Origin of the sequence: Vogesella oryzagri (assembly GCF_040148885.1) — a bacterium.
Taxonomy (GTDB): domain Bacteria; phylum Pseudomonadota; class Gammaproteobacteria; order Burkholderiales; family Chromobacteriaceae; genus Vogesella; species Vogesella oryzagri.
On record NZ_JBEFLD010000002.1, the window covers coordinates 111,821 to 223,599 of the forward strand.

Annotated in this window: 111 protein-coding genes, 2 tRNA genes, 2 pseudogenes and 1 riboswitch (1 of these 116 cut by a window edge); of the genes and pseudogenes, 53 read left to right on the forward strand and 62 right to left on the reverse strand. The window is 62.3% G+C overall.

What is annotated here, in order from left to right; all coding sequences use genetic code 11:
* From ABNW52_RS03175 to rplU, 6 genes are all read right to left on the reverse strand, one after another.
* Positions 1-2,427: the 5' portion of an AAA family ATPase gene (locus tag ABNW52_RS03175; RefSeq protein ID WP_349583915.1), read on the reverse strand. The gene continues 381 nt to the left of window position 1, outside the view; 2,427 of the gene's 2,808 nt are visible here — the first part of the coding sequence; the start codon lies at positions 2,425-2,427; its stop codon lies off the left edge, out of view.
* The gene (locus ABNW52_RS03180; protein ID WP_349583918.1) at positions 2,427-3,152 is read right to left on the reverse strand and encodes a hypothetical protein; all 726 of its coding nucleotides are present in this window, start codon (positions 3,150-3,152) and stop codon (positions 2,427-2,429) included. Before ABNW52_RS03180 ends, ABNW52_RS03175 begins: the two co-directional genes overlap by 1 nt.
* Positions 3,152-4,426: a hypothetical protein gene (locus ABNW52_RS03185; RefSeq protein ID WP_349583921.1), complete on the reverse strand. Its 1,275-nt coding sequence runs from the start codon at positions 4,424-4,426 to the stop codon at positions 3,152-3,154. The genes ABNW52_RS03180 and ABNW52_RS03185 overlap by 1 nt, the downstream gene beginning before the upstream one ends.
* Positions 4,427-4,519: 93 nt before the next feature.
* A complete protein-coding gene (obgE, locus tag ABNW52_RS03190) occupies positions 4,520-5,698 on the reverse strand; it encodes a GTPase ObgE (protein ID WP_349583923.1) in 1,179 nt (392 codons plus the stop codon).
* Between the two features lie 180 nt (positions 5,699-5,878).
* On the reverse strand, positions 5,879-6,154 hold the full coding sequence (rpmA, locus tag ABNW52_RS03195; protein WP_088966257.1) for a 50S ribosomal protein L27: 276 nt from the start codon (positions 6,152-6,154) through the stop codon (positions 5,879-5,881).
* Between the two features lie 12 nt (positions 6,155-6,166).
* Positions 6,167-6,478, reverse strand: a complete 312-nt coding sequence (gene rplU / locus ABNW52_RS03200) for a 50S ribosomal protein L21 (RefSeq protein WP_088966256.1) — start codon at positions 6,476-6,478, stop codon at positions 6,167-6,169.
* Between the two features lie 193 nt (positions 6,479-6,671).
* Here rplU and ispB point away from each other — a divergent pair, with 193 nt between their 5' ends.
* The 3 genes from ispB (at position 6,672) to ABNW52_RS03215 (ending at position 8,787) form a co-directional block, all read left to right on the forward strand.
* Complete coding sequence (gene ispB / locus ABNW52_RS03205) at positions 6,672-7,643, forward strand: octaprenyl diphosphate synthase (protein WP_349583927.1); 972 nt, start codon at positions 6,672-6,674, stop codon at positions 7,641-7,643.
* Positions 7,644-7,748: 105 nt separating this feature from the next.
* Positions 7,749-7,823: transfer RNA gene (locus ABNW52_RS03210), tRNA-Arg, on the forward strand.
* A gap of 250 nt (positions 7,824-8,073) precedes the next feature.
* Positions 8,074-8,787 carry a hypothetical protein gene (locus ABNW52_RS03215; RefSeq protein ID WP_349583929.1) on the forward strand — a complete coding sequence of 238 codons (714 nt, stop codon included), beginning with the start codon at positions 8,074-8,076 and terminating at the stop codon, positions 8,785-8,787.
* Positions 8,788-8,836: 49 nt separating this feature from the next.
* Here ABNW52_RS03215 and ABNW52_RS03220 read toward each other — a convergent pair whose 3' ends face one another.
* From ABNW52_RS03220 to ABNW52_RS03230, 3 genes are all read right to left on the reverse strand, one after another.
* Entirely contained in the window at positions 8,837-9,037 is a 201-nt protein-coding gene (locus ABNW52_RS03220) for a hypothetical protein (protein WP_349583932.1), read from the reverse strand.
* A 122-nt stretch (positions 9,038-9,159) separates the two neighbouring features.
* Positions 9,160-9,705 carry a lysis system i-spanin subunit Rz gene (locus tag ABNW52_RS03225; protein WP_349583934.1) on the reverse strand — a complete coding sequence of 182 codons (546 nt, stop codon included), beginning with the start codon at positions 9,703-9,705 and terminating at the stop codon, positions 9,160-9,162.
* A gap of 2 nt (positions 9,706-9,707) precedes the next feature.
* Positions 9,708-10,265, reverse strand: a complete 558-nt coding sequence (locus ABNW52_RS03230; protein WP_349583937.1) for a glycoside hydrolase family 19 protein — start codon at positions 10,263-10,265, stop codon at positions 9,708-9,710.
* Between the two features lie 80 nt (positions 10,266-10,345).
* Here ABNW52_RS03230 and ABNW52_RS03235 point away from each other — a divergent pair, with 80 nt between their 5' ends.
* Entirely contained in the window at positions 10,346-10,585 is a 240-nt protein-coding gene (locus ABNW52_RS03235; RefSeq protein ID WP_349583940.1) for a hypothetical protein, read from the forward strand.
* 95 nt (positions 10,586-10,680) lie between these two features.
* On the opposite strand, the gene ABNW52_RS03240 is transcribed toward ABNW52_RS03235, so the two are convergent.
* The 10 genes and pseudogenes from ABNW52_RS03240 to ABNW52_RS03285 all read right to left on the reverse strand — a co-directional run.
* The gene (locus ABNW52_RS03240; RefSeq protein ID WP_349583941.1) at positions 10,681-11,595 is read right to left on the reverse strand and encodes a hypothetical protein; all 915 of its coding nucleotides are present in this window, start codon (positions 11,593-11,595) and stop codon (positions 10,681-10,683) included.
* Positions 11,583-12,134: a hypothetical protein gene (locus tag ABNW52_RS03245; RefSeq protein WP_349583944.1), complete on the reverse strand. Its 552-nt coding sequence runs from the start codon at positions 12,132-12,134 to the stop codon at positions 11,583-11,585. The genes ABNW52_RS03240 and ABNW52_RS03245 overlap by 13 nt, the downstream gene beginning before the upstream one ends.
* Before the next feature lie 15 nt (positions 12,135-12,149).
* Complete coding sequence (locus tag ABNW52_RS03250) at positions 12,150-13,370, reverse strand: gp53-like domain-containing protein (protein WP_349583947.1); 1,221 nt, start codon at positions 13,368-13,370, stop codon at positions 12,150-12,152.
* Positions 13,371-13,374: 4 nt separating this feature from the next.
* The gene (locus ABNW52_RS03255) at positions 13,375-13,956 is read right to left on the reverse strand and encodes a YmfQ family protein (protein WP_349583949.1); all 582 of its coding nucleotides are present in this window, start codon (positions 13,954-13,956) and stop codon (positions 13,375-13,377) included.
* Complete coding sequence (locus tag ABNW52_RS03260) at positions 13,947-15,044, reverse strand: baseplate J/gp47 family protein (protein WP_349583952.1); 1,098 nt, start codon at positions 15,042-15,044, stop codon at positions 13,947-13,949. Before ABNW52_RS03260 ends, ABNW52_RS03255 begins: the two co-directional genes overlap by 10 nt.
* Entirely contained in the window at positions 15,034-15,450 is a 417-nt protein-coding gene (locus tag ABNW52_RS03265; protein WP_349583955.1) for a phage GP46 family protein, read from the reverse strand. Before ABNW52_RS03265 ends, ABNW52_RS03260 begins: the two co-directional genes overlap by 11 nt.
* A gap of 2 nt (positions 15,451-15,452) precedes the next feature.
* Positions 15,453-15,992: a phage baseplate assembly protein V gene (locus tag ABNW52_RS03270; protein WP_349583957.1), complete on the reverse strand. Its 540-nt coding sequence runs from the start codon at positions 15,990-15,992 to the stop codon at positions 15,453-15,455.
* An 8-nt stretch (positions 15,993-16,000) separates the two neighbouring features.
* Entirely contained in the window at positions 16,001-17,134 is a 1,134-nt protein-coding gene (locus ABNW52_RS03275; RefSeq protein WP_349583960.1) for a phage baseplate assembly protein, read from the reverse strand.
* Entirely contained in the window at positions 17,127-18,320 is a 1,194-nt protein-coding gene (locus tag ABNW52_RS03280) for a DNA circularization protein (protein ID WP_349583963.1), read from the reverse strand. The genes ABNW52_RS03275 and ABNW52_RS03280 overlap by 8 nt, the downstream gene beginning before the upstream one ends.
* 45 nt (positions 18,321-18,365) lie before the next feature.
* A pseudogene (locus ABNW52_RS03285) lies at positions 18,366-19,817 on the reverse strand (phage tail tape measure protein); the annotation flags it as partial.
* Positions 19,818-20,270: 453 nt separating this feature from the next.
* On the opposite strand from ABNW52_RS03285, the gene ABNW52_RS03290 reads away from it, so the two are divergent.
* Complete coding sequence (locus ABNW52_RS03290) at positions 20,271-20,444, forward strand: hypothetical protein (protein WP_349583966.1); 174 nt, start codon at positions 20,271-20,273, stop codon at positions 20,442-20,444.
* 14 nt (positions 20,445-20,458) lie between these two features.
* Positions 20,459-20,965, forward strand: a complete 507-nt coding sequence (locus ABNW52_RS03295) for a hypothetical protein (RefSeq protein WP_349583969.1) — start codon at positions 20,459-20,461, stop codon at positions 20,963-20,965.
* 207 nt (positions 20,966-21,172) lie between these two features.
* Here ABNW52_RS03295 and ABNW52_RS03300 read toward each other — a convergent pair whose 3' ends face one another.
* Positions 21,173-21,922 (reverse strand): NYN domain-containing protein, encoded by a 750-nt coding sequence (locus ABNW52_RS03300; RefSeq protein ID WP_349583972.1) that lies wholly within the window; start codon positions 21,920-21,922, stop codon positions 21,173-21,175.
* Positions 21,923-22,164: 242 nt separating this feature from the next.
* A complete protein-coding gene (locus ABNW52_RS03305; protein ID WP_349583975.1) occupies positions 22,165-23,484 on the reverse strand; it encodes a tyrosine-type recombinase/integrase in 1,320 nt (439 codons plus the stop codon).
* A 176-nt stretch (positions 23,485-23,660) separates the two neighbouring features.
* On the opposite strand from ABNW52_RS03305, the gene ABNW52_RS03310 reads away from it, so the two are divergent.
* Positions 23,661-23,735: transfer RNA gene (locus ABNW52_RS03310), tRNA-Arg, on the forward strand.
* Positions 23,736-23,901: 166 nt separating this feature from the next.
* On the opposite strand, the gene ABNW52_RS18595 is transcribed toward ABNW52_RS03310, so the two are convergent.
* Both ABNW52_RS18595 and ABNW52_RS03325 read right to left on the reverse strand, forming a co-directional pair.
* Positions 23,902-24,348, reverse strand: a complete 447-nt coding sequence (locus tag ABNW52_RS18595; protein ID WP_465270721.1) for a YqaJ viral recombinase family protein — start codon at positions 24,346-24,348, stop codon at positions 23,902-23,904.
* A 98-nt stretch (positions 24,349-24,446) separates the two neighbouring features.
* The gene (locus ABNW52_RS03325) at positions 24,447-25,403 is read right to left on the reverse strand and encodes a DUF932 domain-containing protein (RefSeq protein ID WP_349583978.1); all 957 of its coding nucleotides are present in this window, start codon (positions 25,401-25,403) and stop codon (positions 24,447-24,449) included.
* A 458-nt stretch (positions 25,404-25,861) separates the two neighbouring features.
* On the opposite strand from ABNW52_RS03325, the gene ABNW52_RS03330 reads away from it, so the two are divergent.
* The 3 genes from ABNW52_RS03330 to ABNW52_RS03340 all read left to right on the forward strand — a co-directional run bounded on the left by ABNW52_RS03330 (position 25,862) and on the right by ABNW52_RS03340 (position 28,793).
* Positions 25,862-26,311, forward strand: coding sequence for a hypothetical protein (locus ABNW52_RS03330; protein ID WP_349583980.1), 450 nt, complete (start codon positions 25,862-25,864; stop codon positions 26,309-26,311).
* 969 nt (positions 26,312-27,280) lie between these two features.
* A complete protein-coding gene (locus ABNW52_RS03335; RefSeq protein ID WP_349583983.1) occupies positions 27,281-27,490 on the forward strand; it encodes a helix-turn-helix transcriptional regulator in 210 nt (69 codons plus the stop codon).
* A 223-nt stretch (positions 27,491-27,713) separates the two neighbouring features.
* Positions 27,714-28,793: a YagK/YfjJ domain-containing protein gene (locus ABNW52_RS03340; RefSeq protein ID WP_349583986.1), complete on the forward strand. Its 1,080-nt coding sequence runs from the start codon at positions 27,714-27,716 to the stop codon at positions 28,791-28,793.
* 23 nt (positions 28,794-28,816) lie between these two features.
* Here ABNW52_RS03340 and ABNW52_RS03345 read toward each other — a convergent pair whose 3' ends face one another.
* The gene (locus ABNW52_RS03345) at positions 28,817-29,557 is read right to left on the reverse strand and encodes a hypothetical protein (protein ID WP_349583988.1); all 741 of its coding nucleotides are present in this window, start codon (positions 29,555-29,557) and stop codon (positions 28,817-28,819) included.
* Positions 29,558-30,145: 588 nt separating this feature from the next.
* On the opposite strand from ABNW52_RS03345, the gene fumC reads away from it, so the two are divergent.
* The 4 genes and pseudogenes from fumC to ABNW52_RS03360 all read left to right on the forward strand — a co-directional run bounded on the left by fumC (position 30,146) and on the right by ABNW52_RS03360 (position 32,615).
* Positions 30,146-31,531, forward strand: a complete 1,386-nt coding sequence (fumC, locus tag ABNW52_RS03350) for a class II fumarate hydratase (RefSeq protein ID WP_349583991.1) — start codon at positions 30,146-30,148, stop codon at positions 31,529-31,531.
* Between the two features lie 59 nt (positions 31,532-31,590).
* Positions 31,591-31,644: pseudogene (locus ABNW52_RS18530) on the forward strand (LEPR-XLL domain-containing protein); the annotation flags it as partial.
* Between the two features lie 12 nt (positions 31,645-31,656).
* The gene (locus tag ABNW52_RS03355) at positions 31,657-31,788 is read left to right on the forward strand and encodes a hypothetical protein (protein WP_349583994.1); all 132 of its coding nucleotides are present in this window, start codon (positions 31,657-31,659) and stop codon (positions 31,786-31,788) included.
* A gap of 5 nt (positions 31,789-31,793) precedes the next feature.
* Positions 31,794-32,615: a DUF3025 domain-containing protein gene (locus ABNW52_RS03360; RefSeq protein WP_349583997.1), complete on the forward strand. Its 822-nt coding sequence runs from the start codon at positions 31,794-31,796 to the stop codon at positions 32,613-32,615.
* Here the strand turns inward: ABNW52_RS03360 and ABNW52_RS03365 are convergent.
* A complete protein-coding gene (locus tag ABNW52_RS03365; RefSeq protein ID WP_349584000.1) occupies positions 32,570-33,778 on the reverse strand; it encodes a YihY family inner membrane protein in 1,209 nt (402 codons plus the stop codon). The two genes, ABNW52_RS03360 and ABNW52_RS03365, sit on opposite strands and share 46 nt — an antisense overlap.
* A 55-nt stretch (positions 33,779-33,833) precedes the next feature.
* On the opposite strand from ABNW52_RS03365, the gene wrbA reads away from it, so the two are divergent.
* Complete coding sequence (wrbA, locus tag ABNW52_RS03370) at positions 33,834-34,430, forward strand: NAD(P)H:quinone oxidoreductase (protein WP_349584003.1); 597 nt, start codon at positions 33,834-33,836, stop codon at positions 34,428-34,430.
* 63 nt (positions 34,431-34,493) lie between these two features.
* Here wrbA and ABNW52_RS03375 read toward each other — a convergent pair whose 3' ends face one another.
* From ABNW52_RS03375 to metX, 3 genes are all read right to left on the reverse strand, one after another.
* The gene (locus tag ABNW52_RS03375; RefSeq protein WP_349584006.1) at positions 34,494-36,176 is read right to left on the reverse strand and encodes an AmpG family muropeptide MFS transporter; all 1,683 of its coding nucleotides are present in this window, start codon (positions 36,174-36,176) and stop codon (positions 34,494-34,496) included.
* Between the two features lie 109 nt (positions 36,177-36,285).
* Positions 36,286-36,882, reverse strand: a complete 597-nt coding sequence (gene metW, locus ABNW52_RS03380; RefSeq protein ID WP_349584009.1) for a methionine biosynthesis protein MetW — start codon at positions 36,880-36,882, stop codon at positions 36,286-36,288.
* Entirely contained in the window at positions 36,879-38,021 is a 1,143-nt protein-coding gene (metX, locus tag ABNW52_RS03385) for a homoserine O-succinyltransferase MetX (RefSeq protein ID WP_349584011.1), read from the reverse strand. The genes metW and metX overlap by 4 nt, the downstream gene beginning before the upstream one ends.
* A gap of 170 nt (positions 38,022-38,191) precedes the next feature.
* Between metX and ABNW52_RS03390 the strand changes: the two genes are divergently transcribed.
* The 4 genes from ABNW52_RS03390 (at position 38,192) to ybaK (ending at position 40,640) form a co-directional block, all read left to right on the forward strand.
* Positions 38,192-38,371: a protein MIGRI gene (locus ABNW52_RS03390; protein ID WP_349584013.1), complete on the forward strand. Its 180-nt coding sequence runs from the start codon at positions 38,192-38,194 to the stop codon at positions 38,369-38,371.
* A gap of 79 nt (positions 38,372-38,450) precedes the next feature.
* A complete protein-coding gene (msrP, locus tag ABNW52_RS03395) occupies positions 38,451-39,359 on the forward strand; it encodes a protein-methionine-sulfoxide reductase catalytic subunit MsrP (protein WP_349584016.1) in 909 nt (302 codons plus the stop codon).
* Positions 39,360-39,370: 11 nt separating this feature from the next.
* Entirely contained in the window at positions 39,371-39,991 is a 621-nt protein-coding gene (locus tag ABNW52_RS03400) for a protein-methionine-sulfoxide reductase heme-binding subunit MsrQ (RefSeq protein WP_349584019.1), read from the forward strand.
* A 166-nt stretch (positions 39,992-40,157) separates the two neighbouring features.
* Positions 40,158-40,640 (forward strand): Cys-tRNA(Pro) deacylase, encoded by a 483-nt coding sequence (gene ybaK, locus ABNW52_RS03405; RefSeq protein WP_349584022.1) that lies wholly within the window; start codon positions 40,158-40,160, stop codon positions 40,638-40,640.
* Between the two features lie 6 nt (positions 40,641-40,646).
* Here ybaK and ABNW52_RS03410 read toward each other — a convergent pair whose 3' ends face one another.
* Positions 40,647-41,870, reverse strand: coding sequence for a multidrug effflux MFS transporter (locus ABNW52_RS03410; RefSeq protein WP_349584025.1), 1,224 nt, complete (start codon positions 41,868-41,870; stop codon positions 40,647-40,649).
* A gap of 142 nt (positions 41,871-42,012) precedes the next feature.
* Here ABNW52_RS03410 and arsC point away from each other — a divergent pair, with 142 nt between their 5' ends.
* On the forward strand, positions 42,013-42,357 hold the full coding sequence (gene arsC, locus ABNW52_RS03415) for an arsenate reductase (glutaredoxin) (protein WP_349584028.1): 345 nt from the start codon (positions 42,013-42,015) through the stop codon (positions 42,355-42,357).
* Positions 42,358-42,415: 58 nt separating this feature from the next.
* Here arsC and ABNW52_RS03420 read toward each other — a convergent pair whose 3' ends face one another.
* Complete coding sequence (locus tag ABNW52_RS03420) at positions 42,416-44,788, reverse strand: penicillin-binding protein 1A (RefSeq protein ID WP_349584030.1); 2,373 nt, start codon at positions 44,786-44,788, stop codon at positions 42,416-42,418.
* A 132-nt stretch (positions 44,789-44,920) separates the two neighbouring features.
* Between ABNW52_RS03420 and ABNW52_RS03425 the strand changes: the two genes are divergently transcribed.
* The 8 genes from ABNW52_RS03425 (at position 44,921) to ABNW52_RS03460 (ending at position 51,993) form a co-directional block, all read left to right on the forward strand.
* Positions 44,921-46,042 carry a pilus assembly protein PilM gene (locus ABNW52_RS03425; RefSeq protein ID WP_349584033.1) on the forward strand — a complete coding sequence of 374 codons (1,122 nt, stop codon included), beginning with the start codon at positions 44,921-44,923 and terminating at the stop codon, positions 46,040-46,042.
* A 1-nt stretch (position 46,043) separates the two neighbouring features.
* The gene (locus ABNW52_RS03430) at positions 46,044-46,619 is read left to right on the forward strand and encodes a PilN domain-containing protein (protein ID WP_349584036.1); all 576 of its coding nucleotides are present in this window, start codon (positions 46,044-46,046) and stop codon (positions 46,617-46,619) included.
* On the forward strand, positions 46,616-47,233 hold the full coding sequence (locus tag ABNW52_RS03435) for a type IV pilus inner membrane component PilO (protein ID WP_349584038.1): 618 nt from the start codon (positions 46,616-46,618) through the stop codon (positions 47,231-47,233). Before ABNW52_RS03430 ends, ABNW52_RS03435 begins: the two co-directional genes overlap by 4 nt.
* Before the next feature lie 15 nt (positions 47,234-47,248).
* Positions 47,249-47,770 carry a pilus assembly protein PilP gene (locus tag ABNW52_RS03440; RefSeq protein ID WP_349584041.1) on the forward strand — a complete coding sequence of 174 codons (522 nt, stop codon included), beginning with the start codon at positions 47,249-47,251 and terminating at the stop codon, positions 47,768-47,770.
* Entirely contained in the window at positions 47,767-49,875 is a 2,109-nt protein-coding gene (pilQ, locus tag ABNW52_RS03445; protein ID WP_349584044.1) for a type IV pilus secretin PilQ, read from the forward strand. The genes ABNW52_RS03440 and pilQ overlap by 4 nt, the downstream gene beginning before the upstream one ends.
* 34 nt (positions 49,876-49,909) lie before the next feature.
* A complete protein-coding gene (gene aroK / locus ABNW52_RS03450) occupies positions 49,910-50,443 on the forward strand; it encodes a shikimate kinase AroK (RefSeq protein WP_349585028.1) in 534 nt (177 codons plus the stop codon).
* A 1-nt stretch (position 50,444) separates the two neighbouring features.
* Positions 50,445-51,533, forward strand: a complete 1,089-nt coding sequence (gene aroB / locus ABNW52_RS03455) for a 3-dehydroquinate synthase (RefSeq protein ID WP_349584047.1) — start codon at positions 50,445-50,447, stop codon at positions 51,531-51,533.
* Positions 51,534-51,615: 82 nt separating this feature from the next.
* A complete protein-coding gene (locus tag ABNW52_RS03460; RefSeq protein ID WP_349584050.1) occupies positions 51,616-51,993 on the forward strand; it encodes a type IV pilus assembly protein FimV in 378 nt (125 codons plus the stop codon).
* Here ABNW52_RS03460 and ABNW52_RS03465 read toward each other — a convergent pair whose 3' ends face one another.
* The 14 genes from ABNW52_RS03465 to cysG all read right to left on the reverse strand — a co-directional run bounded on the left by ABNW52_RS03465 (position 51,994) and on the right by cysG (position 66,562).
* Complete coding sequence (locus tag ABNW52_RS03465) at positions 51,994-52,413, reverse strand: hypothetical protein (RefSeq protein ID WP_349584054.1); 420 nt, start codon at positions 52,411-52,413, stop codon at positions 51,994-51,996.
* Complete coding sequence (locus ABNW52_RS03470) at positions 52,410-52,946, reverse strand: GspH/FimT family pseudopilin (RefSeq protein ID WP_349584057.1); 537 nt, start codon at positions 52,944-52,946, stop codon at positions 52,410-52,412. The genes ABNW52_RS03465 and ABNW52_RS03470 overlap by 4 nt, the downstream gene beginning before the upstream one ends.
* 289 nt (positions 52,947-53,235) lie before the next feature.
* Positions 53,236-54,057 carry a polysaccharide deacetylase family protein gene (locus ABNW52_RS03475; protein WP_349584060.1) on the reverse strand — a complete coding sequence of 274 codons (822 nt, stop codon included), beginning with the start codon at positions 54,055-54,057 and terminating at the stop codon, positions 53,236-53,238.
* The gene (locus tag ABNW52_RS03480; protein WP_349584063.1) at positions 54,044-55,153 is read right to left on the reverse strand and encodes a glycosyltransferase family 4 protein; all 1,110 of its coding nucleotides are present in this window, start codon (positions 55,151-55,153) and stop codon (positions 54,044-54,046) included. Before ABNW52_RS03480 ends, ABNW52_RS03475 begins: the two co-directional genes overlap by 14 nt.
* Before the next feature lies 1 nt (position 55,154).
* On the reverse strand, positions 55,155-56,903 hold the full coding sequence (gene msbA / locus ABNW52_RS03485) for a lipid A export permease/ATP-binding protein MsbA (protein WP_349584066.1): 1,749 nt from the start codon (positions 56,901-56,903) through the stop codon (positions 55,155-55,157).
* Between the two features lie 12 nt (positions 56,904-56,915).
* Positions 56,916-58,028 (reverse strand): glycosyltransferase family 4 protein, encoded by a 1,113-nt coding sequence (locus tag ABNW52_RS03490; RefSeq protein ID WP_349584069.1) that lies wholly within the window; start codon positions 58,026-58,028, stop codon positions 56,916-56,918.
* Positions 58,015-59,295 carry an O-antigen ligase family protein gene (locus ABNW52_RS03495; RefSeq protein WP_349584072.1) on the reverse strand — a complete coding sequence of 427 codons (1,281 nt, stop codon included), beginning with the start codon at positions 59,293-59,295 and terminating at the stop codon, positions 58,015-58,017. The genes ABNW52_RS03490 and ABNW52_RS03495 overlap by 14 nt, the downstream gene beginning before the upstream one ends.
* Positions 59,288-60,424 carry a glycosyltransferase family 9 protein gene (locus tag ABNW52_RS03500; RefSeq protein ID WP_349584075.1) on the reverse strand — a complete coding sequence of 379 codons (1,137 nt, stop codon included), beginning with the start codon at positions 60,422-60,424 and terminating at the stop codon, positions 59,288-59,290. Before ABNW52_RS03500 ends, ABNW52_RS03495 begins: the two co-directional genes overlap by 8 nt.
* A complete protein-coding gene (locus tag ABNW52_RS03505; protein WP_349584078.1) occupies positions 60,421-61,560 on the reverse strand; it encodes a glycosyltransferase family 4 protein in 1,140 nt (379 codons plus the stop codon). Before ABNW52_RS03505 ends, ABNW52_RS03500 begins: the two co-directional genes overlap by 4 nt.
* Positions 61,557-62,636: a putative lipopolysaccharide heptosyltransferase III gene (gene rfaQ, locus ABNW52_RS03510; protein WP_349584081.1), complete on the reverse strand. Its 1,080-nt coding sequence runs from the start codon at positions 62,634-62,636 to the stop codon at positions 61,557-61,559. Before rfaQ ends, ABNW52_RS03505 begins: the two co-directional genes overlap by 4 nt.
* 17 nt (positions 62,637-62,653) lie before the next feature.
* A complete protein-coding gene (gene ptsP, locus ABNW52_RS03515; protein ID WP_349584084.1) occupies positions 62,654-64,393 on the reverse strand; it encodes a phosphoenolpyruvate--protein phosphotransferase in 1,740 nt (579 codons plus the stop codon).
* Between the two features lie 41 nt (positions 64,394-64,434).
* A complete protein-coding gene (locus ABNW52_RS03520; RefSeq protein WP_349584087.1) occupies positions 64,435-64,704 on the reverse strand; it encodes an HPr family phosphocarrier protein in 270 nt (89 codons plus the stop codon).
* Entirely contained in the window at positions 64,685-65,098 is a 414-nt protein-coding gene (locus tag ABNW52_RS03525) for a PTS sugar transporter subunit IIA (RefSeq protein WP_349584090.1), read from the reverse strand. The genes ABNW52_RS03520 and ABNW52_RS03525 overlap by 20 nt, the downstream gene beginning before the upstream one ends.
* A gap of 57 nt (positions 65,099-65,155) precedes the next feature.
* On the reverse strand, positions 65,156-66,562 hold the full coding sequence (gene cysG / locus ABNW52_RS03530; protein WP_349584093.1) for a siroheme synthase CysG: 1,407 nt from the start codon (positions 66,560-66,562) through the stop codon (positions 65,156-65,158).
* A 182-nt stretch (positions 66,563-66,744) separates the two neighbouring features.
* Between cysG and ABNW52_RS03535 the strand changes: the two genes are divergently transcribed.
* The gene (locus ABNW52_RS03535; RefSeq protein ID WP_349584096.1) at positions 66,745-68,412 is read left to right on the forward strand and encodes a diguanylate cyclase; all 1,668 of its coding nucleotides are present in this window, start codon (positions 66,745-66,747) and stop codon (positions 68,410-68,412) included.
* Positions 68,413-68,562: 150 nt separating this feature from the next.
* On the opposite strand, the gene polA is transcribed toward ABNW52_RS03535, so the two are convergent.
* Positions 68,563-71,301 carry a DNA polymerase I gene (polA, locus tag ABNW52_RS03540; RefSeq protein ID WP_386106908.1) on the reverse strand — a complete coding sequence of 913 codons (2,739 nt, stop codon included), beginning with the start codon at positions 71,299-71,301 and terminating at the stop codon, positions 68,563-68,565.
* A 71-nt stretch (positions 71,302-71,372) separates the two neighbouring features.
* Here polA and ABNW52_RS03545 point away from each other — a divergent pair, with 71 nt between their 5' ends.
* The 6 genes from ABNW52_RS03545 to ABNW52_RS03570 all read left to right on the forward strand — a co-directional run bounded on the left by ABNW52_RS03545 (position 71,373) and on the right by ABNW52_RS03570 (position 76,467).
* Entirely contained in the window at positions 71,373-72,101 is a 729-nt protein-coding gene (locus ABNW52_RS03545; RefSeq protein WP_349584102.1) for an LOG family protein, read from the forward strand.
* 117 nt (positions 72,102-72,218) lie between these two features.
* Complete coding sequence (locus ABNW52_RS03550; RefSeq protein WP_349584105.1) at positions 72,219-72,503, forward strand: DUF2782 domain-containing protein; 285 nt, start codon at positions 72,219-72,221, stop codon at positions 72,501-72,503.
* 8 nt (positions 72,504-72,511) lie between these two features.
* Positions 72,512-73,450, forward strand: coding sequence for a homoserine kinase (locus ABNW52_RS03555; protein ID WP_349584108.1), 939 nt, complete (start codon positions 72,512-72,514; stop codon positions 73,448-73,450).
* 250 nt (positions 73,451-73,700) lie between these two features.
* Positions 73,701-74,399, forward strand: coding sequence for a winged helix-turn-helix domain-containing protein (locus tag ABNW52_RS03560; protein ID WP_349584111.1), 699 nt, complete (start codon positions 73,701-73,703; stop codon positions 74,397-74,399).
* Entirely contained in the window at positions 74,396-75,724 is a 1,329-nt protein-coding gene (locus tag ABNW52_RS03565; protein WP_349584114.1) for an ATP-binding protein, read from the forward strand. The genes ABNW52_RS03560 and ABNW52_RS03565 overlap by 4 nt, the downstream gene beginning before the upstream one ends.
* A gap of 152 nt (positions 75,725-75,876) precedes the next feature.
* Positions 75,877-76,467 carry a porin family protein gene (locus ABNW52_RS03570; protein ID WP_349584117.1) on the forward strand — a complete coding sequence of 197 codons (591 nt, stop codon included), beginning with the start codon at positions 75,877-75,879 and terminating at the stop codon, positions 76,465-76,467.
* Positions 76,468-76,683: 216 nt separating this feature from the next.
* On the opposite strand, the gene ABNW52_RS03575 is transcribed toward ABNW52_RS03570, so the two are convergent.
* Positions 76,684-77,304 carry a glutathione S-transferase N-terminal domain-containing protein gene (locus tag ABNW52_RS03575; protein ID WP_349584120.1) on the reverse strand — a complete coding sequence of 207 codons (621 nt, stop codon included), beginning with the start codon at positions 77,302-77,304 and terminating at the stop codon, positions 76,684-76,686.
* A gap of 94 nt (positions 77,305-77,398) precedes the next feature.
* On the opposite strand from ABNW52_RS03575, the gene hemF reads away from it, so the two are divergent.
* The 4 genes from hemF (at position 77,399) to ABNW52_RS03595 (ending at position 80,419) form a co-directional block, all read left to right on the forward strand.
* Positions 77,399-78,307, forward strand: a complete 909-nt coding sequence (gene hemF / locus ABNW52_RS03580; RefSeq protein ID WP_349584122.1) for an oxygen-dependent coproporphyrinogen oxidase — start codon at positions 77,399-77,401, stop codon at positions 78,305-78,307.
* Between the two features lie 2 nt (positions 78,308-78,309).
* The gene (locus tag ABNW52_RS03585) at positions 78,310-78,852 is read left to right on the forward strand and encodes a hypothetical protein (RefSeq protein WP_349584125.1); all 543 of its coding nucleotides are present in this window, start codon (positions 78,310-78,312) and stop codon (positions 78,850-78,852) included.
* 52 nt (positions 78,853-78,904) lie between these two features.
* The gene (locus ABNW52_RS03590; protein WP_349584128.1) at positions 78,905-79,303 is read left to right on the forward strand and encodes an HIT family protein; all 399 of its coding nucleotides are present in this window, start codon (positions 78,905-78,907) and stop codon (positions 79,301-79,303) included.
* 276 nt (positions 79,304-79,579) lie between these two features.
* The gene (locus tag ABNW52_RS03595) at positions 79,580-80,419 is read left to right on the forward strand and encodes a sulfurtransferase (protein WP_349584131.1); all 840 of its coding nucleotides are present in this window, start codon (positions 79,580-79,582) and stop codon (positions 80,417-80,419) included.
* 120 nt (positions 80,420-80,539) lie between these two features.
* Here the strand turns inward: ABNW52_RS03595 and ABNW52_RS03600 are convergent, their stop codons facing one another.
* Together ABNW52_RS03600 and ABNW52_RS03605 are read right to left on the reverse strand one after the other, a co-directional pair.
* The gene (locus ABNW52_RS03600) at positions 80,540-81,136 is read right to left on the reverse strand and encodes an alpha/beta hydrolase (protein ID WP_349584134.1); all 597 of its coding nucleotides are present in this window, start codon (positions 81,134-81,136) and stop codon (positions 80,540-80,542) included.
* Complete coding sequence (locus ABNW52_RS03605) at positions 81,136-81,909, reverse strand: exodeoxyribonuclease III (RefSeq protein ID WP_349584137.1); 774 nt, start codon at positions 81,907-81,909, stop codon at positions 81,136-81,138. Before ABNW52_RS03605 ends, ABNW52_RS03600 begins: the two co-directional genes overlap by 1 nt.
* 70 nt (positions 81,910-81,979) lie before the next feature.
* Between ABNW52_RS03605 and pyrE the strand changes: the two genes are divergently transcribed.
* Positions 81,980-82,624, forward strand: a complete 645-nt coding sequence (gene pyrE, locus ABNW52_RS03610) for an orotate phosphoribosyltransferase (protein ID WP_349584140.1) — start codon at positions 81,980-81,982, stop codon at positions 82,622-82,624.
* Between the two features lie 44 nt (positions 82,625-82,668).
* Here pyrE and ABNW52_RS03615 read toward each other — a convergent pair whose 3' ends face one another.
* From ABNW52_RS03615 to ABNW52_RS03630, 4 genes are all read right to left on the reverse strand, one after another.
* Complete coding sequence (locus ABNW52_RS03615) at positions 82,669-82,989, reverse strand: hypothetical protein (protein ID WP_349584143.1); 321 nt, start codon at positions 82,987-82,989, stop codon at positions 82,669-82,671.
* A gap of 75 nt (positions 82,990-83,064) precedes the next feature.
* Positions 83,065-84,867 carry a PglL family O-oligosaccharyltransferase gene (locus tag ABNW52_RS03620; protein WP_349584146.1) on the reverse strand — a complete coding sequence of 601 codons (1,803 nt, stop codon included), beginning with the start codon at positions 84,865-84,867 and terminating at the stop codon, positions 83,065-83,067.
* A 93-nt stretch (positions 84,868-84,960) separates the two neighbouring features.
* Positions 84,961-85,380: a pilin gene (locus ABNW52_RS03625; protein WP_349584149.1), complete on the reverse strand. Its 420-nt coding sequence runs from the start codon at positions 85,378-85,380 to the stop codon at positions 84,961-84,963.
* 40 nt (positions 85,381-85,420) lie between these two features.
* Positions 85,421-85,855: a pilin gene (locus tag ABNW52_RS03630; RefSeq protein ID WP_349584151.1), complete on the reverse strand. Its 435-nt coding sequence runs from the start codon at positions 85,853-85,855 to the stop codon at positions 85,421-85,423.
* A gap of 263 nt (positions 85,856-86,118) precedes the next feature.
* Between ABNW52_RS03630 and bioA the strand changes: the two genes are divergently transcribed.
* The 3 genes from bioA (at position 86,119) to proB (ending at position 90,309) form a co-directional block, all read left to right on the forward strand.
* The gene (bioA, locus tag ABNW52_RS03635; protein WP_349584154.1) at positions 86,119-87,477 is read left to right on the forward strand and encodes an adenosylmethionine--8-amino-7-oxononanoate transaminase; all 1,359 of its coding nucleotides are present in this window, start codon (positions 86,119-86,121) and stop codon (positions 87,475-87,477) included.
* A 72-nt stretch (positions 87,478-87,549) separates the two neighbouring features.
* The gene (locus ABNW52_RS03640) at positions 87,550-89,142 is read left to right on the forward strand and encodes a hypothetical protein (RefSeq protein ID WP_349584157.1); all 1,593 of its coding nucleotides are present in this window, start codon (positions 87,550-87,552) and stop codon (positions 89,140-89,142) included.
* Between the two features lie 48 nt (positions 89,143-89,190).
* Complete coding sequence (gene proB / locus ABNW52_RS03645; protein WP_349584160.1) at positions 89,191-90,309, forward strand: glutamate 5-kinase; 1,119 nt, start codon at positions 89,191-89,193, stop codon at positions 90,307-90,309.
* 123 nt (positions 90,310-90,432) lie between these two features.
* On the opposite strand, the gene ABNW52_RS03650 is transcribed toward proB, so the two are convergent.
* The 3 genes from ABNW52_RS03650 to ruvB are packed head-to-tail and all read right to left on the reverse strand — an operon-like array spanning position 90,433 to position 92,661.
* Positions 90,433-90,864, reverse strand: a complete 432-nt coding sequence (locus ABNW52_RS03650) for a hypothetical protein (RefSeq protein ID WP_349584163.1) — start codon at positions 90,862-90,864, stop codon at positions 90,433-90,435.
* Between the two features lie 43 nt (positions 90,865-90,907).
* The gene (locus ABNW52_RS03655; protein ID WP_349584166.1) at positions 90,908-91,630 is read right to left on the reverse strand and encodes a glutamine amidotransferase; all 723 of its coding nucleotides are present in this window, start codon (positions 91,628-91,630) and stop codon (positions 90,908-90,910) included.
* Complete coding sequence (gene ruvB / locus ABNW52_RS03660; RefSeq protein WP_349584169.1) at positions 91,627-92,661, reverse strand: Holliday junction branch migration DNA helicase RuvB; 1,035 nt, start codon at positions 92,659-92,661, stop codon at positions 91,627-91,629. Before ruvB ends, ABNW52_RS03655 begins: the two co-directional genes overlap by 4 nt.
* A 77-nt stretch (positions 92,662-92,738) precedes the next feature.
* Positions 92,739-92,884: riboswitch (FMN riboswitch) on the forward strand.
* Positions 92,885-93,009: 125 nt separating this feature from the next.
* Here ruvB and ribB point away from each other — a divergent pair.
* The gene (gene ribB / locus ABNW52_RS03665) at positions 93,010-93,642 is read left to right on the forward strand and encodes a 3,4-dihydroxy-2-butanone-4-phosphate synthase (RefSeq protein ID WP_349584172.1); all 633 of its coding nucleotides are present in this window, start codon (positions 93,010-93,012) and stop codon (positions 93,640-93,642) included.
* Positions 93,643-94,088: 446 nt separating this feature from the next.
* Here ribB and ABNW52_RS03670 read toward each other — a convergent pair whose 3' ends face one another.
* From ABNW52_RS03670 to amgK, 7 genes are all read right to left on the reverse strand, one after another.
* Positions 94,089-94,865, reverse strand: a complete 777-nt coding sequence (locus ABNW52_RS03670) for an NYN domain-containing protein (protein ID WP_349584175.1) — start codon at positions 94,863-94,865, stop codon at positions 94,089-94,091.
* Positions 94,866-94,986: 121 nt separating this feature from the next.
* Positions 94,987-95,733, reverse strand: a complete 747-nt coding sequence (locus ABNW52_RS03675) for an SDR family oxidoreductase (RefSeq protein ID WP_349584178.1) — start codon at positions 95,731-95,733, stop codon at positions 94,987-94,989.
* Positions 95,734-95,735: 2 nt separating this feature from the next.
* Positions 95,736-96,329 carry a Holliday junction branch migration protein RuvA gene (ruvA, locus tag ABNW52_RS03680; protein ID WP_349584180.1) on the reverse strand — a complete coding sequence of 198 codons (594 nt, stop codon included), beginning with the start codon at positions 96,327-96,329 and terminating at the stop codon, positions 95,736-95,738.
* Positions 96,330-96,476: 147 nt separating this feature from the next.
* Positions 96,477-96,950 (reverse strand): hypothetical protein, encoded by a 474-nt coding sequence (locus tag ABNW52_RS03685; RefSeq protein WP_349584182.1) that lies wholly within the window; start codon positions 96,948-96,950, stop codon positions 96,477-96,479.
* Positions 96,951-97,033: 83 nt separating this feature from the next.
* Positions 97,034-97,564 carry a crossover junction endodeoxyribonuclease RuvC gene (gene ruvC, locus ABNW52_RS03690; RefSeq protein WP_349584185.1) on the reverse strand — a complete coding sequence of 177 codons (531 nt, stop codon included), beginning with the start codon at positions 97,562-97,564 and terminating at the stop codon, positions 97,034-97,036.
* Positions 97,561-98,262 carry an N-acetylmuramate alpha-1-phosphate uridylyltransferase MurU gene (murU, locus tag ABNW52_RS03695; protein WP_349584187.1) on the reverse strand — a complete coding sequence of 234 codons (702 nt, stop codon included), beginning with the start codon at positions 98,260-98,262 and terminating at the stop codon, positions 97,561-97,563. Before murU ends, ruvC begins: the two co-directional genes overlap by 4 nt.
* Positions 98,263-98,269: 7 nt before the next feature.
* Entirely contained in the window at positions 98,270-99,316 is a 1,047-nt protein-coding gene (gene amgK / locus ABNW52_RS03700; protein WP_349584190.1) for an N-acetylmuramate/N-acetylglucosamine kinase AmgK, read from the reverse strand.
* An 80-nt stretch (positions 99,317-99,396) separates the two neighbouring features.
* On the opposite strand from amgK, the gene ABNW52_RS03705 reads away from it, so the two are divergent.
* From ABNW52_RS03705 to ABNW52_RS03745, 9 genes are all read left to right on the forward strand, one after another.
* On the forward strand, positions 99,397-101,586 hold the full coding sequence (locus tag ABNW52_RS03705) for an LPS-assembly protein LptD (RefSeq protein ID WP_349584192.1): 2,190 nt from the start codon (positions 99,397-99,399) through the stop codon (positions 101,584-101,586).
* Positions 101,583-102,860, forward strand: a complete 1,278-nt coding sequence (locus tag ABNW52_RS03710) for a peptidylprolyl isomerase (protein ID WP_349584195.1) — start codon at positions 101,583-101,585, stop codon at positions 102,858-102,860. The genes ABNW52_RS03705 and ABNW52_RS03710 overlap by 4 nt, the downstream gene beginning before the upstream one ends.
* A gap of 154 nt (positions 102,861-103,014) precedes the next feature.
* Positions 103,015-104,001: a 4-hydroxythreonine-4-phosphate dehydrogenase PdxA gene (gene pdxA, locus ABNW52_RS03715; protein ID WP_349584197.1), complete on the forward strand. Its 987-nt coding sequence runs from the start codon at positions 103,015-103,017 to the stop codon at positions 103,999-104,001.
* A gap of 299 nt (positions 104,002-104,300) precedes the next feature.
* A complete protein-coding gene (locus ABNW52_RS03720) occupies positions 104,301-108,143 on the forward strand; it encodes a DUF3683 domain-containing protein (protein ID WP_349584200.1) in 3,843 nt (1,280 codons plus the stop codon).
* 133 nt (positions 108,144-108,276) lie between these two features.
* Complete coding sequence (locus tag ABNW52_RS03725) at positions 108,277-109,107, forward strand: MerR family transcriptional regulator (RefSeq protein WP_349584203.1); 831 nt, start codon at positions 108,277-108,279, stop codon at positions 109,105-109,107.
* Between the two features lie 556 nt (positions 109,108-109,663).
* Complete coding sequence (locus tag ABNW52_RS03730; RefSeq protein WP_349584205.1) at positions 109,664-109,930, forward strand: hypothetical protein; 267 nt, start codon at positions 109,664-109,666, stop codon at positions 109,928-109,930.
* A gap of 76 nt (positions 109,931-110,006) precedes the next feature.
* The gene (locus ABNW52_RS03735) at positions 110,007-110,468 is read left to right on the forward strand and encodes an SRPBCC family protein (protein WP_349584207.1); all 462 of its coding nucleotides are present in this window, start codon (positions 110,007-110,009) and stop codon (positions 110,466-110,468) included.
* Between the two features lie 135 nt (positions 110,469-110,603).
* Complete coding sequence (locus tag ABNW52_RS03740) at positions 110,604-111,149, forward strand: cysteine hydrolase family protein (RefSeq protein ID WP_349584210.1); 546 nt, start codon at positions 110,604-110,606, stop codon at positions 111,147-111,149.
* On the forward strand, positions 111,139-111,768 hold the full coding sequence (locus tag ABNW52_RS03745) for a VC0807 family protein (RefSeq protein WP_349584213.1): 630 nt from the start codon (positions 111,139-111,141) through the stop codon (positions 111,766-111,768). The genes ABNW52_RS03740 and ABNW52_RS03745 overlap by 11 nt, the downstream gene beginning before the upstream one ends.
* The last annotated feature ends 11 nt before the right edge of the window (positions 111,769-111,779 follow it).

Below are 111,779 nucleotides of genomic sequence, written 5' to 3' on the forward strand. Positions count from 1 at the left end.
CACGGTATCGTCGTTGGACAGCTGCGGCAGCTCCACCTCCACGCCGATGCCGGCCAGTTCGCCCAGCCGTTTCACGTTGGCCGCATAGGCGCGCACCGTGGCGCGCAGCTTGCCGATGTAGGCGTCGCGCGCGTCGTGGGTCAGCGCCGCGGCGCGTTCCACCTCGGCCTGGCGGCGCTGGCAGTCGCGCGTCAGGCTGCTCAGGTCTTCCTGCAACTTGTCCTTCAACTGCAGCACCGCGTCGTCCATTTCCCAGTCGCCGCTGGCGAGTTTTTCTTCCAGGTAGTGGATCTCGTGGCGCACGTCGGCGGCGGATTCGAACTCGTCGGCCAGCTGTGCCACGTAGGCTTCATCCTGCGCGGCCGCCGGCAGGTGGGCGCGGCAGTCGCGCAGCTCGGCCAGACACCGGCGCAGGCTGCGGCGCGCCTGCTCGGCATCACTACGGGCGATGGCCAGCTTGTTCAGGCTGTCCTGCTCGCGCTGGCAGACTCGGTCGTGCGCCAGGCGGGCATCGCTGTAGCGCTGCTCGGCGGCGTCACGTTCGGCCTGGGCTGCGGCCAACCTTTCGCCGGCCTCGGCCACCGCCTGCTTCAGCGATTCGGCCTGCGCCGCCAGGGCAGAAAACTCCTCGGCGCGGCTGTCCAGCAGGCGGATGGCGTCCATGCCCGACAGGTAGTCGGCCAGCTGCGCCGCCTCGCGGCTGGCGGTCACCAGTTGTTCCTCGTCGCGCAGCACGCGCACGTTCAGCGCCTTCAGCTCGTCGCGCAGGCCCAGCAGCCGCGCCTGGCGCGCCGCTTCGCCAAAGGCGTAGTCGTAGGCCGGCACGCCGATGTGGCGCGCGCCACGGCGCTCGCGGAAGTAGCCTTCCGGCGTGATCCAGTCGCCGTCCTGCTGCGCACCCTCTTTCACGTCCGCTACACGGCTGACGCGGTTGAGCTGCGAGTGCAGCCACTCCGGGGCGTTGGCCGCAAAGCGCACCACTTCCAGCAGGCTGCCGCTGCGCGCACGCGGCGCGGCGGTGGTGTCCGGCACCACGAAGTGGCGGTAGCGCAGCTTCTCGCCCAGCTGCCAGGCGGCACGGCGGTCGGTCGGATCGTTCAGCAGCACCACCTGGCGGTAGGGCTTGAGCAGTGCTTCCACCGCGCCCTGCCAGCGGCTGTCGGTGACTTCCACGATGTCGGCCAGCATGGTGTGGCCGATGCCGGCGTCGTCCAGCTCGGCGCGGAAGGCGCGCACGTCTTCCGGTGCGCGCTGCTTGCCGCCTTCCAGCGCGGCCAGCTCACCCATCAGCCCGTCGCGCTGCAGCTTGTGCGCCTTCAGCTCGTTTTTCAGCTGCTCGTTGCCGTCACGCAATGCGGCCAACTTGTGCGCCAACTGCAGTGCGTCCTCGCCGTACTCGCGGCTGGACAGCGCCTGCAGGCGGTCGCGCTCCTTCAGTTGGCTGGCCACGTCGCGCTCGGCGTCGCGCGCCTGCATGAAGGCGGTCTGCGCCTCGACGCGCACTGTCTCGGCGGCATCGCGTGCCGCCTGCGCGGCAGCCTCGGCATCGCGCAGCGTAGTCACCAGCGCCAGCGTGTCGCGGCGCTGTGCCAGCTGGCCGTGGAAGCCGTGCTGCGCGCGGCGGTAGTCCAGCCAGCTCTTGCCCAGCTGGCTGCGGCCATCGATCAGCCCCAGTACCGGCAACGCCTCGTCGCGCAGACGGGTCACCCGTTTCTGGATGCCGACCCATTCCAGGTAGCGGCCGGCGCGGCTGCGCATCGCCTCGACCCGGGTTTCCAGCCCTTCCTGCTGCCGCACCAGCGCTGCCAGCTCGGCCTCGGCGGCTTTCTGCTCGTCGCGGGCGCGCTGGTAGTTGGCCAGCACGTCCTTGTCGCCAAACACCTGAAACACCAGGTCCAGCAGCTGGCGCGGGCTGTACTCGGTGAGCTTGTCGGTATCGCCCTGCTCCAGCGCCAGCACCTCGCCCACTGCCGGCGTCAGCCCGGCGGCTTCCAGCCGGCGCTTGTACTCCTGCACCCCCAGCCATTGCAGGCTGTCGTCGGCCAGCACCGCATCCAGCGCCATGTCGCCTTCGGCGATGGCGTAGTGGCGCACCCAGTCGCCGCCCTGCTTCTTGATGCGGCACAACAGGGTGACCTGCTCGCTGGTGAGCGGAAAGAACGGCGTGGGGTACAGCCCGGACAGCCGGCGCGGGTTGTCCACCACGCCGCGCAGGTAGGCGAACGACTCGCGGTTGTTGCGCACGTAGCGCTTGTAGTCGCGTTTGCCGGAGCACTTGATGGCCAGCAGGGTGCGCAGCGCATCCAGCAGCGTGGTCTTGCCGGAGCCGTTGGGGCCGATGATGGTGACGATCTGCGCATCCAGCGGCACGGACAGGCGCTGCCAGAAATCCCAGTGCACCATTTCGATCGATTGCATCTGGAACATCAGGCGTCCTCTGCGGTGGGTTGCTCGGTGTGTGCTTCTACTTGCTCGCCAGTTTCGGCTGCGGCCAGCGTGGCCTCGTCCAGCACCTGCGCCAGCTGGCTGCGGCGGCCCAGCACCTCGGCCAGTGCGCCTTCGATGATGCGCGGTGCCAGTTGGCTGTAGTCGATCATCAGGTCCAGCATCGGGCCTTCCACCAGCCAGCGGTTGCGCCGCTGCAGAAAACCCAGGTTAACCAGCCGGCCCAGGTTGGCGTTGAAACGGGTACGGCCGCCCAGCTGCTTGCCGAAGTCGGCATACAGTGCGTCTTCGGAGATGCCCACCGATACGCTGTCGCCGGTCGGCAGCGGCTTCTGCTCGCCGAACATGTCGCTCTGGTTCTCGCGCCCGGCTTCCACCCGCGCCAGCTGCCGCTCGCGCTTGGGTAGGATGATCAGCGCCCACACGATCACCAGCAGCGCCACGCCGTCGCGCGGCAGGCCGAGGTTGTTGTTGAGCCAGGCTTCGCCGCTGCCGAATACCGGCTCGGTCATCGCCGGCAATAGGGCCACGGCGATGTGTTCGGCGTAGGGGTTCTCCAGCAGCTGCAGGCCGACGGCGGCCAGCTGCTGGTCCAGATCGTGGCGGAAGTTTTCATCCAGCAGCGCGCGGCGCGCCAGGGCGTCGCTGCGCGGCAGCACGCGGTGCGCCAGGAGGCGCGCGGTAAGTGTGGCTACGGCTTGGTCCATTATCCGGCCTTGTTGGCCAGAAGCCGCGCATCCGACAGGGTGGCGACTTCCGGGTGATCGAGATGAAGAATGTCGTCGCCGCCCGCCAGCTGATAGGGCAGCCGTGCCAGTGCGGCAACCACGCTGGCATCGTTGCTGGTTTCCGGGTCGCCCAGCAGCGACAGCAGCGACAGGCGGTAGGCAGTTTCGTTGTAGCTGTCGGCCAGCACCGCATCGGCGATGGGGAAGCCGTCGCTATCCGCACCCAGCTGCAGCCCCATTTCCAGCAGGCTGTCGTACAGCGTTTCCGCTTCCAAGAGGCGCTCCAGTTCCGGCGCGTCGGCATCCTCGGCCGTGGCTGCCTGCGGCAGCGTGCTGTCCTCGGCGCGGGCGCGCTCGCGGCCCAGCAGTTCGAACTCGGCCACGTCGCCCAGCTCCGGCGTGGACAGGAAGGCCGGCTCCACCCCCAGCGCCAGCGGGCCGTTGGCCAGATTGGCCAGCCAGGCACTGCCCTGACGGCGCAGGAAGTCGGCGATGTCGGTGGAGGTAAGCCCGGAGTTGCCCAGGTGCACGCGCTGGGCGGCCAACTGCGCCAGCCGGCGCTCGAAGGTGCCGGCCAGCGCCAGCATGCGGCTCTGCGCCAGCGCGATGGCCTGCGCCTGGGTCAGCGTCAGCAGCGTCAGGCGCTCGTCCTGGGTCAGGCCGCGCACCACGTCGGTGGATTTCTGCACCCAGCGCCACACCGACTCCAGCCGGTGCTGCGCGGCGCGGATGCGGAACTCCGATTGCGATTCCAGCGCGTCGGCGAATTCGTCGTGCAGCTCGGTAAGGCGCGCCAGCAGGTGCTGCATCGCCTCTTCCGATACCTGCCCCACTGCCTGGCCGGCGGCCACCTGGCTGGTGAGGTAGCCCAGCTCCACGTCGTCGCCGGCAAAATCCAGCAGCGTGGCCAGCGCCGACAGTGCCACGCGCGCGCCTTCGCTCAAGGCGTAGCGGCCGCTGTCGCTGTCGTAGACCAGCAGATCGCCCTCGCGCAGGCGGCCGAGGATGGTGTTCAGCTTGGTATCGTTAAGGTAGGCAAAGCGCTGTGCGATTTCCTGCGGCGTCCAGTACGGTACATCGGCGCGGCTGCCCAGCTCGCGCAGCACCAAGAGGCGCATCAGCACCTCCTCCTCGCCACCGCGGAACAGGGTGACGAACACCGCCAGGTACGGCCAGGCCGCCGTCAGCTTGTTCAGCTGCGGCAGCGTGTCCGGCGCGATGTCGGGGCGGAAGAATTCGGCTAGGGAGTTCAAAAGCAAACAATCCGGTCTGCAAAGACCGGATTGTCTGGTTTGCAGCGCTGGCTAGTCAATGACAGGCCACACGCTGCGGGCTTGGCCGCAAGCTTACTCGGCACCCGGGGCGGACTCGTCGCCGGCAGCCACCGGCTGGATCACCGCGGCGGCAGCCTTGGCCAGCTTGAGTGCGCGTTCGGCTTCTTCCGCTTCCTGGCGTGCCTTGCGTGCGGCTTCGCGCAGTACCTTGATGTATTCGTTCATGGCGAATACCAGGTCGCGGGTGCCTTCACCGGTCAGACCGGAGATCACGAAGTAGCGCGGCGCGTTCATGTCGAAGCCGAAGCGGTCGTCCGGCTTGGCCTGCGGCCATTCGTAGGCATCCAGGAAGGCTTGCACCTTCTCTTCGCGCTCGGACTCGTCCAGCATGTCCACCTTGTTCAGCACCAGCCAGCGCGGCTTGTCGTACAGCTCGGCATCGTACTTCTTCAGCTCTTCGACGATGGCGCGGGCTTCCTGCACCGGGTCGGTATCCGGGTCGAACGGTGCCAGATCCACCAGATGCAGCAGGATGCCGGTACGTTGCAGGTGCTTGAGGAAGCGGTGGCCGAGGCCGGCGCCTTCGGCCGCACCCTCGATCAGGCCGGGGATGTCGGCGATCACGAAGCTGGAGGTGTCGTCCATGCGCACCACCCCCAGGTTGGGGTGCAGGGTGGTGAACGGGTAATCGGCCACTTTCGGCTTGGCGGCAGATACCGCGCGGATGAAGGTGGACTTGCCGGCGTTGGGCATGCCCAGCAGGCCGACGTCGGCCAGCACTTTCAGCTCCAGGCGCAGGTTGCGGATATCGCCTTCTTCGCCACGGGTGAACTGGCGCGGGGCGCGGTTCACCGAGCTCTTGAAGTGGATGTTGCCCATGCCGCCACGGCCGCCCTTGGCCAGAATCACTTCCTGGCCGTTGAAGGTCAGGTCGGCCAGCACTTCGTCGCTGTCGATGTCGATGATCTGGGTGCCTACCGGCATGCGCAGGTAGATGTCTTCCGAGCCCTTGCCGTAGCAGTCGGCGCCACGGCCGTTTTCGCCGTTGCCGCCCAGGTATTTCTTAACGAAACGGTATTCCACCAGGGTGTTGATGTTTTCGTCGGCAATGGCGATCACGCTGCCGCCACGGCCACCATCGCCACCATCCGGGCCGCCGCGCGGCACGAATTTTTCACGGCGGAAGCTGGCGCAACCGTTACCGCCCTTGCCGCCGCGCACTTCGATGCGGGCTTCGTCGATGAATTTCATTGGGTACTACCTCCAAACTTGCCGAGGAGTCAGGCGCAAACGGCCGCCATCTGGCCGTTGCTGCAACGTTGGCCGCAGCCGCTTGCGCCTCACGCCTCGCGTGATGACTCATTGCGGGAACAATTGTGCGAAACAAAAAAGCCCTATCGCAGGATAGGGCTTTCTGTCGTGGACGCGAGATTACTCAGCGTCTACACCGGTGTACGGTACAACGGTAACGGTTTTGCGGTTGAATGCGCCTTTAACAGCGAATGCAACATAACCGTCTACCTTGGCGAACAGGGTGTGATCTTTGCCCATGCCAACGTTTTCACCAGCGTGGAACTTGGTGCCACGCTGACGAACGATGATGGAACCTGCCGGAATCAGCTCGCCACCGTAGGCTTTCACGCCCAGGCGTTTGGCTTCGGAATCACGGCCGTTGCGGGAGCTACCGCCTGCTTTCTTGTGTGCCATGTCTGTTTATCCTTACTTGGAAATCGCGTCGATACGGATTTCGGTGTAGTTCTGACGGTGACCTTGGTGCTTCTGGTAGTGCTTACGGCGACGCATCTTGAAGATACGTACCTTATCGCCACGACCGTGGGCAACTACGGTAGCCTGCACTTTAGCGCCGGATACCAGCGGGGCACCTACGGAAACCTGATCACCGTCCACAACCATCAGCACTTCTTCCAGTACGATTTGGCTGTCGATGTCTGCAGGTATCTGTTCTACTTTGAGTTTTTCGCCAACGGCAACTTTGTACTGTTTGCCGCCAGTTTTTACGACCGCATACATTCGTATAGCTCCTAAATGTTCTTTCCTTGGCGCCAGGTGCGCAAGGAACACGCGACTATACGCAAGTCTCTGAATGTCGTCAACTTTTTGCCGAAATCCAGCCCTGCGCCGTGGCCAGACGTGGCAACAAGGCATGCATCTCTGCTAATATCGCGCGGTTTTCCAGCCCAACCCTTTCAAGAATCCGGCCGCGATGTCCAACACTCCGCTGTTCCGCTCCCTGGTTGCCGACGACATGAACGCCGTCGACCAGGCCATCCGCACCCGTCTGCATTCCGATGTTGTCCTGATCCGCCAGGTAGCCGAGTACATCATCAGCGCCGGCGGCAAGCGCCTGCGTCCGATGCTGACCCTGCTGGCTGGTCGCGCGCTGGATTACAACGGCCCGCATCTGCACAGCCTGGCGGCGATGATCGAATGCATCCACACCGCCACCCTGCTGCACGACGACGTGGTGGACGAGTCGGACATGCGCCGCGGCCGCGAAACCGCCAACGCCATGTTCGGCAATGCGGCCAGCGTGCTGGTGGGCGATTTCCTGTACACCCGCGCCTTCCAGATGATGGTGGAAAGCGGCAGCCTGCGCATCCTGCAGGTGATGGCCGACGCCACCAACATCATCGCCGAAGGGGAAGTGCTGCAGCTGCTGAACATCGGCAACGTGGATGTCAGTGAACAACAATACCTGCAGGTGATCCAGTACAAGACCGCCAAGCTGTTCGAAGCCGCCACCCGCGTCGGCGCCATCATTGCCGATGCCGCGCCGGAACAGGAGCAGGCGCTGGCCGCATACGGCATGCACCTGGGCACCGCGTTCCAGATCATCGACGACGTGCTGGACTACAGCGGTGATGCCGCCACCATCGGCAAGAGCCTGGGTGACGACCTGGCCGAAGGCAAACCCACCCTGCCGCTGATCTACACCATGCGCCAGGGCCCGGCCGCAGCGGCCACCGTGGTGCGCGAAGCGCTGGAAGCTGCCAACCGCGAGCGCTTCAGCGAGGTACTGGCTGCGGTACAATCCTGCGGCGCGCTGGACTACGCCCGCCGCGAGGCGGAAAAAGCCGCCGCTGCTGCCATCGCCGCGCTGGCACCGCTGCCGGAAGGCGACTACAAGCGCGCGCTGGCGGAAATCGCCGAACTATCGGTGGCCCGCGACGCCTGATTTTGCACCGACGTCTCCATAGTTAATGGGATTTACCGGAAAGAAATAACGTTCTATTTCATGAAGTTACACGCCGACGCCGTTGCCGTGTAGCACTTTCATAGCGCTGCCGTAGTTCAACGGATAGAACGGCCGCCTCCTAAGCGGCAGATACAGGTTCGATTCCTGTCGGGAGCGCCAACGAAAAAAGACCCCCTACGCCGAGAGGCACAGGGGGTCTTTTTTTGCATCCTACTGCGCGCCAGCTACAGTTCACACTGTTGACTACCATGCAGATCACATAGAACATGTGCCGGCCCCATAAAAGAAGCTTGGCAATACACCATCCAAAATTTTATTTCATTTTTACTATACCGCCGAGCAGCCACACGAACTCATTCAACGCAGAACCTTGCAGAATAACCACACATCACCATCAAAAAAATCCGAAATGAATGAACATAAAGAGCAATTTTCAGCCATAAGGAAAATAGCAGACATATCTGCTATTGTTATTTTTATAATAATATTTTCCACTGCCATCGCAGTGGAAATAGCATCAATTTTTTACGCGCTTGGCAATTATACAAAATCGAGCATTTTCTTTGCCAGCGTCTTAATATCAATACCAATAATGATATTTGACCCAGCAAATGCAGCTGATGCACCACAAAGGCCAGACAATCAAAGCAGTTCTATAAGAGAAGGTTTTGATTTGCTATCAGGTACATTTGTTGGGTTTTTATTGACATCATTTTTTCTAGCGGCAAAAGACAACTGGTCCAAAGTAGCACAGCAGATCGTTGAAATATTCATTGGAAATCCGGTTTTTTCTCAAGTAATCATTGTTACTATTGTTGCAAGTTTTCTTTTTATATTCAGACTAAAATTCAGGTTTTGGTACGGCCTAAGCGAATCTCTATGCGGAATCGTTGTAGCCATCTCAAAGTCACAAAGCTCACTTTCCGGAATATTCAACACAAATTACTTGCTAATAATACTTACTGCAAGCGTATATTTAATCGTTCGAGGCTTTGACAACATGCACCAAGGGATTTACTCAATAAAATCTCCGCTGCATTACAAAAACTGGCTCCCAAAACATAAAACAAAATCATTACACAATGACATACAAACGCAAAATATAGGTTCACCGCACGCCTAAATCAGCAACAAAAAAGCCCCGGCACCCTGTACGCTGCCGGGGCTTTTTATTAGGCGACCTTCTGCTGGTAGTCATCAAAAATCTGCCCATACGACTCCACCTGATCACGAGCGAGATCAAGCATGACTGACATGTCTGCAGCATCAGCAACGCTCATGCACTTGACCAGGACGCACATCCTATCGGCAAAGGACACACTGTGATTAATCAGATCACGAGCATCCAGACCACTCAACCCCTTACGCTTCATTGACGACTCCCTATCCGTTATTCATCGAACCTTTACATGCGGTTTGCGGCGGGTCAACAAAGTCACCACAACCCCCAACACCAACCAAACTACCCTACGAAATCCGAATATCAAGTCCGAATTTATGGGGTTTCTTGCATAATTTTCAGGGTTGACATGGGGTTACTCTGTGGTAGAGGCCACTGCACTTCGAGCCGGTCAACACACCGGTTCAGCTCCACTGCTACGGCGTCTGCTTCGCTGGCGAGTCCGACAAGAAACTCTGTAGCCGCGTCAGAAAGCTCGGCTCGTGGCGCTGGATCGGCTCCGCCTTCGGCAAGGTTGGCCGCAACGCCTGCAGCTGGGCAGCTGGCAGGCTTGACGGGGACTGACAGGCGCAGCCGGCCAGCAGCATGGTCAGCAAGAATGCGGTTTTTTTCGGCTTGTACATTAAGTAGTCCTTCACGGTAGCGAGTCTCAGCGGCCAACAGCTTGGCGGCGCCGGCAGACTCATTGCGACGCAGCTGCTGCTGCAGATCGTTGATGGTGGCGTTGTTGTTGCGCTCACGCTCGGCATCAGCCAGATCACGAGCGAGCGTCACCACGGCTTTGCCGTGGCCGTACGTCAGCCAGTGCGTGCCGGCCAGCACGCCCAACAGCGCCAGCCAGGGAATGACTTTTCTCCACATAATCAGCCTTTCAGAATCTGCCCTGCCCGCGACCAGATGGCACGGCGGTCGTCACGGCCATTCTGGCCACCATTGATTCGGCGGGTGATGGCGTCGAATGCCCCTTTGTCCGCCAGTTCGTTGAGCCCGTTGTTTTGCCAGTACCAGGCGGCAGACAGCGCGGCATAGGCCGGCTGTTCTAGCAGCTGAGGCTTGCCGATCAAGTCCAGGTCCAGCGCCAGCCCACACAGCTCGTAATTGCGACGGCCTGTAATCTGGATCAGCCCGCGCCCGCAATACAGCTGGCCATCACCATCCGCCGCAGGCGTGTTGCCCAGCTGCGCGGCCAGCTTGCCGGTGTCGTACTTTGCCAGGTAGGCATTGCCCCCCAGCTCGCGCACGTAATTGAATTGGCCAGACTCGTGACCGATCTGTGCCAGAAACGCCGCCTGCCGCGCCACGGTATTGATGGAATACGCCACCATGGCGTCAATCAACGGCCGCAAAAAAGCCCGCACGGCGGCGGGCTTGGCGAGGGGCAGGATCAGCGACAGCTGATTCTCGGTGGTTAGCAGTGGCATATGCACTCCGCAATAAAAAAGCCCCGCTCTTGGCGGGGCTGCTAACATGATGATTGGGTGAAACGAACTAGGATCAACAAATGGAAACGGTTGGCCAGCAAGCACTGAATCAGTTACTCGGTACAGTGATGCCTTATCTGATAGTTTTCTTTGGGGCCGCGATTCTGGACATTGTTGTTTACCAGGCCGCGCTCTACCGCGCCCGAATGGAATGCGGCACTGAGCGGGAAGCCCGCGCCAGAGCGCGCGGCACAGGCTGGTTGGCCCGCATCGTGATCCTGATGCTGGGCATCACAGTGCTGACCGTGCGCAACTTCTAAGCACAACTCCGCCAACCCACCTGCGCACCGGGCCCACTTGCCATAGGTCTGAGCTGATTAAATATTAATCAAGTATGACGCCGACAGCAGCGGGGCTAGCTGGCCGCTCTGTCGCTCACAGGGTTATCCACCGTTTCTGTGGATGGCGGTTGCGGCGCAGCATCCTTGGCCCCCAGCCGGCTGGAAATCAGCCGCTTGATCCAGGCAATATCCTTCAGCAGCGCCAGCACCGCCTCCAGCAGCGGCACGATCAGGCAGGCGCAGACTGTGCCGGCCACCCCCACCCCGCCGGCTCCAAGCTGCGGCCAGACTTCCACCGCCAGCTGACCACCGTAGTAAGCCGCCAGGAACGCGCCGAGCACTAGCACCACTTTGTCCACCAGCGGGCGGCCACGCAGCTGCACCCACAGCAACAGGCTTCCGGCAAATGCACCGATGAAGGCAGGGAAATGCACCCCCGCGGCCTTGCCACCTGCCGCGCCCGCCGAGGAGGCCAGAGCACTGGCGCTCAGCCCGGACAGCACTGCAGCGATCGCTACGCCGGCCAGATTGCGGAAAGCAAAAAAAGCCAGCGTACTGGCCAGCATCGCCCCCAAGAACAGCCATGCCTTGCGTTTAACGGTTACTGCCATACCACCCCCAAATGGAAAGCCCCGGCGGATGGCCGGGGCTGGTTTGCCCTCATCGGGCTCGATTGATTTTTCGCAGTGACCGGGGTCGATCCAGTCCAGCAGACGGCACAGGATGCACCAATGCCAGCGCCCTGCCCGCGCGCCCTTGGCCGCGCGGCTGCTGATGGTCTCGTCTTCGCTGCCGCCGATGGCGGCGTTGGCGGCCTGATCCAGCGCCACTGCAATGCGAACTGAACGATCACTGCCGACCAACACTGCCAACAAGCCCCAGCCAACAGCAAAAAGGCCAGCAATAAGGCCGACCAGCAGGATGAGTAGCAATTTAAGTCGCGAGGTCAACACACCCCACAGCCAGCCGAACAGCATCATGCCGCCCATTTAATGCCCTCCAGCTGCTCGGCAGCATCCGGCGCCTGTAGATCCACCGCCATCAACGCATCCTCCAACGCCTGACGCCGGCCGATGATCTGACCACTGGCCATGGCGTAGGCTTGTACTTTGGCCTGCACGCGACTAGCCAACTCGGCCACACTCAGACCACGAGCGGCAGCAATGGCGGTCAGCAGCGGCGCCAAGGCCTGCGGATCGGCAGCCAGTAATTCAGCCTCGCGCGTCTGCTGCGGCCAGCTCTGCACCTCTCCGGCCGGATATGCCGAGGACAGAACGGACAGCGACCTGGCCGCCTCCATGTTGATGTCGAGCAGACGTAGACGGCGCCGCTCCAGCACTGTAAGAGGCGGCGGATCAACAGCAAGCGGCATATCCCCTGACCAGTCGATTAACTTGCCAGCCGACTGTGCCGTGATCAGATCGTCATACTGCTCGTCAGTAATCGCCACCACGTCAGCCGGCATTTTCTCGCCATGAATATCCGGAGAGTAAAACCCGCGGGAAGATTTCGATGCGAATTTGCTCATTTTTATCCTTAGTAATCAGAATCCAATAGCAAAGTATTTCTGCGAATAACCAGCCGTGCCTGCATCAGCCGTAAATCCGGTTGTGCTATAGCCATAGTTATTCGTAGTGACCGCATTACCTGCCGCGTCATTACATGAGCTAACGACAGCTAGACAGCTAGTGGGGAAAGCTATGGGAAACGTAACCGCAGTCCCTGTTGTCGCGACGCTGGCTACAGTTCCCCATTGAAAAATCAGCCCGCCCGGGAGTTTCTGGTAGCCGGAAGCTGCCAGCGACTGATTCGCGCCCGTAAACAGCGCAAGCGTCAAAGCGTCAGTAATGCCGTAGCCCGCCAGAGTAGTTGCCTTGTCGGCTTTATTCCCATCCGCTTCGAGTACGTTGGTGCCATCGCACCACAGACCCTGCGTTGTACCCTGTACTACAGCGATACCGGCGCCGGCGGCGGTTTTGACCGTCAAGGTATAGGCGCCAGTGGTGGCGTTCTTGACGATCCACTGCCCACTGGCCGCCGGCACGACGACGGCAATGTTGGCCGTCAGCGCGCCAGTCAGCTCCAGCATGGCGTAGCCCGCCTCGGTCGCTGTCAAGGTAACGGTTGCGCCCCCCGCCACCGACTTGGTTAGCTTGCCATTAACTGCTTGCTGTACTGCAGCCATGGTCGCCAGCTGCGTGGTGTTGGTTCCTGCGGCCGCCGTCGGCGCAGTTGGCGTGCCAGTAAGCGCGATATTGAGCCAGTCCGACTGCTCAGCGTAGATGTTGGTGCCATCGCCAAACAGCGCATTGCTAAAACCCTGGCTGACCACCACACCCGTGCCGGCCTGTGTCTTGCAGGTGATAGTGAAGGCGCCGGTGGTCTGGTTGCGCACGATCCACGCACCGCTGATCGCTGGAAACACCAGGTTGATGTTGGCGGTCAGTGCACCGGTCAGAATCAGGATCGGCAGGTTGTACTGCGCGGCAGTCAGGGTGACAGCGGCGCCACCCGCAACGTTAACCGTCGCCTTGCCACGCTGCATGGTCTGAATGGCGGTCAACAGCTGATCGCGTTTGTTACTGTCCAGCGCAATCCCCATGCCCTCGATTACGCTGCAGAGCTCCTCCTGCCACGAATCAAAAAGCTCGTACCCCGGCGTGGTGGCAGGGGTGCCTGTCTGCGAGTTGCCGGCAGTGAAGCCGTGCTTGCCCGCACCGAACTTGTCCAGCGCGGGGTTGCGGTTTGTCCCTACTCGTTGCATATCGTCATGCTCCGTAACTGATTAAAACGGTGGAAGGCTGCGGACATTCACGCGCCAGGATGCAGCTCAACTGGGTGTTGCCCCACGCGCTCAGCGGGTCTTCCACGCCGGACTCACAGGTGCCGTCTATCGCGTTTGCGGTGGCCGGTACATTCAGCTGCCAAGTGAAGCGCCAGTCCTCGCTGTATAGCGGCGCTTCGCAGCTAAATTCACAGGTATGAGCGGCAAAGCGCTTGGCACTGGCGCCGGGATAGCCGAGCGCAGCAGCTATCTGTACAAAGCGTGGAATACGCACGCCACCGGCATCGGTCAGCCGCGCCACCAGCGTGGCACGGCGCTCGGCAAGCGTTGGCGTGGCCGCACTGCAACTGTCCGGCAGACCGAAATCCGCCTCCCAGTCCGGCAGCATGGCCAGGGTTTTGTAGGGATTGCCTTCATCTAGCAACCGGGCAGCGGCAGCATCTACCGCCGCAAGACGCCGAGCGCCTACTTTCACGAACGCAGCCAGGTCAGCGTTGTCGCGCGACCACGCTGGACCGGGCGGCAGCAGCCGCCACAGCACGTCTTCGTAATCGCTTACGTCCATGTGATCACCCCCAGCTCGGCCAGCTCACCTACCGCGCACGCTACGTTGCCGGCCGGCACCGTAAGCACGTGGTCGGTTTCGCCGACAGCGGCACTGATCGCCTCAGTCAGATGGCTGCGCAGGATGGTCACCCCCGCCACCGGCAACACTGTACGACCGGAGCTGTCACGTTTTACCGGCGATGCCTCCGCAGCAATCTTGTCGCGCAGGGCCGCCGTGACGGCCGACCGCATCGCAGGGGTGTCTGGCTCAATGTGCAGCGTGATGTTCACCGGCTTGGCCACCGGCGCCATGGCGAAGATTTCCCCCCACGGCGCACCAGTGGACTCCAGGTGCAAGCGTACCGCCTCGCATTCGGCCGGCGCCGGATAGGGGTCGGCATCGTCATCGCGCATGAAGTACAGCCCCATGCTGCCCAGCCCCAGCAGCTTGGGTGCCGCCCAGGCACGAGTCACCCCGGCGACTTCCAGCGCCCAGTTCTCCCAGTCCACGTCGCGGCCAGTCTGAGCGCCCGCCTCAGTCACACTGAGAATGCGCTGGCGGTAGCTTTCGATATCCTCTTCATCCGCCCCGCCCGTCAGACCGCCCGCCTGCACCTGCGCCGCGGCATCAATACCCGCCACGCCAGCAGTGAGCGTTAGCCACACCCCGGCATCGGTATCGCCGTCGAAACCACCCTCCACCGCCCTGATAGACAGATCGACATAGCCGCCAGCACCAACGATGCCACCTGACACGACGGCAAACAGCCTGCCGTCGTCGCGCTGCAGCTCGGCATTCGCATCGACAGGGGCGCCGACGTTACCGGTAAAGCGGGCAAGGCCGCTGCTTTGCACCGCGGCGTTGGGCTTGTCGCCCCGCAGGTAGAACGGCCCCTGCCAGGCCAGCAGCGTGGACTCCGCCGCCGTACTAGGCAGCAGCTGCCGCGCCTGGTACTGCAGGTAGCCGTACATGCCGTGCACTGCTGCCGCCAGTGCACGCCCGTACACATCGGCATCGGAGCGCAGCAGCGCATCCGGGTTTTCTGCCCCGAGGTCAGCCCGGATATCGCGCGTGAGCTGGCTCAGGGTCGGGATTTCATACGCCATGGGTCAGACTCCAAATGTCAGAAAGATCGGCGGTCAGGGTTTTGCCACTGCGCAGGGTGATCACCACGCGTATGGCCAGGCCATCGTCACCCAGCCGCGACACCATCACATCCACGGCACTGGCCTGCTTGCTGTCCAGCCACCACTGCAACGCCTCGCGCGTGTAGTCGTGGGCGTCCCGCTGGGCGTCGGCATCCAGCCGCCGGCGCGACAGCAGCCACAAGCGTGAGCCGATGCCGGCCGGCAATGCGGCGTCCAGACCTTCCGCCCACCAACCCTGCCAATCATCATCGACCGGGTCGCCCTGCTCGGCGCGGCGCCAGGTAAACAGGCTGATGGCCAAGGCCCGCGCGTAGGCGTGGCTGGCAGCCAGCGGCTTGCCATCCAGTTGAACGAGAATTTCCATGGTCAGACCTGCAGGTTCGGCTTGCCGGTGCTACCACCGGCCACGTTGTTCTCAGGATGATCGTGGTCGTTGTGTGCATCGCGCACCGCAGCCAGCGAGCTGCCGCCGCCCGATGTGTTATCGACAATGTCTTGCGCCGCCTCGATGCGGCCGGTGGCACGCAGCAGTGGCGTATCGGCTACCACCTCTGTCGCAGCCTTCAGCACAATGCGCGGCGCAGTGATCTCGATACGATCCTGGTACAGCACGATGGTGTGACCGGCCGAGTTGTAGGCAGCCGACTCCCCGGGCTTGAGCCCGCGCAGGCGGTAGCGGCGGTCGCTGACGCTGATCACCACCCCGTTACTGCGGTCGCCGCCCAGGAACAGCGCCAGCGCCTCCGCCCCGGATTCCGGGCAGGCGGTAAAGCCAAATGGCTCGGCGTGCTCCATGCCGTCTTTCAGCTCGTCCACCGTCAGCATCAGTTGCACCTGCTGCATGGCTGGCGCCGGGTTGGCGCGCGTCACACGCCCGCGGCCGATGAGGCCGAACAAGCGCTGCATGGCCTCTCTCATGTATTGGGCTCCCAGTCAGACGGCAACAGGTACTCAAACTTGTCGCCTTTTTTCTTGCGGTTTTTCTTGCGCTTTTCCGGGGCCGGCGGCTCTGGCTGATAGCCCTCCGGCGGTGCCACTACCATGCGCACCACCGAGCCACCATCGTCCAGCCGGTAGTTGCAGGACACGACCAGCATGTCGCGATCAAAGCCGAGAATCGGGTCGATCACGCGCACGATCTGGTTGACCTGCCACAGCCGGCCATCGCTCTGACGCCAGCCGGCCACCTCATAGTTGGTGGTCAGCGCTTTGCCGATGCGGTTATCGCGCTCCCACTGCGCGCGGGACGTGGCCATGGCTGGCGTGAGGTTGCCGCTCTCGGTGATGACCTTCACCCGCTTGCGGGCAATGCGACCGTCCGTGGCCGTGCCGGCGACCTCGTTGGCCGCAGCGCCGTTGCGGTGGTTGCCGGTGGCGTGCTGGCCGATGACGCGGTATTCGCTAAAGCAGTCGCTGAAATCAAAGCCGCAGTCTCCGGCCTTGGTATTGCGGCCAACCTCGATCGGGTCGGTTGCGCGCCCGGAGCTACCCGGCGCGGCCAGCACCAGCCGCCCCTCGGCATCGTCGGTGGAAAGCAGGCGGCCAATCTTCAACAGCCGGTCGATGCTCTCGAACACCGTTTCGCCCGGCTGGATGGTGTGATCGGCCACCACCTCGCCGTCGCCCACCTGGCTCAGCACGGTGATGCCGTAGGGCGCCGCCAGCGCGGTGGCAATCGCCCGCATGGAACGCTGCTTGAACTGCGGCGGCTTGTTGATGGCGGCACAGTCCACCAGGTCGGCAGTCAGGCTGCGGCCGGCAATGCCGAAAGCCGTACTCTGCGGGTCATGCGCCTTGGGCGTGGCAAACACATAGCCGGTCAACACCAGATCCTGCCCGATGCGCACCTGACAGCGGTCACCATGCTGGATAGGCACCTGATCGATGCCACCCGGCCCCAGCCGCGTAATGCCGATCTGGAAAGACCGGCACTGCTCGTCCAGGCTGGCGGTGATGTCTACGCTGGTCCAGCCTTCCCAAGCATTACCCCCCACCGTCAGGCTGACCCGGCTTGCCGGGTCAAGCGCAGCAGCTGTGGCGTCAGTCATAGGTCACCTGTAATGCCCGCACCGGCACGAACAGCGGGTGCACAATGTTGTTACGACTCAGCAGCTCATCCGCCAATGCGGCATCACCCTGCGCCCGATAGGCCAGCACCAGCGCCGGCATGACAGCAGGCGGCGTGATGGTCTGCATCTGCAGCCCAATGGCCTCCACCTGGTTGAGGTGCGCCACTGCTGCACGCTGCACCACCAGCAGATACGCCGCCTGCTCATACTCGGCACCGTCTGCCATCGCCCACAGCGAGCCAGACAAGTCCTGCCGCAGGCTGGCCACATCGGCCGCCACCGGCAGGTTGCCGCTATCAGCCGGGCGGCTGGTCGGCAGCGTGGCAACCGCCTGCAGGGTATTGGCCGCCACACCGGCAGCCATCAGCCCTACCAGCACGCCGGCCACCTTGGTGGACACCGTGCCGTTGCTGCGCTTGCTCAGTGCCTTGCTGCGCGCCCGCAGCACGCGCATGGCACGGCTTTGGTTGATTCCCCAGCGCGTCAGGTCGCCGTAGCGGTCAAACGCCCGATCCACTGATTCCAGAATGCTGAGCACCTTGCCAACCGCTGTTTCCGGCAGCGTGAGCACGGTATTGACCAGCGACTGCCAGCTGTCGAAGTAATCCAGCACCGCCCCCACCGCATTGCTCACGCCCTTGATTGCCGACATCATCGCCGACACCACATCGGCAACCACCGCGCGCGACAGGTCCAGCGCCGCCAGCGCCTGCTCGGCCATGGTTTGCGCCGAAGACAGCATGTCGTCACTGGCGCTTTGCAGCGGCGCTGCCGTGCTGGCGAGCGGCACCGGGAATAGCAGATCGCCGTTCTCGATGAACTCCAGCGGGATATCCACCCGCCCGCCGTCGTCCAGGTTCAGCGACCAGCGCGCCGGCTTGGCATACACCTTGACCCGCCCGAACAGCGGGTGCACCAGCTCACCGGCGCCAGGCTCCTCCAGCACGGTCAGCAGCGTGTTGAGCTGCTGCAGCCAGTCGTCGCCACAGCACACCGCCATGAAGTGATAAGGCCGCGTGGCGCGGCCCATGTCTTCCACCCAAGGCTTGTCGCGCTGCGGGAATTCATGCCCGGCCACGCGGCGACCGTTTTCGCCTTCCAGCGAGATCCACTTGATCGGCACGCCCTTGAACGAGGCGTCACGCAGTTGATCTTTCCAACTCATGGCACCCTCCGGTCGTAAAAAAACCCGCCGAAGCGGGTTGGGTTATTAGCTGGTTGGTGATGCCAAGGCGCGGCGCCCGGTGTTCTGGTTCACCGTCAGCTTGGCATTGGTAGTGGCCGGCTGCTCGACACGGGTGCCGGGAGGGGCGTTGCCGATATTCACCGTCAGCTCGGCCTTGGCCTGCTGGGTTGCTCCCTTGATGATGCTGGTGCCGGCATTCAGGCTCTGGCCAACCACACCGGACACCGCATTGCCCGCCCACTTCGCCGCGCTGATCATCGGCTCGATGTAGGGCTTGACCCGCTCCCACATGCCCTTGAAGAAGGCCACGATGGGTTCCCAGTTCTTGATGATCAGCCCCAACGGGGTGAAGTTTTCGAAGCCCCATTTGATGAACTGCCAGCCAGCGTCGAACACCACTTTCAAGCCATCCCACAGCGCCCCGAAGAACGCCTTGATCGGCTCCCAGTTGTTGAGCACCACGCCCAGCGGCGTCCAGCCAAGATAGGTTTTGATGAAGCTAACCCCGGTAGACACCACCCGTTTGATGCCATCCCACAGCCGCGTGAAGAACGGCGCCACCTGCCCCCAGTTGGACAGCAGAAAACCCGCCGCCAACGCCAGGACACGCACCGCAATACCCACCGGCGAGAGACTGGCCACGGCATTGAACAGGTTCATTGCCCCCACCGCTGCCATGGCCGCCAGCCGCATACCCAACAGGGCCGCCCCCGCCCCCAGCAACCCTTTGATCAACCAAGGGTTGGCCGCGGCCATATTCGAGAGCCCGGTGATCACCGGCCCTGCCACGGCCATCAGCTCGTTGAGCGGCGGCAGCAGCACGTTACCAACGGCAATGCCGACATCCGTTACCCGGTTCCAGAACAGCTGCAGCGCGTTGGCCGTTGTCTTGGCACGCAGCTCATACTCCTTCTGCATCGAATTGGCGTAGCCGGTGCTATCCGCCACCAGGTTCAGGTTGGTTTTCAGTAGATCAAGGTTGGAGATGAACGGCGCGATCGCCTCGATGCTTTCCTTGCCAAACAGCTCGGACAACACCGCAGCCTGCCTGGACGGGTCCACCGACTTGATGCGATTGAGCACATCCAGCACCGTGCCCTTGGAATCCATCTGCATCGACTTTGCGACCTTGCCCGCATCCAGCCGCAGCGCCTTGAGCGTGTCTTTCTGGCTCTTGGTTGCAGCGCTACCCTGCGTCAGCGCCAGCACAAAGTTCTTGATACCGGTGGCCGCCACATCGGTTGGCACCTTCACCGCATCCATGGTTGCGGACAGCGCCGCGATGGTGCTGGAGGATAGCCCCGCCACCTTGCCGATGGAGCCGACCCGCGTCACCACCTCCGCCACGTTTTTGGCCGAGCTGTTGCCCTTGGCATCCAGATAGTTGATCTGGTCGGCCAGCGCCCGCACCCCGTCCTGCGTCAGCCCCATGGCCGCCCGCCATGCCGCCATCTGCTCGCCGGACTGCTCTGCCGTAAAGCCGAAGGCTAACTAACGCACAAAAACCGTGCCGAAACTTGGGCGGGGAAACGCACTCAAAATTAGCGTAAATTTTGCGCACTGCGAACGAACGGTCACAGCGAAGCAAGGCGAAGGCATAGGAAAATAAGCGAAAAACGCAGCAAATGCGCAACACGAAAAAATTCTTACCAACAGCTTATCAACAAGTAATCCACAGTCAGCAAATATTACGTAACACCACATGCTGCTTGCTGGCTACATCACACAAGATTGACTCATTTTTGAGCAAGAAACCTGCCAATGACGGTGCAATTTCCACTACTACAAACGCATTGAATTTAGTGCTCTTAACACTCACAATTCGTGTGTCAGCTGCCGTGTCGGTGTGAAAAACCAGCGCAGACAGCTCTCAGTAACCGCCCCGCAGCCACGTGCTTTCCGGGGCTTTAATCTTATCCAGGAAGCACCATGTCCGAACTCATCAAAAAGCTGACTGAATTGCTGGAACGCAGCAAGTCGCGCCATGACGAGCTCCCACAGCAAATTCTTGACGATATCCGCGCTCACCGCTACACCGCGGCAGAGATCAACGCTGGCTTCAAGCGCGTTCGCGAACGCCTTGCTGAAGAGGCCAAAGCCTAGCCTACGATGCTGCTATGGCACGACACCAAACCTACACGGATCTGGTTGAAGGCGATGACGACACGATTGGTCGCATCGCCTATTCAATTTATAAGGGTGAAAAGCTTGCCTGGATGCAGAGCTATGAGAAAGCCCATGGCCGAGAGCCTACGGATGATGAGGTCTTCGTAAACTTCCATCACAGCGTCCCAGGCAAGCTAAGGCGCTATCGTGCCGACGCCCTCGCCCTAGTCAATCGCTACATTGACCAAGAAATGGAAACAGAGCTGATCAAATACAAGTTCGCTCTGAAAAATGACTTGGTAATCCAGAAAATCGACAAAGGCTTCTGGCGCAACACCTTCGAAAACGGCTTGGCCGGACTGTTTCAGGCTGCGATCGTTGTCGTCGTATCAACGATCTTGTGGATCTACTCTCTAACACCGGACAACATGATCTCCAACGCCAAGAAGAATCTCGGTGAGATCGTCCACCAGAGAGCACCTGAGCTCGCCAAGACTATCGCTAGCGAAGCAAACTAAGCGCCCCCACCAGGGCGTTTTTTCTTGCCTGTAAAACGCGACTACCAAACGATGCAAAAAGCATCCCAGTTGCGATATCAGGCACACTATCGGCCATGAGCGTATTGGACGAACGCATCAAATCAGAACGGGAAGCATGCGACTGGCCGCAAGCAGCACTGGCACAACGCGCTGCCAATAGAAAAGCCCCGCGATTGCGGGGCTTTTCTATTTGGCCGGCGCTACCGGCGGAGCGTACTTTACTGGACGCACAACTTCGGTGCCCCCTCCAATCGAAATTTTTTCGGGAAACAACGAGGTTTCGATGTGCTGCTGCTTGATACGCTGAGCCGAATCACAGTTCTGGCGAAGCTCCAGAGCGTTACCGAAGCGCCTCTCAGGTATAGCAGAGACTATTGTCTTGCCGGGGAATTGGCTTTTCACCATCTTGATCACAGGGACAATATCCGTGTCTGCGGTCATCACAATAGCTTTATCGAAACTATCTTTCCATGACTCATTCAGCAGAGCGAGTGCCAAACTGACGTCGCTCTCTTTTTCCTCGTGACCATCCCACGTAGCGCCACAATTCTTGCAGGATCGCTTCTTCTTCTTGAAGTTGCCCATGCACAGATTAACGCCCACCGACCCAAGCGCTTGCAAATAGAGATCATGCCTGGCAACTGAGTCAGGCAACCAGGTTGCACGAGCGGAGAAGTAGTAGACAGCCACCACCTCTTCATTCGATTGCTGAATCAACCTCTCGGTCAGTGCCCACAAGTTTACCCACTTCAGATGATTCAGGGGTTTGTTGCGCGCGTCCCTCAGCTCATCGATGGCATGATAAAGGTTGAATCCATCGACAAAGCATGCGACACGAGACTTCTTTTTCTCTTCTGTCATAGCAAGCGCACAAAATAAAACCGGCAGCACAGGCTGCCGGGGCTGTCTTTCGACAGGATGATTACCCAATTCCACAGGGAACTGAGGCCGGAAGTAAATTCCGGGAAGATTTCCATCAGCACAGGCCAATGGGGCCGCTAACGCGGGAAGATTCTTGACCGTTGGCACAGGCCAACGGGGCCGCAAAAACAACTGCGGGATGAATGAGGTGATTATTATGTATTGCAGTGCAATAGGTCAAGGCCTTACATCAATGCACAAAAATGACAAAGGCACAAATGACACACCACTTTCCCTACAACTCAGACAAGGGAATCCTACTGGCGGTTCAACGAATCCGCCGGCACAAGCACCCGAATCACTTCGTACCACCCCCCAATCAACTCAGCCGTTCCCTCCGCCTCTTCTGGGCTCAAGAAGTGACCCGCATCCTCCTCTGCCTCGGCAAAGCCAACATCACCATCCAGAGGGCACAGGTAGCCATCAGGTGTCTTCACGATCCATACCCTGCGCTTAATTCCCGACACTTTCTTATCCTCCTTTGGCACAACCGGCTGCCCACCAAGATTGGCCGCAGCCGGCAATCCATGCAACGATGCTGGCCGCAACTGCGTATAGCGACGCAGCATGCTCCACGTCTTGTGGCCTGTAACCAATGCCACCTGCTCAATGCTGTACCCCGCCTCGAACAACCTGGACGCTCCCTCGTGCCTCAGGTCATGAAAGTGCAGGTCCTCAATGCCAAGCACCTCGCATGCACGCTTAAAACAGGCACTGATACTGATCTCGGTATAAGGAAACACGCGCACGTCGTCATGGCAGGCCAGCTGCGCCTCTACGATATCCCACGCCTCACCCAGTAGCGGCAGCACCTGGTCATTGCCGATTTTGTTGCGAGGATCCTTACGATTGCGCACTACGACTGTTCGCGCCTGCCGGTCCACATCCTCCCGCAGGATACTGACAACCTCTCCACGTCTCGCCGCCATCGCCACAGCGTAGCGGAACACCGGCGCCATACGCAGCCCACGCGCCCGGGTTACGTCGTAGTTCTCAAACCAGCCCAGCAACCGATTGTACTCATCACCCTCAAGACGCCTGTCACGCTCCGCCCCCTGACCAATGAGCCCAAGCTTGCGCAAGACCGGCCGCGCCTCATCGAACGGTGCAGTCGTAACACCTACGCCCCAAACCGGCTTTGCCAGGTCGAACACCTGCCGCAAGTAGGTGAAATATTGCGAGATGGTTGCCGCACCATTTCCATGCCTCTCACGCCGCCCATTGCAATAATCCAGCAGCACGCCCGCCGTTACAGCTGTTACTGGCTTATCTCCCAGCTCTGACGCCGCCAACGTCTTCAGCACTGTGGACTTAGTTGCCCCCAGTGGCTTGAGTTTGCCAACGTACTGCATGTAACGCTCGATCAAATCACGAACCGACACCCCGCGCGCGCCCTCCCGCGAAAGCAACTCGGCAAGCCCTGCTTCAGTCCTCGCCTTAGCCTCGACATCGAGCGCCCACTGCTCCGCCAGACGCTTGGTGTCATGCGTCATAGTCTTATGAAATACAAGCTCACCACCACGTTTGATGCGGACGGTTGCTCGCCACTTTCCTTTGATCTGTATAATCGAGGCCATCGGTGTTACAGCGCGTAGCACTTCCCTGTTATTGGTAGCACTATCGTAGCACCAAGCCGCCAAAACTTCGCATCACTTCGCGTTACTTCACACAAACGCAAGCAGCTGCGAACCAGATGGAAGCCGCGCCAACACTGGAAATTGGCGCAACACAAGGCATCTGCCTTGATTGCCACGTCTCCATAGTTAAATGGATATAACAAGCCCCTCCTAAGGGCTAGTTGCAGGTTCGATTCCTGCTGGGGACGCCAAAAACCCTTCCAAGTTTGTCCAACAAGATCCACAAGACCCGCACAGCGTAAGGCTATGCGGGTTTTTTTCGTCCAAAGCAGGCCAACTACTTCCATTGAAAGCCAGGGCAGATTGGGGGTACATTTGGGGGCACCAGCAAAACCAGTCATTTTTTATACCCCCAGACTACAAGGGATAAACCATGCCGCTTACTGACTCTGCCGCCAGAAATGCCAAGCCACGCGATGATGGCAAGCCAGCCAAGCTGGCAGACAGCTTGGGGCTGATCCTACTGGTCATGCCCAACGGCTCGAAGTACTGGCGATTGAAGTACCGGTTTCTTGGCAAAGAGACCCGGCGCACCCGCCGTCCGGTCTGTTCTGCGTAGACATTGGCCAACACCGGTTCCAGTACCGTGCCCCATAGCACCGCCTGTTTGCCAGACAGGTCTTCCGGCTCGCGGCGGCCGGTCTTCTCCAACCACAGCGTCAGCGCGCTTTTGTACGGTGACAGCCCAACAGCGGATGCCGCATCGGAGGAACCAATGCCCAGGCCGCGAATCGCCAGCCACTGCTGACGGGACAGTTCCAAAGTGGATGCCAAGCGCAGGGCCTGGCCGTAACGTTCTCGCATCTCACACCTCCAGAACGGCATAAGGCCCGCCCGGGGTAACCCCGGCCGGGCCTTGCATAGTGGGAAAGTAAAATCAGATAGCAGAAGCTGACTGCGCCTCACGCCAGTAACAGCATGGCCTGCTGCAGCGCCTTGTCTTTCAGCTGCGCCCCCTGACCAAACCAGGCGGAATCCAGACGGTAGTCCTGGCTACGGGCACGACGCCGATGGTCGACATACTCGGTAACGGCATTCACCAGCCCCCAGGCGGTATTGCGGCTACTAGATAGCAGCGACCCCATACCACCACCGGCATACAACACAGACAGTTGCTGCATCGCGCGGGAGGTGACCGTGTCGTCGTCCTCTTCCTGCATTGGTTCATCCAACACTTCGGCAAAATAGCGGCGGGCCTCCTCTGGCGACACCGGCCGACGGCTGAGCGACTTGATATCACCGATGAAGCGATCCCACGACGACAGGCCAATGCCCAGCGACTCCTTCACCGCCTGCGGATCGAACACCGTCGAGTGCGGCACTTTCACCGCACCACGGCTTTCCCCTACCGCCATCTGCAGCGTGTTGTTGCACACCACGCGGATGGAGGTGAATTGCGCCGTGGTACACAGCGTGCCGTCGCAGCTGGTGGCCAATAACAAGTAGGCTTTGACCCGGTCGCCGCCCTTGAGCAGCGTTTCCTGTCCGGTACGCGCCAGCGCCCACAACTTGCGCCCACCTTTCAACACCCCTGCGGTTTCCAGCTCGAAGCCGCCGGCATGCACTAGGTCGTTATAGAAGTGCAGTACTTCGTGCGGCTGTACCACCTTGTAACGCGGTGATACCACTGACAGTGGTGCCAGCGTATCGGAGCGGTACAGCACCTTGGCGTCGCTGTGCAGCCGGATGTGCATGCCATCGCTGGACACATTGAACAGCACATCGCTCTGCTCGATGGTCCAGTTCATGCCGGCCTCGTGTTGCCACACGTCCAGCGGTTGTTGCTCCGTCAGTTGATTGCCCAACCCATGCCAGGGCGTGGCACCGACAAAGGCCATGGTTTCTACCAGATGTGACATATCACCAGCTCCATGAAAAATGCCCCAGACAGTGCCGGGGCAGATCGAGATTGCCGAGTGTCGTTGCAGACTTCGGCGTGCGTCATGGTGGTGATATATGGCTGTGAAAATCTAGCATCCTCAATGCAATACAGCAAAAACCCCGGTCAAAGCAAACAACCTACCTCAGCAGGATTGCCTGCTACTGAGCTGTGGTGGCTCTCTCACAGTTAGTCGGAGCAGCCATTCAGTGACTGCTTGGCATGAAAGCCTGTCGGACAGGCTGCACATACAACTCAGTCGATGCGTCCACTCAGCAGGGCAGCTGTCATTGGCACTTTTACGCCAAATTCCGAACTTACTCGATTCTGGCTGTTTGCGAAGCCATATTTCACATTAGCTCCTTCGATATTCCGAGTCAGTCAATACAGTGGCATTATGGTTACTCCGAAAAACTTGAAGGTCAAGGGGCTGCAACCATGGAACTGCTAGGCGGAATCATCATCGTCGCAATCATCATTTTCATCTTGAAAGCCATCGGCAGCGGTCGCCAGTCTTTTGACGATCCCAAGCCGATGACCGACCAGCATCTGCTCTCTGCCATCGCGGGACAGGCAGACTGGCTGGAAAAGATGAGCCGCACCCCCATTGAGACGCAGCAGTCCGCCTCCATTGTTGAGCTCTCCCGTAAGCGCCGTGGCTATATCGCGCAACTTTGCCTCGAAGCCTGCGCTCGCGCCGATAGAGACGACGGTAGCCCCATGTATCCGGGCGAAACTCGTCCGACCAATGCTTTCACTGAAGCCTCCGATTACGCCAAGGAGCTAGTAGTCAAGGGCGTCAGCAGCGAAAACGCGGCAGTCCGCGCAATCAAGGAGAAGATGTTCATACCAAGTGGCGCTATCTATCCCTCGCGCTGGGAGCAGTAGCCGACTCTAACGAGGTTCCAATGCCCGTAGTCGTTGCCACCAGCTCAAGGGCTATCGGCGACGACTACTAAAGCCATGCTGTCCACTACCGTATTGCTTCGTCGACGCCTTGCACAGATAGCTAGTATGGAAAAAGAACATGCTGATGAGGTCACGATGCCGCATGTACTCATGCCTCCTGTAGGAAGAGCACAAGTACCACAGCCTCTCCCCCCCCCTCTGCATGACATTCACCCAAGGCTTGACCACTCGGTTGCACATGCAGGCATTCCCCCTGCTCACATGCGCTATACGCAGCGCACTATCGTATCTGCCTCACCACCGCTACCGGATGCTCACCGCGCTAGAAAAAATTTACTCCTCGTCACCATCAAATGTAGCCACGCCAAGCGCTAATGGAGCGGGGCCGTTGTCAGAACCACCCTACCGTGCAAACCCAAGCCAGTATTGGCTTTGCGCTGACCCGGCCCTAATTCGTAACCCTATCTTGGCCAGCAAAATGCAGAGACTGTGGAGCTGTCCTAGCACCCAACCCCACCAAGAAAAAAGCGTAGATTGATCGCCATGCAGTGGCACGGTTTTACCTCGATTTCGTTGGCTAAATGGCACCTGCACACACCACCCGACAGCACCAACATCCGCCATACGTTGCCCCATCTCGCAGACAGCTTTCCCTGCACAGAACACCTTCCAGCATCCCCATCAATTATGGTGGCATCCCTGCTTGCAGTAACCACTCTCTCCCATGCGATTGGACCGGCCAGCAAAAAGACTTAGCCGCCTTACCGCATCCAAAGCAGATCACCTGCCACGACCCCCTGGCCACCGCAGCCACAAGACACTCAGAAAAATTACGAAAAGTCAAACCGAATGCTTGTAGGTAAAAAAAGTACACCAAGCACTCGAATTCCACCGCCAAAAAATCACCTGTAGATTCGCCCCCATCAACTCACTGACAGGGAAATTTACATGGCACCGCAGTCCTCTCTCCGCCTGGTTGGGCTCAAAGAAGTTGAGCTGCTGACCGGCCGTCGCAAGTCGTGCATCTACAACTGGATGAACCCCAAGCACCCCAGCCACATCCCTGACTTTCCGCTGCCGAAGAAGATAGGAATCCGTTCGATTGCCTGGATTCTTGCAGATGTAGAAAGCTGGATCTTGACCCGCACCGTTAAATAAAGGAACCAATTCAAGCACAGGTAAAATTTGAAAAAAGGAAGAAATTCCCAAACAGAAAGGAGAAAAACACCAGCAGCAAGATTATGTAGCGGGGGATCAAATACAATCTCGATTTTAACATTTGATCTTACATAGACTTTAAACAAACACAAGCAGAAAACACAACTCCATGCCATTAACTAAAAACAGATTCACATCCACAAGAAAGAAGCCAAGCTTGCTCATGAAAAATTGGGATGTAAGCTATTTAAGGAAACAAAAATCCGAAGAGTATCTATACAACAGCCTCAACTCCAATTCCATTTTACTTCACGATGATAATGGTCGAAATATCTCTCTTCATACCTACGAAGATCATCATGAACTTGCAAAAATCTTGATGACAGCCGTACAAAATATTATGCAAGTAAAAAAGACCATCTTTTCTTACGAACGAATAACTGGGAGCAACCTCTACAGAATAAAATCAACACGTACAGTTGAAAGCATTGCAATAGCCATTGCAAACTCTCCTGATCTGATGCATCTAGGAGAAGAAAAAAAGCTCCATCCATACACAAGGCTATTCATCAAGATGGTTCGTGCTAGCTCATGTGAGCTACCATACTCACTTAAAGATATTACTCGTGCCCTGCCTAGCAAAGATGTAGCCGATAAGATATGCAGCAATCTTAATGACTGGATTTTCTGGTTGAAATCTGAAGCAAAATCGGAAGCTGTTAGAACAGAATTGGGATCATGGACCAGATCCTCTAGGAAAAATAAAAAACGAGTTACCGATTACATTGCCAAAGCTTTCAAAAAGCATGCTCGGATTCTATGGATACGCTTAGACGTAGGTTACCTGTCTTACCATAAGGACACGACATTATTAGACAGAAATTTTGCTACATTCGAGGGCATCAAGCAACAGATACAAGTTTTACTAAAGCAAGATGCCATACATGGCCTTTTCAAAAACCGGATAGGGTACATGTACAAAATAGAGCATGGCCATAACAAAGGATACCATGGCCACATTCTAATTGCCCTTGATGGCAGGCATCATTGCCAAGGAATCTCCATTGCCAAGACCATTGGTGAGCACTGGAAAGAAATCACTGATGGGAAGGGCGTCTATTACAATTGCAACCAACGATGGGAGGGGTCGACATACAGTGGAATCGGCATGGTGCATCGCGAAGAAAAAGAGAAGCGTACGCATCTCTTGCGAGCGGCGGGCTACCTTACCAAGCCAGATGATTTCATCCGCTTGACCACAGAGAAGGGGGCACGATCGTTTGTAACGGGGAGGATGAAATAAAAGGGAGGCCATGGCCTCCTTTTTTATTGCTTGGCAATATATTTATTAAATAAGTCTTTTGCCTCATCGTCTTCTTTGATAATATATTTCAACCGTTTCTCAAGCGTGCTGTCACTGCACTTCAAACCATTTTTATCAACAAATATGCGCATATCTGCAAATATTAGATTGACAAAGCTACTTTGACTCATTCTGCCTTTACTGCTTTTTACCACAAGAATGTGGCGCCTTACCTCTATCGCAAGAATTTCTCGATCTTCATTCGATTTTTCATTCTTAACAGCTCCCCCCTTGCTTGCACGGAAAGTGTCTTGTGCCTTGAAGTAAAAGGCATCACCGTACGCAGAAGCTTTCCCAAGTTGTCTATAACCAGCAGCTAACTTGTCAATCCAATCAGATAGAACAACCTCCTCTTTGAATAGAGCGCTGTTGATTTTTCCTATCTGCAAGCAGCAGCGCAATGCACTAAAAAGAAAATCATATGCATCTTGCCCTATAATCGATGGAATATATACCTCATTATCAGCGGAATCACTTACCTCTTCCATTACGACATCATCCTCATCAACAAAATAAGAAGTCGAAAGAAAATCCTCTACCTGTTGATAAAAAGCCTTCCAAGCCTGATCAATTTTCACATCTATGTCAGCAGTGTTTTTACCTCCATTTCCTCTTATCACATCCAATGATTTTGCCATTTCAGAAAATTGCAATTTTACATCAAAAATAAGTTCTTCCTTTTTTTTAAAAAGTAGCTCTTTCATTAATGCTTTCCTTATCGTCAATTTAAAACATATAATTTGCCAGCCACAAGAAGATCCAGCAAGCCACCGCCCCCCCTTGCCCGAGTTGGCTGCATACACGAATGTTAACATCTACGCCATCCGCAAGTGGATGGCAACATGATAGTGCCCAGGGCAATCCCACATGCCCATCGCCCACCACCACCACAAACGCATGGCATGGTGAAAAGACCAAGTGGATGGGTCAGTAAGGTATTGCCGGCTCATCGATTTGAATCGAGAAGGGATCAGAAGGCACCATGTGCTGCACTATATGCAGCTGTAGAACCTACTCTTGCCACAATAGGTTGCTGATGGCTTTGTGATACTATTGGGCGAACTTACAAGGGCAACTGCATGTGCTAGTGGCGATCAGGAAGCCGGCCCCCAAGCACCTGGGGGTACATTTGGGGGTACATTCAAAACCCAAAACAGCAACTTCCTTATCTAGCATAGCTTTCCTGGCACAATTCGATTACTGCTGGGCCCGCCCGCCTGCTGGCCGCGCGGGTTTTTTGTTGTCTGCTGCGGCCAACTACACTGGAGTATCCGTCCGCAGGAGGCTGCAGCATGAAACCCCGTTACCGGCAGGAACGCGACTCCTTTGGCGACATCGCCGTGCCCGCCACGGCACTGTGGGGCGCGCAGACCCAGCGTTCGCTGCAGCATTTCGCCATTTCCAGCGAACGCATGCCGCCAGAGCTAATCCTGGCGCTGGCCCGCATCAAGCGCAGCGCGGCGGTGGTGAATGCCCGGCTGGAGCTGCTGGATGAGGCGCTGGCCAGCGCCATCGTACAGGCGGCCGAGCAGGTGCTGGCCGGCCAGCACGCCGACGCCTTCCCGCTGTCGGTGTGGCAGACCGGCTCCGGCACCCAGACCAATATGAACATGAACGAGGTGCTGGCCAATCTGGCGTCGGAGCTGCTGGGCGGCCAGCGTGGTAGCGGCCGGCTGGTGCACCCCAACGATCACGTCAACCTCGGGCAGTCATCCAACGACACCTTTCCCACCGCCATGCATGTGGCGGCCGCCAGTGCCATCAGCAGCCAGCTGCTGCCGGCCTTGCAGCGCCTGCATGCCACCCTGGCCGCCAAGGCGGCGGCGTTCGCCAGCGTGGTAAAGATCGGCCGCACCCACCTGCAGGACGCCACGCCGCTAACGCTGGGGCAGGAGATCTCCGGCTGGGTGGCGCAGCTGACGCATGCCGATGGCGCCATCCGCGCCACCCTGCCGGCGCTGTGCCAGCTGGCGGTCGGTGGCACCGCTGTGGGCACCGGGCTGAACACCCACCCGCAGTTCGGCCAGCAGGTGGCGGCACAGTTGGCCGCAGAAAGCGGTCTGCCATTCCGGGTGGCCGACAACCTGTTTGCCGCGCTGGCCGCGCACGACGCGCTGGTCGGCGCGCATGGCGCGCTGAAAACACTGGCAGTGGCGCTGATGAAGATTGCCAACGATGTGCGCTGGCTGGCATCCGGCCCGCGCTGCGGGCTGGGCGAGTTGCAGCTGCCGGAAAACGAGCCCGGCAGCTCCATCATGCCCGGCAAGGTCAACCCCACCCAGTGCGAGGCGCTGACCATGCTGTGCTGCCAGGTGCTGGGCAACGATGTGGCGCTGGCCATCGGCGGCAGTGCCGGCAATTTCGAGCTGAACGTGTTCAAGCCGCTGATCATCCACAACTTCCTGCAAAGCGTGCGCCTGCTGGCGGACGGCATGGCCAGCTTCGACGTCCACTGTGCGCGCGGCATCACCGCCAACCGCGCGCGCATCGACGAGCTGCTGGGCAATTCGCTGATGCTGGTCACCGCGCTCAGCCCGCATATCGGCTACGACCGCGCGGCGGCCATCGCCAAGCATGCGCACCAGCACGGGCTGAGCTTGCGCGACGCGGCGCTGGCGCTGGGCGAAGTCAACGGCGAGCAATTCGATGCCTGGGTGCAGCCGGATAGCATGATCTGACGGCCAACAGCGGCCAACGTGCAGCCATGCGCGGCGAACATTGCTAGAATGCGGCGCTTCGCATGCTGTTGTCCGCAACCCCGCTGCCCGCACCCGCTGCCGGCGGCCCCTAACCGTGAACCACCATGAACCTGCTGCAACGTCTGTCCATTCTCGCCATTCTCGGCATCGTGCTGGCCAGCGCGGTGAACCATTTCCTGCTTAAGCCGCAAGCCGCCGCGCAACAAGCCAACGCCGCCAGCAGCCAGGCGCAGTAATGCGCATGGCCGCCCAAGGCTGCCTGCCGACGGCATTTGCCGCCTGGCCGCAGCACCCGCTGTATCGCAGCCTGGCGCCGTGGCGCGATGCCGCGCAGTTCGCCGACTGGCCCGCGCAGGCCGAATACGACGCCTTGCTGGATCATGCCCGTGGCTGCGGCCAACCTTTGCCGGCCGCGCTGCGCTTTGCCTGCGACCTGGAGCCGGCGCAGTACTACGAGATGCACATCGGCAGCAGCGGCGAGATTCCCACCCGCACGCACAACTGGCACGACTGGTTTGGCGCGCTGGCGTGGCTGTCGTGGCCGCAGAGTAAACTGGCGCTCAATGCCCGCCACGTGCGCGCCATCGAGCGCGGCGAGGTTGGCCGCGGCCCGTTCCGCGATGCGGCCACGCTGCTGGATGAATGCGGGGTGATCGTGCCGGTCTGCGACGACGCGCTAGCCGCCGCACTGCAAGGCATGGATTGGCAGGCGCTATTCGTGCAGCACGCCGCCGCCTGGGGAAGGCGCATCGACAGCCACGTGCTGGGCCACGCGTTGTTCGAGCAGGGACTGGCGATGCATATCGGCTGGTGCGGCAAGGCGCTGCTGCTGCCGGTAGCCGAGGATTTCTTTGCGCTGGACTACTGGCAGCGCCAGCAGACGCTGGATGCCAGCTTGGCCGCACTGCTGGCGGACGATGGCTGGTTGGCGCGGCCGCGCGCGCTGCTGCCGCTGCCGCTGCTGGGCATCCCCGGCTGGTGGCAGCCGCAGGATGCCGCCTTCTACGGCAATAGCGACTATTTCCGCCCGACGCGACGGGCGAACTCCGCCACGCTGTACTGAGCCAGATCGCCCATGGTGGGCTGCAACAGCTTCTCCACCCCGGCGGCGATGTCGTCGTCGCCATCGCCGCACTCCGGCCGGTAGACAAACAGGCGGAACACATCGGCCAGCAGGATGTGCTCGGCGCGCTTGAGCAACACCCAGCTGTCGCCGGCGCCACGCTGCACGTAGCCGGCCTGCGCCAGCTTGTCCAGCACGCTGCCCAGCTCGTCGTAGCCGACCTTCACCTCGCGGCGCAGGTCTTCCGGCCGCAGTGCCAGGCCGTCGTCCTGGGCATGGTCCAGCATCACCAGCGCTTCCACCGCATCCAGAAAACGCCGCCGCGGTTCATTGCGCCGCTTCCACGCCGCGCCTTCCCAGTACGAGAACGAGGCGGTGAGTACCGCCCCCATCAGCACCACCAGCCACAGGCAGAACAGCCACAGCAGCAGAATCGGCAGGCTGGCAAAGGCGCCGTACACCAGCTGGTAGTTGGCAATCTCGCCGATGTAGAAGCCGAACACCAGCTTGGTGGCTTCCAGCAGGATGGCAGTCACCAGCCCGCCCAGCATGGCGTGCTTCAGCGGCACATAGCGGTTGGGCAAAATGCGGAACAGCAAGGCCAGCACCAGCATGGTCAGCCCGATGCTGCCCAGCGCCTGCAGGCTTTCATCCAGCAGCGGCGAGATGCGCTCGATATGGGTGGTCTTGAACAGCAGCCGCCAGCCCAGCAGGCCGCCGCCCAGCACCAGCGGCCCCAGCGTCAGCACCGTCCAGTACACCATGCTCTGCTGCAGCCACGGCCGCGCGCGGCGCACGCCCCAGATGCTGTTGAAGGTGCGTTCCACCGTCGACATCAGCATCAGCGAGGTCACCCCCAGCATCACGATGCCGGCGGCGGTAAGTTTTTCGGCATTGTCGGCAAACTGGCGCATGTAGACGGTAATCACCTTGCCGGCGAACTCCGGCACCAGCGTCGACAACAGCATCACCTTGAAACGGGTGCTGTAGTCGGAAAACACCGGAAACGCCGACATCACCGTCAGCGCGATGGTCAGCAGCGGCACCAGCGCCAGCAGGGTGGTGAAAGTCAGGCTGCCCGCCACCTGCAGCACACGCTGCTGCGCCAGGCGGCGACGGATGAAGTCGGCAAAGCCGAGCACGGCGGGAACGGGAAAGGACACGGTAATGGCAAGCCGTTAAAATGCGGGTCGCCAATGTTAACCGATAGGACAGTCCATGCAGGATATTCTGGTGCTTTATTACAGCCAGCACGGCGCCACCCGTGAACTGGCGCGGCTGATCGCCCGCGGCATCGACAGCGTGCCCGGTTGCCGCGCCCGCCTGCGTACCGTGCCCAAGGTATCCACCGTATGCGAGGCCACCGCCCCGGCAGTACCGGACAGCGGCGCCCCGTACGTGGAAAAGCAGGACCTGGCCGAGTGCATCGGCCTGGCGCTGGGCAGCCCCACCCGCTTCGGCAATATGGCGGCGGCGATGAAGTACTTTCTGGATGGTACCGCACCGGAATGGATGCAGGGCACCCTGGTCGGCAAGCCGGCCTGCCTGTTCACCAGCAGCAGCAGCCTGCACGGCGGCCAGGAATCCACCCTGCTGTCGATGATGCTGCCGCTGCTGCACCACGGCATGCTGATCATGGGCCTGCCGTTCACCGAACCGGGCGTTGTCCACACCACCACCGGTGGCACGCCGTATGGCCCCAGCCACGTCAGCGGCAGCCAGTACGTGGCGCTCAGCGACGACGAAAAGAAGCTGGCCATCGCCCAGGGCAAGCGCCTGGCCGAGGCAGCGAAAAGGTTGGCCGCAGGCGCTTGAGCCGCAGCGGTAGATACGACAACGCCCCGCATTGCGGGGCGTTTTGCCAGACAGCGCCGGACATCAGTCGTCCAGCGCCACCGCGCCGCGCGGCACGTCCAGCGCCTGCACCCGCACCTTCAACCGCGCCAGCATGATCAGCCCCGGCAAGGCGGCGCAGGTGGAGAACAGGAAGAACGCCGGCCAGCCGATGCTTTCGGTCAGCACCCCGGACAGCGGCCCCACCCACACCCGGCCCACCGCGGCGAAGGCCGACAGCAGCGCAAACTGGGTGGCGGTGAATTTCTGGTTGCACAGCGCCATCAGGAAGGCGACGAACGCCGCGGTGCCCATGCCGCTGGACAGGTTCTCCACCGCTACCGCGAACAGCAGCAGGTAATCCACCTGGGTGCTGTCCTTCAACGCCACGATCAGCCAGTCGAACGCCGGCAGCTCGAAGCCGCCCCACGCCCCCTTGCCGGATACCGCCACCAGCCAGAAGCCGAGATTGGACAGCAGCTGCAGCACACCAAACGCCATCAGCGCACGGTACAGCCCCAGCCGCAGCATCAATGCGCCACCGGCCAGCGCGCCGACGATGGTCAGCCAGATGCCGATCACCTTGTTCACCACCCCGATCTCGGCCTGGGCAAAGCCCATGCCCTTGAGCAGGAAGGTGGTGGTGAGCGCGCCGGCAAAGGCGTCGCCCAGCTTGTACAGGATGATCAGCGCCAGAAACGACCCGGCAGCCTCCATGCTGAAATAGTTGCCCAGCGAACGGTTGAGGGTCTCGAAGCGGGCCTTCTGTGCCGCCCACCATGCCAGCGGCACGGTCACCGCCATGCCCAGCAGCAAGGACAGCAGGTCTACCCATTTTTTCTTGTCCGGATTGTCGACCAGGGCGGCGACCGGCGCCTTGTCAGTCGCCGGGGCCGCCACCGCTGCAGTGGGTGCAAGGTTAGCTGCAGGCTTGCCCAGCAGCGGCACCGGCGTCTTGGCCACCGTGCTGGCCACCTGCGGCGGGAACAGCGGCGTCAGTACCCGGTCGGCCAGCGGCGCCAGCACGTGGCTGGTGAACTGGTAGCCGATCACCACTGCCAGCAGCAGCGCGGCAAAGCCTTTCAGGTCGTTGCGGGCATCGCTTGTCGGCGCCACGTTGTCCTTGGGCACCGCCGGCAACAGCAGCAGCGAGGCCGCCGCCGCCGCCAGCATGATGCCGGCCATCACCTGGTATACGTTGTTCCAGCTCCAGCCGCTGCCGCTCAGCGGGTCGGCCCACACCATGGCTACGCCGCCGGACAGCACCATCGCCAGCCGGTAGCCGAACACCCCCAGCGACGACGCCAGCCCGCGCTGTTCCGGCGTCACCACGTCGGTGCGGTAGGCATCGATCACCACGTCCTGCGACGCCGACAGGAACGACAGCAGCACCGCCAGCAGCGCAAAGCCCTGCACATCGCTGGCCGGCGACAGCGCCGACATCGCCAGCAAAGTGGCGGCGAGGCCGAGCTGGGTGAACACCAGCCAGCCGCGGCGGCGGCCGAAGAACGGCGGCTCGAAGCGGTCCATCAGCGGCGCCCACAGGAACTTGAAGGTATACGGCAGCCCCACCAGGCTCAGAAAGCCGATGGTGGCGATGTCGATGCCGTCCACCGTCAGCCACGCCTGCATGGCGGTGCCGGACAGCGCCAGCGGCAGGCCGCTGGCAAAGCCCAGCACCCAGATCATCAGCATGCGCCAGGCGCCCAGCTGTCGGATATCGCGCATCAAGCGCCCCCTTGTATGGCAAATGAACAGGGCGCCGCAGCGCCCCGTATATGGTCAGGGTTGGCCGCAAACGGCCGATCGGTGCGTGGCGGCCGCGGCAGGCCGCCGCTTAGCCGCGGGTGACGCGGTAGAACGCCAGACTGCCGCGCAGATTGGGCAGGAAATTCACCTGCCGGCCACCGGTCATCACCACCCGCTCCAGCACACGGATGTGGTTCTTGGCGCACAGTTCGTCAAAGTCGCCGAGCATACACCAGTGGATGTTGGGGGTGTTGTACCACTGGTACGGCATGTCGTCCGATACCGGCATGCGCCCGAGCATGATCTGCCAGCGGTTCTGCCAGTAGCCGAAGTTAGGGAAGGTGACGATGGCCTCGCGGCCAACCCGCAGCATCTCCAGCAGGATCTCCTCGGTGTGGCGCATCGCCTGGATGGTCTGCGACAGCACCACGTGGTCGAAGCGCTGGTCCTCGAATTCGGCCAGGCCCGCTTCCAGGTCACCCTGGATGGCGTTGACGCCAGCCTTGACGCAGCCCACCACGTTGTTGACATCGAAATCCACACCGTAGCAGTTGGCCTGCTTGTGTTGCTGCAGCCAGGCCAGCAGCTCGCCTTCGCCGCAGCCCAGGTCGAGTACGCGGCTGCCGGCGGGAATCCAGTCGGCGATCAGTTGCAGGTCGGGGCGGAGAGAATCGAAAAAGCTCATGCGTTGACCTCCTCTGCCACGCGGTTCAGGTAAGCCCGCATCAGATCGACATACGGCCCGTCGGTCATCAGGAAGGCATCGTGGCCGTGCACCGACTCGATCTCGCCATAGCTGACGCGCTTGCCGGCGGCGATCAGCGCCTTCACCGTCTCGCGCGAGCGTTCCGGCGAGAAGCGCCAGTCGCTGGTGAAGCTGGCCACCAGGAAGCTGGCGGTCGCCTTTTTCAGCGCCGCCACCAGGTCGCCGTCGTGATCCTTGGCCGGGTCGAAGTAGTCCAGCGCCTTGGTCATCAGCAGGTAGGTGTTGGCATCGAAGTAATCGGAAAACTTGTCGCCCTGATAGCGCAGGTAGCTCTCAATTTCGAATTCCACGTCGTAGCCGAACTTGTATTCGCCGGAGCGCAGCATGCGGCCGAATTTCTCGCCCATGCCGTCGTCCGACAGATAGGTAATGTGGCCGAGCATGCGCGCCAGGCGCAGGCCACGGCGCGGAATGGTGCCAGCGGCGTAGAAGTCGCCGCCGCAGAAATCCGGGTCGGTGAGAATGGCCTGCCGCGCCACGTCGTTGAAGGCGATGTTCTGCGCCGACAGCTTGGGCGCGGAGGCGATCACCAGCGCGTGGGCAATGCGCTCCGGGTAGGCGATGCTCCACTGCAGCGCCTGCATGCCGCCCAGGCTGCCGCCGATCACCGCCGCCCAGCGGCCGATACCCAGCCGGTCGGCCAGCCGCGCCTGCGAGGTCACCCAGTCCGGCACCGTCATCACCGGGAAGCGCGAGCCCCACGGCTGGCCAGTGGCCGGATCGATGCTGGACGGGCCGGTGCTGCCGTGGCAGCCGCCCAGGTTGTTGACGCCGACCACGAAGAAGCGGTTGGTGTCGATGGGCTTGCCGGGGCCGATCATGTTGTCCCACCAGCCGGCGGCCTTGTCGTCCTCGCTGTAGCGGCCGGCCACATGGTGGTGGCCGGACAGCGCGTGACAGATCAGGATGGCGTTGCTGCGCTCGGCATTCAGCTCGCCATAGGTTTCGAACACCAGCTCGTACTGCTGCAGCGTGACGCCGCAGGCCAGCTCCAGCGGCGTCTCGAACAGTGCGCGCTGCGCACTGACGATACCGACGGAAGATGCGTTATTGGGCATGCGTTTCTCTTTGCTAGTCGGCGGCGGGCGGGGATGCTGGTCTTTGCGACTCTGCCCCGTCCGCATCAAGGCTTCTCCATGGCAAGCAGCGATTATATCGGTAACGCGCGCTTGCGCACCTGCCGTCCGGCTACCGATAATCGCCGCTCCTCTTTTCGCTGGACTGCACGATGATCGGCCGCCTGTTTCGCCTGTTGCTGCTGCTGGGCGTGATTTACCTGGCGCTGCGCTGGCTGCTGAACCGGCAGCAGCGCCAGACGGTACACGAGTTTGTGCGGGCGCTGGCCATCGCGCTGCTGGCCAGCTCGCTGCTGTTGCTGGGGCTGTTCCTGGCCGGCATCCGCCTGTAACGCGAATTTTTTGCCCGGCGCACTGTCAGAATCGGCCTGCCCCGCCGACTTACCGGCATCACCTGCCAGGAGATGCGCCATGTTGATTCGCCGCCCCGCCGACATTCTGCCGTCGGACATCACCCCCGAAGCGGTCTACCTCAATCGCCGCCAGTTCATGGCGGGCGCCGCCGGCCTGCTGCTGCCGGTCAGTGCGCTGGCGGCGCTGCCGGCCAGGAAAAGCCCCTACTCCACCGCCGAGCAGGCCAATAGCCGCAGCGACATCACCAGCTACAACAACTACTACGAATTCGGCACCGGCAAGGATGAGCCGGCGCTGTACGCCGGCCGCCTCAAGACCCAGCCGTGGAACATCGTGGTAGATGGCGAAGTGGAAAAGCCGCGCAGCTTCGGCATGGAAGAATTGCTGAAATACCCGCAGGAAGAGCGCATCTACCGTCTGCGTTGCGTGGAAGGCTGGAGCATGGTGATTCCGTGGATCGGCTTTCCGCTGGCCAGTCTGCTGGCGCAGGTGCGGCCAACCTCGAAAGCGAAATACGTGGCCTTCGAGACTGCGCTACGCCCGGGCGAGATGCCGGGCGTGGCACGGCGGGTGCTGGCCTGGCCGTACCGCGAAGGGCTGCGCATCGACGAGGCAATGCACCCGCTTACCATTCTGGCAGTGGGGCTGTACGGCGATGTGCTGCCCAAGCAGAACGGCGCGCCGATCCGGCTGGTGGTGCCGTGGAAATACGGCTTCAAGAGTATCAAGGCCATCAGCCGCATCCGGCTGCTGGAAAAACAACCGGCCACCAGCTGGAACCTGGCGGCACCGGATGAGTACGGCTTCTACTCCAACGTCAACCCGGCGGTGGACCACCCGCGCTGGAGCCAGGCCAGCGAACGGCGCATCGGCGAGTTCCTCAAGCGCAAGACGCTGCCGTTCAACGGCTACGGCACGCAGGTGGCGCAGCTGTACCGTGGCATGGATCTGGTGAAGAACTTCTGATGGAGGCGGCCATGCTTACCCTTGCGGCCAACCTTGCCCGCCCGTCGCCGCGCCAGCTGTCCTGGCTCAAGGGCGCGGTGTTCCTGCTGTGCCTGCTGCCACTGTGCAACATCGCCTGGGTGGTGGCCACAGGCACGGCGGTGAATCCCATCGAATACCTGACCCGTGCGCTGGGAGTGTGGACGCTGCGCTTGCTGTTACTGACGCTGGCCATTTCGCCGCTGCGCTGGCTGGGGGCGCCCGGCTGGCTGCTGCGCCTGCGGCGCATGCTGGGGCTGTACGCCTTTTTCTACGGCGTGCTGCACCTGAGCAGCTATTTGTGGCTGGACCAGTTCTTCGACTGGCGCGCCATCGGCCACGACATCCTGAAGCGGCCATTCATCACCGTCGGCATGCTGGCGATGCTGCTGATGCTGCCGCTGGCGATCACCTCCAGCGATGGCTGGATGCAGCGGCTGAAGCGCAACTGGGGCCGGCTGCACCGGCTGGTCTACCCGCTGGCGATCTGCGGCGTACTGCACTATTGGTGGCTGGTGAAGCGCGACATCAGCCAGCCGGCGCTCTATGCCGCCATCCTGGCGGTGCTGCTGGCCTGGCGGCTGTGGCAACGTTGGCCGCGGCGCGTACAATAAGCGCCGGTTTGATTTTGCGGTAGATGACTGGGTAGCTCGAAAAAGCCCGGTTTCTAAGCAAGACAAGGCGCGAATGAAAAATCCCGACGCCGCATATGGTGGATATGTAAGGAGGGATTTTTCGTGAGTAACGCAGTATTGCGACAAAAGCGGGAATTTTTCGAAAATGGCCAAGGACAAGACACCGGTAACACAGGCAGTACGCGTACTGCGCGAACACCAGGTGGACTACAGCGAGCACCTGTACAAGTACGAGGAACGCGGCGGCACCGCGGTCTCCGCCCGTGAGCTGGGCGTGGACGAGCACTGCGTGGTGAAGACGCTGATCATGGAAGACGAGCAGCACAAGCCGCTGATCGTGCTGATGCACGGCGACCGCGAGGTGGGCACCGGCATGCTGGCCAAGCAGATCGGCGCCAAGAAGATCAGCCCCTGCGACCCGAAAACCGCCGACAAGCACAGCGGCTACCAGGTGGGCGGCACCAGTCCGTTCGGCACCAAGGCCGCCATGCCGGTGTATATGGAGGCCAGCATCGCCGTGCTGCCGCGCATCTACATCAACGGCGGCAAGCGCGGCTTTCTGATCGGCGTCAGCCCGGCCGAGGTGCAGCGCGTGCTGCAGCCGGTGCTGGTCAACGCCCAGGCCTGATTCGGCTTACTGCTCCAGCTCGATGGCCTGGTAGTGACGGTCCATGCGCCGGCGATAGCGCATGCGCAGCACGAAACCCAGCGCCACCGAGAACAGCATCCAGTAGGCCAGATTGAGCACGCTGCCCCACACCAGCGGTGCGATCACCCCGGCCAGTAGCGTCGACATCATGGTCTGCACAAAGCCCTGCACCGACGACACCGTGCCGCGCAGATGCGGGAACTGGTCCATCAGCACGATGGTGATCGACGGCGCCGCCACCGACATGCCCACGGTGTAGAGGCCCAGCGGCAGCACCGCCCACGGCACCGATGGCGGCAGCAGCAGCGCCTGCAGCAGGTTGAGCGCAGCGGCGCTGAACATCAGCCCGTAGCCGAGGTTGACCTGCTGGCGCGCGCTGAAGCGCCCGGCTAGACGCCCGGAAATGAACGCCCCCAGCATGATGCCGCCCACCGCCGGCCCGAACAGCCACAGGAAGTCGTTGTGGCCCAGCCCCAGGTGCTGCATCAGGAACACCGGCGCCGCCGGGATGTAGACGAAGAAGCCGGCAAAGTTGAAGGTCACCGCCAGCGCCAGCAGCTGGAAGTCGTGCTTCTTCGCCACTTCCAGATAGTTGGCCGCAAGGTGCTTCAGATGCAGCGGCGAGCGCTGCGCCGGGCCGTGGGTTTCCGGCAGGCTGCGCCAGCTCATCACGAACAGCACCAGCCCCACCAGCGCCATGAACAGGAAGATCGAACGCCAGCCGAAGGCGCCGAACAGCCAGCCGCCGATTACCGGCGCCACCGCCGGTGCCAGCGAAAACAGCATGGTGACCTGCGACATCATGCGCTGCGCATCGTGGCCGGTGAAACGGTCGCGGATGATCGCCCGCCCCACCACCAAGCCGGCGCCGCCGCACAGGCCCTGCAGCGCGCGGAACAGCAGCAGCGTGCCCAGATTGGGCGCCAGCATGCAGCCGATGGACGCCAGCGCGAACAGCAGCGAGGTCACCAGCACCACCGGCCGGCGGCCAACGGCATCGGAAATAGCGCCGTGCCACAGCATCATCAGCCCATAGCAGAACAGGTACACCGACAGCGCCTGCTGCATCTGCACCGGCGAAGCATCCAGCGCGTGGCCGATATCGCTCATCGCCGGCAGGAAGGTGTCGATGGAAAACGGCCCCAGGGTGGCCAGGGCGGCCAGTAGCAGGGCCAATGCTCCTTGCCGCTTGTTGGCGGTGTCTGCCATGTGAAAAGTTGCTTTCTCGAAAGGTTGGCCGCGCACTACACTGTGCGGTTTCAAATTAGGCGTTTTGTACATTAGGCGTTATCGACAACGCTTGTCGACTGCCCGTAATGACGGGCGCAACGCCGGAAAGGTCCACACATACATGCTGCGCTACTACCATAACCCCCGCTGCTCCAAATCGCGTGAAGGCTTGCAACTGCTGCAGGACCGCGGCATCGAGCCGCAAGTAATCGAATACCTGAAAACGCCACCCAGCGCCGACGAACTGCGCCAGATTCTGGCGCTGCTGGGCATCCCTGCCCGCGCACTGCTGCGCAGCAAGGAAGAGGAATACCAGGCGCTGGGGCTGGCCGATGCCAGCCTGAGCGACGAAGCGCTGATTGCCGCCATGGTGGCACACCCGCGTTTGATTGAGCGCCCGATTGCCGTCAGCGAACACGCCGCCGCCATTGGCCGCCCGCCGGAAAACCTGCTGACGCTGCTGTAAGCGGCACGATACGGCAACAGACGCAAACGGCCCGGTTTCCCGGGCCGTTTGTCATGCGCTAGAACAACTGCTCTTTGACGTTTTCCACCGCATCCTGCGGCGGTGTAGCCGGCTCATCCGCCGCCGCGTCCGACGACTGCGGCGCATGATTGCCATTCCCCGGCACGCTGCCGCGGTTGTTGATGCGCAGCTCCGGATTGGTGCTCTGGAACTCCTCCAGGAAGTACTCGTCGTTGCCGCGCAGGCCGGCACCGGCCTTCACCACCACGCCCGGTGGCGGCGGCAGCTCGATATCCGGCACACCCTTCAGCGCGTTGCTCATGTAGTTGATCCAGATCGGCAGGGCCGCGGTACCGCCGTAGCCATAGCGGCCCAGACTGCGCGGCTGGTCAAAGCCGACCCAGGTCACCGCCACCAGCGACGGGTTGAAGCCGGCAAACCAGGCGTCACGGAAATCGTTGGTGGTACCGGTCTTGCCGGCGATGTCGCTGCGACCCAGCGCCGTCGCCCGGTTGGCAGTACCGTAGCGCACCACGTCTTTCAGCATATTGCCGATGATGAAGGCGTTACGCGGGTCAATCGCCTGCGGCGCGTTCTGCCCAGCCACCGCCGGTGCGGTGCGAGCCAGCAGGCGACCGCTGGCATCCTCGATACGCTCGATGAAGTAGCCGCGGGTACGGTAGCCGCCGTTGGCAATCACCGAATAGGCTTCCGCCATCTGCATCGGCGAGGCCTGGCCGGCGCCCAGTGCCATGGTCAGGTAGGCCGGGATATTTTTCGGATCGAAGCCGAAACGCTGTGCGTACTGTTGGGCGAAATCCGGGCCGATCGACATCATGATGCGGATCGATACCAGGTTTTTCGACAATGCCAGTGCGCGGCGCATGCTGATCATGCCAGCATATTTGCCGTCATCGTTCTTCGGATCCCAGCTCTGGCCGCCAATGGTCTGCGGATCGATGGTGATCGGTGCGTCATTGATGAAGGTGGCCGGGGTAAAGCCGCGATCCAGCGCCGCCGAGTAGATGAACGGTTTGAAAGTGGAACCCGGCTGCCGCATGGCCTGGGTCACGTGGTTGAAGCTGCGGCGGTTGAAATCAAAGCCGCCGACCAGCGCCTTGATGGCACCGCTGCGCGGGTCCATCGCCACGAAGGCGCCTTCCACTTCCGGCATCTGGGTAATCTGCCAGTTGCCCTTGGCATCCTGCTGCACGCGAACCTGGGCGCCCGGACGCAGGCGCTGTGCCGGCGTGGCACGCTCGGACAGGGCGAAGCGGGCGAAGCTGAGGCCGCTGCCGGTGACATCCACCCGCTTGCCGCCACGCAGATACAGCCGCACCCGCGACGGGTTGGCCGCCAACACGATGGCCGGCTGCAGGTTGCCGCTGTCGCGAATGGCGGACAAGGTTTCGTCCAGCGTTTCCTCCAGCTCTTCCTGCGGGATGGCGGACAGGTCGACGAAAGACTCCGGTCCACGATACGACTGGCGACGGTCGTAATCCATCAACCCGGCGCGCAGCGAATCGAATGCCCACTGCTGGTTGCGGCTGTCCAGCGTGGTGAACACGCGATAGCCCTCGGTGTAAGCGGCCTCCTTGTAACGGCCGTACATCGCCTGGCGCACCATCTCGGCCACGTACTGTGCCGGCAGACTGCTATCCAGCGTCTGCCGCGCCAGCACCAGTTTTTCCGCCTTGGCGGCCTCGTACTGCTCGGCGGAAATAAAGCGCAGTTCGTACATGCGCCGTAAAACATACAGTTGCCGCAGGTGTGCCCGCTCCGGGTTGACTACCGGGTTATATGTGGACGGTGCCTTGGGCAGACCGGCCAGCATCGCCATCTCGGCAATGCTAAGCGTATTCAATGGCTTACCGTAATAAGCCTGCGCGGCGGCGGCAAAACCATAGGCGCGCTGTCCCAAGTAAATCTGATTGATATACAGCTCGAGAATCTGGTCTTTCGATAAAGTATGCTCAATCTTGAATGCCAATAGCGCTTCATTGAATTTACGCGTGAAGGTGCGCTCACTCGACAAGAAGAAATTCTTGGCCACCTGCATGGTGATGGTGCTTGCACCCGAATGCGTGCGTCCTGATACTATATTTCCAACAGCAGCGCGCATTACCCCCAGGTAATCAATACCGCCATGCTGGTAAAAGCGCTCATCTTCGGCTGCCAGCAATGCCTGCTTCATGTATTGCGGCACATCTTGAATGCGGGTAAAAGAGCGGCGCTCTTCGCCAAATTCGCCAATCAGTACATTGTCTGCGGTGTAAACACGCAGCGGCATTTTGGGACGGTAATCGGTGAGAATGTCCAGACTGGGCAGGCGCGGATACGTCACAATGATCGCGATGACCACCAAGCCGGCCAGCAATACGCTGGCCGCGGCGATGAAACCCGCGATCAAGATCACAACACGCTTGAGCATGATGTTCTAGCCTATAAATGGGATGGCGCATTATACCTGTATGGTAATGCCGCACGATGATTTGCAACGAGCGCAAGCAACAAGCGCCGCGATAAGGGAGGTTGGCCGCCGGTACCCGGCGTCCACACGCACATGGCAGTAGAAAAACGTCGTTTTGACTTTGCCGGCATGCAAAACGTTCTGGGCAACTGGCTAAAACCCGCCCAGAACTCCTTGCTTGGGGTGGACGTGAGCAGCTCTGCGGTCAAGATCGTGGAGTTTGGTGCCATCGGCCATACTCCCCAGCTGGAACGCTACGTCATTGAGCCGTTGCCCAAGGACGCCATCGTCGATGGCAACATCAACAACATGGAAGAAGTCGCCGGTGCCATCAGCCGCGCCTGGAAACGACTGGACACCGGCACGCGCCGTGCCGCAGTCAGCCTGCCCACCTCCATGGCCATCTACAAAAAAATCCTGGTTCCCGCCGCCGCGGACGAGGACGATCTGGAGGTACAGGTCGAACGCGAAGCTAACCAGTACATTCCCTTCCCGCTGGCCGAAGTAAACCTCGACTACCAGGTTCTTGGCCCCTCGCTGAACAGTGCCGGGGATCTGGACGTGATGATCTGCGCAGCGCGCAAGGAAAAAGTAGAAGAGCGGGTGGCGGTGGCGGAAATGGCGGGGCTCAAGGTAGAGCTGGTGGATATCGACGCCTTCGCCATGATGACCGCTTTTGAGCAGATTCAGCAGCAATTGCCGGACCAGGGCATGAATCAGACGTTTGCCCTGTTTGATATTGGTGCCAGCAAGATTCAGTGCTCCATCATCCGCAACGAGCAGCAACTGTACTACCGCGAACAGGCTTTCGGCGGCAGCCAGCTCACCCGCGACATCCAGCGCCGCTATGGCTACAGCTACGAAGATGCGGAAGTTGCCAAGCGCTCAATGACCCTGCCGGACAGTTTTGAAAGCGAGCTGCTGCACCCCTTCGTCGATTCGCTGTCACAAGAAATCCAGCGCGCGCTGCAGTTCTTCTATACCACGGTAAGCGTCTCGCAATACCTGCGCGTGGATTACATCCTGCTGGCCGGTGGCTGCAGCATGTTGCCAGGACTGGACGATGCCGTCTTGGCGCGCACCCAGATCAGCACCATGATCGCCAACCCCTTCACTACCATGACCCAGGCTCCACGCATTCCCTTGAAGGAACTGCTGCTGGATGCGCCAGCCCTACTGGTTGCCTGCGGACTTGGCCTGCGGAGATTTGACTAAAATGATCCGCATCAACCTGCTACCGCACCGCGAACAGAAAAAGGCGGCCCACCGCAAACGCTTCCAGCACATTCTGCTGGGCAGCATCATCGCGATCCTGGCAATCACGGCAGGCACTTACTTGTTGCTAGATAGCTGGAAAGAAGCCCAGATCGCGCGCAACCAGCGGCTGGAACAGGAAATTGCCAAACTCAACGAGCAACTCAAAGATATCGAGCAACTCCGTCAGAAACGCTCGGCCCTGCTCACCCGCCAGGCGCTGATCGAAAAACTGCAGTCCGAGCGCGGGCAGACCGTGCGCGTCTTCGATGAGCTGATCCGAGTCATCCCGGAAGGCGTGTACCTGCGCAATTTCAGCCAGAATGGACAATCGATCAGCCTGGGCGGCTCTGCGCTCTCCAGCGCCAGGGTGTCGTTGCTGATGCGCAACCTGAGCAATTCACAAGTTTTTGCCGACCCGGTTCTCATCGAGGTAAGCGCCACCGTCGAAAACAATATTCGAGCCAACCGCTTCAGCCTCAACGTCAATCTGCGCCAGCAAGCAACACCGGGCAATAAGCCGGGAGAGAAGAAATGACACTGGACGAAATTCGCCAGCTCGACTTCAAGGACACCCCCAACTGGCCGCTGCAGGCACAGGTCGGCGCGATGGTTTTTCTGGCGCTACTGGTCTTTGGGCTCGCCTACTACGCGCTATTTAGCGACATGCTGGACGAAATTGACCGCGAGCAAAGCAAAGAGCAGCAGCTGAAAGAAACCTTTTTGGGCAAAAAGCAGCAGGTTGCCAACCTGATTGCGCTGCAAGCGCAGCTGGCAGAGATTGAACGTTCATTCAATGCCATGCTGAAACAATTGCCCAGCAAGGCAGAAATGGACTCACTGCTGACGGAAATCAACCAAGCTGGGGTTGGCCGCGGGCTGCAATTCGATCTTTTCCGCCCGGCAGCAGAAATCCGTAACGACCAGCTCTCCGAATTGCCCATTCAGATCCGTCTAACCGGCAGCTACAACGATCTGGCCACTTTTGCCACTGACGTCGGCAAGCTGTCGCGCATCGTGACCCTTGGCAACATTACGCTATCGCCACTAGCCGGTGGACCGGTAGAGCCACGCCTGGGCATGGACGCCACCGCCCGCACCTATCGTGCCATTGATCCGAGCGAAGCCGCGCCGGCTGCGCCCAAACCCTGAGTCAGAGCGCCTATCATGAAACTGATCATTACGCTACTGCTCGGACTGCTGCTGACAGGCTGCGGCTATAAACAGGATGACGATATCGAGCAGTGGATGCGCGATGCCGGCAAAGACATCAAAGGCTCAATCGAGCCTATTCCGCCGATGCAGCCGTACACGCCCTTTGAATATCAGGGGCAAAGCCTGATTCCGCCTTTCAATACCGACCGCCTGCAAATCGCGAAGAAAAGTGCCCGCAACAACCTGCCGGATACGCAACGGCCAAGAGAGCTGCTAGAAAACTACGATCTGGACAAGCTGAAACTGGTCGGCACCATCATGCTGAAGCGGGGACGCATTGGTCTGCTCAGAACGCCCGATGTCGGCATTCAACGCATTCAGGTCGGCAGCTTTGTCGGACCCAATTTCGGCATCGTGCGCAGCATTAGCGAAACTGACGTGCGGCTTGATGAAACGGTAGAAGACATTAATGGTGAATGGGTCAAGCAGGAAAATCACCTATACCTGCAGGTGGAACAAGGAAGAACCCCATGAAAAGAATTACGCTGACACTGCTTTCTTCGGCCCTGCTACTCACAGGCCTGTCTCTACCCGCATGGGCGGCCAGCACCATTACCGACGTCAAGCTCATTCAAAACAATCAGGATGAGCAAGTACTGGCCATCAGCTTCGCCGATGGTGCCCCGGCACCGCGCAGCTTTGCCTTGTCTTCTCCACCACGCATTGCTTTTGACTTCCCTGCCACGCGTAATCAGACCGGGAAGAACCAGCTGACACTCAACAGCAGTCTGATTAGTGGTGCGACGCTAGTTGAAGGACAGGACAAGTCGCGCCTAGTGCTGTCGCTGACCAAGCCAGCCTCCTACAGCAGCAAAGTTGAACAAAATCGCGTCTTGGTTACCCTGGCAGGCAACAGCCCTAGCATCGGCAGCAGCCAAACGTTGGCCGCAGAGCCGCCGACAGAAATTCAACCGCCCGTCGTGGCTGCGGCACCAGGGGCAATCGCGCCAAATGGCTTGCTCGCCAATCTGGACTTCCGCCGTGGCAATGAAGGAGGCGCCCGTATTGTGATGGACCTGCCAAGTGCCAACACCCCGGTTGATATCCGCCGCGAAGGTAAGAATGTCGTGATCGATCTGGCTGGCGTAAAGATTCCCCGCTCGCTGGAACGCCGTCTCGATGTCACCGACTTCGCCACCCCGGCCTCGCGCGTGGACGCGATCAACCAAGGCAACGGCAGCCGGGTAACCATTCAATCGGAAGGCAACTGGAGCTACTCCTCCTACCAGACGGACCGCCGGCTGGTCGTTGAAATCCAGAAACGCACCGCCGAAGAACAGGACGCCCAACTGCTGGCCCAAGGCAAGAGCCCCTACAAGGGCGAGCGTTTGTCGCTGAATTTCCAGAACGTGGAAGTGCGCTCGCTACTGCAGGTGATTGCCGAGTTTACCGGCCTAAACGTGATCGTTAGCGACACGGTTAACGGCTCGCTAACACTGCGGCTGAAAGACGTCCCGTGGGATCAGGCACTGGACCTGATTCTGGCACAACGTAATCTGGAAAAACGCCAGGCCGGCAATGTGATCCGTATCGCGCCCCGCGCCGAGCTGATCGCCACCGAGAAACAGGCGGCCGAGGCACAGCGCCAGAAAGTGAACACCGAACCACTGATCACCGAAACCTTCCAGATCAAGTACCGCGCGGTGGAAGAGTTCAAGGACGCGCTGAAAGAACTGGTCAACGTCTATCGCGAGGGCATTACCGCCGACAACCTGATGGATGGTGCCAACGCTGCGCAGAATGCCAAGTTTACGGGCCTGGTGGTGGACCCGCGCTCCAACAAGATCATCGTGCGCGACCGTGTTTCCGTGGTTGAGGAGCTGCGCAAGGTAATCCAGACACTGGATACGCCACTGCGCCAAGTGCTGATTGAAGCCCGCATCGTGGAGGCCAAGGATAACTTCCAGCGCGATCTGGGCGTAAAACTGGGCATCAACAAGATTGGCGGCGACACCTCGATTGGCACCATCAACGATAGTGGTACGATTTCGTTCAGCCCCAACGTTAATCTGCCCGCGGGTTTAGCCGGGGCCAGCATTGGCGCCATCTACAAGAGCGCCAGCACGCTGATCGGGCTGGAGCTTTCCGCGATGCAACAGGAAGGCCAGGGCAAAATTGTGTCCAGCCCACGTATCCTCACTGCGGACCGTACTTCGGCCACCATCTCCGAAGGTACCGAAATCCCCTATACCAGCAGCACGGCCAACACGATCAATACCAGCTTCAAAGAAGCATTGCTAAGCCTGACCGTAACACCGCAGGTAACGCCAGACGAAGATATTGTGCTGAAGCTGAACCTATCCAAAGATAGCGTCAGCAACACCGTCTCGGTTGGCACTGAACCGGCTATCGACAAGAAAACCGTGACAACCGAAGTTCGAGTTGAAAACGGCGGCACGGTGGTCATTGGCGGCATTTATACGCAAGACACCAGCAACACCGAAAACAAAGTGCCATTGCTCGGTGACATCCCGGTATTGGGTGCCTTGTTCCGCAACAAATCGGTGATCAATAACCGCCGTGAACTGCTGGTCTTCATTACACCGCGCATCGTGGAAAGCGAGCTGATTGCCCGCTAATTAGCACAGACACGCTGTAATGCAATCCGATACAATGCCTGCCATGGAACTGGCAGGCAATTTTTTTCTGGTCGGGCTGATGGGTGCCGGCAAAACGACGGTTGGCCGCACCCTTGCGCGCCACACCGGCAAGACCTTTTACGACTCCGACCACGAAATCGAGCGCCGTACCGGCGTTAAAATCACGACCATCTTCGACATAGAAGGCGAAGAGAGCTTTCGCGCTCGCGAAAAACAAATCATCGCCGAACTGTGCCAGATGCAGGACATCGTGCTCGCAACCGGTGGCGGCGCCATTCTGGCACCGGAAAACCGCCAGGTACTGGCATCCCATGGCACCGTGATTTATCTGCGTGCCCAGATTGATGACATTCTGGCCCGCACCAAGCACGATAAAAGCCGGCCACTGCTGCAAACCGCCAATCCTCGCGCCAAACTCGAACAGCTTTACCAACAACGCGACCCGCTCTACATGGAAATCGCCGACGTGGTAATGGACACCAGCTGCCAGAACGTCAATACCCTGGTACAGCGCCTCGAACAACGCCTGCTCACTCAACAACCCTGACATGATTACGCTTGATCTGACCCTGCCTGATACCCGCTACCCTATTCACATCGGGCAACAGCTGCTCGGCAGGGCCGATCTGCTACTACCGCATATCAAGCATAAGAAGGTCGCCCTGATCAGTAACACCACCGTAGCGCCACTGTATCTTGCCAACCTGCGTCAGGCGCTGGAAACCCATGGGATCAGCGTTATTCCTATCGTCCTGCCCGATGGTGAAGACTTTAAAACCTGGGAAACGCTTAACCAGATTTTCGATGCATTGCTACAGCACCGCTGTGAACGCAACACCACCCTCATCGCCTTGGGCGGTGGCGTTATCGGCGACATGGTCGGTTTTGCGGCTGCCTGCTATCAACGCGGCGCCCCATTCATCCAGATTCCGACCACCTTGCTGGCGCAAGTGGACTCGTCAGTAGGCGGCAAAACTGCCATCAATCACCCGCTGGGCAAGAACATGATCGGCGCGTTCTATCAACCCAAGGTCGTGATTGCCGACATGGATCTACTGGACTCCCTGCCGCAGCGCGAGTTGTCTGCCGGCCTTGCCGAAGTGATCAAGTATGGCCTGCTGGGCAATATCGAGTTCCTCGGCTGGCTGGAGCAGAACATGGCAGCGCTACGCGCCAAGGACAAGCAGGCGCTGTCGTATGCGGTCCAGACGTCCTGTGCGATGAAAGCCGACATCGTGTCGCAGGATGAGAAGGAGCATGGCGTCCGCGCGCTGTTGAACCTGGGTCATACCTTCGGCCATGCCATTGAAGCCGGCCTGGGCTTTGGTACCTGGCTCCATGGAGAGGCCGTCGGTGCCGGCATGCTGCTAGCAGCCGAAGCGTCACGCCTGCAGGGCCAGTTAAGCGAAGCCGATGTACAACGCGTCAAAACCATTCTGGAACAGGCGGGACTGCCGACCATCAGCCCGGACCTCGGCGTGGATACTTGGCTTGAACTGATGAGCCATGACAAAAAAGTAAGCAATGGCGAAATTCGTTTTGTTCTGCTGCAGTCGCTGGGGCAAGCACACGTGGCTCCCCTGCCGCAAAACGTGCTACAGCAAGTGCTGAGTGGCCGATTTATTGAAAAGGCATAATTGCCAATAAATACGCATTTCTACGAATTGCGACAAACAAGTACAAGCCGGACAATCTCCTGACAACATCCGGGAGCCGACCATGTGCAAACAGCTGATCTCCAAACTGAGTAAGTCGCAGGGAATTAACCGCCTTGTACAACTGTTCAAGGTTGGCCGCACCTTTGTACCGCCGCAAGAACGGGGCATTGATCCGGTAGCCGAGGCCGAGGTGTTTCTCTCCTACGGCAAACGCAAGGAAGCGCTGCGGGTGCTGCTCTATACCGTGCAAGTGGAGCCAGACAATCTGTCTGCCCAGCTGCTGCTGCTGCAAACACACGCCTATCTGCTAGACGTGCAGTCCTATATCGATCTAGCTCAACAGCTACAACCCCAACTTGCCCATCTGCCGGTATGGCATATTGTGGCCGCAGAAGGGCGGGAACTGGCGCCGTATCACCCGCTGTTCCGTTGCCATTGACTAGGGCTGCAGACGGCACATGCTAATGCCGTCTGCACTCTGGCAATATTTCAAAATCCCCGTCTGGGTCAACTCCACATAGCGCAGCCGATCTGCGACATCGACGGCACGCAGCACGTAGTAACCATTGTCGGTATTCCGCGCCACGCTGCCAAAAGCGATGTCGTACTGCGCTGCGCCGGACTCGGGATAGCGTGTGTGCGGCAATACCGGCCAACTGGATGCCGTCTGTTTATAGCGTTGATAGCGCGCGTAATACTCCGCCATATACGCCGCATCCTGTTTTAATAACACGGTCGCCGCCTGCAAGCCCTGCTGCTGCATATGTTCCTGATAGCTAGTGATACCCCAGCGCAGCACAATACTTGCCAGCAACAGGCACACGCAAAGCTCAAGCAAGCTGAAGCCATGCACTTTCATCCGCAATCACCCTGCCGACTAATACCAGTCCTAAAGATAATCAGTCGCTGACACCAGCCATCTTGTGGTACTGCAAACTCGAACACCACTTGGCTGGACTTCATCATGCCATCAGGATTAAAAGTAAGGAGTCGTTGCGATGTTGTCAGCATCAGGTGCAGCCCGGGTTCGATTGCGGTAATCGCCAGCTGCTCCTTGGAATCGTACACCCCGCTGCGGCCGCCAACCTTGTCATAGAAAATCATCAACCCTTCTTCCCAGCGATAGGGCGCCGGAGTCGTCGTCTGCGGCTGGCAGCCTTGCACATCCAAGTTGCTTTTCAAGTTGACCGCGCACGCATGTACCGGCAACCGCCGCATTCTGGCCTCGGAACGAGCCAGCGCGAAGTTGCCCACCATCTCGTTCAATACCGAGCTGTAATGCCTCAGGCGCATCGTTCTGCCCAAGTCGGCAACAACAAATGCGGTAACAACGGCCAGTAATGCTAGTGTTACCAGCATTTCGATCAGCGTAAATGCCTGTTGTCGCAGCATGACTCACCCCCGAAAAATGCAAATGACATTTACATTTAGCAAGGCCGTCAGATAGAGGCAAGCCTACGACGACAGGCAACACCGAAAAATGACAATTGCTTGAAATAGAACAAGAGTTGTCTGCTTGGAGGCAACAATTGTTGTGCCAATTTCCCAAGCGCACCGGGCCGGATGGCAACTACGCCAGACAGGTATTCAGCGGTCCGCAAGGTTGGCCGCAATCACGCTACGCAGCGGTACATGCCCACAACACCGGGCGCAATAAAAAACGGGGCTGCCGCCCCGTGCTTTATTTGCCCCGCAGGGCCAGATACAGCGCCCCAAGTCGGGGGCGGCGGTAAATCCACATGCGCTGTGCCAACCAACTGTCACGCCTATCCTTGGTGACGATGCGGCCGATCAGCTCGCGATCGGTGTCGGTGGTGTTGATGTGCTTGTCCACGGTGTAGAAGTGACGGAAGCCCGCCGCGCGCGCCACTTCGCGGTAGTCATCATCGAAGTAACCCTGCGGCCAACATAGATGGTCGCTAACCGCTCCCAGCCGCTGCTGCAATGTGTTGCGCGATGCCGCCAGATCGGCAGCCAGCCGGTCGCGCTTTTCCTCGCGGCTGGCACACAGCTTGTCCCAGCGCGCATGGCTGTGAGTGTGGCTGTGGAACTCGAAAGTGCCGGCGGCGCGTGCCGCCTCAATCTCGCTCCAGCGCATCATCACCTGATCGGTACGGCCGTCGGCCACCGCCTGCTTGCAACCATTGTGGTCCGGCGTTGCCGGCAGCGGCTGGCCCTGCCCGGCCACCGCGCGCACGCCACCATCGCCGATCCAGCCGGAAATGGTAAACAACAATGATGTCAGCCCGTAGCGTTGCAACACCGGGTGCGCATACACCCAGTTATCCAGATAGCCATCATCGAAGGTGATCAGCACGCTTTTTTTCGGCACCGGCTTGCCGACGAGAAAACTGGCAAATTCGTCGGCGCGCAGCGCATGCCAGCCGTTGCGTGCCAGCCAGTTCATGTGCGCATCGAAGGTTTCCGGCGACACCGTTACCAGCCCCGGATTGGGGCTGACGTGGTGATACATCAGCACCGGTACCGCCTCAGCGCGCGCCATGCTCGCCCCCTTGTGCCACCACCTTGTGCAGCAGCGTTTGCATATTGCGCGACATCACGTCGACATAGAATTGCGCTGCCACCAGCTCGCGGCTGTTGGCCGCCATCTGCTGACGCAAGGCGTCGTCGGACAACAGGCGGATCACCGCATCACCCAGACTTTGCGGGTCACTGGGTTTGATCAGCAGGCCGTTCACATTGTCGTGCACCACCTCTGGCACACCGTCGACATTGGTACCGATCACCGGCAGCCCCATGGCCATGGCCTCGATGAAGGCAGTGCCCAGCGCCTCTTGTTCGGTCGGCAGCAGGAACAGGTCGCAGGAGGCCAGCACGTTGGCGATATCGCGGCGCAGGCCAAGGAACAGGATGCGATCCGCCAGCCCGGCGGCGGCCACCTGGCCCTTGAGTTCGTCGAACAGCGGGCCATCGCCGGCGAAGATGAAGTAGGTATCCGGGCAGGCCGCCAGAATACGCGGCGCCGCCTGGATGGTGAGGCGGTGGCCCTTCTCGGTGCGCATGATGGCCACGGTCAGTACCAGCTTGGCGCTATCAGGCAGGCCCAGCTCATGGCGCAACGACGGCTCGCCGTCCACTTTCAGCTGCTCCGGATCCACGCCGGTATACACGGTGGACACCCGTTCGTCGGGGATGCCGGCATCAATCAGGTAGCTGCGTACGAAGTTGCTGACCGACACCACGTGATGCGGCAGCACCGAGTAGGTGAGCTTGGAGGTGATCGGCAGCGCCAGGTGGCGGGTGCGCACAACCTTGATGCCGGCCAGTCGCCCGGCCAGGCCGCCGAGGATGCTGTCGTGGCCGCTGTGGGTATTGACCACATCCACGCGCTGCGCCTTGATCAGCCGGTAGATGCGCCACATGGCGCGCATGTCGAAGGCGTTGTAGATCGGGATTTCGAAGGTTTCGATACCGGCCTCGCGGGCGCGTGCGGCCAACCTTGCGCCGGCACGGGTCAGCAGCAGGATGCGGTGGCCCAGCTTCTTCAGGCCCACCATTTCCTTGAAGGTGCGGTGCTCCTGGCCGCCCCAGCCAACGGACGATTCGGTATGCAGAATGGTCAGCAGTTTGTCTGCCATATCAGTTTTCCTTGAACTGCAACTGGTGCAGGCGAGCGTACATGCCGTCCTGTGCCAGCAGAGCCTGGTGGTTGCCGATTTCCTTGATCCGCCCCTGGTGCATCACCACGATGCGGTCGGCGTGCTCGATGGTGGACAGGCGGTGGGCAATCACCAGCGTGCTGCGGTTTTTCATCAGGTTTTCCAGCGCGCTTTGCACCAGGCGCTCGGACTGGGTGTCCAACGCGCTGGTGGCCTCGTCCAGAATCAGGATCGGTGCGTTCTTCAGCAGCGCACGGGCAATGGCCAGCCGCTGGCGCTGGCCGCCGGACAACTTGGCGCCATTCTCGCCGATCACGGTGTCAAAGCCTTCCGGCAGCGCCTCGATGAACTCCAGCGCGTTGGCCGCACGCGCTGCCTCGACGATGCTATCGCGGTCGATGTCACGCATCGCACCGTAGGCGATGTTGGCGGCAACGCTATCGTTGAACAGCACCACCTCCTGGCTCACCAGCGCAATGTGGCGGCGCAGGTCACCCAGCCGGATATCGGACAGCGGTATGCCGTCCAGCAGGATCTGCCCGCCGCTGGGCTGATAAAAACGCGACACCAGGCTGGCCAGCGTGGTCTTGCCGCTACCTGAGGAACCCACCAGCGCCACGGTCTCGCCCGGCTGCACCTCAAAGCTGAGGCCGGACAGCGCATCGCGCTCCGCGCCCGGGTAGCTGAAGCTAACCTCCTGGAACTGCAACCGGCCACGGGTGTGCGGCAACGCCTGCTTACCCTCGTCCACTTCTTCCGGCTCGTCCAGGAAAGTGAAGATGCTGTCGGCGGCGGCCAGGCCGCGTTGCATGGCCTGCGCCACGCCGGTCACCCGCTTCACCGGTGCGAACAGCAGCATCATCGCGGTGAGGAAGGACATGAAATCGCCGGCGGTGAAGCTGTCGTGCTGCGCACGCAGGGTGGCGAAATACAGAATGGCGGCCAGCGCACAGGCAATCACCAGCTGGGTGACGCCGGTATTGGCCGAGCTGGCGGCGCTCTGCTTCACCTGGTTGCGGCGCAGCGACATGGCTGCATCATTGAAGCGGTTCTGCTCCAGTGCATAACCATCGTAGATCTTCACCACGCGCTGTCCATCGATGCTCTCGCTCAGCACCTGGGTCAGCTGCGCCATATTCTGCTGGTTCTGCACCGACAGGCCGCGCAGGCGCTTGCCCACCTTGCGCATCGACACAGTCACCACCGGCATCACCACCAGGCAGATCAGCGTCAGCTGCCAGTCCAGGTACAGCAGCCAGCCCAGCAGGCTCAGCGCGGTGATGCCGTCTTTCACCGTCACGGTGATGACGTTGAAACCGGCCTCGGTGACCTGGTTCACGTCATAGGAAATGCGCGACACCAGGCGGCCGGACTGATTGTCGTCGTAGTAGCGGATCGGCAGGCGCAGCATCTTGGCGAACATCTCTTCGCGCAGCTTCTGCACCAGGTGCCCGGTTAGCCAGCTGGAGCTGTATTCGTTGATGAAGGAGGTGATGCCGCGCACCGCGAACACGCCGATGATGGCCAGCGGCACCCACACTATGGCGGAACGGTCACGGTTGACGAAGCCACCGTCGATCAGCGGCTTCATCAGCCGCGCGAAGAAGGGCTCGGTCAGCGCGGCGACGGTCATCGACACCAGCGACAGCGTGAACACCTTCCAGTATGGTTTCAGGTACTGCAGCAACCGCAGATAGATCTGCAGGCTGCTTCGATTCGAATTATGCAATTTCACTCTCTTTTAACGCGCCTGACGGCGGGCAAAATCGGCCTGCAGCGCCAGGATCTGCTGCAGATTATGTTCCACGGAAAAACGGGCGCGCACGCCCTGTGCCCCCTGTTGCGCCAGCTCGCGCATGGCCTGCGGCGCCGACAGCGCCTGGTCGATGGCCGCGACCCAAGCGTCGACATCGCCCGGCGCCACCAGCATGCCGGTACGCCCGTTAATCACGGTTTCCGGGATGCCGCCGGTGTGACTGGCCACCACCGGCACGCCAAGCGCCAGCGCCTCGATCTGCGACATGCCCAACGGCTCGTAGGTGGACGGCATCACCAGCAGCTCAGCATGGCGGAACAAACAGCTGGCCGGCATTACCGATCCTGCCAGCAACACCTGCCGCTGCAACCCCAGCTCGGCGATGCGTGCCTCGATGGCGGCGCGGGCATCGCCGTCACCGGCTATCAAGTAACGCAGTTGCGGCCAACGTTGCCGCAGCTGCGCCAGTACCTCCAGCATCAGCAGGTGGCCCTTCTCGCCACGCAGCATCGCCACGTGCAGCAGTAGCGGGCCCTGCCCCGCCGCCAGCCAGTCGGCAACGTGGCTGGGCAAGGCTTCGTGGCTGCGCTGGTCGATGCCGGCGAAGTCGATGCCCGGGTACACCACGTGGATGCGTTCGGCGCGGATCGCCGGGTTTTCCAGCAAGGCGTTGCGCAGATAGTGGCTGGGCACCATGGTGGCGTCGGCCAGCACATTGTACGGCAGCGGCTTCACCCGCCCGGCCAGATAGGTGCGCGAGCGCAGCACGAACGGCCGTGGCCGTACCAGCCGCGCCGCCACCGCGGCGTTATTGGCATCGTGCCCGCTGTGGCAGATCACCATGCCGGCCCGCGTACGGCGCAGCAGCGCCGCCAGGGTGAGAATGCTGGGCAGGTGCAGGCTGTTGCGGAAGGCAACGTTTTCCACCGCGAGGCCGCGTGCGCGCGCCACCGCATCCACCTTGCCGCCCGGCGGACACACCAGGGTGCAGGCAATGCCCTGCGCCTGCATGGCCGCCATCTGCTGCATCAGCTGCAGCTCCTGCCCACCGACGTTGCGCGAAGATTCGGTAAAGATAAGAATCTTACTTCTCCTCAAAACATGCGCTAGCCGACGTTAATTCCCTTTTTCTGGCCAGCAGCATCGCAAAAAAAACAGTCACACAGACTGCATAAACAGAGGTCAATGAGACAATCCAGAAGTACGAATCTATTAGCCCAGCAATAAAAAAAGTTACACAGACGGTGGCACCTGCTGCTCCGGCGAAGCGCTTGACCTCATCCTGCTGACGCAAGGCCGCAATGAAAAACCATAGTGGGAAAAAATAGAGAAGCCCACCAGCAATGATCCCAAAAATTCCCATCTCCACACCCATCGTCAGCAATTCATTATGCGGGTGAGGCGCTTTTTTGATAAAAGGTGAAGCATCTCCATCGATAATCATTTCATTAATTTTTTGATGATAACCTGACTTACCAATCCCAAATAAAAAGTTATCCTCAATGATTTCTCCGGCAACACGCCACATCTCGACACGCAGCCCCACAGCATTGTTCATGTTTTTATTTATAGTGGCAAACTCACGAATTCCTGCTTCAATTCTTGTTTTCATGAAACTCTGCGAAAACATTATTGCGGAAGAAGTCCCTATCATCATCAAAACCAAACACAAAATCGCTTTTTTAAAACTATTTTGAAAATAATAAAAAGCAACAATAAGCATCAAAAATGGCACAACCAAAATTATGGATCGTGAAACAGAAAGATAACCAGAAAACAATCCACAACTTAGAGAAACCAATTTAATAACAATAGAGAAATTTGAATTTACCCCCAGACTTTCGAGAGGAAGGAGTACTGCAACAAAACCCAACATAACAGAGAGCACACCAAATGGGATAGGATTACTGAAGCCATTCCATGCCCTTTGCCCACTTTGCCCATTAAGTCCCCAAGCAAAATGGCTGTAGTGGGTACTCAAGTATGCCCAGACAGCCACTCCTAAAACACCGACAACAACCAATGCAACTGATTTCAGCAGATCATCCGTACGAACCCACACCAAGGAAAATACCCCAAATGCAGCCAGTGCCATGCGCAATGGAGAATCTAGCGCATTAATGGGGATATCATAGCCTAGCAACAACTGCGTCAAACTCAAAAAAAAAGGCAATGCCAGAACAAGAAAAATAGAAACCTGCTCTTTTATTTTTTGTTTTTTCAAATAAAAAAAAGAAATCAAGAACAGTAAAAATACCGATAAATTTGCCCCACCCTTAACACTCATTGCCGTTGCAAAGAAAAAAGCAACAACAAGCAATAAAAAACCGCTTGAAATTTTTTCCAATTTCTCATAATTATTCATAATTTTCTTTCAAGGACAATAGTCTCACCAACGTATTTATTACATCGACAACTTGAATCGACTCCATGCACAGAGGGCGGCGGCACGCCGGCGGTGCATCACCGAGGCGGCGGCCGCAGCGCAGTGCCCACGCCACCTCGCGGTGGTGGATGGTGCGCTGGTTGCGGCACGGAAACCAGGCCGGCCCCACGCCGGCGAACGGCGAGCCGGCGAAGAAGCGACCGGGCCCGAACAGGATCTCGGCGCCGGGGCCGAACAGCATCACCAGCGGCTGGCCGGTGGTCTTGGCCAGGTGTGCCACACCGGTATCCGGACACACGTTCACCAGTGCCCGCGCCATCACCAGCCGCAGCTGCGGCAGGCTCAGTGTACCGGCCAACACCGTATCATCCGGCGCGATGCCGGCAGTGGGCAGCAAATGCTGCTCACCCGGGCCGCAGGACCAGACGATGCCCAGCCCCTGTGCCCGCAGCTGTCGCGCCAGCGCAGCCCAGCTGTCCGCCGGCCAGTAGCGGGTAGCGGAGCTGGCGCCCACGTGCAGCAGCACGAAGCGAGCCGGCAGATCCGGTAACGTGGCTGACGGCAATGGCCAATCGCTCAGCGCGAAGCGCGCCGGTTCTGGCCCGTCCACCAGTCGTGCGGCGGTGTCGGTCCAGGCTTCCGGCGTATCCGCATACGGCACCGCCTCGTCCAGCAGCCAGTTCTTGTAGGCCGGTGTTTCGCCGGCAAAACCGCTGACCCAGCGCGCGCCCATCGCCCGCCCCAGGAAAGACAGCCGGTTCTCGCCCATCAGCAGCACCCAGTCCACCCGCCCCAGCGTGCATAGCCGCCAGATGGAAGAAAAATCGCGGGGCATCCACGGCAGCGTCTGCACGCCGTAGGGTCGGGCCGCGTACAATCCGGTCTGCAACGGCGGGCAGGCCAGCAGGATTTCTGCCGCCGGATACTGCTGGCGCAGCTTGGCCAGCAGGCTGGTGGCCATCAAGGCATCGCCGAGCAGGAACTGGTGCAGCACCACGATGCGCTGAACGTTGGCCGCAGCCGGCTTGCGGCGCAGCCAGCCGAACAGCAACCGTGGCAGCAGCAGCGCAAAGATCAGCAGGCGACCGGGAACGCGGCTGTTCTTCATGCCGCCCCACCGGCAAGCCAGCGCTCGTACAGCGCGATCATGCCGTCCACCATCTGTTTCTCGGTCAGGCCGGCAACCCGCTGGCGCCCAGCCGCCCCCATCTGCGGCCAACGTTCCCGCGCCGCCAGCCAGTTGGTTACCGCCTGGCGCCAGCCGGCATCGTCCTGTGGCGCCGTCACCCAGCCAGTGCGGCCCGGCTCCACCAGCTCGGCGGCACCGACACGGGTGCTGACCAGCACCGGCAGACCGCAGGCCATCGCCTCGCTCACCACCAGCCCGAACGGCTCGTATAGCGCCGGCAGGATAAAACCGTCGGCCATGCCGTAGTAGGCGCGCACATTGGACTGCGCGCCGGTGAAGCGCACCCGCTCCGCCACGCCCAGCTGCGTCGCCAGTTGCTGATAGCGACGCAGCTTCTTGTCGCCGCCCACCACCACCAGCCATACCTCCGGCTGCTGGCTGATGGCCTGCAGCGCCTGCGCCACGCCCTTGCGCTCGAAGCCGGAGCCGACATACACCAGCACCGGCGCCTGCGGCGGAATGCCCAGTTCACGGCGCAGGCTGTCGCGGCTGGCGCGTGCGTCCTGCGGATTGAAGAAGGCGGTGTCGATACCGTTGAGGATCACGTGGCACTTGTCCGCCGCCACGCCGTAGTGCGCAACGATGTCGTTTTTCACCATCTGCGAAATACAGATCACGCCCTTGAGCGCCGGCGATTGGTACATGCCGCGTTCTGCGGCCAACATGTAATGATGGTAGGGGTTGAGCAGCATGCCGAGCATGCCCAGCGGCCCCTTCACGCCACGGCGCGAAGCCAGCCAGGCGCGGTGCACGCCGTCGTCGGCGCGGTAGATATGGCAGCCGGGAATGCGCTCGTGCGATTGCACCAGGTCGGCACCGTCCTGCTGCCAGCGCGCCTTCGCCGCGCGGGCGAAGCTGCGGTCGCGCCAGACGTTGCCCAGGTAGAACGGATTGACCGACACCCCCTTGATGCCTTCCATCGGCTGCCACTTGCGGTTGATCAGGTAGGCGTCGATGTCCGGCCGGCCGCGCAGCTGCTGCAAGATGGCGCTGACAATGCGCTCGGCACCGCCGGCCGGATTGTATTTCTGTCGCACGATGGCGAGTTTTTTCATGGCTGCTCCTGCTGCAATTGCGCGATGGCCGCCAATACCTGCTGCTCGTCGATGTGTTCCAGGCACTCGCTGCGCTTGCCACCACCACAGCCGTCGCGCCCGCAGGGGCGGCAGCTCATATTGGTGGTCAGCAGCCGGTGCGGCACCTGCCACGGCCCCCATTCGATGTCACCGGACGGCCCGAACAGCGCCACGCACGGTGTCTGCAGCGCCGCTGCCATGTGCATCGGCACCGAGTCCATGCCGACGAACAGCGTGGCATCGTCGATCAATGCGGCCAACTGTTTCAGGTTCAATTCGCCGGCCAGGCTGGCCACCGGGCGCATCAACCGCGACTGGATGTCGGCCAGCATCGCCAGCTCGGCGGCATCCGGCGCCGCCGACAGCACCACGGTGTCGCCGCGTGCGCTCAGCGCATCGATCAGCGCCGCCATGCGTGCCACCGGCCAGGTCTTGAACAGCCAGCGTGAAGTCGGGTGGATCAGCACATAGCGGCCAGTCACGCCGTTGGCCGCCAGCTTGGCGCGCACCACTTCGCGCGCCGGCTGCGGAATGGCGAGTTGCAGACGCCGCTCGTCGGCAGCCGGATAAATCCCCAGCCGACGCAGTGCATCCAGATGGATTTCCACGGTATGGCGACGATTACCGCCAATCACCGGGTAACGATGGGTAAAGCTACGCTTGAAGAACTTGCCGTGATCGCCGCCGGGCGCCACCGACCAGCGTGGCGCCAGCAGGCGCGACAACCAGGCGCCGCGTTTATGCTCGGTGAGGTGGATCACCAGGTCGTAGCCGCGCGCGCGCAAGCGCGACAGCAGCTGCCACTCGGCGCGCAGCTGTCCCAGCGGCCCCAGTTTTTTCCACTGGCGGTCGATGGTGAACAGCTCGCTCAGCGCCGGATGGCCGGACAGCATGTCGCGGGTGTCGTGATACACCAGCGCGTCGATCTCGGCATGCGGCGCGTGCTTTTTCAGCACCGTCAGCAGCGGCGAGCTCAGCAGTACATCGCCGTGGTGGCGCAGCTTGATAACCAGCACGCGCCGCACGGCGGACAAATCGATGGCGTCCTTGAGCATAAAAGAAAAAAGCCGGGTCAGGCGCCCGGCCCAGCATTCAGTTGTTGCAGAAGATCGGCGATTCTATCAGGGTCTTCACTGCGCAGGATACGGCTGGCCTGCGGGCCGAGCTCGTCGAGGTGGCTGTTAAGGACATTCTGCTTCACTTGCAGCAGGTTGGCCGGGTGCATGGAGAAGCGGCGCAGCCCCATGCCCAGCAGCAGACGCGTCAGGCGCGCATCGCCGGCCATTTCACCGCATACCGACACCGGCTTGCCGGCCTTGGTGGCTGTCTTGATGGTGTGCGAGATCAGCTTGAGCACCGCCGGATGCACCGGGTCGTACAGATGGCTGACCGAATCGTCGTTGCGGTCGATGGCCAGCGTGTACTGGATCAGGTCGTTGGTACCGATGGACAGGAAGTCCACGTGCTTGAGCAGGCTGCCCACCACCAGCGCCGCCGACGGAATCTCGATCATGGCGCCGACTTCCACTTCCGCGGCAAACGGCTGCGCCTCTTCGCGCAGCTCGTGCTTGGCATATTCCAGCTGCGACAATGCCTGTTTCAGCTCGGAGAGGCCATTGATCATCGGGAACAAAATGCGGATCTTGCCGTGGTGCGAAGCGCGCAGCAGCGCACGCAGCTGGGCGCGGAACATCAGCGGCTCTGCCAGGCACAGGCGGATGCCGGTCAGGCCCAGCGCCGGGTTTTCCGCGCTGCCGTGCCCCAGCCAGCGCGGGTTCTTGTCGGCCCCCAGATCCATGGTGCGCACCGTCACCGGCGCGCCGCGCGTGGCTTCGGCCACCGCGCGGTAGGCTTCGTACTGTTCGTCCTCTGACGGCAGGCTGTCGCGCCCGAGGAACAGGAATTCGCTGCGGAACAGCCCCACCCCCACCGCGCCGGACTCCAGCACGTTGGCCGCATCCTGCGGCAGTTCGATGTTGGCCAACAGTTCGATGGGCGTGCCGTCGCGAGTGATGGCGTCGGTCTTGCGGATGCTGGACAGCTTGCGCCGCGCCTCCACCCAGTTGCGCTGGCGACGGCGGTACTCAGCCAGCACCGATGCCGGCGGATCGATCACCAGCACGCCCTGCTGGCCATCGACGATGATCATCTCTTCTTCCCGCACCAGTTCGCGGGCGTGGTGCAAGGCGATCACCGACGGCAGATCCAGGCTGCGGCCGAGAATGGCGGTGTGGCTGGTGGCGCCGCCGACATCGGTGACGAAGGCTGCCACGCAGGCATCCTTGAAGTACACCATGTCGGCGGGGGAAAGATCATGCGCCACCAGAATGGTATCTTCGTCCAGATCCTCGGCGATCTGCAGCTCGGTGCTGTGGCCGCCCAGGTTCTTGAAAATGCGTTCGATCACCTGCAGCACGTCGTGCTTGCGCTCGCGCAGGTAGTCGTCTTCGATGGCTTCAAACTGCGCCACCAGTGTGTCGCACTGCAGTTTCAGCGCCCATTCGGCGTTGCAGCGCTGGCTTTCCACCAGCTCGCGCGGTTCGCGCGAAATGGTGGGGTCGGACAACAGCATGATGTGCAATGACAAGAACGCGCCCAGCTCGGCCGGCGCGTTCTCGGGTATGGTGCCCCACAGCAGCTCCAGCTGCTTGCGGGTGTCGCGTACGGCAAGGTCGAAGCGAGCCTGCTCGGCGGGGATCTCGTCGTCGTCCAGCACCAGATGCACCACGTCATCCATGCTCTGCGTCAACAAGTGCGCCCGGCCAATGGCGATACCGCCACCGATGGGCACGCCGTGCAAGATGATGCTCATTGTTCGCTCCCTCGCCCTGTTGTTATCGTTGTGCCGGCGGCTTATTCCGCTTCGTCGAAGCGGTTGTTGATCAACTCCACCAGTGCCGCCATGGCGGCATCTTCGTCTTCGCCATTGGTTTCCAGGTCCACCAGCGCGCCCTTGGCGGCGGCCAGCATCATCACGCCCATGATGCTCTTGCCGTTGACGCGGCGGCCGTTGCGCGCGATCCACACCTCGGCGCGGAAGCGGCTGGCGGTCTGGGTGAACTTGCTGGATGCCCGTGCATGCAGGCCCAGCTTGTTGATGATCTCAATCTGTTGCTTTTGCATCTTTCCCCTCTGGCAGCATGTAGTAGACCCCTTCCAGCCCGCCGGTAATAGCCTTGCCTACCACCACTTCCAGCGGCTGGCTGCTGTAGCACAGCGCGCGCACCAGCATCGGCAGGTTGATGCCGGCCACTGCCTCCACTTGGCCGGCTTCTACCAGCCGCCAGGTGATGTTGGCCGGCGTGCCGCCCACCATATCGGTGAGCAGCAGCACGCCATCGCCCTGCTGCAGCGTGGCGACCAGCGCGCTGGCTTCGTGGAACTTCTGTTCCGGGTCTTCGTGTTTTTCCACGGCCATCACGGCCAGATTGTCCGGCACGCGGCCAAGGACATGCCGCGCGCAATCGGCCAGGCTGTGCCCGAGATTGCCATGTGAGATGATCAGTACACCAACCATGTTTCGTTTACTCCGGCCTGTGCCGGTCAAGTTGGCCGCAAGCGGCCGGCATGGCGGTCAGCCCGCCGCCCCCGGCGCTGTTTCGGCACGGCGGAACCAGCCCAGCCGCGGCGATAGCGCCACCACGTCGCCCACGATAATCAACGCGGGCGAACTGATACTATGCGCCTGGATCAAGCCAGGCAAGGTTTCCAGTGTACCCACAACCGTGCGCTGCTGCAGGGTGGTGGCACGTTCCACCACTGCCGCTGGGGTAGTGGCTGCCTTACCATGACGGATAAACTCGGCACAGAGTTCCGCCGCCATGGTCAATCCCATGTATACCACCACGGTCTGCTGCTCGCGGGTCAGCGCCGGCCAGTCTAGCGCTATGCTACCGTCCTGTTTGTGACCTGTAACAAATGTCACCGACTGGGCATGGTCACGATGGGTCAGTGGAATGCCGGCATAGGCGGCGGCACCGCTGGCCGAGGTAATGCCCGGCACCACCTCGAACGGGATGCCCTCGGCCGCCAGCGCTTCGATTTCCTCGCCACCGCGACCGAAGGTAAACGGATCGCCGCCTTTCAGCCGCAGCACGCGCTTGCCCTCACTGGCCAGGCGCACCATCAGGCTGTTGATGTCTTCCTGCGGTAGCGAGTGATTGGCGCGCTGCTTGCCGACAAAGATGCGCTCGGCATCGCGGCGTACCAGCTCCAGCAGCGGCTCGGCCACCAGATTGTCGTACAGCACCACGTCGGCCTGCTGCATCAGCCGCAGCGCGCGGAAGGTGAGCAAATCCGGATTGCCCGGGCCGGCACCCACCAGGTACACCGCACCGGATGGCGGCGTATCCGTTGCGGCCAACCTGGCAAGCATCTCGGCCTCGGCGGCGGCTTCGTTCCCGTTCATCACCTGCTCGGCCAGCGGCCCTTCCAGCACCGACTCCCAGAACGCACGCCGCTGCTCCACGTTGCCGAAGCGCGCCTTGACCTGCTCGCGGAAGCGGCTGGCGAAACGCGCCAGGTTGCCGAAACCGGCCGGGATCAGGCTTTCCAGCCGCGCGCGGATCAGCCGTGCCAGCACCGGTACGCCACCGCCGGTGGATACCGCGATCACCAGCGGCGAGCGGTCGATGATGGCCGGGGTGATGTAGCTGGACAGCTCCGGGTCGTCCACCACATTGGCCGGGATGCCCTGCGCCTGTGCCGCCTGCGACACCATGCGGTTCACCTCGCGATTGTCGGTGGCGGCCACCACCAGGCGGTAGCCGCTGACATCCGCGGCCAGCGCTTCGCGTGGCAGGTGGCGAATCTCGCCGCTGGCGGCCATGGCGGCCAGCTCGGCCACCAGCGCCGGCGACACCACCGTCAGCCGCGCACCGGCCGACAATAATAGCCGCGCCTTGCGCACGGCCACCTCGCCCCCGCCCACCAGCAAACAGGGTTCGTCCTGCAGGCGCAGAAAGATCGGAAAGTACTCCACAAGCGGCTCCCATCAGTAATCCTGTCGAGGATACCCGCTCGGCTGCGGCTTGGCGACCGCGGCAGCCGGGCCCGAACGATGGATTTTTGCCGCGTCTTTTCTAGCCAGAATGACTACAATCACGCTACCTATCCCGTCGGGCGCTGCCCAACCTGTCGATGCACACGCAAACGGAACAGATCGTGCCGGATTCTGGAACCCTGGAAACCATTCTCACCGCCCTGCCCGGCGGTTATTTGCTGCTGGATGCGCAATTACGGATCCAGCTGGTTTCTCCACGTTTTGAACTGCTGCTGCAAAGCCCGCCGCTGGCCGTCGGGCAGCCGCTGCCAGCCAACGTACTGCCGCCGCCGGTGCTGCAACAGCTGCAACAAGCGCCGCAAAGCTGGTCGCTGCAGCACTTCCACCACGGCATGCTGCTGGACTGGCTGCTCACCCCGCTGGCGCACGGCCTGCTGCTGAGCGTGCGTGAAGACCGCCAGGCGTTCCGCACCCTGGTGGAAAACTCGCCGGACATCATCAGCCGTTACGACACCAATCTGGTGTGCCTGTACGTCAACAGCGCGCTGGCCAGCCGTTCACCGCTGCCGCCGCTGTATCACATCGGCCTCGGCATCGATGATCGCGGCCTGCCGCCCAATATGTGCGACGCCATGCACCATGCCGCCCGTCAGGTACTAAGCAGCGGCCAACCCTACACCTTCGAAACCGAAATCAGCCGCCCGGAGCGCCACCTGGTATTCGAGGCGCGACTGCTGCCGGAAACCGACGACAGCGGCGCCATCCAGAGCCTGCTGTGCATTGAGCGCGACATCACCGAACAGCACGCCAATCGCCTGTGGCAGGCGGACGAGAACCGGCTGCTGGAAATGCTGGCCAACGACCGCCCGCTGCCGGAGGTAATGGACTGGACCTGCCGCATGATGGACAACCAGATCAGCGGCGCGATGAGTTCCATCATGCAGCTGCAGCCGGATGGCCGACACCTGCGCGTAGCCGCTGGTCCCGGACTGCCAGAGGATTACAAGGCACTGATCGACGGCATTGCCATCGGTGAAGGTGTTGGCTCCTGCGGCACCGCCGCCGCGCGCAGCCAGACAGTCATCGTCAGCGACATCAACACCGACCCGCTGTGGGCGCCGTACACCGAACTGGTGCGCCCGTTCCCGCTGCGCGCCTGCTGGTCGCACCCCATCATGGCGCACGATGGCCAGCTGCTGGGCACCTTTGCCACCTACTTTGCCGAGCCGCGCCAGCCGGACCCGCTGACGCTGGACATCATCCAGCGCACCTCGCACCTGATGGCCATCGCCATCCAGCAGGAGCAACGCGCCAGCCAGCTGTTCCAACTGGCCACCCAGGATGCGCTCACCGGGCTGATCAACCGCCGCCACTTCATGGAACTGGCCGGCAAGGCGTTCCACGATGCCCGCCAGCAGGGCAAGCCGCTCAGCCTGCTGATGCTGGACCTGGACCACTTCAAGGCCATCAATGACCGTTTCGGCCACGAGGCCGGCGACGATGTGCTGACGCACTTTGCGCGCCTGCTGTGCGACGGCCTGCGCAACAGCGACCTGGTCTGCCGCATGGGCGGCGAGGAGTTCGCCGCGCTGCTGATCGGCGCCAGCGAGGAAGAAGCCCATATTGCCGCCCAGCGGGTGTGCAAGGCGGTGGCCAGCTGCAGCATGAGCAGCAATGGCAACACCATCGAGGTGACCGTCAGCGTCGGCCTGTGCAGCCTGGATGGCACGGTGATGACGCTGGGCGACATGATCCGCCAGTCGGACAAGGCGCTGTACCAGGCCAAGCACGAGGGCCGCAATCGCGTGTGCGTGGCCGGCAACGACTAGGCGGCGCTTGGGCAGGCAGCACACCGCGGAGACGACAAGGCAACACCAGCCGGGATCTTGCTCGCGGCAGCACGCCAGCCACACACAAAAAAAGCGGCCAACCCGGTAAAGGTTGGCCGCATGTGCATTGCGCCAGGCGCGGGTGCTGCGCTAGTGCGCCGCCTCCCAGCTTGGTCCCACGCCGACTTCCGCCAGCAGCGGCACTTTCAGCGCCGCCGCGCCGGCCATCAGCTGCGGCAGGCGCTCACGCACCAGTGCCAGCTCGGCCTCGGCCACTTCCAGCACCAGTTCATCGTGTACCTGCATGATCAGCTTGCTTTGTAGCTGTTCCGCCTCCAGCCAGCCCTGCACCGCCAGCATCGCCAGCTTGATCAGGTCGGCAGCGGTGCCCTGCATCGGCGCATTGATCGCCGCACGCTCGGCGCCGGCGCGGCGCGCCTGATTGGCGGCGCGGATTTCCGGCAGGTACAACCGGCGGCCGAACACGGTTTCCACGTAGCCCTGCTCGGCGGCGTCGGCACGGGTGCGCTGCATGTAGTCGGCCACCCCCGGGTACTTGCGGAAGTAGCTGTCGATGTACTGCTGCGCCGCGTCGTTGCTGATGCCCAGCTGCGATGCCAGCCCGTACTTGCCCATGCCATAGATCAGGCCGAAGTTGATGGCCTTGGCGGCGCGGCGCTGGTCGTTGCTGACCTCGGCCAGCGGCACACCGAACACCTCGGCGGCGGTGGCCTTGTGAATGTCCTCGCCGCTGGCAAAGGCGGCCAACATGCCGGCATCACCGGACAGGTGCGCCATGATGCGCAGCTCGATCTGCGAGTAGTCGGCGCTGACAATCACGTGCCCGGCCGGCGCCACGAACGCCTCGCGCACGCGGCGACCCTCTACGGTGCGCACCGGGATGTTCTGCAGGTTGGGATCGTTGCTGGCCAGGCGGCCGGTAATCGCTACCGCCTGCGCGTAGTTGGTGTGCACGCGGCCGGTATGCGGATTGATCAGCGTCGGCAGTTTGTCGGTGTAGGTGGACTTCAGCTTGGCCAGACCGCGGTACTGCAGGATCAGCTTGGGCAGCGGGAAATCCAGTGCCAGTTTTTCCAGCACTTCCTCGTCGGTGGAAAAACCGCCGCTGGCGGTCTTGCGCACGCCCTTGGTGGGGATGCCCAGCTTGCCGAACAGGATTTCCTGTAGCTGCTTGGGCGAATTGAGGTTGAACGGCTGACCGGCCAGTGCGTAGGACTCCTGCTCCAGACGCAGCATCTCGCTGCCCAGCTGGTGGCTCTGCGCTGCCAGGATGTCGCGGTCGATCAGCACGCCGTTACGCTCCATCTTGAACAGCACCTCGGCCACCGGCAGCTCGATGTCGCGGTACACGCTGAGCAGCTTGCCGCTGAGCAGCGGCGCAAAGTGCCGGTTCAGGCGCAGAGTGATGTCGGCGTCCTCGGCGGCATAGTTGGCCGCCACCTCCACCGCCACTTCGTCAAAACCGATCTGCTTGGCGCCCTTGCCGCAGATCTCTTCGTAGCTGACGGTGGTTTCATCCAGGTGGCGGCGCGCCAGATCGTCCATATTGTGGCGCAGGTGGCTTTCGATCACGTAGGACGCCAGCAGGGTATCGTCGGCCACGCCGCGCAAGGTGATGCCGTGATTGGCCAGCACGTGGCGGTCATACTTCAGGTTCTGCCCCAGCTTTTTCTTGCCGGCGTCTTCCAGCCACGGCTTGAGTTTGGCCAGCGTGGCGTCGCGCTCCAGCTGCTGCGGCGCATCCGGGCCGCGGTGCGCCAGTGGCAGGTAGGCGGCGTGACCGGGCTCGATGGCAAAGCTCAGGCCGACGATGCGCGCCTGCAGCGGGTCCAGGCTGGTGGTTTCGGTATCCAGCGACACGATATCGGCGGCGGTCAGCTGCTGCAGCCAGTCGTCCAGCTGCGCGTCGGTGAGGATGGTGTCGTAGTGACGAGCCAGCGAGGCGGCCGGCGCGGCAGGGGTGGCCACCGGCGCGTCGCCAAACAGGTCAGTCGTTGCCCCGAACAGATCGCTGCTACTGGCCGACTGCACTGGCGGCGTCTCTGCCGCCACCTCGGTGCCCCCCATCGCCTGCTGCACTTCGCGCAGGAAGGTGCGGAAACCGCAGTCGCTGAACAGCTCGGCCAGCCGCGGCAGCTGGCGCGTGCCATGCAGCAGGCTGTCCAGCCCCGCCGGCAGTTCGGCGGCCAGATCCACGTCGCACTTGATGGTGATCAGCTCGCGCCCTTTGGGCAGCCATTCCAGCGCCGCGCGCAGGTTGTCGCCGACCTTGCCGCCCACGTTGGCCGCATGCGCGATCACGCCGTCCAGGCTGTCGTATTCCTCCAGCCATTTCACCGCGGTCTTGGGGCCGCACTTGTCGACGCCCGGCACGTTGTCCACCTTGTCGCCGATCAGCGTCAGGTAGTCGATGATGCGGTTCGGCGGCACGCCGAATTTTTCCTTCACCCCGGCCTCGTCCAGGTTTTCGTTGGTCATGGTGTTGACCAGCGATACCTGCGGCGTCACCAGCTGCGCCATGTCCTTGTCGCCGGTGGAGATGATCACCTGCATGCCGGCGGCGGCGGCGGTGCGCGCCAGAGTGCCGATCACGTCGTCCGCCTCCACCCCGTCCACCATCAGCAGCGGCCAGCCGCTGGCGCGCACCACTTCGTGCACGGTGGCGATCTGCGCCGCCAGGTCGGTAGGCATGGAAGGACGATTGGCCTTGTACTCGGGATACAGCTCGTCGCGGAAGGTCTTGCCTTTGGCGTCGAATATGCAGGCACTATAATCGAACCGTACTTCCTTACTCAGCCTGGCCAGCATGTTGACCATGCCGTAGATCGCCCCGGTCGGCTCGCCCTGCGGCGAGCGCAAGTCGGGCATCGCGTGAAAGGCGCGGTACAAATAAGAAGAGCCGTCAATCAATAACAACGTTTTCATAAAGGCGATAAAAAATGAGCTTGTCCGATAAATTGCCGCAAACCAGCGACCGCTACGCGATGATGCAACGTTTCCGGGCCCGCGAAGCCTGGCACGTGATGAAAATCCTGTCGGAATTCGTGGAATCGGCGGAGGAGCTGCAGCAGGTCACCCCCGCCGTCAGCATTTTCGGCAGCGCCCGCACCCCGCGCGACCATCCGTATTATAAGCAGACCGAACACATTGCCCGCCTGCTTTCCGATGCCGGCTTCTCGGTGATCTCCGGCGGCGGACCGGGCATCATGGAAGCGGCCAACAAGGGCGCCTTCTACGGCAAGAGTCCGTCGGTGGGCCTCAACATCGTGCTGCCGCACGAGCAGCGCCCCAACGAGTACCAGGACCTGAGCCTGAAGTTTGACCACTTTTTCAGCCGCAAGGTGATGTTTGTGAAGCACGCGCTGGCCTATGTGGTGATGCCCGGCGGCTTCGGCACCCTGGACGAGATGTTCGAGGCGCTGACGCTGATCCAGACCGGCAAGAGCCGCAAGATGCCCATCATCCTGTGCGGCCAGGCATTCTGGGGCGGGCTGTTCGACTGGGTGCGCGAACGGCTGATCGGCGAAGGCATGATCAACCCGGAGGACATCAACCTGCTGCAGTTGATCGACGAGCCGCAGGAAATCGTGGAAACCATCTTCCGCTTCTACGAAACCCGCGGTTTCGAAGCGCTGCCGGAAGAACGCGAGCAGCTGCTGAACCTCTAAGCCTTAGCGGCGGCGCAGCCCGCCGCCTGTGGCTGGCGCGGCAATGTTAGAATCGGCGGGACAGAAATGGCCGCCAAGCCGTTCGCCCCATCCAGAATCCAGGACAAGGAAACCCTCATGCAACGCATTTTGCTGGCCAGCTTGCTGCTGGCCACGTTCGCGGCGCACGCAGCGCCAGCCCCGGCGCCGGCCGCCGTTGAGCCGGAACGGCAAGTTACCGACCACGGCAACAGCACGGTGGAGGAATACCGTCGCAACGGTCAGGTGTACCAGATCAAGGTCAACCCGGATGGCGCGCCCAGCTACATGCTGCTGGATGAGGACCACGGCCTGAAGCAGCAGAACACCGGCAGCACCCAGCGCCCGACGCTGACGCCCAGCTGGCCGCTGCTGACGTTCTAGGAGCACGCATGTCCGTTTACACCACCGTCAGCCAGGACGAGATGCGTGCCTGGCTGCAGCGTTATGCGCTGGGCGAACTGGTCGAGCTGAAGGGCATCGCCGCCGGCATCACCAACACCAACTACTTTGTCACCACCACGCATGGCCGCTATGTGCTGACACTGTTCGAAGTGCTGGCGCTTAACGAGCTGCCGTACTTCCTCAAGCTGAAAAGCCATCTGTCGCGCCACGGCGTGGCCTGCCCGGCGCCGATTGCCGACCACACCGACAACTTTGCCTCGCTGCTGGCCGGCAAGCCGGCCTGCCTGGTCAGCTGCCTGTCCGGTCATGATGTCAGCCAGCCCAATGCCGCGCAGTGCTTCGCCGTGGGCGAGATGCTGGCGCAGATGCACCTGGCCGGTAATACCTTCCCGCTGCGCATGGTCAACCCGCGCGGCCCGGCGTGGTGGAGCCGCACCGCCACCGAGCTGTACCCGCACATGCCGGCGGACGAAGCCGAACTGCTGCGTGCCGAGATCGCGTTCCAGGATCAGCACCGCTTCGACGACCTGCCACACGGGGTGATCCACGCCGACCTGTTCAAAGACAACGTGCTGATGGATGGCGACAAGATCGCCGGTTTCATCGACTTCTACTACGCCTGCAACGACATCCTGCTGTACGACGTGGCCATCGCGCTGAACGACTGGGCGCGGCTGGACGACGGCAGTATTGACGATGCGCTGGCCACGGCGCTCTTGGCCGGCTACCAGTCGGTGCGGCCGCTCACCGCCGCCGAGATCCAGGCCTGGCCGCTGATGCTGCGCGCCGCGGCGCTGCGTTTCTGGACCTCGCGCCTGCTGGACTTCTACCGCCCGGCCAGCGGCGAGCTGACCTTTACCAAGGACCCGGGCGTGTTCGGCCGCCTGCTGCAGACGCACCGCCAGCGCCAGCAGTTCTGGCTGTAAGCCGCCGCTTGCCGCAACGGCCCGCCTCGACGCGCTGCGCGTGTTAACAAAGTCCTTTCGCATCGCGAAAGGACTTTGTTTTGTGAATTAGGAAGGCGGCCAACTCAAGGACTTAGTTGGCGCGGCCCGGCTTTGCCGGGTCCGGTGGCAGGTCAACGAAGTATCTTGTCTGCAGCCTGAGGCTGTTTTGCTTGCCACGCCCGCTGTGCGGTATAAAGCCGACGATGACAGCTACCCACCGGAGAGTCTCATGTCTACCCGACTGATGCTGGTCGAAGACGACCAGCGCCTGGCCGATCTGGTCATGCAGTACCTGGCCAAGCATGGCTACCAGGTCGATCACCACCCGCGCGGCGACACCGCCGGCGAGGCCATTCTGGCGGCCAACCCCGAGCTGGTGATCCTGGACGTGATGCTACCGGGCAAGGACGGCTTCGAGGTATGCCGCGACATCCGCCCGCGCTATCACGGCCGCATCCTGATGATGACCGCGCGCGACGAGGAAATCGACGAGATCCTGGGGCTGGAGCTGGGCGCCGACGACTACCTGTCCAAGCCGGTGGAGCCGCGCCGGCTGCTGGCGCGCATCCGCGCGCTGCTGCGCCGTAGCGAGAACGACACCGCGCCAGCCACCGACGGCAGCCTGCACTTCGGCCAGTTCAGCATCAGCCAGGCCACGCGCGAAGCCACGCTGGGCGGCGAGCCGATGGAGCTGACCACCGCCGAATTCGACCTGCTGTGGCTGCTGGCCAGCCATGCCGGCGAAATCCTGTCGCGCGACGACATCATGAACGACCTGCGCGGCATCGGTTTCGACGGCCTGGACCGCTCCATCGACGCGCGCATCTCGCGGCTGCGCAAAAAGCTGGGCGACAACCCGGACACCCCGACCCGCATCAAGACCGTGCGCGGCAAGGGCTATCTGTTCTCGCGGAGCGACTGGGAGTGAAACCCCTGCCCGGGTTGGCCGCACTGTTTGCCCGCTACTTCGTGCAGACCATGGTGGTGCAATTCGTGTTGCTGCTGGGCTTCGTCGGCCTGCTGATCCTGCTCACCTCCGGTGCCGAGCGCGACCGCATCGAGCAGCAGATGGCCGGCCCGGTGCGCATGATCCAGCGCGCGCTGCTGACCCAGCCGCCGGAGCAGCGCCCGCACGAGCTGGCCGCCATCAGCGAGCTGTTCGCCTACCCGTTGCAGTTGCTGCCCGCCGCCCCGCCAAGCCTGAGCGACGACGCCCGCGCCTGGCTGGCCAGCGGCAACAACTGGCTGGATATCGACCACAAGCTGCTGTACGCGCCACTGCCCGGCACCCGCCAGGTACTGATGCTGGGGCCGCTGGACGACCCGGATAGCCAGGGCTGGCTGCAAAGCCAGAGCGGCCTGTTCCTGCTGTGGTTCGGCTTTTTTGGCGTGCCGCTGGCACTGATGATCTACCTCAACCTGCGCCCGCACTGGCAGGCGCTCAAATCGCTGCGCACCACCGCCACCCAGCTGGCCGAAGGCGACCTCTCCGCCCGTGCGGCCAATCTCAAGAGCCCGCTGTTCGGCCCGCTGGCCGAGCTGATCAACGACATGGCCGCGCGGCTGGAGCGGCAGATGGAAACCCGCCAGGCACTGGCGCACGCGGTAGCCCACGAGTTGCGCACCCCGGTGGCGCGGCTGCGCTTCGGCCTCACCATGCTGGACGAGGCGGAAGACGAGCACGAGCGGCACCAGTTCCGCGAAGGCATGGAGCGCGACCTCACCGAGCTGGACGAGCTGCTCAACATCAGCCTCAGCTACGCCCGGCTGGACCGCGGCGAAGTGGCGCTGCAATACGAAACCGTCGACCTGCCGGAGTGGTTCGACGACCTGATTGCCCTGCTGCAGCCGCTGAAGCCGGCCCACATCACGCTGACGCTGGACTGCGCCAGCGGCAGCACCACCTTCGACCGCAAACTGATGTATGTCGCCACCCGCAACCTGCTGCTGAACGCCTTCAAGTACGCCACCAGCCGCGTGCACATGCGGGTGTGGCAACAGGCCGGCCTGCTGCATGTGGATGTGGACGACGACGGCCCCGGCATCCCGGCCGCCGAGCGCGAGCGCGTGTTCGAACCGTTCCAGCGTCTGGACCGTTCGCGCGACCGCGCCACCGGCGGCCACGGCCTGGGGCTGTCCTTCGTGCGCCTGATCACCCTGCACCACGGCGGCGAAGCCCGCGCCGGCGTCGCCGACGCACTGGGCGGCGCCCGCATGTCGCTGCTGATCCCGCAGCAGCCGCCTGCCGCCTAGATCCCGCGCCCAGCCGCGGCTGTCACACAGCGTCACATAGCGCCACCCCGCCGCCACATTCCGCCCACGCAAGCGACATAGTGTTAACCGGGCCCGCCTAGCACAATGGGTTCATCAACTTAGTTCACTGATGACTCAACAAGGAGTGCCTCATGAAAAAACTGCTTATCGCTTCCGTACTGATCGCTGCCGGTAGTACCGCTTACGCCGCCGATACCGGCAACTACGTGTTTGGCAACCTGGGTGCGTCCAACAACCAGTGGACGCTGAAAGATGGCGCCGCCAGCCGTGCCGGTGTCAGCAGCACCAAGGTGGGCGACGACGACGCCAGCGAAGGCCTGGTGGAACTGGGTGTCGGCAAGCGCATCAATGACAACTTCGCCGTGGAAGGCAGCTACCTGCGCCAGGGTGACGGCACTGCACTGAACGGCGCCGGCAAGCTCGACTACGACGCCTTTCGTGCAGCTGCACTTGGCATCATTCCTGTGAATGACCAGTTCGAGGTGTACGGCAAGGTGTCGGCCAACTACATCCGCAGCAAGTTCACCAGCAGCAATGCCGCGCTGGAAAGCAGCAAGGACAACACCGTGGGCCTGGGCCTGGGGGTCGGCGCTGCCTACAAACTGAACAAGCAAGTCAGCCTGCGTGCCGAATATGAAGGCATCGGCAATATCGAACACAAGGACATCACCGATACCGCTCCGGCCGCCGCGCTGAAAGTGGGCGTGTCCTACCTGTTCTAAGCAGTTCCCTGCTCTCCCTCCTCGTGTATGCCTAGGCCCGTCCTGGTGACGGGCATCTTTTTGTTTGAAGTGTGTTGAAGTGCGTTGCTTGGCCCGTCCCGCCGGACGGGCATTTTTTTTTGAGCGCGCGGCAGCCGCAGGCGCTGCTTGCGGCCAACCTTGCAGCTGACGCGCAAGTTGGCCGCACCCTGTCCGCGCCGCGCGATACCTCTTCGCTCAGCCCGGCACCGCCATGCCGCGCTGTACCGCCGGGCGTGCGCCAACCTCGGCATACCAGCGCGCCACCTGCGGGAAGGCGGCCAGCTCGACGTGATGCCACTCGTGCCGCGCCGCCCACGGGTAGATAGCGATATCGGCAATGCTGTAGTTGTCGCCCACCACATAGCGCTGCTCTGCCAGCTGCTTGTCCAGCACGCCGTACAGGCGCAGCGTTTCGTCGTGGTAGCGCTTCTGCGCATACGGCACCGGCTCCGGCGCGTAACGCAGGAAATGATGCGCCTGCCCCAGCATCGGCCCGAAGCCGCCCATCTGGAACATCAGCCATTGCAGCGTCTGGTAGCGCTCGGCGCCAGCTGCGGCCAATAGTTGGCCGCATTTTTCCGCCAGGTAGACCAGAATCGCACCGGACTCGAACAGCGCCAGCGGCGCGCCGCCCGGGCCGTCGTGATCGACGATGGCCGGAATCTTGTTGTTGGGGCTGATCTTGAGAAAGTCGGCGGCAAACTGCTCGTTCTGGCTGATGTTCACCGGGATCGTCCGGTATGCCAGCCCCAGCTCCTCCAGTGCGATGGACACTTTCTTGCCGTTGGGGGTACCCCAGGTGTAAAGATCGATCATGCAGGCTCCTTGCTGACGCGCCGCTGCCACACTAGCTGTCGGCACGGGCGGACGGGTTACAATCGGCTATCGCCAAAAAATGCAGGATACGTGAATGAGCCACCCGCACGCCAATCAAGTCAAAGCCTTCCTGCTGCAGCTGCAGCAGCGCATCTGCAGCGGGCTGGAAGCCGCCGACGGGGGAGCCAAATTCCGCGAAGACAGCTGGCAGCGTCCGACGGGCGGCGGCGGCATCAGCCGCGTGCTCACCGGCGGCGCGGTGTTCGAACAGGCCGGGGTGAACTTCTCGCATGTCAGCGGCGATGCGCTGCCGGCCAGTGCCACCGCGCACCGCCCGGAGCTGGCCGGCCGCCGCTTCGAGGCCATGGGCGTGTCGCTGGTGATCCACCCGGAAAACCCCTACGTGCCCACCAGCCACGCCAACGTGCGCTTCTTCATCGCCGAGAAAGACGGCGAGGCGCCGGTGTGGTGGTTCGGCGGCGGCTTCGACCTCACCCCCTACTACGGCAACGTCGAAGACGTGGTGCACTGGCACAGCGTGGCGCGCGATTTGTGCGCACCGTTTGGCGCCGACACCTACCCGAAATACAAGCAGTGGTGCGACGAGTACTTTTATCTTAAACACCGTGGCGAAGCGCGCGGCGTCGGCGGGCTGTTCTTCGATGACCTCAACCAGCCGGACTTCGCCACCAGCTTCGCCTTCATGCAGGCGGTGGGCAACGGCTTCAACGACGCCTACCTGCCGATCGTGGCGCGGCGCAAAGACACGCCGTGGGGCGAGCGCGAGCGCCAGTTCCAGCTCTACCGCCGCGGCCGCTACGTGGAATTCAACCTGGTGTGGGACCGCGGCACGCTGTTCGGCCTGCAGACCGGCGGCCGCACCGAATCGATCCTGATGTCGATGCCGCCGCTGGTGCGCTGGGAATACGGCTACCAGCCGGAAGCGGGCAGCGCGGAAGCAGCGCTGTACAGCGACTTCCTGCCACCGCGCGAGTGGGTGTAAACATGGTACGGCCAACCCTGCTTGCCGCCCTGGCATTAAGTCTGGCGTTCAGCCTGCCCAGCCGGGCGGAAGAAAGCGTACCGCCGGAAGTGGCAGCCTTCATTCCTGCCGGCTTCCAGGCACAGCGGTATCTGGTCAACGATTTCAACCATGACGATCGGTTGGATGCACTGTTGATGCTGCAGGGATCGAGCGACGCGCGCCCGGTACTACTGTTGCTGCGCAGTGACGATGACAAGCTGGCACTGGCCACCCGTAACGACCGTGCGATCCTGCCCAAGGGCTGGTTTTCCGACCCGTTTCAGGGAATAAGCGTCGGTAGCGGCTGGTTCAGCCTGGCCCACAGGGTTGAGAACTGCCTGTTCAAACAGCGCTTCCATTGGAGCCGTGCTCAGCAAACCTGGCTGCTGGACGAGATTACGCTGACCAGCTACGGCAAGATCCGTAATGTGGAACACATCATCGGCATCACCACCCAGAAGGGCAATAGCCTCAGCCCAGTGACGTTTGCCGACTTTTCAGCGCGGGAACACACCCTCAACTAACACGTGGCGGCGTGCCAGCGCACTGGCTTAAGCAACACCAAAGGAACAACACATGCAATGCGAACTGTGCCACCAGGACGGTGGCGACATCCTGTACCGCGACGACAAGCTGCGGGTGATTCTGGTAGCCGATGCCGACTACCCGGCGTTCTGCCGCGTGATCTGGCATGCGCACGTCAAGGAAATGACCGACCTCCCCAGCGCCGACCGCGCCCACGTGCTGGACTGGGTGCTGCGCACCGAACAAGCGCTGCGCGATGTACTGAACCCGGACAAGATCAACCTCGCCAGCTTCGGCAATATGGTGCCGCACCTGCACTGGCACGTGATCCCGCGCTTTGCCGACGACAAGCACTTCCCCAACCCGCTGTGGGGCGCGCCGCAGCGCGACGGCGTGGCGCACGGCCTACCACAGTTGGCCGCACGGCTGCGCGCGGCGCTGGCCGGCTGAACGGGCGGCATGTTAAGGTGGCTAACGTTTAAAATTTCAAACAACGCTTGACCGCCACGACGGCGCCATGAAAAACCCGATTTCCAAGCGAGACAAGGCGCGAACGAAAAATCCCGACGCAGCATAAGGTTGCGATGTAAGGCGGGATTTATCGTGAGCACCGCAGTAGCGCATCGAAAGCGGGCGCGCTTCGAGGCACCGGGCGGTCAGGACGCCTTGCGAAGCCGGCCGGAGGCTGGCTTCGCAAGGTGCCCGCAGCGCAGACAGGAGAACGTCATGTACCGCACCCTCATCTCGGCAGCCCAGCTGCAACAGCTTGACCCGGCAGCACTGGTGATTCTCGATTGCCGCTTCCAGTTGGCCGATCCGGCCTACGGCCCGACCGTGTACGAAGCCGGCCACCTGCCGGGCGCCCAGTATCTGCACCTGGACTACCACCTGTCCGGTGCCAAGAACGGCAGCAATGGCCGCCACCCGCTGCCGGATGGCCAGCGCCTGGCAGTCAACTTCGGCGCGCTGGGCATCGGCCCGGACACCCAGGTAGTCGCCTACGACGACGCCGGCGGCATGTACGCCGCCCGCGCCTGGTGGCTGCTGCGCTGGCTGGGCCATGAAGCAGTGGCCGTGCTGGACGGCGGCTTTCAGGCCTGGCAGGCAGTGAATGGCGAGATCAGTACCGAAGTGCCGGAAAAGCGCAGCACCCGCTTCGTGATGCGCCCGGCGCTGGAAGACATCGTGGAGGTAGAACAACTGGCGGCCAATCTGGGCAAGCCGGGCTACCAGCTGGTGGATGCCCGCGCACCGGACCGCTTCGCCGGTCTCAACGAAACGCTGGACCCGGTGGGCGGCCATATTCCGGGCGCCCGCAACCGCTTCTTCCAGCTCAATCTGCAGGATGGCCAGTTCAAGCCGGCAGCCGCCCTGGCGGCGGAATGGCAGGCGCTGCTGGGCGACACTCCGGCCGATGAAGTGGTACTGTACTGCGGCAGCGGCGTCACCGCCTGCCACAACAAGCTGGCGTTGGAACATGCCGGTCTGAGCGGCGCCCGGCTGTACCCAGGCTCGTGGAGCGAGTGGTGCAGCGACAGCGAACGCCCGGTGGCCACCGGCACCTGAAGCGCACCCCGACTCGGCGGCCAGCGGCAGGCGCGGCAGCATTGCGCCCCTGTCGGTCCGCTACAAATAGAAAAGGTTGGCCGCATGCGGCCAACCTTTTGTTTGCGGCACCGCCGGATTTCAGCCCAGCATCAGCTGCTGGATCAGCTTCTGCCCCGCCTTCCAGTCGCCCAGCCCGCTGTGGCTGCCCATATGGCCGGCGTTGCCGGCATCCAGCAGCGTCACCCCCCAGCCCTGCGCCATCGCCTCGGCCGCGGCCCAGTCGCAGAACAAGTCATCGCGGCTGGCCACCAGCCGTACCGGCACCGGCAGGCGCAGCGCCTGCGGCGCCTCGAAGCCGGCAAAATCCGGCAGCGCCGCGCCCTCAGGCAGCTCGCCGCTGGCCAGCGCCCGCGCGGGGGTAATCGGCAGCGCCGGCGGCGCCACCAGCAGCACGCCCTGCACCTTGCGCTGCTGCTGCAGGCTGGCCTGCGCCAGCCACGCCACCACGGTGTGGCAGCCCAGGCTGTGCGCCGCCAGCACGACCTTGCCGGCGCAGTCGTCCACCGTGGCCGCCAGCCGATCCACCCATTCCGCACGGGTCGGATACAGCCAGTTGTCCTGCTCCACGCGGCGCGACAGCGGGTACAACATTTCCCAGTAGCTCTGCCAGTGCTGCGGGCCGGAGTCGCCCCAGCCCGGCACCGTCACCAGAAACACGTCATCGTCGTCCCACATTACAGGCTCCGTTCGTAATCCACTGTCAGCGGCGCGTGATCGGAGAACTTTTCATCCTTGTACACGCTGGCTGCACGCGCGGCATCCATCAGCCCCGGCGACACGATGTGGTAGTCGATACGCCAGCCCACGTCCTTGGCGTAGGCCTGGCCACGGTTGCTCCACCAGCTGTAGCCCGGCTGCTCCGGGTACAGCCGGCGCCACACATCGCTCCAGCCGCGGCCGAGCAGGTCGGTCATCCAGGCGCGCTCTTCCGGCAGAAAGCCGGAGTTCTTCAGGTTGCCTTTCCAGTTCTTGAGGTCGATCTCGTTGTGGGCGATGTTCCAGTCGCCGCAAATCACCACGTCGCGGCCGCTCTCGCGCAGGCTGTCCAGGTGCGGCATGAACACATCCAGGAACTGGAATTTCACCTGCTGGCGCTCATCGCTGCTGGAGCCGGACGGCAGGTACAGCGACACCACCGACAGCTTGCCAAAATCCAGCTGCAGGTAGCGGCCTTCGGCATCGATCCAGTCCACACCCAGCCCCTCCACCACCGCGTCCGGCTGGTGGCGCGTGTAGATACCGACGCCGCTGTAGCCCTTCTTCTCGGCGTAGTGGAAATAGCCGGTCATACCATCTGGCGCGCGCATGCGCTCGGACAGGTCACCGGCCTGCGCCTTCAGCTCCTGCAGACAGACAAAATCGGCGTTATGGCCGGCCAGCCAGTCGAAGAAACCTTTCTTGTCCGCCGAGCGGATGCCGTTGAGGTTGGCGGAAACGATTCGAAGCATGGGGTCTCCCGTGGTATCCTTGCCGGCGATTTTTTAGCCATGTCAAAGAGTTAGTGAAAGAGGATCTGTAATGAGCGATTTCCGTCAGGATTTTATTCGTTTTGCGCTGGACAAGCAGGTATTGCGCTTCGGCGAGTTTGTCACCAAGGCAGGACGGACCTCGCCCTACTTCTTCAACGCCGGCCTGTTCTATGACGGCGACAGCGTACTGCAACTGTCGCGCTTCTACGCGCAATCGATCAGCGCCAGCGGCATCGGCTTCGACATGATCTTCGGCCCGGCCTACAAGGGCATCATCCTGGCCGCCGCCGCGTCGATGGCACTGGCCGAACAGGGCCGCAACGTGCCGTTCGCCTACAACCGCAAGGAAGCCAAAGACCACGGCGAAGGCGGCACGCTGGTGGGCGCACCGCTGAAGGGCAAGGTGCTGATCATCGACGACGTGATCTCCGCCGGCACCTCGGTGCGCGAGTCGGTACAGCTGATCCGCGCCGCCGGTGCCGAACCGGCCGGCGTGGCCATCGCGCTGGACCGCATGGAACGCGGCAGCGGCGAGCTGTCGGCAGTGCAGGAAGTGGCGCGCGACTACAATCTGCCGGTAGTGGCCATTGCCAACCTGAACGATCTACTGGGCTTCCTGGCCGGCAGCCCGGAGCTTGCGGCCAACCTGGAGGCGGTCAGCGCCTACCGCGCCAAGTACGGCGTGCAGGGTTGATTCCGCGACTGCGGCAATAAAAAACCGGGGCATGCCCCGGTTTTTTATTGTGCTGCTTCCTTCTGCTGCCAAGCCTGCTGCAACTGGCGGGTGGCCTGCTCCAGCTCGACATCGGCAGCCTGCTTGCCAGCCTGCGCCTGCTGCAATTGCTGCTGACTCTGCTGCAGCTGCTGCTGCGCACTTGCAAGCTTCTGCTCAGCATCTTTCAGCGCCTGCTCAGCCGCCTGCAACTGTTTCAAAGCCTGCAGCTGGCGGCCATCTGCCGCCCGGAATGTCATCTGCGCGGCCAACAGTTGCTCGTCCACCGCCTGCGCCTGTGCCACACCAGCCAGTACCAGCAGCAGCACCGTGCTCCACCTGATCATGTCAACCTCACTACCTGCAAAACGCTAACCGCGACACGATACCACCGTGTCGCCATGGCAGCTATTGCCGATGTCCTAGCGGAAACGGGACAGGTCGGGAATCTGCGGACCGCGCACTGGCAAGTCTTTGGTGATCGCCTCCACGGCGACCAGATCCCCTCCTTGCTCTCGTGCCGCGACGGATCGCTGGGCAAGATCGATAAGCGGCTGTAGAGACGGATCGTTGGCCGCACGCAAACGCCACAGCAATTGCGGGCCATCTTTGGGGAAAGTGGCCAGTGCCATCAGCATGGCATCGCGCGCACCAGCCTGATCTCCCGACCAGCTACGCAACATCGCTAAATGACATAACAGCAACGGATATGGGCGATAAGCCACCAGTTGCTCGTAGTGCCGGCGCTTAAACTCAAGATCGTGATGGGATGGCTGTAGATAGTTGGACAGGCCCAACTCCGCCTCATAAGACCAAAAAAGATTGGGTGAGAGTGCTACCAGGCCATCAATATTTTTTTGATTGGTTTGTGCGTTACCACCAGGAAAAACACTGATTTGCAAAAAAGTGAACGCCTTCGCACCACTGACCAAATAGAAAACAGTCCCCACTAGCAGCAGCAATGTTCCAACACGGCGTAACGCAGGACGGACAGGGATACTTACTCCCTTTTGCGGTGACAGCGATAACACCACGAAAAACATCGCCAGAAATGGCAAATACCACAGTGGATACTCAAACATGGAATGCCCGAGAAGGGCAGCGGCAATCAGAATCAGAAAGGCATTTTCCGGTGTGGCCTGATCACGCCGCCAGTACGGTAACAGGCAAGCAGCAACCCCGATTGCCGCCAGTAGCGTCGCCGGAATCCCTGTTTCGCCCAATAGCTGGGTGACTAGGTTGTGGCTATGTGTAAACAAGGCATTTTCCGGGACTTTCCCTAAGCCGGCAAATGCCTCCAACCATACCGACTGGTAGGAAAAGCCACTAAATCCAACGCCAAACCATGGATACGCCTGAACTATCTGCCAAGCTTTTTCCCACTCTATCCGCCGGCGCGCACCAAAGCCGGCATCATTGATACGATCAAGACCAGTATTAATATCAAGCCCAGTCAGCCAAGAAGCAATGTAATGGCCGAATAGCTGAGCAGTAATGATCAACCCCGCACCGACCAACAGGCTGAGCAACACTTTACGATCACCGGATCGCCGCCACCACACCACAGCCACCAGCACCATCGCAACAGCATAGGCCAGCGGTAAACGGCCGCCGGACCATGCCATCACCACAGATAGCACCACCATGGCAGGCACGGCCAACCACGCACGCAAGCGACCAGTCATGCAGAGGTAGGCTGCAGCGATTACACCCCAGCTAAGAAACTGAGCAAACTGGTTGCGCTGACCAAAGTTGCCCATGATGTTGCTACGTGGGCTAGACGGGTCAACCAGCAAATAACCGTGGCCTAGGGGCGTCATACCCATCAACTGTGTAAAACCGATCAGCGCCTGCAGCAGCGCCGCAACCAGTATGCTGGTCGCCAATACCGTTACCACTACTTCGCGCCCCAGTTTGTGCTGGATGCCGTGAGTTTGTACAGCCCCCAGCGTTACAAGCAATACCGAGCCAGCTTCCGACAATGGCAGTTGATAAACATTACCAGAGCGCAGAATAAATGCCGGCAAAAAAACTAGTAGCCACCAACCGAGCAACCAAAGTAAGGCCCGCGGACTTTCATCGTGTTTTGCGACAAACAGCCCAGCAAATAGCGCCCCCCCCAGCAAGGCCAGCGTTAACGCATGTGTCCACCAATCGGCAGAGGGTATCGTGCGCGCATAATTAAAAAAAGGCACAGTTACCGCGAAAGCCAGGCACACCAGCATGCAACACGAAGCTAAATATGGGCGCATATCACATATCCAAAACAATCAAAAAAGGGTGCCGAAGCACCCTTTTACACCAACATCAAACATACATTAGCGGCAGTTGGCCGGCAGCCACTTAGTGTCCATAGCGGTACCACTTGCGGCACACTTCCAAGTAATGGAGCCACTACCTGCAGCTGGCTCCAAGGTTACCATTGCATTTGTGGCCACTTTTGCATTGTAGGTAATAGTAATCACACCACTAGTACCAACGATTACCGAGCTTACCGCATTACCGGTCGGGCTACTTGCCAAACCAGCAGACGCATTATTATCCGGCCAAATGCCATTCGCTGAAAAATATTCTGCGACGCCAGTCTTGGCCGCACCGGCCAGTTGCAAACCTTCCGATACGTGTGCACGCTTAGTGTAATCCTGATACGCCGGAATGGCGATGGCTGCCAGAATACCGATAATGGCCACCACGATCATCAGTTCGATGAGGGTAAAACCTTGCTGGGCTCGTTTCATAAATCACTCTCCTGAATCACTGCCACTTCAAAACGAACCATTAGCCCCGGCAGTTGGAGGGCAATAGCTGTACCAAATCATTGTCGCCACCACATAACCAACGGTAGCTACCGGAAACATCTGCCGCAGGCTGCAGCCAAACGTGGGCACCGCTTGCAACTTTTTCATTCAGCTTCATACGAATAATCGCTACGGTCCCGGAGGTTACCACCCGCAACTCGGTCACCGCCTCCCCCCAATTAACCACCGGGTCGGCCAGACCTGCACTGCTATTCGAACTCGGCCAGCTGTTGTTGGCCGCATGGTATTCCTCCACTGCCGTCTTGGCAGAGCCAGCCAGCGTGAAAGCTTCGGCCAGATGAGCGCGGCGGGTATAGTCCATGTAGGCCGGTAATGCCAGTGCTGCCAAGATGCCGATAATCGCCACCACCACCATCAGCTCGATCAAGGTAAACCCTGATTGCTCAAGTTTCATTCACCATGCTCCGCAAGCTGCCGATTTAGCGGCAGTGTGTTCAATAGCAAAATCGGGGCCAGTCTGACAAACACTCTACTGGCCTGGCTGGAAAACCGGTAAAAACATAGGCTAAGCAGCCCGTTACTACAGTGTTCTGGTGCTTTCCATCGCACTATCTGATCGCAAATCACCTGTCAAAGGCTGTCAACAAGTGACAATTTTTGTCAGCCATGGCAGCACACGCCTCTGCTAGCATGCCGCAACACCAGAAGGAGTACTCCATGTCGGACCTTTCCAGCCAGTGGTTGCAGCGCAGCCGCTCCGCCGTATGGCACCCCTGCACGCAGATGAAGCGTCATGAGCAGCTGCCCATCATTCCGATTGCCTGCGGCGATGGCGTGTGGCTGGAGGATTTCGATGGTAAACGATATATCGATAGTATCAGTTCATGGTGGGTAAATTTATTTGGCCATAATCATGCGCGCATCAAAAATGCCATTAAGGATCAACTGGACTCGCTGGAGCACGTGATCCTGGCCGGCTTTACCCACCGCCCGGTAGTGGAGCTGTCGGAAAAGCTGCACGAACTAAGCGGACTGGGCCATGCCTTTTATGCCTCCGATGGCGCCAGCGCCACCGAGATCGCGCTGAAGATGAGCTTTCATTGCTGGCGCAACTGCGGCCAACCTGACAAGCACCGCTTCGTCAGCCTGCAGCACAGCTACCACGGCGAAACGGCGGGCGCGCTGGCGGTCACCGACGTACCGCTGTTCTCCGCTACCTACGCCCCGCTGCTGCAAAGCAATCTGCGCGTGACGTCGCCGGACGCCCGCCTGGCCGCCGCAGGTGAAACGGCGGCAGATGTGGCGCTGCGCGCCATTGCCGATGTGGAGCAGCTATTCCAGCGCGAGGCTGCCAACATCGCCGCCATCATCGTTGAGCCGCTGGTGCAGGGCGCCGCCGGCATGCTGATGTATGACCCGCTTTATCTCACCCGCCTGCGCCAGTTGTGCGACCGCTATCACGTCCACCTGATTGCCGATGAAATTGCCGTCGGCTTTGGCCGTACCGGCACCCTGTTCGCTTGCGAACAGGCGGGCATCCGCCCGGACTTTCTGTGCTTGTCCAAAGGCATCACCGGCGGTTATCTGCCACTTTCCTGCGTTTTGACAGGCGACGATATCTATAACGCGTTCTACGATGATGATGTGGGGCGCGGCTTTTTGCACTCACACAGCTATACCGGCAATGCCTTGGCCTGTCGGGCAGCGCTGGAAGTACTGGCCATTTTCGAAGACGAAAATGTACTGGCGCGCAATGCCGAAAAGGCCGGGCAATTCAATCAACACCTAACCTGGCTGCACACCACGCCGGGCATTCGTCATGTCCGCCAGCGCGGCATGATCTGGGCATTTGATGTGGATAATGCGCGCAGCGACTTCAGCCAGGCCTTCTTCCGCGCCATGCTGGATCGCGGCTGCCTGACGCGCCCGATCGGCAATACCGTGTACTTTATGCCACCGTATGTGCTGGAAGACAGCCACATGCGACAGTTGTCGGATAGTACGCAGGAGGTGCTGGCACTGCTGTGGCAGGATAGTGTGGCCTCGCGCAGCCAGCAGGACACGCCCTTACCCTAGACAAAATTTGCCAATCGCATAAACGGCAGTAAACTCTGCCGCTTAGACAAACCCGAAAACGACAGGTTGAGCATGCTGAAATTGTCCATCGCCCCCACTTACCTGGACGCTACGCTGGCGATGTCCGATCTGCCGCAACTGGATAGCTGGTTGCGACAGCGTCCACTGAGCCAGCCACTGGAATGCGCCGAGCAGCTGCGCCAGGCGCTGGAGCAGCTCAACCGGGTGCGCTTGGCCCCGGCACAGCGTGCCAAACTGCTGGAGCGCCACCACCAGGAACACAAGCTGCTGCTGCCGCTGCTGGAAAGGTTGGCCGCCAATGGCGAGCTCACCACCCAGCACAAGGCCCGCCACGCCGCACGGCTGGCGCAGCAGCTGGGCACCGCGCTGCACATCGGCTACAAGCTGCTGGCGATGGAGCGCAGCGAGGAGCATGGCCTGCTGGTGCTGGACAAGTACAAGTCGGAAGCGCTGTGCCTGGCCATGCGCAGTGCCCGACAGATGGCGTTTCTGTATGCGCGCACCTACACCACCCTGCCGGAAGGCTTCTGGCACGATTGCCACCGGCTGTTTTTCCATGCGCTGGAAAAGGGTTGGGAGAACACCCCGCTGCCCGGCCAGACCAAGAGCCCGGCGCACTACTATCGCCAGCTGCTGCTACTGGGCATGACCGCCAGCAACCGCATGGCACCGGCGTTGATCGACTACACCCTGCTGCTGATCCGCAAGCATGCCGACCTGCTCGACCTGCTGCACCTTGGCCATCTCACCAGCGATCACGGCAGCTTTGCCTTCCAGCCGGGCACCGACCAGCCGCCGCGCTACATCAGCGAGGCACTGGACATCCCCGCGGCGCAAGGCATCTGGGTGATTGATACCCACGCGCTGGAAACCGAGCTGAAAAGCAAGCTGCAGAAGCTGCAGTACCTGGCGCGCCACCAGAACAACCCGTTCGAGCTGGAAGAAGAAATCCAGCACGTGCTGTACCTCACCATGGAGTGGCAAAGCTCCATCCAACGCCGCCATGACCGCCAGCCCAGCGATGATGAAATCGAACTGGTCAGCAGCCTGTCCACCATCTGGTTCATCAGCAATGGCGCCGCCTGGACCTTCCCCAATGGCGAAGCCCTGCCGGAAGAACTGCTGCCGGACAATGGCCTGCGCGGCAAGCTGCAGCGACTGCCGCCACCGTTGCCGGTACGACTGAAAGTGGTCAACACCAGCGCCTCTGGCATGCTGCTGCGTGGCGAGGCGCAATATCACCCGCTGCGCGCTGGCGAGCTGCTGCTGCTGCGCCATCCGGGTAAGCCGTGGCAGCTGGCGGTGGTGCGCTGGGTCAACCTGTGCGGCGAGCAGATGGAAACCGAATGCGGCGTCGAGCTGGTGGGGCCGCAACCGGAGGCAGTGATGCTGCTACCGCTGCTGACCCACCCCAACGACCACTACCACATGGCCCTGCGCCTGCCCGCCTCGCCACGGCCGGGCAAACAGCCGCTGCTGGTGATACCGGATCGCCAGTATCAGCGCCAGCGTGAGTTTTACCTGCTGGATCGCCAGGGGCGCCAGGTGATCTCCAGCACCTCGCTGTCGCTGCAGACCGCCAGCCACCAGTTTGTCGAATACCGCCCCAGCGTGCTGTCCGCCGCAACGCACCATCCGTCTTGAATCGGGTACACTGGCCTTCCGTTTTCTTAGCAACAGGAAGCAGTGCGGATGCAATCGGTGATTCACACGGCCACGCGCATCGTGGTCAAAGTCGGTTCCAGTCTGGTGACCAACGACGGCAAGGGTCTGGACCACGCCGCGCTTGCCCGCTGGGCGGCGGAAATTGCCGAGTTGCGCCGTCGCGGCAAACAGGTAGTGCTGGTCTCCAGCGGTGCCATCGCCGAAGGCTGCCAGCGCCTGGGCTGGAGCAAGCGCCCGAAGGCGGTACACGAACTGCAGGCCGCCGCCGCAGTGGGGCAGATGGGCCTGTGCCAGGCGTATGAAAGCGCGTTCCGTGAATACGGCCTGAAAACCGCGCAGGTGCTGCTGACCCACGAAGACCTGTCCGACCGCCTGCGCTACCTCAACGCCCGCACCACCATCGCCACCCTGCTCACCCTGGGCGTGGTGCCGATCATCAACGAGAACGACACCGTGGTGACCAGCGAAATCCGCTTCGGCGACAACGACACGCTGGGCGCGCTGGTGACCAACCTGATCGAAGCCGACGCGCTGGTGATCCTCACCGACCAGCGCGGGCTGTACACCGCCGACCCGCGCAAGAATCCAGCCGCCGAATTCGTGCACGAGGCCGAGGCCGGTACGCTGGAACTGGAGACCATGGCCGGCGGCGCCGGCTCCAGCGTCGGCACCGGCGGCATGTACACCAAGATCATCGCCGCCAAGCGCGCCGCGCGCAGCGGTGCCGCCACCGTGATTGCCAGCGGCCGCGAAACCAACGTGCTGTCGCGGCTGGCCGACGGCGAAGGCATCGGCACGCAGCTGAATGCCCAGACCACCCGCCTGGCCGCGCGCAAGCAATGGCTGGCCGACCACCTGCAGCTGTCCGGCAAACTGGTGCTGGATGCCGGCGCCGCCCTAGCGGTACGCGAGCGCGGCACCAGCCTGCTGCCGATCGGCGTCATCGCGGTGGCCGGCAGCTTCCTGCGCGGCGATGCGGTGGCCTGCGTCGATGAACAAGGTGCCGAAGTGGCGCGCGGGCTGGTGAACTACAGCTCGGAAGAAGCGCGGCTGATCATGAAGAAAGCCACCCGCGACATCGAAGGCGTGCTGGGCTACCTGGTGGAGCCGGAGCTGATCCACCGCGACAATATGGTCACGCTGTAAGCAGCGCCTCCCCCACGACAATGCGGCCAACGTTGGCCGCATTTTTCATGCCGGTCGCCAGCGGTGGCCACAACGACAACGGCCCGTACCGGGCGGTAACGGGCCGTTCGACAACCACGGCAATCAGGAAGCGTCGCGATTGCCGCTTTCGCTGCCCGCACTCGGCGGCTGGCGATTGCCACGATTGCTTTCCGCCACGCGCATGATCACGTAGGCCACCATCGCGCACAGGAAGAACAGCAGCATCACCCAGGAAATCTGCGACAGCGTATCGATGGCGGTGCGGTAAATCTCCACCGTCCAGCGCGGACCGTTCAGCTCCATAGTCTGCTCGCGGCCGTTCTGCAGGTATTTCTGGATTTCCCACATGTTCACCCCACCGGACACCCCCACCACCACGATGGCGAAGCTCATGTACTTGCGCCAGGCATCGGTCAGTTCCGGGCCGATGATGCGGTTGAGAATCTTGGTGATGGCATCACTGAAGAAACGCGCCACCAGCAGCGAGGTCACCAGCGCCACCGCCAGCGTCACGATCAACAAGGCGTAAAACATGTTTGCTCCCTGAACTTTGTAGTGTTGGGCATTGTACGCCGCTTTACACGGCGGCGGGCTGCGCCAGTACCGCGGCAAAGCGCTGCAGCAGGCCGGCGGCCTCCGGCGTCGGGCACACCGCGTCGCGCAATGCCGTCACCGACAGCTGCGCCTGCTGCAGCGCCGGCGCCAGCACTTCCAGCAGGCTCACGGTCGCCGCAGTGTCGAATTCCGGATGGAACTGCACGCCCCAGCTGTTGCCGACGCGGAAGGCATGGTGCGGCTCGAAGGCGTTGGCGGCCAGCACGCTGGCGCCCGGCGGCAGGCGCAGCACGCTCTGCCAGTGCAGCACCTGGGCGGCAAACTGCGCCGGCATGGCATCGAACAGCGCATCGCCGGCCGCCGCCGGCTGGCGTGCCACCGTTACCGTGCCCACCTCCGGCCCGCCCGGGTGGTAGCCGACCTCGCCGCCCAGTGCGTGTGCCAGCAGCTGATGGCCAAAACAGATGCCCAGCAGCGGCACCTTGGCCGCATGCGCGGCGCGCAGCCAGGCGGCGGCCTCCTCGCTCCAGTCGGCGCGGTCGCTGACCATCGCCGGCGAGCCGGTAATGATGGCACCGGCCACCTCGGCCACCGCCGGCAGCGCTTCGCCGCCGGTCACGTCCACCACGCTCCAGGCGGCCGCGTCACCGCCCAGCTCGCGGACGATCCATTGTTCGAAATTGCCGTGCTCGGCCTGTACCTCGGCGTGCGGTTCGCCGGTCTTGATGATCAGTCGCTGTTTCATGATGCGGTGGGTAAGCCAAAGTGGGTGTAGGCCAGCGCGGTCGCCATGCGGCCGCGCGGCGTGCGTTGCAAATAGCCCTGCTGGATCAGAAATGGTTCGATCACGTCCTCGATGGTGTCGGTGGATTCGCCAATCGCCGCCGCCACGTTATCGAGGCCGACCGGGCCGCCGCCAAACTTGTCCAGAATGGCCTGCAGCAGCTTGCGGTCCATCACGTCCAGCCCGGCCGGATCCACGTCCAGCATCGCCAGCGCGGCATCGGCCACCGCGGCGGTCACCACGCCGTCGGCCTTCACCTCGGCGTAGTCGCGCACCCGGCGCAGCAGGCGGTTGGCGATGCGTGGCGTGCCACGCGAGCGGCGCGCCAGCTCGAAGGCGCCATCGTCGCCCAGCGGCACATTCAGCAGGCCGGCGGAGCGGCTGACGATGCGCGTCAGCTCCTCGGCGGTGTAGAACTCCAGCCGCGCCACGATGCCGAAACGGTCGCGCAGCGGGTTGGTGAGCATGCCGGCGCGGGTGGTGGCGCCCACCAGCGTGAACGGCGGCAGGTCGATCTTCACCGAGCGCGCCGCCGGCCCCTCGCCGATCATGATGTCGATCTGGTAATCCTCCAGCGCCGGGTAGAGGATTTCCTCCACCACCGGGCTCAGGCGGTGGATCTCGTCGATGAACAGCACGTCGTGCGGCTCCAGGTTGGTCAGCAGCGCCGCCAGGTCGCCGGCGCGCTCCAGCACCGGGCCAGAGGTCTGCCGCAGGTTCACCCCCATCTCGCGCGCCACGATGTGCGCCAGCGTGGTCTTGCCGAGGCCGGGCGGGCCGAACAGCAGCACATGGTCCAGCGCCTCGCCGCGTTTCTTCGCCGCTTCGATGAAGATTTCCAGCTGCTCGCGCGCCTTCTTCTGCCCCACGTACTCGTCCAGCACTTTGGGGCGCAGCGCGCGCTCCAGCACTTCCTCCTGCTGCGACAGGCTTTGCTGGGTCACGATGCGGCGCTCCGGCGCGCCGCCCATCAGGTTGTCGGTCTGGATCATTAATCAGTCGCTCGCAATCGATGTGCCGATGTTACCACTGCTATACTCGCCCTTGCCGTCTGACCACTGGACGGCACGTACGTCTTCGGGGCGGGGTGAGATTCCCCACCGGCGGTATGGTCGCAAGACCGAGCCCGCGAGCGCCTTCACCCACGGTGAAGGGACAGCAGATCTGGTGCAAAACCAGAGCCGACGGTCATAGTCCGGATGAAAGAAGATGACGCCAGCCCGTGCCTTGGCGCGGGGGCTGTCTGCGCGCGCGTTTTGCGCCGCAAGGTTGGCCGCAAGGCCCGCCGCTTCCTGCCCGGTGACGTGTTTCTCAAATATGCTGTCTTGAGGACCGTTCCCATGAATGCTCACACCGATATCCTTTCCCTGCGCATCCACACCGCCCTCGACGCGCTGCGTCGCGGCCTGCCGGTGATCGTCGCCGACGACCACGACCGTGAAAACGAGGCCGACCTGATCCTGGCCGCCGACGCGCTGAGCGTAGAAGAAATGGCGCGCATGATCCGCGATTGCAGCGGCATCGTCTGCCTGTGCCTGACTCCGGAACACGCCGCGCGGCTGGAGTTGCCACCGATGGTGCCCAACAACGGCAGCCGCTACGGCACCGCCTTCACCGTCAGCATCGAGGCCGCCGAGGGCGTGACTACCGGCGTGTCCGCCACCGACCGCACCACCACCATTCGCGCCGCCATCGCGCCGGACGCCAAGCCCGCCGACCTCGCCCGTCCAGGCCACGTCTACCCGCTGATCGCCCGCGCCGGCGGCGTGCGCGAACGCCGCGGCCATACCGAATCGGCGGTGGAACTGGCGCGGCTGGCCGGTTTCAGTCCGGCCGGCGTGCTGTGCGAGCTGATGAATCCGGACGGCAGCATGATGCGCGGTGCCGAGCTGGACGCCTACGCCGAACGCCACGGTCTGCCGCAGCTGACGGTGGCCGAGCTGGTGGAATGGCTGGAGCGCAACGCGCACTGAGGTAACGCAGCCACGCTTATCCGGGCTACTTGCTTTGTCCACCCGACCCACAGCAGAACCGAACCGATGAACCCCATCCCGTTGGCGCGAGCCGGGCAAAACGGTGCGCCCCAGGTGTTAAGCCGCCGCTTTGTTTGAGTCCCGAGCCGTTAGCGAGGGGCGAGTTCGGCGGCGCCTGGGGCGTGCCGTTTTGCACGGGGTTTCGAGCAGCCCCGGGGAGCAGGGGATGGCAAAGGGGGCGGCGGTCGCCCCCTTTGCCCGTCCGCCGGGCGGAACCGGCGACTTCAAACATCATCCGCGTAGCGGATTCCACACCACCAAAACACCTTGGCCGCAAACCCGTTATGGCTTGCGGCCAACCTTTGCCTTGCCCAGTAAACGTTGGGTATCGCTACGCGCAACCCAAGCTGCGTGCGGCACTAGTGGCGGAACGCCCTACGCAGGGGCTACTTCGCCTTTCTACCGCCGCCATTGCCCGGCTTGAGGCGGATCGATACCCCGCCGCGGCCGCTGGCGGCCTTGTGCACCTCGAACCAGCCGGACTTCATCACCAGGTCGGACAACTTGGCAAAGCCGTAATTGCGCGGATCAAAGTCCGGCATCCACTGCCCCAGCAGGCTGCCGACGCCGCCAAGGTCGGCCCAGCCTTCGTCGTCGTCCATGCTCTCGATGCCCTTCTGGAACTGGGCGCGCAGTTTTTTATCCAGCGGGCGCAACACGCGGGCCGCCGGTTTTGGCTTGCTGCTGTCGCTGGCGCCTTCCTTGCTGCCGGCATCGTCCGCCTTGGCCACCTCGTCGGCCATGGCCAGCACTTCCACGTACACGAACTTGCTGCAGGCATTGACGAAGGCCGACGGGGTTTTCTCCTCGCCAAAGCCCCACACCTCCAGCCCATCCTCGCGCAAGCGGGTGGCCAGCCGCGAGAAATCGCTGTCGCTGGAGACCAGGCAGAAGCTGTGATAGCGGCCGGAGTGCAGCATGTCCATGGCGTCGATCACCAGGGTGATGTCGGAGGCGTTCTTGCCCTTGGTGTTGGGAAACTGCTGGATCGGGTGGATGGCGAAGCGTGCACACAGGTCGCGCCAGGCCTTGTCATGGCGGCTGAAGTCGCCATACACGCGCTTGAGCGCCAGCACGCCCAGCTTGCCGGCCTCTTCCAGCACGTCTTCCACCCAGGATGGCGACACGTTGTCCGCGTCGATCAGTACCGCTACGTTGGCCATATCGGCTCCTTGTTGTGACAGCCTGAACGCGATCCGGCAAGCCAGCACGCGAGCAGGCAAAACGGCAGAGAAAGCGGCGTTTCCAGACCGCTAATGTGTGCAGCCGCGGGGGAACGGGCTGTTAGCGCCCGCCGGCCACATCCAGCATATGCCCGGTGGTAAACGAGGCCGCGTCGGACAGCAGCCACAGGATGGCCGCCGCCACCTCTTCCGGCTGGCCGCCACGCAGCATCGGCACCGCGCTTTTCACGCGCTCGACGCGGCCCGGCTCGCCGCCGTCGGCGTGCATGTCGGTGTAGATGAAGCCGGGGCGCACGCCGTTGACGCGAATGCCCTCGGCCGCCACTTCCTTGGCCAGCCCCATGGTCAGCGTATCCAGCGCCCCCTTGCTGGCGGCGTAGTCCACGTATTCGCCCGGCGAACCCAGCCGCGCCGCAGCGGAAGACACGTTGACAATGGCGCCGCCCAGCCCGCCATGGCGGGTGGACAGCCGCTTCACCGCCTCGCGGCAGCACAGCAGCGGGCCGATGACATTGGTGGCCAGGATGCGCTGCCAGCGTGCCGTGCTCATCTCGTCCAGCCGCATCTGCTGTTCCAGCACCCCGGCGTTGTTGACCAGCGCCGACAGCGGGCCCAGCGCCGCCTCGCACTCGGCGAACATGCGCAGCACGTCCACCTCGTCCGCCACGTTGGCCGCAATCGCCACCGCCTGGCCGCCGCTGGCGCGGATGCCGGCCACCACTGCCTCGGCGGCAGCCTGGCTGCGGTGGTAGTTCACCGCCACCGCGTAGCCCTGCTGCGCCGCCAGCCGCGCGGTGGCGGCGCCGATGCCGCGGCCGGCACCAGTGATCAGCAGCACCTTGCTCATGTTCAGCCCTTCATCAGGTTCTTCAGCGCCAGGCGCACGCCGTCGCTGACGGTAACATCCGCCGGCAGGCCCTTGGTGGCCGCGGCGGCTTCTTTTTCGTTGTAGCCCAGCGCCAGCAGCGCATTGACGATGTCGCTCTTTTCATCCGGCGTGGCGGCGAACGGCAGCCCGCCCGGCACGGTGAGGTTGCCGCCGGTGGCCAGCTTGCCGCGCAGCTCCAGCACCAGGCGCTCGGCGGTTTTCTTGCCGATGCCCGGCACCGACGACAACCGCTTGATGTCCTCACTGGCCACCGCAATGGCCAGTTCGTCGGCAGTCATGCCGGACAGGATGGCCAGCGCGATCTTGGCGCCGATGCCGCTGACCTTGATCAGCTGGCGGAAGGTTTCGCGCTCGTCGCGGCTGGCGAAGCCGTACAGCAGGTGGGCGTCTTCGCGCACCACCAGGTGGGTGAACAGCGTCACCTTCTGCCCCAGCGCCGGCAGCTGGTAGAAGGTGGTCATGGTGACGTCCACGTCGTAGCCGACGCCGTTCACGTCGACACTGATTTGCGGTGGCAGTTTTTCGAGCAGATTGCCGGTGAGTCGTCCGATCATGCGGGTGCTTTCAAAAGGTTGGCCGCAGCGCGGCGCTGGAGACAGGGGAACGGCGCCGGCGGCGGGCCGGGATGACACGATGCCAGCCGGGTAGCCAGGCGGCGTGCCCGGCATTGTGCCACAGCGCCGCCGCCGGCCGTGCCGCAGCTAGAAGCGCCAGCCGCCGTGCGCACCCACCACGCCGGCCACGACGGCCACCAGCGTCAGTCCCAGCAGGCCCACGTGCAGCCATTGCAGCAGGCGCATGCTGCCCGCCGGATCGCGCGCCGCCTTGGCCCGCAGCCAGCGGTGGATCAGCAGCGGCTCCAGCACGAACAGCATGAGCAGGAACGGCAGCCAGGCCGCCAGCATCAGCTGCAGCCAGCCGGTGTCCAGCAGCCGCGCCCAACCATGCGTGGCCTGCAGCATCCACGCGCCACTGCCCAGCGCCAGCAGCACCCACAGCCGCGCCTGGGCGCCGAAGCGATGCTCGACGCTTTCGAACAGCGTGTACTGCTGCGCCGCCGGCACCCGGCGACGGATGGCGGGAATCAGCACCGTGGTGACAAACGCCACCCCGCCCACCCACAGCACAATCGCCAGCACGTGCAAGCCGCGGGCGATGGCGTAATCGTTCCACATGGTGTTCTCCAGTCCGGAAGGCACAACGCACAGTGTCGGAGAGGGTCGTGCGGCCAACCTTGGCCGCCGACAAGAAAATGCCGCTACACCAGCCGCCCGCCGCGCACCTTCAGCCCGCGCAGCGCCAGCTTGCCGATGGCACCGCCGCTGTGGTTGGCGTGGGTCAGCGCCACCGCCAGCGCGTCGGCGGCGTCGGCCTGCGGCGTGCCGGACAGGTCGAGCATGCGCACCACCATGTACTGCACCTGCTCCTTGGGCGCCTTGCCCTGCCCCACCACCGATTGCTTGACCTGCAGCGCGGTGTACTCCGCCACCGGCAGGTCGCGCAGCACCAGCGCGGTCATGCAGGCGCCGCGCGCCTGGCCCAGCATCAGCGTGGCCGCCGGGTTGACGTTGACGAACACCTGCTCCAGCGCCGACTCGGTGGGCTGGTAGGTGTCGATCACTTGGTGGATGCCGTGTACCAGTACCTTGACCCGCTCGGCCAGCGTGGCGCCCTGCGGGGTGCGGATGGCACCGGAAGCCACGTACAGCCGCTGGCTACCGACGATGTCGATGACGCCGAAGCCGGTGATACGGCTGCCCGGATCGATGCCGAGGATGCGGCGCTTCACGCCGGCAACCAGCCCTTGGCGATGGCGTCGGCCTCCGCCAGCCGCTCCGGCGTACCGACGTCCAGCCACAGCCCGTGGTGGCGCGCACCACTCACCTGCCCGCGCGCCATGGCTTCGCGCAGCAGCGGCGCCAGCTTGGCCGGCTGGTGCGGCGGGATGGCGGCGAACAGCGCCGGGTGGTACAGGCCGATGCCGGAGAAGGTCAGCCCGATGCCGTCGGCGGCGTTGCCGGACAGGTGGCCATCCGCCAGCAGACCGAAGTCGCCGTCCGGGTGGTGTGGCGGGTTGGCCACCAGCAGCAGGTGCGCCAGGTGGCGCGTGCCGTCCAGTGCGGCCAACGTTGGCCGCAGCGCGCTAAAGTCGACGTCGGTCAGCACATCGCCATTCACCACCACGAACGGGCTGTCGCCCAGCAGCGGCAGCGCGGTGGCGATGCCGCCGGCGGTTTCCAGCGCACTCTTTTCGCGCGAGTAGGCCAGGCGCACGCCGTAGCGGCTGCCGTCGCCCAGCGTGGCTTCGATCTTGTCGCCCAGCCAGGCGTGGTTGATGACGATGTCGCTGAAGCCGGCAGCAGCCAGATGCTGGATATGCCAGGCAATCAGCGGCTGGCCGCCCACCGGCAACAGCGGTTTCGGGGTGTGGTCGGTCAGCGGCCGCATGCGTTGGCCGCGACCGGCGGCAAGGATCATCGCTTTCATGGCGGCCTTACTGCTCCGAAGACAGTTTGGTGGCGCTGAACACCGACTGGATGCTGTCGTCGTTGTCGTCTTCGTCCAGCCCCACCAGCTCCACCAGCAACTGGAACAGCGGCGCCAGCTCCTTGTAACGACGGGTGGTCTTCTTCAGGTACTTGATGAAGCGCGGGATCTCGCCGCGGTACTTGTCCTTGCCATCGCGGTGGTACAGGCGGGCGAAGATGCCGGCCACCTTGAGGTGGCGCTGCACCCCCATCCACTCGAAATCGCGGTAGAAGTCGTCGATCTGTTCCGGCACCGGCAGGCCGGCGGCGCGCGCCTTCTCCCAGTAGCGCACCACCAGGTCGAGCACGAATTCTTCGTCCCAGCCAATGAAGGCGTCGCGCAGCAGCGACACCAGGTCATAGCTGATCGGGCCATACACCGCGTCCTGGAAGTCCAGCACGCCCGGACGATCCGCGGTGAGCATCAGGTTGCGCACGATGAAGTCGCGGTGCACATACACCTTGGCCTGCGCCTCGATGCGCGGCAGCAGCACTTTCAGCGCCGCATCCCAGCGCTGGCGCTGGGCAAAGGTGAACGGCTTGCCCAGCTCCTTGGCGGCAAACCATTCCGGAAACAGGCTCACCTCGCGCATCAGCAGCGCATGGTCGTACTCCGGCAGCACGCCCGGCTGGCTGATCTTCTGGATGTCGATCAGGGTATCGATGGCTTCCAGCAGCAGGTGCTTGTGCACCATCGGGCGCTCGTCGTGCTGCAGCGCGGCGAGGAAAGTGACCTTGCCCAGATCCTGCAGCAGCATGAAGCCCTGCTCGCGGTCGCGCAGCTCGATGGCCGGCACCTTGGCCGCAGGGGCCAGCACGTCGCGCACCGCCACGTAGGGATCGGTATTCATCTTGTCCGGCGGCGCATCCATCACGATGCGGCTGCTGCCATCCGGAAAGATGGCGCGGAAATAACGGCGGAAATCGGCATCGGCGGCGGCGAATTCCACCGCGATATCCTGACCGGGAAACTGCGTGGCCAACCACGCCTTGAGGGCTTCGAGTCGCTGCATAGTCGCGTATATCGGCAAATTGGGTACAATGACGCGATTGTAACCCGCTTTGACCAGCCCCCACACTCACCGACAGGCTGATGCCATCCATGTTCTCCCGCTTCCGTCTCGCCCCGCTGACTGCAGCCCTGCTGCCCCTGTTCCTCTCCCCCGCTGTGCTGGCCGAGACCATCAAGGCGGGCGCGCTGCAGGTGGAGGCCGATACCATCTCTGGCCAGATGGACAGCCAGCTGCGTGCCACCGGCTCGGTAAAGGCCACCCGTGACAACCAGCAATTTGAAGCTGACTGGCTGGAATATTACGTCGACAAGCAGCTGATCCGCGCCGGCGACCGCGCCCGCATGCGCCAGCCGGAGGGCACGGTGGATGCGGATGCGCTGGAAGCCTATCTCGCCACCGACAGCGGCAGCGCCCGCAATGCCGATTTCGCCTTCGGCCAGGGCAAGCGCGTGCTGCGCGGCCATGCCGAAGGGCTGGCGATGCAGGGCAAGGGCAGCTATCAGCTGCAGACCACCCGCGCCAATACCTGCGCGCCCGGCGATGATTCCTGGTACCTGAAGGCCGGCACCATCGACCTGGACTACGGCCGCAACGTCGGCGTGGCCAAGCATGCGCGGCTGGAGTTCGAAGGGGTGCCCATCCTGTACACCCCGTGGATGGACTTCCCGCTGGACGGCGGCCGCAAGAGCGGGCTGCTGTTCCCCACCATCACCACCGGCAGCGACGGCCTGGAACTGGCGCTGCCGTACTACTGGAACATCGCCCCCAACTACGATGCCACCATCACCCCGCGCTATATCGAACAGCGCGGCCTGATGCTGGGGCTGGAGGGGCGCTACCTGCAGCCGGACTACAGCGGCAAGATTTACACCGAGCAGCTGCCGAACGACAAAAAGACCGACAGCAACCGCTCGCTGTGGGCGCTGGAACACACCCAGACGCTGAACCAGCAGACCACCTTCGGCCTCAACGGCCGCTATGTGTCGGACGAAGACTACTACGACGACTTCGGCAACAGCAGCACCGCCGCCACCAGCAGCAGCCTGCTGCGTGAAGCCTGGGTCAACTACAACCCGGGCTGGGCCAACTTCAATCTCAGCGCCTCGCGCTACCAGACGCTGGCCGGCGGCAGCGAGCAATATGCGCGCGTGCCCAAGCTGGCGATCAGCAGCAACAAGACGCTGTGGGGCATTACCGCCAATCTGGAAAGCGAGATCACCCGCTTCGAGCACCGCAATCTGCAGGATGGCTGGCGTACGGTGGCCTACCCCAGCGTGACCTGGGGCGTGGACAAGCCGTGGGGCTTCTTCCAGGCCAAGTTCGGCCTGCACCACACCCGCTACCAGCTGGATGCCTACAACGGCAATGCGGCCAACACGCTGGACCGCACCCTGCCGATCACCACGCTGGACAGCGGCCTGACCTTCGAGCGCGATACCCAGTTGCAGGGCCAGAACTTCACCCAGACGCTGGAGCCGCGCATTTATTTCGTGCACATCCCGCGCGTGGACCAGAGCAATCTGCCCAACTTCGATACCTCGGAAAACGATCTGAGCTTCGCGCAGCTGTTCAGCGAAAACCGCTTCTCCGGCTATGACCGCATCAACGCCGCCAAGCAGGTCACCACCGCGCTCACCAGCCGCCTGCTGGATAACAGCAACGGTCTGGAACGCCTGCGGGTGGGCATAGGTCAACGCTTCTACCTGAACGATGACGACATCACCCTCAGTGGTGCAGAATCCAAGCGCACCGAGAACAGCTCCGACATCCTGTCCACTGTCGGCGGCGATCTGACCCAGGCCCTGCGCCTGGACGCCACCTACCAGTACAACCAGTCGCTGGGCAAGACCGAACGCTTCAGCACCCAGTTGCGCTATAGCCCGGCCGCCGGCAAGACGCTCAGCCTGCGTTACCGCTTTGGCCGCAACGAACTGCTGGACAACGATGGCAACTATGGCCCGCTGCGCACCATCGACATCGCCGGCCAATGGCCGATTGCCCGCAACTGGTACGCGGTGGCACGCCAGAACTACTCGCTGCAGGACAAAAAAGTGCTGCAGCGCCTGGCCGGGGTGGAATACAACCAGGGCTGCTGGATCGTGCGCGTCGTCAACGAGCGCTATCTGACCGACATCAACCAGTACAAGAATGCGGTGTTCCTGCAGCTGGAGCTGAAAGATCTCAGCAGCATCGGCAACAACCCCATGGAAACGCTGCGCCTGGCCATTCCGGGCTACAGCAATATCAACAACATCGCGGATACCGAATGAAAAAGCTTCTCCTTGCCGCCGGTCTGATCGCCGGCCTGGCCACGCCGGCGTTTGCCATCAGTACCGCCGACCGCATCGTGGCGGTCGTCAACAACAGCGTGATCACCCAATCCGACCTGACCAAGCGCCAGCAGGAAGTGACCGCCAACCTGCAACGCCAGAACATCGGCCTGCCGCCGGCCGACCTGCTGGCCCGCCAGGTGCTGGATCAGATGATCAACGAGCAGCTGCAGCTGCAGTTTGCCAGCAACAACGGCATCCGCATCGGCGAGCTGGAGCTGGACAACGCGGTGCAGAGCGTGGCGCAGCAGAACAAGACCGACCTGCCAGGCCTGCGCGCGCTGCTGGCCAAGGACGGCATCACCCTGGAGCAGCTGCGCGAGCAGGTGCGCAAGGACATGCTGCTGCAGCGCATCCGCGAGCGCGAGCTGGCCAGTCGCGTCAGCGTCAGCGACCAGGAAGTAGACCAGGTCCTGAAAAGCGCGATCGCCAGCAAGCATGCCGAATACCACCTGGCCGTGATCCAGGTGAACGTGCCGGAGCGCGCCGATGCCGCGCAGATCGAACAGCGCCGCCAGAAATTGCTGAAGGCCGCCGCCGAGCTGAAAGCCGGCAAGCCGTTCGCACAGGTGGCCGCCAGCTACTCCGAAGCCCCCAACGCGCTGCAAGGCGGCGACCTGGGCTGGCGTAGCGCCAATGCGCTGCCGGCCGACTTCATCCAGATGCTGGACAAGCTGCCGGTAGGCGAAGTCACCGACATCGTGCGTGCCAGCGGCAGCCTGTACCTGTTCAAGCTGGTGGAAAAACGCAACGACAGCGCCCCGCAATTCGTGCAGCAGCACAAGGTGCGCCACATCCTGATCAAGACCAACGAAGCCACCTCCGAAGCCGATGCCTACACCCGCATCCTGCAAGTGCAGGACCGCCTGAAGCGCGGCGCCAAGTTCGAAGACCTGGCCAAACAGTTCTCCGAGGACGGCACCGCGGCGCTGGGCGGCGATCTGGGCTGGGTATCGGAAGGCGACATGGTGCCGGACTTCCAGCGCGCCTACCTCGCCTTGTCCGCCGGCCAGGTCAGCGAGCCGATCAAGTCGCCGTTCGGCTGGCACCTGATCCGGGTCGATGAGGTACGCAGCCAGAACGTCAGCGAAGACCGCGAACGCCTGGCGCTGAAACAGCAGCTGCGCCAGCGCAAGATGGAGCAGGGCTACACCGACTGGCTGGAGCAACTGCGCTCCGGCGCCTTTATCGATGATCGCCTGATCGAGAAGTAAGCGCCCCAGGGCCGGCAAATGCCGGCCCTAGTTATTCGCACAGCGTCCGGCAAATGCCGACCCAGGTTATGCGAACCCCACCGGCCCCGGCCGGCCCCGACTGTGTCTACCCCGCCGGCCCACCCCGGCCCTGTTTGCGCTTGGTGCCCATGCCATGAACCCGACCCTTCCCGTATTGGCCATCACCGCCGGCGAGCCGGCCGGCATCGGCCCCGATATCGTGCTGCGCCTGGCCGAACTGGCGCTGCCAGCGCGGCTGGTGCTGATCGCCGACAAGACCCTGCTGCAACAGCGCGCACGGCAACTCGGGCGCGACGTGGCGCTGCACGACTACCGGCCGGATGCCACGCCGGCGCCCGGCATGCTGGAAGTGCTGCACGTGCCGTTGGCCGCGCCAGCGGTGGCCGGGCAGCTGGATGCGGCCAACGGTGGCTACGTGCTGGCGACGCTGGATGCCGCCATCGACGGCTGCGTGCGCGGCGAATTCGCCGCCATGGTCACCGCACCAGTACACAAGGGGGTGATCAACGAGGCCGGCGTGCCGTTCTCCGGCCATACCGAATACCTGGCCGAGCGCACCCACACCCCGCTGGTGGTGATGATGCTGGCCGGCGGCGGCATGCGTGTAGCACTGGCCACCACCCACCTGCCGCTACGTGCCGTGCCGGACGCCATCACCCGCGACAGCCTCACCGCAGTGCTGCGCATCCTGCATGCCGACCTGGTGCACAAGTTCGGCATTGCCGCGCCACGCATCCTGGTAGCCGGCCTCAACCCGCATGCCGGCGAGGGCGGCCACATGGGGCGCGAGGAAATCGACGTCATCGAGCCGGTGCTGGCCGCGCTGCGCAGCGAGGGCATGCAGCTGATCGGCCCGCTGCCGGCCGATACGCTGTTCAACCCGGACAAGCTCGCCACTGCCGACGCGGTGCTGGCGATGTATCACGACCAGGGGCTGCCGGTGCTCAAGCACGCCAGTTTCGGCGCCGGCATCAACATCACCCTGGGCCTGCCCATCATCCGCACCTCGGTGGATCACGGCACCGCGCTGGATCTGGCCGGCAGTGGCCGTGCCGACCCCGGCAGCCTGTTCGAAGCCACCCAGCTGGCCCTGGCACTGGCCACCAGTCGGCGCAACTGAGACCGCACTGGCTACACACCATTTGCTGCCTTGCAGCAAATGGTGCCCAATTCAGCACAAAGGCATAAACAACCAAAACGGCCAGCGCCGACCTGGCGCGATGGCAAATGCAGGCCGCAAGCTGCTTTGCGACCCGTTTTTGTCGCATACCGACGCCATTTGCCCTGTCTTCTACTCTCCGAATCGTATGCAATCGACAATCTGCGAATAACCCTGACGCAAGCGTCAATTTTCGCGACGCAGCATTTCAGCTACCATTGGCAACAGTTTTCAAATACTTGACGAAGTTCAGGGACAAAATGAGCACCACCACCCAGCAGCGGGTACGGGAAATTCCGTACAACTACACCTCGTATTCTGACCGCGAGATCATCATCCGGTTATTGGGCGAGCCGATGTGGCTATTACTCGAAGAACTACGGGCAGAGCGGAAAACAGGCCGCTCTGCCCGTATGCTTTTCGAAGTGCTGGGTGACATCTGGGTGGTGGACCGCAACCCCTACCTGGTGGACGACCTGCTGGACAACCCGCAGCGCCTCACCGCGCTGGTTGGCGCCATGCGCCATCGCCTGACCGAGGTGGAAAAGCGCCGCGACGGCAATGACAAGGTTGGCCGCATGATCGCCGCCGCCCACGTGGCGGTGGATACCTTCGAACAACAGTTCGGCGAAACGCGTGAACTGCGCGCCGCCATCCTCAAGCGACTGGCAAAGATCACCCGCCGCGACAACATCATGTTCGACGGTCTGGCGCGCGTATCGCACGTGACCGACGCCACCGACTGGCGCGTGGAATACCCGTTCGTGGTGCTGTGCCCGGATACCGAGGCCGAAATCGCGCCGCTGGTGAAGGCCTGTATCGAACTGGAACTGACCATCATCCCGCGCGGCGGCGGCACCGGCTACACCGGCGGCGCCGTGCCGCTGGATCGCCGCAGCGCGGTGATCAACACCGAAAAACTCGACCGCCACATCGGTGTGGAATACATCGAACTACCAGGGCTGGAAGGCAAGCATGCCACCATCCAGTGTGGCGCCGGCGTGGTTACCGCCCGCGTGTCGGAAGCCGCCAGCGCGGCCGGCCTGGTGTTCGCGGTGGACCCGACCTCGGCCGAGGCCTCCTGTATCGGCGGCAACGTGGCGATGAACGCCGGTGGCAAGAAAGCCGTGCTGTGGGGCACCGCGCTGGACAACCTGGCCAGCTGGAAGATGGTGGACCCGAACGGCAACTGGCTGTTCGTGGAACGTCTGCAGCACAACTACGGCAAGATCCACGACGTGGACGTGGCCAGCTTCCGCGTTACCCGCCTGCAAGACGACGGCAAGACGGTGATCTCCAGTGAGCAGCTGGACATCCCGGGCCGCACCTTCCGCAAGGTGGGTCTGGGCAAGGACGTGACCGACAAATTCCTGGCCGGCCTGCCCGGCGTGCAGAAGGAAGGCACCGACGGCATCATCACCAGCGCGCGCTTCGTGCTGCACCGCATGCCCAGCCACATCCGCACCGTGTGCCTGGAATTCTTCGGCACCGTGGCCGAGGCCACCCCGGCCATCGTCGAGATTACCGACTACTTCAAGCCGAACGGCGCCGGGCTGAAGGCCGGCGTGCAGCTGGCCGGCCTGGAACACCTGGACTGGCGCTATGTGCGTGCCGTGGGCTACGCCACCAAGGCCAAGTCCAAGGGCCGTCCGAAGATGGTGCTGATCGCCGACATCGTGTCGGACAACGAAAACGCCGTAGCCGAGGCCGCCAGCCAGGTGGTGCGCTATGCCAACGCCCGTCACGGTGAAGGCTTCATCGCCGTGACCCCGGACGCGCGCAAGAAATTCTGGCTGGACCGCTCGCGTACCGCAGCCATCGCCCGCCACACCAACGCCTTCAAGATCAACGAAGACGTGGTGATTCCGCTGGATCGCCTGGGCGACTACAGCGACGGCATCGAGCGCATCAACATCGAGCTGTCCATCGCCAGCAAGATCAAGCTGCTGGACCGCCTTACCGACTACTTCCACGGCCGCCTGCCGGTGGACAGCGAGGAAACCCTGTCTGCCGACGAGCTGATCGGCGACCGCCGCGAAAGCGCGCTGGAGCTGATCGGCAAGGTGCGCGAGCGCTGGCAGTGGCTGCTGGACAACCTGGACCTGCCGCTGGGCAGCTACACCGGCCGTTGGCCGCAAGCGCCGATGGAAGATGCTGCGGCCAACCCTGAAGCCAGCGTGTTCATCGCCATGCGCGACTTCAAGCTGCGGGTGAGCTGGAAGCGCGAACTGCTGGCCGAGCTGGAAAGCCTGTTCGCCGGCAAGGCCGACGCACCGGTGATGGACGCCATCCGCGCCATCCAGCAACGCGTGCTGCGCGGCCGTGCCTTCGTGGCGCTGCACATGCACGCCGGCGACGGCAACGTGCACACCAACCTGCCGGTGAACTCTGACGACTACGAGATGCTGCAGACCGCGCACCGCGCGGTGGAGCGCATCATGGCGCTGGCACGCAGCCTGAACGGTGTGATTTCCGGCGAGCACGGCATCGGCATCACCAAGCTGGAATTCCTCACCGACGACGAAATCCAGCCGTTCCGCGACTACAAGGCACGCGTCGACCCCAACGGCCACTTCAACAAGGGCAAGCTGCTGCCGGGCGCCGACCTGGCGATGGCCTACACGCCGTCGTTCGAGCTGCTGGGCGCCGAATCGCTGATCCTGGAGCAGTCCGACATCGGCCAGATCTCCGACTCGGTGAAAGACTGCCTGCGCTGCGGCAAGTGCAAACCGGTGTGCTCCACCCACGTGCCGCGCGCCAACCTGCTGTACAGCCCGCGCAACAAGATCCTGGGCGTGGGCCTGCTCACCGAAGCCTTCCTGTACGAAGAACAGACCCGCCGCGGCGTGAGCCTCAAGCACTTCGAGGAGCTGTCCGACGTGGCCGACCACTGCACGGTGTGCCACCGCTGCGTGAAGCCGTGCCCGGTGAAGATCGACTTCGGCGATGTGTCGGTGGCGATGCGCAACTTCCTGCGCAAGACCGGCAACAAGAAGTTCAATCCCGGCACCGCGCTGGGCATGGCCTTCCTCACCGCCAAGGACCCGGCCACCATCAAGACCATCCGTGGCGGCCTGGTTGGCCTCGCCTACAAGGCGCAGCGCCTGGGCAACAGCATCGGCAAGAAGCTGGGCGTCACCGGCGCGCAGACCGCGCAACCGCCGGCCACGCTGGGCAAGCCGCCGATCAAGGCGCAGGTGATCCACTTCATCAACAAGCCGATGCCGGGCGGACTGCCGAAGAAGACCGCGCGCGCGCTGCTGGATGTGGAAGACGCCAACGTGATCCCGGTGATCCGCAACCCGCAGCTGAGCGAAGAAGCCGAAGCGGTGTTCTACTTCCCGGGCTGCGGCTCGGAACGCCTGTTCAGCCAGGTTGGCCTCGCCACCCAGGCGATGCTGTGGCACGTGGGCACCCAGACCGTGCTGCCGCCGGGCTACCTGTGCTGTGGCTACCCGCAGACCAGCGCCGGCTACCAGGACAAGGGCGATGCCATCACCACCGAGAACCGCGTGCTGTTCCACCGCATGGCCAACACGCTGAACTACCTCGACATCAAGACCGTGGTGGTGAGCTGTGGCACCTGTTACGACCAGCTGGCGAACTACCGCTTCGAGGATATCTTCCCCGGCTGCCGCATCATCGACATCCACGAATACCTGATGGAGAAGGGCCTGAAGCTGGACGGTGTCAGCGGTCAGAAATACATGTACCACGACCCCTGCCACACCCCGATCAAGGCCTACCAGCCGATGAAGGTGGTGAACGAGCTGCTGGGCGGCGGCGTGATCCAGAACGACCGCTGCTGCGGCGAATCCGGTACCTTTGCCGCCACCCGCCCGGATATCGCCACCCAGGTACGCTTCCGCAAGGAAGAGGAGATCAACAAGGACCTGGCCAAGCTCGGCGAAACTGACAAGCCGGTGAAGATCCTCACCTCCTGCCCGTCCTGCCTGCAGGGTCTGAGCCGCTACAGCGACGACACCAACACCGAGGCCGACTACATCGTGGTGGAAATGGCCAAACACATCCTGGGCGACAACTGGATGAAGGACTACGTGGAGAAGGCGCGCAACGGCGGCATCGAACGCGTGCTGCTGTAAGCACTACCTCACGGTGACAAAGGTTGGCCGCAAGCCTGGCAACGGGCTGGCGGCCAAGCTTTTTTGTGCTTGACCTTGTCGTAACGCTAACGCCGACACTACCCTGCATTAGCCATCCACCCGCGCTACCAACATGCTTACCATAGGCCAGCTCGCCCGCTGCTTCGGGCTGACAACCCGCACCCTGCGCCACTACGATGCCATCGGCCTGCTTGGCCCCGGACATACCGGCCACGACAATGGCTACCGCTACTACCAGCCACAGCATGTACAGCGGCTGGCTCGTATCGTATGGCTGCGCAGCCTGGGGCTGTCACTTCCCGAGATCGGCAGCCTGCTGCATGACGATACCTGGCAGGACAGTGCACAACTCCGCCAGGCCCTGAGCCGGCATGCACGGCTCTTACAGTCGGAAATCGATACCCGCCAGCGCCAGCTGAGCAAGCTGGCGCACTTTCTGGAACATCCCGCACGGAGTCAAACCACCATGCAAACCCCTTCCCTGGTCACCCGCCCCGCCTTCCGCGTCATCGGCATGCAATGGCAACAGGCCGATGGCGGCACCATCGCCCAACTGTGGACCCGCTTCGTGCCGCGCATCCCGGAAATCCAGAATGTGCAGTCGGCCAACAGCTACGGCGTGTGCGATGCGCACCCGGACGGCAGCTGGCGCTACATCGCCGGGCTGGAAGTCGCCGCAGATACCCCCGTGCCTGCCGGCATGGTGGCCATCGACATCCCGGCGCAACACTACGCGGTGGTGGAACACCGCGGCCCGGTACAGGGCCTGCCGGATACCTTCAGCGCCGCCTATACCGAGTGGCTGCCGGAAGCCGGGCTGGTGGCAGTGCCCGGCATCGAGTTCGAGCTGGTGGACAGCCGCTTCCTGGGGCCGGAGCACCCGGACAGCGTGGTCGAGCTGTACATCCCGGTGAACATGGACGCCACCGACGACGACGCCTGACAGGGTTGGCCGCCAGCCTGGCTTCCCGCGCCGGGCGTAGGGTGGGCAAAGGCCAGCGCCGTGCCCACCGGCAAGCTGCCATTAGTGGGCACGCTACGTTTTGACATACCACTGGTTTTGTATCCGCTACGCAGATGATGTTTGAAGTCGCCGGTTCCGCCCGGCAGACGGGCCAGGGGGCGTGCCGCCGCAGCCAGTTAAATAAACCACGGGTCCGCGAAACCCCGGCCAAAACGGCATTCGCCAGGCGCCGGCAATTCGCCGTTTGCTAACGTCAAACGGCTCAGCTGCCGCCTTGATACCTGGCGAACAGCATTTTGCCCGGCGCTCCCCGTAGGGCAATTGGGCGCCACACAACGTTGGCCGCATGCTTTATCGGCTTGACCGCCAAGGATCGTAGCCCTGATAAGCCGCCGGCGCATCCGGGGAGATTTCTCACACGTGCGGCTCCTGGATGCACTGCGCTTATCCGGTCTACCCATTCCTTGCCCTTGCCTTCCCGCCACAACACAGTTATCTTGGTACATATGTACCACACGAAATGACGGGGTTCACCATGCCCGAACAAGCACCGATCGCGGTGGAACGTATCCAGACCGGGGTGCGGCTGGAGAAACGGCTGGTCAAGGTGCTGAAGGCCCTGGCCGAGCACAAGGACATGACGCTGGGCGACCTGCTGGAAGGCATCGTGCTGCATGCCTTCGACGGCAAGCCGCCGTTCTCGGCGGAAACCCTGGCCACCATCGCCCAGCTCAAGGCCATCTACGGCCTGGATCTGGATGCCGACGCCAGCCACCGCCTGCAGGACCGCAAGGGAGAGTGAGCCCGTCATTTGCCGGAGACATGCCATGCCGCGCGCCATGGGGCAGCGCGGTTTTCCATTTTCAGGAGAGGCAACCATGTTCCAGGCACTACAGCAACACCTCAGCGGCGAGTTCACTCTGCCGCTGGACATCGACAGCGCCTATCCGCTGTTCACCCCGGCCGGCGAAACGCTGTGGGTACCGGACTGGCAACCGCAGTACTTCCACCCGGCCGACGGCCACACCAGCGCAGGCATGGTGTTCAGTACCGGCCACGGCGGCGAAAGCACGCTGTGGACGCTGGCGGATTACGATCCCGTCGCCTACCGCTACCGCTATGTGCGGGTCACGCCCGGCTCGCGCTTCGTGCAGGTGCAGGTGAGCTGCCAACCAGTGGATGCGGCCAACACCCGCGTCTGCGTCAGCTACACCCTGACCGGACTCAGCGAGGACGGCAACGCGGCCATCCGCGACTTTGCCGCCGGCTACCAGGCCATGCTGGCGGAGTGGCGCAGCCTGATCCTGGCTTGGCGCGAGCAAAGCCGCCACGGCCAGTAGCGGCAACGCCCGGCAAGGTTGGCCGCAAGCGTCCCGTCCCTGGCCGGAACGCCCCTGTTGCGGCCAGCGGATTTGCTGCTAGCATGCGGCTTCCCCCGGCAGGCTACCGTCAGCCGGGGCCAACCGGAGACTGCCATGAGCAACACCGCCCTGCTTGTCATCGACTTCCAGTACGGCCTGATCGACATGGAACCGCGCGCCACGCGCGGCACCGAAACCCTGGCCACCCTCAACCAGCTGATCGCCCATGCCCGCGACTGCGGCCACCGCGTGCTATTCATCCAGCACGTGGCCGACGACCTGCCGCGCGGCAGCGAGGAATGGCAGCTGCACCCCGGCCTGCAGCGCCTGGCGGATGACCCGGTAATCGAAAAAACCGCCTGCGACAGCTTTCTTGACACCAGCCTGCGCCAGTACCTGGACAGCGAGGAGATCGAGAACCTGTGGGTGGGCGGCTACGCCAGCGACTTCTGCGTCGATACCACCGTGCGCCGCGCCGCCTCGCTGGGCTATGCCGTCACCGTGGTGGCCGATGCCCACACCTGCAAGGACCGCCCGCATGCCAGCGGCGAGACGCTGGTGGCGCACCTGAACTGGCTGTGGGCCAGCATGGATGTGCCGGGCAACCCGATCCGCGTACTGCCGCTGACGGCGCTGCAAGACGGTGACGATGCAGCCTGATTGGCGCACGCGCCTATCGCTAGTGGCAGACCTGGCCGTCAACCTGCTGCTGCCGTGGCTGGTCTATGACCACACCGTGGCCGGCTGGGGCGAGCGTGGCGCCCTGCTGTGGTCTGCCTTGCCGCCCACGCTGTGGAGCCTGTGGGAGCTGTACCGCCACCGTCGGCTGGATGCGATGAGCGTGCTGGTGCTGGCTGGCATCGCGCTGTCGCTGCTGGCGATGCTGGGCGACGGCGACAGCCGCTGGCTGCTGGTGCGCGAATCGCTGGTGACCGGTGCGGTGGGGATGGTGTTCCTGCTGAGCCTGCTGTGGCGCCAGCCGCTGCTCGCGCGGCTGGCACTGGCGGCGGCGGCGCGGCAGTCGCCGCAGCAACGGGATGAGTTGCAGGCCCGGCTGGCACTACCAGCGCTGCAAAACGTGCTGCGCGGCATGACCGTGCTGTGGGGCGGCGGCCTGCTGGCGGAATGCGCCGCCCGCATCTGGCTGGCCTTCCACTGGCCGGTGGCCCGCGCAGTCGCCGTCGGGCCATGGCTCAGCTACGGCATCATGGCCGTGCTGGCGGCAGCCACCTGGCTGTGGCGCCACCGGCTGCGACAGCAGCTGCTGCAGCCCGCCTGACAAGCAAAAGG

Bases quoted from the DNA above. Each gene is read 5' to 3' on its own strand.
- ABNW52_RS03180 (WP_349583918.1), bottom strand. From the start codon at position 3,152: ATGGACCAAGCCGTAGCCACACTTACCGCGCGCCTCCTGGCGCACCGC.
- obgE (WP_349583923.1), bottom strand. From the start codon at position 5,698: ATGAAATTCATCGACGAAGCCCGCATCGAAGTGCGCGGCGGCAAGGGC.
- rpmA (WP_088966257.1), bottom strand. From the start codon at position 6,154: ATGGCACACAAGAAAGCAGGCGGTAGCTCCCGCAACGGCCGTGATTCC.
- rplU (WP_088966256.1), bottom strand. From the start codon at position 6,478: ATGTATGCGGTCGTAAAAACTGGCGGCAAACAGTACAAAGTTGCCGTT.
- ispB (WP_349583927.1), top strand. From the start codon at position 6,672: ATGTCCAACACTCCGCTGTTCCGCTCCCTGGTTGCCGACGACATGAAC.
- ABNW52_RS03215 (WP_349583929.1), top strand. From the start codon at position 8,074: ATGAATGAACATAAAGAGCAATTTTCAGCCATAAGGAAAATAGCAGAC.
- ABNW52_RS03220 (WP_349583932.1), bottom strand. From the start codon at position 9,037: ATGAAGCGTAAGGGGTTGAGTGGTCTGGATGCTCGTGATCTGATTAAT.
- ABNW52_RS03225 (WP_349583934.1), bottom strand. From the start codon at position 9,705: ATGTGGAGAAAAGTCATTCCCTGGCTGGCGCTGTTGGGCGTGCTGGCC.
- ABNW52_RS03230 (WP_349583937.1), bottom strand. From the start codon at position 10,265: ATGCCACTGCTAACCACCGAGAATCAGCTGTCGCTGATCCTGCCCCTC.
- ABNW52_RS03235 (WP_349583940.1), top strand. From the start codon at position 10,346: ATGGAAACGGTTGGCCAGCAAGCACTGAATCAGTTACTCGGTACAGTG.
- ABNW52_RS03240 (WP_349583941.1), bottom strand. From the start codon at position 11,595: ATGGGCGGCATGATGCTGTTCGGCTGGCTGTGGGGTGTGTTGACCTCG.
- ABNW52_RS03245 (WP_349583944.1), bottom strand. From the start codon at position 12,134: ATGAGCAAATTCGCATCGAAATCTTCCCGCGGGTTTTACTCTCCGGAT.
- ABNW52_RS03250 (WP_349583947.1), bottom strand. From the start codon at position 13,370: ATGCAACGAGTAGGGACAAACCGCAACCCCGCGCTGGACAAGTTCGGT.
- ABNW52_RS03255 (WP_349583949.1), bottom strand. From the start codon at position 13,956: ATGGACGTAAGCGATTACGAAGACGTGCTGTGGCGGCTGCTGCCGCCC.
- ABNW52_RS03260 (WP_349583952.1), bottom strand. From the start codon at position 15,044: ATGGCGTATGAAATCCCGACCCTGAGCCAGCTCACGCGCGATATCCGG.
- ABNW52_RS03265 (WP_349583955.1), bottom strand. From the start codon at position 15,450: ATGGAAATTCTCGTTCAACTGGATGGCAAGCCGCTGGCTGCCAGCCAC.
- ABNW52_RS03270 (WP_349583957.1), bottom strand. From the start codon at position 15,992: ATGCAGCGCTTGTTCGGCCTCATCGGCCGCGGGCGTGTGACGCGCGCC.
- ABNW52_RS03275 (WP_349583960.1), bottom strand. From the start codon at position 17,134: ATGACTGACGCCACAGCTGCTGCGCTTGACCCGGCAAGCCGGGTCAGC.
- ABNW52_RS03280 (WP_349583963.1), bottom strand. From the start codon at position 18,320: ATGAGTTGGAAAGATCAACTGCGTGACGCCTCGTTCAAGGGCGTGCCG.
- ABNW52_RS03290 (WP_349583966.1), top strand. From the start codon at position 20,271: ATGTCCGAACTCATCAAAAAGCTGACTGAATTGCTGGAACGCAGCAAG.
- ABNW52_RS03295 (WP_349583969.1), top strand. From the start codon at position 20,459: ATGGCACGACACCAAACCTACACGGATCTGGTTGAAGGCGATGACGAC.
- ABNW52_RS03305 (WP_349583975.1), bottom strand. From the start codon at position 23,484: ATGGCCTCGATTATACAGATCAAAGGAAAGTGGCGAGCAACCGTCCGC.
- ABNW52_RS18595 (WP_465270721.1), bottom strand. From the start codon at position 24,348: ATGCGAGAACGTTACGGCCAGGCCCTGCGCTTGGCATCCACTTTGGAA.
- ABNW52_RS03325 (WP_349583978.1), bottom strand. From the start codon at position 25,403: ATGTCACATCTGGTAGAAACCATGGCCTTTGTCGGTGCCACGCCCTGG.
- ABNW52_RS03330 (WP_349583980.1), top strand. From the start codon at position 25,862: ATGGAACTGCTAGGCGGAATCATCATCGTCGCAATCATCATTTTCATC.
- ABNW52_RS03335 (WP_349583983.1), top strand. From the start codon at position 27,281: ATGGCACCGCAGTCCTCTCTCCGCCTGGTTGGGCTCAAAGAAGTTGAG.
- ABNW52_RS03340 (WP_349583986.1), top strand. From the start codon at position 27,714: ATGAAAAATTGGGATGTAAGCTATTTAAGGAAACAAAAATCCGAAGAG.
- ABNW52_RS03345 (WP_349583988.1), bottom strand. From the start codon at position 29,557: ATGAAAGAGCTACTTTTTAAAAAAAAGGAAGAACTTATTTTTGATGTA.
- fumC (WP_349583991.1), top strand. From the start codon at position 30,146: ATGAAACCCCGTTACCGGCAGGAACGCGACTCCTTTGGCGACATCGCC.
- ABNW52_RS03355 (WP_349583994.1), top strand. From the start codon at position 31,657: ATGAACCTGCTGCAACGTCTGTCCATTCTCGCCATTCTCGGCATCGTG.
- ABNW52_RS03360 (WP_349583997.1), top strand. From the start codon at position 31,794: ATGGCCGCCCAAGGCTGCCTGCCGACGGCATTTGCCGCCTGGCCGCAG.
- wrbA (WP_349584003.1), top strand. From the start codon at position 33,834: ATGCAGGATATTCTGGTGCTTTATTACAGCCAGCACGGCGCCACCCGT.
- ABNW52_RS03375 (WP_349584006.1), bottom strand. From the start codon at position 36,176: ATGCGCGATATCCGACAGCTGGGCGCCTGGCGCATGCTGATGATCTGG.
- metW (WP_349584009.1), bottom strand. From the start codon at position 36,882: ATGAGCTTTTTCGATTCTCTCCGCCCCGACCTGCAACTGATCGCCGAC.
- metX (WP_349584011.1), bottom strand. From the start codon at position 38,021: ATGCCCAATAACGCATCTTCCGTCGGTATCGTCAGTGCGCAGCGCGCA.
- ABNW52_RS03390 (WP_349584013.1), top strand. From the start codon at position 38,192: ATGATCGGCCGCCTGTTTCGCCTGTTGCTGCTGCTGGGCGTGATTTAC.
- msrP (WP_349584016.1), top strand. From the start codon at position 38,451: ATGTTGATTCGCCGCCCCGCCGACATTCTGCCGTCGGACATCACCCCC.
- ABNW52_RS03400 (WP_349584019.1), top strand. From the start codon at position 39,371: ATGCTTACCCTTGCGGCCAACCTTGCCCGCCCGTCGCCGCGCCAGCTG.
- ybaK (WP_349584022.1), top strand. From the start codon at position 40,158: ATGGCCAAGGACAAGACACCGGTAACACAGGCAGTACGCGTACTGCGC.
- ABNW52_RS03410 (WP_349584025.1), bottom strand. From the start codon at position 41,870: ATGGCAGACACCGCCAACAAGCGGCAAGGAGCATTGGCCCTGCTACTG.
- arsC (WP_349584028.1), top strand. From the start codon at position 42,013: ATGCTGCGCTACTACCATAACCCCCGCTGCTCCAAATCGCGTGAAGGC.
- ABNW52_RS03420 (WP_349584030.1), bottom strand. From the start codon at position 44,788: ATGCTCAAGCGTGTTGTGATCTTGATCGCGGGTTTCATCGCCGCGGCC.
- ABNW52_RS03425 (WP_349584033.1), top strand. From the start codon at position 44,921: ATGGCAGTAGAAAAACGTCGTTTTGACTTTGCCGGCATGCAAAACGTT.
- ABNW52_RS03430 (WP_349584036.1), top strand. From the start codon at position 46,044: ATGATCCGCATCAACCTGCTACCGCACCGCGAACAGAAAAAGGCGGCC.
- ABNW52_RS03435 (WP_349584038.1), top strand. From the start codon at position 46,616: ATGACACTGGACGAAATTCGCCAGCTCGACTTCAAGGACACCCCCAAC.
- ABNW52_RS03440 (WP_349584041.1), top strand. From the start codon at position 47,249: ATGAAACTGATCATTACGCTACTGCTCGGACTGCTGCTGACAGGCTGC.
- pilQ (WP_349584044.1), top strand. From the start codon at position 47,767: ATGAAAAGAATTACGCTGACACTGCTTTCTTCGGCCCTGCTACTCACA.
- aroK (WP_349585028.1), top strand. From the start codon at position 49,910: ATGCCTGCCATGGAACTGGCAGGCAATTTTTTTCTGGTCGGGCTGATG.
- aroB (WP_349584047.1), top strand. From the start codon at position 50,445: ATGATTACGCTTGATCTGACCCTGCCTGATACCCGCTACCCTATTCAC.
- ABNW52_RS03460 (WP_349584050.1), top strand. From the start codon at position 51,616: ATGTGCAAACAGCTGATCTCCAAACTGAGTAAGTCGCAGGGAATTAAC.
- ABNW52_RS03465 (WP_349584054.1), bottom strand. From the start codon at position 52,413: ATGAAAGTGCATGGCTTCAGCTTGCTTGAGCTTTGCGTGTGCCTGTTG.
- ABNW52_RS03470 (WP_349584057.1), bottom strand. From the start codon at position 52,946: ATGCTGCGACAACAGGCATTTACGCTGATCGAAATGCTGGTAACACTA.
- ABNW52_RS03475 (WP_349584060.1), bottom strand. From the start codon at position 54,057: ATGGCGCGCGCTGAGGCGGTACCGGTGCTGATGTATCACCACGTCAGC.
- ABNW52_RS03480 (WP_349584063.1), bottom strand. From the start codon at position 55,153: ATGGCAGACAAACTGCTGACCATTCTGCATACCGAATCGTCCGTTGGC.
- ABNW52_RS03495 (WP_349584072.1), bottom strand. From the start codon at position 59,295: ATGAATAATTATGAGAAATTGGAAAAAATTTCAAGCGGTTTTTTATTG.
- ABNW52_RS03500 (WP_349584075.1), bottom strand. From the start codon at position 60,424: ATGAAGAACAGCCGCGTTCCCGGTCGCCTGCTGATCTTTGCGCTGCTG.
- ABNW52_RS03505 (WP_349584078.1), bottom strand. From the start codon at position 61,560: ATGAAAAAACTCGCCATCGTGCGACAGAAATACAATCCGGCCGGCGGT.
- rfaQ (WP_349584081.1), bottom strand. From the start codon at position 62,636: ATGCTCAAGGACGCCATCGATTTGTCCGCCGTGCGGCGCGTGCTGGTT.
- ptsP (WP_349584084.1), bottom strand. From the start codon at position 64,393: ATGAGCATCATCTTGCACGGCGTGCCCATCGGTGGCGGTATCGCCATT.
- ABNW52_RS03520 (WP_349584087.1), bottom strand. From the start codon at position 64,704: ATGCAAAAGCAACAGATTGAGATCATCAACAAGCTGGGCCTGCATGCA.
- ABNW52_RS03525 (WP_349584090.1), bottom strand. From the start codon at position 65,098: ATGGTTGGTGTACTGATCATCTCACATGGCAATCTCGGGCACAGCCTG.
- polA (WP_386106908.1), bottom strand. From the start codon at position 71,301: ATGCCCGACTTGCGCTCGCCGCAGGGCGAGCCGACCGGGGCGATCTAC.
- ABNW52_RS03545 (WP_349584102.1), top strand. From the start codon at position 71,373: ATGAGCTTGTCCGATAAATTGCCGCAAACCAGCGACCGCTACGCGATG.
- ABNW52_RS03550 (WP_349584105.1), top strand. From the start codon at position 72,219: ATGCAACGCATTTTGCTGGCCAGCTTGCTGCTGGCCACGTTCGCGGCG.
- ABNW52_RS03555 (WP_349584108.1), top strand. From the start codon at position 72,512: ATGTCCGTTTACACCACCGTCAGCCAGGACGAGATGCGTGCCTGGCTG.
- ABNW52_RS03560 (WP_349584111.1), top strand. From the start codon at position 73,701: ATGTCTACCCGACTGATGCTGGTCGAAGACGACCAGCGCCTGGCCGAT.
- ABNW52_RS03570 (WP_349584117.1), top strand. From the start codon at position 75,877: ATGAAAAAACTGCTTATCGCTTCCGTACTGATCGCTGCCGGTAGTACC.
- ABNW52_RS03575 (WP_349584120.1), bottom strand. From the start codon at position 77,304: ATGATCGATCTTTACACCTGGGGTACCCCCAACGGCAAGAAAGTGTCC.
- hemF (WP_349584122.1), top strand. From the start codon at position 77,399: ATGAGCCACCCGCACGCCAATCAAGTCAAAGCCTTCCTGCTGCAGCTG.
- ABNW52_RS03585 (WP_349584125.1), top strand. From the start codon at position 78,310: ATGGTACGGCCAACCCTGCTTGCCGCCCTGGCATTAAGTCTGGCGTTC.
- ABNW52_RS03590 (WP_349584128.1), top strand. From the start codon at position 78,905: ATGCAATGCGAACTGTGCCACCAGGACGGTGGCGACATCCTGTACCGC.
- ABNW52_RS03595 (WP_349584131.1), top strand. From the start codon at position 79,580: ATGTACCGCACCCTCATCTCGGCAGCCCAGCTGCAACAGCTTGACCCG.
- ABNW52_RS03600 (WP_349584134.1), bottom strand. From the start codon at position 81,136: ATGTGGGACGACGATGACGTGTTTCTGGTGACGGTGCCGGGCTGGGGC.
- ABNW52_RS03605 (WP_349584137.1), bottom strand. From the start codon at position 81,909: ATGCTTCGAATCGTTTCCGCCAACCTCAACGGCATCCGCTCGGCGGAC.
- pyrE (WP_349584140.1), top strand. From the start codon at position 81,980: ATGAGCGATTTCCGTCAGGATTTTATTCGTTTTGCGCTGGACAAGCAG.
- ABNW52_RS03615 (WP_349584143.1), bottom strand. From the start codon at position 82,989: ATGATCAGGTGGAGCACGGTGCTGCTGCTGGTACTGGCTGGTGTGGCA.
- ABNW52_RS03620 (WP_349584146.1), bottom strand. From the start codon at position 84,867: ATGCTGGTGTGCCTGGCTTTCGCGGTAACTGTGCCTTTTTTTAATTAT.
- ABNW52_RS03625 (WP_349584149.1), bottom strand. From the start codon at position 85,380: ATGAAACGAGCCCAGCAAGGTTTTACCCTCATCGAACTGATGATCGTG.
- ABNW52_RS03630 (WP_349584151.1), bottom strand. From the start codon at position 85,855: ATGAAACTTGAGCAATCAGGGTTTACCTTGATCGAGCTGATGGTGGTG.
- bioA (WP_349584154.1), top strand. From the start codon at position 86,119: ATGTCGGACCTTTCCAGCCAGTGGTTGCAGCGCAGCCGCTCCGCCGTA.
- ABNW52_RS03640 (WP_349584157.1), top strand. From the start codon at position 87,550: ATGCTGAAATTGTCCATCGCCCCCACTTACCTGGACGCTACGCTGGCG.
- proB (WP_349584160.1), top strand. From the start codon at position 89,191: ATGCAATCGGTGATTCACACGGCCACGCGCATCGTGGTCAAAGTCGGT.
- ABNW52_RS03650 (WP_349584163.1), bottom strand. From the start codon at position 90,864: ATGTTTTACGCCTTGTTGATCGTGACGCTGGCGGTGGCGCTGGTGACC.
- ABNW52_RS03655 (WP_349584166.1), bottom strand. From the start codon at position 91,630: ATGAAACAGCGACTGATCATCAAGACCGGCGAACCGCACGCCGAGGTA.
- ruvB (WP_349584169.1), bottom strand. From the start codon at position 92,661: ATGATCCAGACCGACAACCTGATGGGCGGCGCGCCGGAGCGCCGCATC.
- ribB (WP_349584172.1), top strand. From the start codon at position 93,010: ATGAATGCTCACACCGATATCCTTTCCCTGCGCATCCACACCGCCCTC.
- ABNW52_RS03670 (WP_349584175.1), bottom strand. From the start codon at position 94,865: ATGGCCAACGTAGCGGTACTGATCGACGCGGACAACGTGTCGCCATCC.
- ABNW52_RS03675 (WP_349584178.1), bottom strand. From the start codon at position 95,733: ATGAGCAAGGTGCTGCTGATCACTGGTGCCGGCCGCGGCATCGGCGCC.
- ruvA (WP_349584180.1), bottom strand. From the start codon at position 96,329: ATGATCGGACGACTCACCGGCAATCTGCTCGAAAAACTGCCACCGCAA.
- ABNW52_RS03685 (WP_349584182.1), bottom strand. From the start codon at position 96,950: ATGTGGAACGATTACGCCATCGCCCGCGGCTTGCACGTGCTGGCGATT.
- murU (WP_349584187.1), bottom strand. From the start codon at position 98,262: ATGAAAGCGATGATCCTTGCCGCCGGTCGCGGCCAACGCATGCGGCCG.
- amgK (WP_349584190.1), bottom strand. From the start codon at position 99,316: ATGCAGCGACTCGAAGCCCTCAAGGCGTGGTTGGCCACGCAGTTTCCC.
- ABNW52_RS03705 (WP_349584192.1), top strand. From the start codon at position 99,397: ATGCCATCCATGTTCTCCCGCTTCCGTCTCGCCCCGCTGACTGCAGCC.
- ABNW52_RS03710 (WP_349584195.1), top strand. From the start codon at position 101,583: ATGAAAAAGCTTCTCCTTGCCGCCGGTCTGATCGCCGGCCTGGCCACG.
- pdxA (WP_349584197.1), top strand. From the start codon at position 103,015: ATGAACCCGACCCTTCCCGTATTGGCCATCACCGCCGGCGAGCCGGCC.
- ABNW52_RS03720 (WP_349584200.1), top strand. From the start codon at position 104,301: ATGAGCACCACCACCCAGCAGCGGGTACGGGAAATTCCGTACAACTAC.
- ABNW52_RS03725 (WP_349584203.1), top strand. From the start codon at position 108,277: ATGCTTACCATAGGCCAGCTCGCCCGCTGCTTCGGGCTGACAACCCGC.
- ABNW52_RS03730 (WP_349584205.1), top strand. From the start codon at position 109,664: ATGCCCGAACAAGCACCGATCGCGGTGGAACGTATCCAGACCGGGGTG.
- ABNW52_RS03735 (WP_349584207.1), top strand. From the start codon at position 110,007: ATGTTCCAGGCACTACAGCAACACCTCAGCGGCGAGTTCACTCTGCCG.
- ABNW52_RS03740 (WP_349584210.1), top strand. From the start codon at position 110,604: ATGAGCAACACCGCCCTGCTTGTCATCGACTTCCAGTACGGCCTGATC.
- ABNW52_RS03745 (WP_349584213.1), top strand. From the start codon at position 111,139: ATGCAGCCTGATTGGCGCACGCGCCTATCGCTAGTGGCAGACCTGGCC.